General features: G+C 68.6%; 112 protein-coding genes, 1 tRNA gene and 3 pseudogenes (1 of these 116 only partly in view). 81 read left to right on the top strand and 35 right to left on the bottom strand.

All coding sequences use genetic code 11. The features are described 5' to 3' along the window. On the bottom strand, positions 1-1244 hold the 5' portion of the coding sequence (locus ABS361_04635) for a DegQ family serine endoprotease (GenBank protein XBY45573.1). Its footprint begins 160 nt before the window's first position; only the first 1244 of its 1404 coding nucleotides appear in the window; it begins with the start codon at positions 1242-1244; the stop codon falls past the left edge of the window. 118 nt (positions 1245-1362) lie between these two features. Here ABS361_04635 and ABS361_04640 point away from each other — a divergent pair, with 118 nt between their 5' ends. The 21 genes and pseudogenes from ABS361_04640 (at position 1363) to ABS361_04740 (ending at position 19419) form a co-directional block, all read left to right on the top strand. Continuing rightward, complete coding sequence (locus tag ABS361_04640) at positions 1363-1644, top strand: type II toxin-antitoxin system RelE/ParE family toxin (protein ID XBY45574.1); 282 nt, start codon at positions 1363-1365, stop codon at positions 1642-1644. An 8-nt stretch (positions 1645-1652) separates the two neighbouring features. After that, complete coding sequence (locus ABS361_04645) at positions 1653-1949, top strand: HigA family addiction module antitoxin (GenBank protein XBY45575.1); 297 nt, start codon at positions 1653-1655, stop codon at positions 1947-1949. 142 nt (positions 1950-2091) lie between these two features. Next, positions 2092-3105 (top strand): RluA family pseudouridine synthase, encoded by a 1014-nt coding sequence (locus ABS361_04650; protein ID XBY45576.1) that lies wholly within the window; start codon positions 2092-2094, stop codon positions 3103-3105. 411 nt (positions 3106-3516) lie between these two features. Continuing rightward, positions 3517-3789 (top strand): annotated as a pseudogene (locus ABS361_04655) (RNA pseudouridine synthase). A gap of 34 nt (positions 3790-3823) precedes the next feature. Then, positions 3824-4111, top strand: a complete 288-nt coding sequence (locus tag ABS361_04660) for a hypothetical protein (protein ID XBY47006.1) — start codon at positions 3824-3826, stop codon at positions 4109-4111. Between the two features lie 126 nt (positions 4112-4237). Beyond that, positions 4238-4813: a DUF3833 family protein gene (locus ABS361_04665; protein XBY45577.1), complete on the top strand. Its 576-nt coding sequence runs from the start codon at positions 4238-4240 to the stop codon at positions 4811-4813. Positions 4814-5115: 302 nt separating this feature from the next. After that, positions 5116-6111 carry a phosphate ABC transporter substrate-binding protein PstS gene (gene pstS, locus ABS361_04670; GenBank protein XBY46806.1) on the top strand — a complete coding sequence of 332 codons (996 nt, stop codon included), beginning with the start codon at positions 5116-5118 and terminating at the stop codon, positions 6109-6111. Positions 6112-6220: 109 nt separating this feature from the next. Further along, positions 6221-7210 carry a phosphate ABC transporter permease subunit PstC gene (pstC, locus tag ABS361_04675; protein ID XBY45578.1) on the top strand — a complete coding sequence of 330 codons (990 nt, stop codon included), beginning with the start codon at positions 6221-6223 and terminating at the stop codon, positions 7208-7210. A gap of 50 nt (positions 7211-7260) precedes the next feature. After that, positions 7261-8061, top strand: coding sequence for a phosphate ABC transporter permease PstA (pstA, locus tag ABS361_04680; GenBank protein XBY46807.1), 801 nt, complete (start codon positions 7261-7263; stop codon positions 8059-8061). Between the two features lie 3 nt (positions 8062-8064). Next, complete coding sequence (pstB, locus tag ABS361_04685) at positions 8065-8889, top strand: phosphate ABC transporter ATP-binding protein PstB (GenBank protein XBY45579.1); 825 nt, start codon at positions 8065-8067, stop codon at positions 8887-8889. Between the two features lie 396 nt (positions 8890-9285). After that, on the top strand, positions 9286-9552 hold the full coding sequence (locus ABS361_04690; GenBank protein XBY45580.1) for a hypothetical protein: 267 nt from the start codon (positions 9286-9288) through the stop codon (positions 9550-9552). 267 nt (positions 9553-9819) lie between these two features. Then, entirely contained in the window at positions 9820-10485 is a 666-nt protein-coding gene (locus tag ABS361_04695) for an HAD-IA family hydrolase (GenBank protein XBY45581.1), read from the top strand. Between the two features lie 5 nt (positions 10486-10490). Then, positions 10491-11294 (top strand): ATP12 family protein, encoded by an 804-nt coding sequence (locus tag ABS361_04700; protein XBY45582.1) that lies wholly within the window; start codon positions 10491-10493, stop codon positions 11292-11294. Positions 11295-11424: 130 nt separating this feature from the next. Continuing rightward, the gene (locus tag ABS361_04705; GenBank protein ID XBY45583.1) at positions 11425-11898 is read left to right on the top strand and encodes a type III secretion system chaperone; all 474 of its coding nucleotides are present in this window, start codon (positions 11425-11427) and stop codon (positions 11896-11898) included. A 21-nt stretch (positions 11899-11919) separates the two neighbouring features. Beyond that, complete coding sequence (locus ABS361_04710) at positions 11920-12828, top strand: hypothetical protein (protein XBY45584.1); 909 nt, start codon at positions 11920-11922, stop codon at positions 12826-12828. 130 nt (positions 12829-12958) lie between these two features. Beyond that, entirely contained in the window at positions 12959-13768 is an 810-nt protein-coding gene (locus ABS361_04715; GenBank protein ID XBY45585.1) for a transporter substrate-binding domain-containing protein, read from the top strand. Positions 13769-14052: 284 nt separating this feature from the next. Then, entirely contained in the window at positions 14053-15585 is a 1533-nt protein-coding gene (locus ABS361_04720; protein XBY45586.1) for an acyl-CoA carboxylase subunit beta, read from the top strand. A 229-nt stretch (positions 15586-15814) separates the two neighbouring features. Further along, positions 15815-16198, top strand: coding sequence for a YARHG domain-containing protein (locus tag ABS361_04725; protein ID XBY45587.1), 384 nt, complete (start codon positions 15815-15817; stop codon positions 16196-16198). Continuing rightward, positions 16195-16521 (top strand): YARHG domain-containing protein, encoded by a 327-nt coding sequence (locus tag ABS361_04730; protein ID XBY45588.1) that lies wholly within the window; start codon positions 16195-16197, stop codon positions 16519-16521. Before ABS361_04725 ends, ABS361_04730 begins: the two co-directional genes overlap by 4 nt. Before the next feature lie 148 nt (positions 16522-16669). Continuing rightward, on the top strand, positions 16670-18685 hold the full coding sequence (locus ABS361_04735) for an acetyl/propionyl/methylcrotonyl-CoA carboxylase subunit alpha (protein XBY45589.1): 2016 nt from the start codon (positions 16670-16672) through the stop codon (positions 18683-18685). Next, complete coding sequence (locus ABS361_04740) at positions 18682-19419, top strand: HAD hydrolase-like protein (protein ID XBY45590.1); 738 nt, start codon at positions 18682-18684, stop codon at positions 19417-19419. The genes ABS361_04735 and ABS361_04740 overlap by 4 nt, the downstream gene beginning before the upstream one ends. Positions 19420-19455: 36 nt before the next feature. Here the strand turns inward: ABS361_04740 and ABS361_04745 are convergent, their stop codons facing one another. Together ABS361_04745 and ABS361_04750 are read right to left on the bottom strand one after the other, a co-directional pair. Continuing rightward, on the bottom strand, positions 19456-19845 hold the full coding sequence (locus tag ABS361_04745; GenBank protein XBY45591.1) for a response regulator: 390 nt from the start codon (positions 19843-19845) through the stop codon (positions 19456-19458). Then, entirely contained in the window at positions 19842-20273 is a 432-nt protein-coding gene (locus ABS361_04750; GenBank protein ID XBY45592.1) for a hypothetical protein, read from the bottom strand. The genes ABS361_04745 and ABS361_04750 overlap by 4 nt, the downstream gene beginning before the upstream one ends. A gap of 219 nt (positions 20274-20492) precedes the next feature. On the opposite strand from ABS361_04750, the gene ABS361_04755 reads away from it, so the two are divergent. Beyond that, entirely contained in the window at positions 20493-20783 is a 291-nt protein-coding gene (locus ABS361_04755; GenBank protein ID XBY45593.1) for an acylphosphatase, read from the top strand. 17 nt (positions 20784-20800) lie between these two features. On the opposite strand, the gene lipB is transcribed toward ABS361_04755, so the two are convergent. Continuing rightward, positions 20801-21742, bottom strand: a complete 942-nt coding sequence (gene lipB, locus ABS361_04760; GenBank protein ID XBY45594.1) for a lipoyl(octanoyl) transferase LipB — start codon at positions 21740-21742, stop codon at positions 20801-20803. Between lipB and ABS361_04765 the strand changes: the two genes are divergently transcribed. The 3 genes from ABS361_04765 to ABS361_04775 all read left to right on the top strand — a co-directional run bounded on the left by ABS361_04765 (position 21736) and on the right by ABS361_04775 (position 23601). Next, entirely contained in the window at positions 21736-22017 is a 282-nt protein-coding gene (locus tag ABS361_04765; protein XBY45595.1) for a FliM/FliN family flagellar motor switch protein, read from the top strand. The genes lipB and ABS361_04765 overlap by 7 nt on opposite strands. A gap of 128 nt (positions 22018-22145) precedes the next feature. Then, positions 22146-22230: transfer RNA gene (locus tag ABS361_04770), tRNA-Leu, on the top strand. 402 nt (positions 22231-22632) lie between these two features. Further along, on the top strand, positions 22633-23601 hold the full coding sequence (locus tag ABS361_04775) for an HD domain-containing phosphohydrolase (GenBank protein XBY45596.1): 969 nt from the start codon (positions 22633-22635) through the stop codon (positions 23599-23601). 11 nt (positions 23602-23612) lie between these two features. On the opposite strand, the gene ABS361_04780 is transcribed toward ABS361_04775, so the two are convergent. After that, positions 23613-24431: a polysaccharide deacetylase family protein gene (locus tag ABS361_04780; protein ID XBY45597.1), complete on the bottom strand. Its 819-nt coding sequence runs from the start codon at positions 24429-24431 to the stop codon at positions 23613-23615. Between the two features lie 5 nt (positions 24432-24436). Continuing rightward, entirely contained in the window at positions 24437-25621 is a 1185-nt protein-coding gene (locus ABS361_04785; protein XBY45598.1) for a polysaccharide deacetylase family protein, read from the bottom strand. 747 nt (positions 25622-26368) lie between these two features. Here ABS361_04785 and mgtE point away from each other — a divergent pair. The 3 genes from mgtE (at position 26369) to ABS361_04800 (ending at position 29360) form a co-directional block, all read left to right on the top strand. Next, positions 26369-27706 (top strand): magnesium transporter, encoded by a 1338-nt coding sequence (mgtE, locus tag ABS361_04790; protein XBY45599.1) that lies wholly within the window; start codon positions 26369-26371, stop codon positions 27704-27706. 86 nt (positions 27707-27792) lie between these two features. Further along, positions 27793-28503, top strand: coding sequence for a ribonuclease activity regulator RraA (locus ABS361_04795; GenBank protein ID XBY45600.1), 711 nt, complete (start codon positions 27793-27795; stop codon positions 28501-28503). A 236-nt stretch (positions 28504-28739) separates the two neighbouring features. Further along, on the top strand, positions 28740-29360 hold the full coding sequence (locus ABS361_04800) for an ATP-dependent Clp protease proteolytic subunit (protein ID XBY45601.1): 621 nt from the start codon (positions 28740-28742) through the stop codon (positions 29358-29360). A 131-nt stretch (positions 29361-29491) separates the two neighbouring features. Here the strand turns inward: ABS361_04800 and ABS361_04805 are convergent, their stop codons facing one another. Both ABS361_04805 and ABS361_04810 read right to left on the bottom strand, forming a co-directional pair. Beyond that, complete coding sequence (locus ABS361_04805; protein XBY45602.1) at positions 29492-30328, bottom strand: methyl-accepting chemotaxis protein; 837 nt, start codon at positions 30326-30328, stop codon at positions 29492-29494. Further along, complete coding sequence (locus ABS361_04810) at positions 30232-31473, bottom strand: HAMP domain-containing protein (protein XBY45603.1); 1242 nt, start codon at positions 31471-31473, stop codon at positions 30232-30234. The genes ABS361_04805 and ABS361_04810 overlap by 97 nt, the downstream gene beginning before the upstream one ends. Positions 31474-31901: 428 nt before the next feature. Here ABS361_04810 and ABS361_04815 point away from each other — a divergent pair, with 428 nt between their 5' ends. Next, positions 31902-32702, top strand: coding sequence for a YdcF family protein (locus ABS361_04815; protein XBY46808.1), 801 nt, complete (start codon positions 31902-31904; stop codon positions 32700-32702). Here the strand turns inward: ABS361_04815 and ABS361_04820 are convergent. From ABS361_04820 to ABS361_04830, 3 genes are all read right to left on the bottom strand, one after another. Beyond that, positions 32641-33435: a DUF599 family protein gene (locus tag ABS361_04820; GenBank protein ID XBY45604.1), complete on the bottom strand. Its 795-nt coding sequence runs from the start codon at positions 33433-33435 to the stop codon at positions 32641-32643. The two genes, ABS361_04815 and ABS361_04820, sit on opposite strands and share 62 nt — an antisense overlap. 132 nt (positions 33436-33567) lie before the next feature. Further along, positions 33568-33840, bottom strand: a complete 273-nt coding sequence (locus ABS361_04825; GenBank protein XBY45605.1) for a hypothetical protein — start codon at positions 33838-33840, stop codon at positions 33568-33570. Positions 33841-34013: 173 nt separating this feature from the next. Further along, positions 34014-34904 (bottom strand): LysR family transcriptional regulator, encoded by an 891-nt coding sequence (locus tag ABS361_04830; GenBank protein ID XBY45606.1) that lies wholly within the window; start codon positions 34902-34904, stop codon positions 34014-34016. Between the two features lie 341 nt (positions 34905-35245). Here ABS361_04830 and ABS361_04835 point away from each other — a divergent pair, with 341 nt between their 5' ends. Beyond that, positions 35246-35893, top strand: a complete 648-nt coding sequence (locus ABS361_04835) for a glutathione S-transferase family protein (protein XBY45607.1) — start codon at positions 35246-35248, stop codon at positions 35891-35893. A gap of 58 nt (positions 35894-35951) precedes the next feature. On the opposite strand, the gene ABS361_04840 is transcribed toward ABS361_04835, so the two are convergent. Together ABS361_04840 and ABS361_04845 are read right to left on the bottom strand one after the other, a co-directional pair. Next, positions 35952-36167, bottom strand: a complete 216-nt coding sequence (locus tag ABS361_04840) for a hypothetical protein (protein ID XBY45608.1) — start codon at positions 36165-36167, stop codon at positions 35952-35954. A gap of 373 nt (positions 36168-36540) precedes the next feature. Beyond that, positions 36541-38226, bottom strand: coding sequence for an MFS transporter (locus ABS361_04845; GenBank protein XBY45609.1), 1686 nt, complete (start codon positions 38224-38226; stop codon positions 36541-36543). A 717-nt stretch (positions 38227-38943) separates the two neighbouring features. Here ABS361_04845 and ABS361_04850 point away from each other — a divergent pair. Beyond that, positions 38944-39375: a DUF1489 domain-containing protein gene (locus tag ABS361_04850; protein ID XBY45610.1), complete on the top strand. Its 432-nt coding sequence runs from the start codon at positions 38944-38946 to the stop codon at positions 39373-39375. Positions 39376-39389: 14 nt separating this feature from the next. Continuing rightward, positions 39390-39743, top strand: coding sequence for a hypothetical protein (locus ABS361_04855; GenBank protein ID XBY45611.1), 354 nt, complete (start codon positions 39390-39392; stop codon positions 39741-39743). Between the two features lie 71 nt (positions 39744-39814). On the opposite strand, the gene panC is transcribed toward ABS361_04855, so the two are convergent. After that, the gene (gene panC / locus ABS361_04860; GenBank protein XBY46809.1) at positions 39815-40699 is read right to left on the bottom strand and encodes a pantoate--beta-alanine ligase; all 885 of its coding nucleotides are present in this window, start codon (positions 40697-40699) and stop codon (positions 39815-39817) included. A gap of 311 nt (positions 40700-41010) precedes the next feature. On the opposite strand from panC, the gene ABS361_04865 reads away from it, so the two are divergent. Then, on the top strand, positions 41011-41775 hold the full coding sequence (locus ABS361_04865) for a DnaJ domain-containing protein (GenBank protein ID XBY45612.1): 765 nt from the start codon (positions 41011-41013) through the stop codon (positions 41773-41775). A gap of 71 nt (positions 41776-41846) precedes the next feature. Here the strand turns inward: ABS361_04865 and ABS361_04870 are convergent, their stop codons facing one another. Further along, the gene (locus ABS361_04870; GenBank protein ID XBY45613.1) at positions 41847-42185 is read right to left on the bottom strand and encodes an SPOR domain-containing protein; all 339 of its coding nucleotides are present in this window, start codon (positions 42183-42185) and stop codon (positions 41847-41849) included. Further along, positions 42185-43585 (bottom strand): D-alanyl-D-alanine carboxypeptidase family protein, encoded by a 1401-nt coding sequence (locus ABS361_04875; GenBank protein ID XBY45614.1) that lies wholly within the window; start codon positions 43583-43585, stop codon positions 42185-42187. The genes ABS361_04870 and ABS361_04875 overlap by 1 nt, the downstream gene beginning before the upstream one ends. Positions 43586-43992: 407 nt before the next feature. On the opposite strand from ABS361_04875, the gene ABS361_04880 reads away from it, so the two are divergent. The 7 genes from ABS361_04880 to ABS361_04910 all read left to right on the top strand — a co-directional run bounded on the left by ABS361_04880 (position 43993) and on the right by ABS361_04910 (position 51571). Then, positions 43993-44325, top strand: a complete 333-nt coding sequence (locus ABS361_04880; GenBank protein ID XBY45615.1) for a phasin family protein — start codon at positions 43993-43995, stop codon at positions 44323-44325. A 645-nt stretch (positions 44326-44970) separates the two neighbouring features. After that, entirely contained in the window at positions 44971-45300 is a 330-nt protein-coding gene (clpS, locus tag ABS361_04885; GenBank protein ID XBY46810.1) for an ATP-dependent Clp protease adapter ClpS, read from the top strand. Positions 45301-45306: 6 nt separating this feature from the next. After that, positions 45307-47733 (top strand): ATP-dependent Clp protease ATP-binding subunit ClpA, encoded by a 2427-nt coding sequence (clpA, locus tag ABS361_04890; protein ID XBY45616.1) that lies wholly within the window; start codon positions 45307-45309, stop codon positions 47731-47733. Positions 47734-47931: 198 nt separating this feature from the next. Beyond that, on the top strand, positions 47932-48672 hold the full coding sequence (locus ABS361_04895; GenBank protein ID XBY45617.1) for a metallophosphoesterase family protein: 741 nt from the start codon (positions 47932-47934) through the stop codon (positions 48670-48672). Between the two features lie 57 nt (positions 48673-48729). Further along, positions 48730-50232, top strand: coding sequence for a bifunctional serine/threonine-protein kinase/universal stress protein (locus tag ABS361_04900; GenBank protein ID XBY45618.1), 1503 nt, complete (start codon positions 48730-48732; stop codon positions 50230-50232). Between the two features lie 170 nt (positions 50233-50402). After that, positions 50403-51215 carry an AzlC family ABC transporter permease gene (locus ABS361_04905; GenBank protein XBY45619.1) on the top strand — a complete coding sequence of 271 codons (813 nt, stop codon included), beginning with the start codon at positions 50403-50405 and terminating at the stop codon, positions 51213-51215. After that, the gene (locus tag ABS361_04910; GenBank protein ID XBY45620.1) at positions 51212-51571 is read left to right on the top strand and encodes an AzlD domain-containing protein; all 360 of its coding nucleotides are present in this window, start codon (positions 51212-51214) and stop codon (positions 51569-51571) included. The genes ABS361_04905 and ABS361_04910 overlap by 4 nt, the downstream gene beginning before the upstream one ends. Before the next feature lie 51 nt (positions 51572-51622). Here ABS361_04910 and ABS361_04915 read toward each other — a convergent pair whose 3' ends face one another. The 5 genes from ABS361_04915 to ABS361_04935 all read right to left on the bottom strand — a co-directional run bounded on the left by ABS361_04915 (position 51623) and on the right by ABS361_04935 (position 55277). After that, complete coding sequence (locus ABS361_04915) at positions 51623-52045, bottom strand: HIT family protein (GenBank protein XBY45621.1); 423 nt, start codon at positions 52043-52045, stop codon at positions 51623-51625. A 113-nt stretch (positions 52046-52158) separates the two neighbouring features. Continuing rightward, positions 52159-53367: a GNAT family N-acetyltransferase gene (locus ABS361_04920; GenBank protein ID XBY45622.1), complete on the bottom strand. Its 1209-nt coding sequence runs from the start codon at positions 53365-53367 to the stop codon at positions 52159-52161. A gap of 190 nt (positions 53368-53557) precedes the next feature. Continuing rightward, positions 53558-53863: a hypothetical protein gene (locus tag ABS361_04925; GenBank protein ID XBY45623.1), complete on the bottom strand. Its 306-nt coding sequence runs from the start codon at positions 53861-53863 to the stop codon at positions 53558-53560. A gap of 178 nt (positions 53864-54041) precedes the next feature. Then, positions 54042-54806: a glycerophosphodiester phosphodiesterase family protein gene (locus ABS361_04930; protein ID XBY45624.1), complete on the bottom strand. Its 765-nt coding sequence runs from the start codon at positions 54804-54806 to the stop codon at positions 54042-54044. Positions 54807-54809: 3 nt separating this feature from the next. After that, complete coding sequence (locus ABS361_04935; GenBank protein ID XBY45625.1) at positions 54810-55277, bottom strand: RidA family protein; 468 nt, start codon at positions 55275-55277, stop codon at positions 54810-54812. Between the two features lie 265 nt (positions 55278-55542). Between ABS361_04935 and ABS361_04940 the strand changes: the two genes are divergently transcribed. Further along, complete coding sequence (locus ABS361_04940) at positions 55543-56406, top strand: cell envelope integrity EipB family protein (GenBank protein ID XBY45626.1); 864 nt, start codon at positions 55543-55545, stop codon at positions 56404-56406. A gap of 48 nt (positions 56407-56454) precedes the next feature. On the opposite strand, the gene ABS361_04945 is transcribed toward ABS361_04940, so the two are convergent. From ABS361_04945 to ABS361_04955, 3 genes are all read right to left on the bottom strand, one after another. Next, entirely contained in the window at positions 56455-57741 is a 1287-nt protein-coding gene (locus tag ABS361_04945) for a DNA polymerase IV (protein ID XBY45627.1), read from the bottom strand. 187 nt (positions 57742-57928) lie between these two features. Continuing rightward, positions 57929-58585, bottom strand: a complete 657-nt coding sequence (locus ABS361_04950; GenBank protein XBY45628.1) for a hypothetical protein — start codon at positions 58583-58585, stop codon at positions 57929-57931. Continuing rightward, entirely contained in the window at positions 58582-58878 is a 297-nt protein-coding gene (locus ABS361_04955; protein XBY45629.1) for a DUF3572 domain-containing protein, read from the bottom strand. Before ABS361_04955 ends, ABS361_04950 begins: the two co-directional genes overlap by 4 nt. Positions 58879-59268: 390 nt before the next feature. Here ABS361_04955 and ABS361_04960 point away from each other — a divergent pair, with 390 nt between their 5' ends. The 22 genes and pseudogenes from ABS361_04960 to ABS361_05065 all read left to right on the top strand — a co-directional run bounded on the left by ABS361_04960 (position 59269) and on the right by ABS361_05065 (position 81970). Then, positions 59269-59640, top strand: coding sequence for a response regulator (locus tag ABS361_04960; protein XBY45630.1), 372 nt, complete (start codon positions 59269-59271; stop codon positions 59638-59640). Between the two features lie 120 nt (positions 59641-59760). After that, entirely contained in the window at positions 59761-61134 is a 1374-nt protein-coding gene (locus ABS361_04965; GenBank protein ID XBY45631.1) for a PleD family two-component system response regulator, read from the top strand. Between the two features lie 441 nt (positions 61135-61575). Further along, a complete protein-coding gene (locus ABS361_04970; protein XBY45632.1) occupies positions 61576-62592 on the top strand; it encodes a HupU protein in 1017 nt (338 codons plus the stop codon). Between the two features lie 23 nt (positions 62593-62615). Then, positions 62616-64064, top strand: coding sequence for a nickel-dependent hydrogenase large subunit (locus tag ABS361_04975; protein ID XBY46811.1), 1449 nt, complete (start codon positions 62616-62618; stop codon positions 64062-64064). 256 nt (positions 64065-64320) lie between these two features. Next, positions 64321-65397: a hydrogenase small subunit gene (locus ABS361_04980; GenBank protein ID XBY45633.1), complete on the top strand. Its 1077-nt coding sequence runs from the start codon at positions 64321-64323 to the stop codon at positions 65395-65397. Between the two features lie 122 nt (positions 65398-65519). Then, on the top strand, positions 65520-67310 hold the full coding sequence (locus tag ABS361_04985; GenBank protein ID XBY45634.1) for a nickel-dependent hydrogenase large subunit: 1791 nt from the start codon (positions 65520-65522) through the stop codon (positions 67308-67310). Between the two features lie 93 nt (positions 67311-67403). Next, on the top strand, positions 67404-68081 hold the full coding sequence (gene cybH, locus ABS361_04990; protein ID XBY46812.1) for a Ni/Fe-hydrogenase, b-type cytochrome subunit: 678 nt from the start codon (positions 67404-67406) through the stop codon (positions 68079-68081). Between the two features lie 3 nt (positions 68082-68084). Continuing rightward, positions 68085-68699 carry a HyaD/HybD family hydrogenase maturation endopeptidase gene (locus ABS361_04995; protein XBY45635.1) on the top strand — a complete coding sequence of 205 codons (615 nt, stop codon included), beginning with the start codon at positions 68085-68087 and terminating at the stop codon, positions 68697-68699. Between the two features lie 62 nt (positions 68700-68761). Then, on the top strand, positions 68762-69346 hold the full coding sequence (locus ABS361_05000) for a HupE/UreJ family protein (protein XBY45636.1): 585 nt from the start codon (positions 68762-68764) through the stop codon (positions 69344-69346). A gap of 27 nt (positions 69347-69373) precedes the next feature. After that, the gene (gene hypC, locus ABS361_05005; GenBank protein XBY45637.1) at positions 69374-69667 is read left to right on the top strand and encodes a HypC/HybG/HupF family hydrogenase formation chaperone; all 294 of its coding nucleotides are present in this window, start codon (positions 69374-69376) and stop codon (positions 69665-69667) included. Positions 69668-69788: 121 nt separating this feature from the next. Continuing rightward, a complete protein-coding gene (locus tag ABS361_05010) occupies positions 69789-70232 on the top strand; it encodes a hydrogenase accessory protein (protein XBY45638.1) in 444 nt (147 codons plus the stop codon). Next, positions 70229-71098, top strand: a complete 870-nt coding sequence (locus ABS361_05015) for a hydrogenase expression/formation C-terminal domain-containing protein (GenBank protein XBY45639.1) — start codon at positions 70229-70231, stop codon at positions 71096-71098. The genes ABS361_05010 and ABS361_05015 overlap by 4 nt, the downstream gene beginning before the upstream one ends. Beyond that, complete coding sequence (locus ABS361_05020; GenBank protein ID XBY45640.1) at positions 71095-71301, top strand: rubredoxin; 207 nt, start codon at positions 71095-71097, stop codon at positions 71299-71301. Before ABS361_05015 ends, ABS361_05020 begins: the two co-directional genes overlap by 4 nt. Further along, positions 71294-71824: a [NiFe]-hydrogenase assembly chaperone HybE gene (gene hybE, locus ABS361_05025; protein XBY45641.1), complete on the top strand. Its 531-nt coding sequence runs from the start codon at positions 71294-71296 to the stop codon at positions 71822-71824. Before ABS361_05020 ends, hybE begins: the two co-directional genes overlap by 8 nt. A gap of 1079 nt (positions 71825-72903) precedes the next feature. Next, a complete protein-coding gene (hypA, locus tag ABS361_05030; GenBank protein XBY46813.1) occupies positions 72904-73245 on the top strand; it encodes a hydrogenase maturation nickel metallochaperone HypA in 342 nt (113 codons plus the stop codon). Further along, positions 73245-74195 carry a hydrogenase nickel incorporation protein HypB gene (gene hypB, locus ABS361_05035; GenBank protein XBY45642.1) on the top strand — a complete coding sequence of 317 codons (951 nt, stop codon included), beginning with the start codon at positions 73245-73247 and terminating at the stop codon, positions 74193-74195. The genes hypA and hypB overlap by 1 nt, the downstream gene beginning before the upstream one ends. A 4-nt stretch (positions 74196-74199) precedes the next feature. Further along, positions 74200-76533 carry a carbamoyltransferase HypF gene (hypF, locus tag ABS361_05040; protein XBY45643.1) on the top strand — a complete coding sequence of 778 codons (2334 nt, stop codon included), beginning with the start codon at positions 74200-74202 and terminating at the stop codon, positions 76531-76533. Positions 76534-76550: 17 nt separating this feature from the next. Continuing rightward, entirely contained in the window at positions 76551-76793 is a 243-nt protein-coding gene (locus ABS361_05045) for a HypC/HybG/HupF family hydrogenase formation chaperone (GenBank protein XBY45644.1), read from the top strand. Continuing rightward, the gene (gene hypD / locus ABS361_05050) at positions 76790-77953 is read left to right on the top strand and encodes a hydrogenase formation protein HypD (GenBank protein XBY45645.1); all 1164 of its coding nucleotides are present in this window, start codon (positions 76790-76792) and stop codon (positions 77951-77953) included. Before ABS361_05045 ends, hypD begins: the two co-directional genes overlap by 4 nt. After that, positions 77950-79010: pseudogene (hypE, locus tag ABS361_05055) on the top strand (hydrogenase expression/formation protein HypE). Before hypD ends, hypE begins: the two are co-directional and overlap by 4 nt. A 121-nt stretch (positions 79011-79131) precedes the next feature. After that, positions 79132-80586: a sigma-54 dependent transcriptional regulator gene (locus ABS361_05060; protein ID XBY45646.1), complete on the top strand. Its 1455-nt coding sequence runs from the start codon at positions 79132-79134 to the stop codon at positions 80584-80586. Next, complete coding sequence (locus ABS361_05065; GenBank protein XBY45647.1) at positions 80576-81970, top strand: ATP-binding protein; 1395 nt, start codon at positions 80576-80578, stop codon at positions 81968-81970. Before ABS361_05060 ends, ABS361_05065 begins: the two co-directional genes overlap by 11 nt. 94 nt (positions 81971-82064) lie before the next feature. Here the strand turns inward: ABS361_05065 and rpmG are convergent, their stop codons facing one another. The 6 genes and pseudogenes from rpmG to topA form a co-directional block, all read right to left on the bottom strand. After that, on the bottom strand, positions 82065-82232 hold the full coding sequence (gene rpmG, locus ABS361_05070; GenBank protein XBY45648.1) for a 50S ribosomal protein L33: 168 nt from the start codon (positions 82230-82232) through the stop codon (positions 82065-82067). A gap of 249 nt (positions 82233-82481) precedes the next feature. Then, positions 82482-83675, bottom strand: a complete 1194-nt coding sequence (locus ABS361_05075; protein ID XBY45649.1) for an MFS transporter — start codon at positions 83673-83675, stop codon at positions 82482-82484. Between the two features lie 258 nt (positions 83676-83933). Next, entirely contained in the window at positions 83934-84728 is a 795-nt protein-coding gene (locus ABS361_05080) for an NUDIX hydrolase (protein ID XBY45650.1), read from the bottom strand. A gap of 53 nt (positions 84729-84781) precedes the next feature. Continuing rightward, complete coding sequence (locus ABS361_05085; GenBank protein ID XBY45651.1) at positions 84782-85258, bottom strand: DUF983 domain-containing protein; 477 nt, start codon at positions 85256-85258, stop codon at positions 84782-84784. 160 nt (positions 85259-85418) lie between these two features. Next, positions 85419-87728: a ribonuclease R gene (rnr, locus tag ABS361_05090; protein ID XBY46814.1), complete on the bottom strand. Its 2310-nt coding sequence runs from the start codon at positions 87726-87728 to the stop codon at positions 85419-85421. A 173-nt stretch (positions 87729-87901) separates the two neighbouring features. Beyond that, a pseudogene (gene topA / locus ABS361_05095) lies at positions 87902-90594 on the bottom strand (type I DNA topoisomerase). Positions 90595-91028: 434 nt separating this feature from the next. Between topA and ABS361_05100 the strand changes: the two are divergent. Further along, positions 91029-91223 (top strand): hypothetical protein, encoded by a 195-nt coding sequence (locus tag ABS361_05100; GenBank protein ID XBY45652.1) that lies wholly within the window; start codon positions 91029-91031, stop codon positions 91221-91223. A 340-nt stretch (positions 91224-91563) separates the two neighbouring features. Beyond that, complete coding sequence (locus ABS361_05105) at positions 91564-91902, top strand: hypothetical protein (GenBank protein XBY45653.1); 339 nt, start codon at positions 91564-91566, stop codon at positions 91900-91902. Between the two features lie 57 nt (positions 91903-91959). Here ABS361_05105 and ABS361_05110 read toward each other — a convergent pair whose 3' ends face one another. Then, positions 91960-93612 carry an acyl-CoA dehydrogenase family protein gene (locus tag ABS361_05110; protein ID XBY45654.1) on the bottom strand — a complete coding sequence of 551 codons (1653 nt, stop codon included), beginning with the start codon at positions 93610-93612 and terminating at the stop codon, positions 91960-91962. 164 nt (positions 93613-93776) lie between these two features. On the opposite strand from ABS361_05110, the gene ABS361_05115 reads away from it, so the two are divergent. The 4 genes from ABS361_05115 (at position 93777) to dprA (ending at position 98415) form a co-directional block, all read left to right on the top strand. Beyond that, the gene (locus ABS361_05115) at positions 93777-94733 is read left to right on the top strand and encodes an aspartate carbamoyltransferase catalytic subunit (GenBank protein XBY45655.1); all 957 of its coding nucleotides are present in this window, start codon (positions 93777-93779) and stop codon (positions 94731-94733) included. Between the two features lie 11 nt (positions 94734-94744). Then, the gene (locus ABS361_05120) at positions 94745-96067 is read left to right on the top strand and encodes a dihydroorotase (protein ID XBY45656.1); all 1323 of its coding nucleotides are present in this window, start codon (positions 94745-94747) and stop codon (positions 96065-96067) included. A gap of 32 nt (positions 96068-96099) precedes the next feature. Then, a complete protein-coding gene (gene plsY, locus ABS361_05125) occupies positions 96100-96729 on the top strand; it encodes a glycerol-3-phosphate 1-O-acyltransferase PlsY (protein ID XBY45657.1) in 630 nt (209 codons plus the stop codon). Between the two features lie 540 nt (positions 96730-97269). Continuing rightward, a complete protein-coding gene (gene dprA / locus ABS361_05130; GenBank protein XBY45658.1) occupies positions 97270-98415 on the top strand; it encodes a DNA-processing protein DprA in 1146 nt (381 codons plus the stop codon). Positions 98416-98449: 34 nt separating this feature from the next. On the opposite strand, the gene ruvX is transcribed toward dprA, so the two are convergent. Together ruvX and ABS361_05140 are read right to left on the bottom strand one after the other, a co-directional pair. Beyond that, positions 98450-98983, bottom strand: a complete 534-nt coding sequence (gene ruvX, locus ABS361_05135) for a Holliday junction resolvase RuvX (GenBank protein ID XBY45659.1) — start codon at positions 98981-98983, stop codon at positions 98450-98452. A gap of 58 nt (positions 98984-99041) precedes the next feature. Next, positions 99042-99485 carry a hypothetical protein gene (locus ABS361_05140; GenBank protein ID XBY45660.1) on the bottom strand — a complete coding sequence of 148 codons (444 nt, stop codon included), beginning with the start codon at positions 99483-99485 and terminating at the stop codon, positions 99042-99044. 144 nt (positions 99486-99629) lie between these two features. Here ABS361_05140 and ABS361_05145 point away from each other — a divergent pair, with 144 nt between their 5' ends. From ABS361_05145 to ABS361_05180, 8 genes are all read left to right on the top strand, one after another. After that, the gene (locus ABS361_05145) at positions 99630-100352 is read left to right on the top strand and encodes a metal-dependent hydrolase (protein XBY45661.1); all 723 of its coding nucleotides are present in this window, start codon (positions 99630-99632) and stop codon (positions 100350-100352) included. A gap of 309 nt (positions 100353-100661) precedes the next feature. Next, positions 100662-100949: an Asp-tRNA(Asn)/Glu-tRNA(Gln) amidotransferase subunit GatC gene (gene gatC, locus ABS361_05150; protein XBY45662.1), complete on the top strand. Its 288-nt coding sequence runs from the start codon at positions 100662-100664 to the stop codon at positions 100947-100949. A gap of 62 nt (positions 100950-101011) precedes the next feature. After that, positions 101012-102505, top strand: a complete 1494-nt coding sequence (gatA, locus tag ABS361_05155; protein ID XBY45663.1) for an Asp-tRNA(Asn)/Glu-tRNA(Gln) amidotransferase subunit GatA — start codon at positions 101012-101014, stop codon at positions 102503-102505. Between the two features lie 228 nt (positions 102506-102733). Beyond that, positions 102734-103927, top strand: a complete 1194-nt coding sequence (locus ABS361_05160; GenBank protein XBY45664.1) for a hypothetical protein — start codon at positions 102734-102736, stop codon at positions 103925-103927. Beyond that, positions 103924-104742: a hypothetical protein gene (locus ABS361_05165; protein ID XBY45665.1), complete on the top strand. Its 819-nt coding sequence runs from the start codon at positions 103924-103926 to the stop codon at positions 104740-104742. Before ABS361_05160 ends, ABS361_05165 begins: the two co-directional genes overlap by 4 nt. Beyond that, positions 104739-104978 carry a hypothetical protein gene (locus tag ABS361_05170; protein XBY45666.1) on the top strand — a complete coding sequence of 80 codons (240 nt, stop codon included), beginning with the start codon at positions 104739-104741 and terminating at the stop codon, positions 104976-104978. Before ABS361_05165 ends, ABS361_05170 begins: the two co-directional genes overlap by 4 nt. Before the next feature lie 14 nt (positions 104979-104992). Next, positions 104993-105283, top strand: a complete 291-nt coding sequence (locus ABS361_05175) for a SelT/SelW/SelH family protein (protein ID XBY45667.1) — start codon at positions 104993-104995, stop codon at positions 105281-105283. Positions 105284-105495: 212 nt separating this feature from the next. After that, entirely contained in the window at positions 105496-106743 is a 1248-nt protein-coding gene (locus tag ABS361_05180; protein XBY45668.1) for an MFS transporter, read from the top strand. A gap of 82 nt (positions 106744-106825) precedes the next feature. On the opposite strand, the gene ABS361_05185 is transcribed toward ABS361_05180, so the two are convergent. After that, a complete protein-coding gene (locus ABS361_05185) occupies positions 106826-107713 on the bottom strand; it encodes a YbjN domain-containing protein (GenBank protein ID XBY45669.1) in 888 nt (295 codons plus the stop codon). A gap of 336 nt (positions 107714-108049) precedes the next feature. On the opposite strand from ABS361_05185, the gene ABS361_05190 reads away from it, so the two are divergent. Next, on the top strand, positions 108050-108175 hold the full coding sequence (locus ABS361_05190) for a hypothetical protein (GenBank protein XBY45670.1): 126 nt from the start codon (positions 108050-108052) through the stop codon (positions 108173-108175). A gap of 57 nt (positions 108176-108232) precedes the next feature. Here ABS361_05190 and ABS361_05195 read toward each other — a convergent pair whose 3' ends face one another. After that, positions 108233-108838, bottom strand: coding sequence for a hypothetical protein (locus tag ABS361_05195; protein XBY45671.1), 606 nt, complete (start codon positions 108836-108838; stop codon positions 108233-108235). A 440-nt stretch (positions 108839-109278) separates the two neighbouring features. Between ABS361_05195 and gatB the strand changes: the two genes are divergently transcribed. The 3 genes from gatB (at position 109279) to ABS361_05210 (ending at position 112660) form a co-directional block, all read left to right on the top strand. Continuing rightward, the gene (gatB, locus tag ABS361_05200; protein ID XBY45672.1) at positions 109279-110760 is read left to right on the top strand and encodes an Asp-tRNA(Asn)/Glu-tRNA(Gln) amidotransferase subunit GatB; all 1482 of its coding nucleotides are present in this window, start codon (positions 109279-109281) and stop codon (positions 110758-110760) included. 186 nt (positions 110761-110946) lie between these two features. Further along, on the top strand, positions 110947-111720 hold the full coding sequence (locus ABS361_05205) for a MotA/TolQ/ExbB proton channel family protein (GenBank protein ID XBY45673.1): 774 nt from the start codon (positions 110947-110949) through the stop codon (positions 111718-111720). Between the two features lie 79 nt (positions 111721-111799). Continuing rightward, complete coding sequence (locus ABS361_05210) at positions 111800-112660, top strand: flagellar motor protein MotB (GenBank protein ID XBY45674.1); 861 nt, start codon at positions 111800-111802, stop codon at positions 112658-112660. Positions 112661-112896 lie beyond the last annotated feature (236 nt).

Raw genomic sequence — 112896 nt, forward strand, 5'->3', positions numbered from 1 at the left:
GCCGGCGAGCCGGGGACGACCTCCTTCACGACGACGCCCTCGCCCGAGAGGTTGACGTGCAGTTCCTCGATCACGGCGGGCGACAGGTTCAGGACCGTGGCGCCGCCGAAGGGCGAATAGCCGTCGATCTTGCGCTCGTCGCGCGGCGTGGTCTCGGGCGCGCTCATCAGCGGCACCTCGATCGGCCGGGTTGCGCTGCCGCGCTGGACGTCGAGCCTGGTCACGCCGCCGAGCGGCTTGGTGGAGAAGCGATAGCCGAAGGCGTCGGGATCGTCGACGTCGATGCCGTCGATGGTCAGCACCAGATCGCCGACCTTGAGGCCCGCGCGAGCGGCTGGCCCGCCGGCGACCACACCGGTGACCAGCGCGCCCTGCGGGCGCTTCAGGCCGAGGCTCTCGGCGACGTCGGGCGTCACGGTCTGCAGCGTCGCGCCGAGCCAGGGCCGGCGCACGACGCCGCCGTTGCGGGCCTGCTCGACGATGAATTTCACCATCGAGACGGGGATCGCGAAGCCGATGCCGATCGACCCGCCGGAGCGCGAGTAGATCGCGGACGGCACGCCGACCAGCTTGCCGTTGATGTCGACGAGCGCGCCGCCCGAATTGCCCGGATTGATCGCGGCGTCGGTCTGGATGAAGAAGCGGAAATCGGCGACGCCGACCTGCGTGCGGGCGAGCGCGGAGACGATGCCCTGCGTCACGGTCTGGCCGACGCCGAAAGGGTTGCCGATCGCCAGCACGACATCGCCGACCTCGAGCGCATCCGAATCGCCGAGCTGGGCGAAGGGGAAGGCGCCCCGTTCCTTGATGCGGATGACCGCGAGGTCGGTCCGCTCGTCCTTCAGAACGATCTCGGCCTCGAACTCGCGCTTGTCGGCGAGCGCGACCTTCACCTCGGTCGCGTCCTTGATGACGTGATGGTTGGTGACGATCAGGCCGCTCGGATCGACGATCACGCCGGAGCCGAGCGAGGATTCGACGCGGTCGCGCGGCATGCCGAAGGGGTTGTCGCCGAAGAAGCGCTTGAACACCGGATCGTCGAACATCGGCGACATGCCCTGCGCACGCAGCGTGCGAGAGGCATAGACGTTGACGACCGCCGGTGCGGCGCGCTTCACGATCGGCGCGAAGGAGAGCTGGAGTTGCGCCTTCGACTCCGGGACAACGCGGGTCTCGGCCTGCGCAGGGGCGCCGGTCGCGGCGAGGAGGGCGATCACGGTCAGGACGCTCGAGAATCGGCGCATGCAGGGTCTCCGGAACGACTGAGCTGATTTAGGCGATCGCGCACGCGGCCGCAAAGGGGCGGGAGGCGGATCGCTTGCTTGACGTACTATGATGAGGTACGTTGATCGCGGGGGTGCGATGATCAGGTCGTTCAAGGACAAGAGGACCGCCAACCTGCACGCAGGTATAGTGCCCAAGGGCATCGACCGGACTGTGGCCGAGCGCGCGCTTCGCAAGTTGTTCCTGATCGATACCGTGACGCGGCTCACAGACCTGCGCATTCCGCCGGGCAATCGTCTGGAAGCGCTTTCTGGCGATCGGGCCGGACAACATTCGATCCGGGTCAACGAACAGTGGCGCATCTGCTTCGTCTGGCGTGAGGGTGACGCGTTCGACGTCGAATTCTGCGACTATCATTGAGGTCAGCTATGGCGCGTGACATTCCGATCCCCCACCCCGGCACCGTGTTGCGAGAGGAGTTCCTGGAGCCGATGGGGCTGTCGGTCTACGCGCTCGCGAAGGCGATCGAGGTGCCGCGCAGCCGGGTCAACGACATTTGTCGGGGACGCCAAGGCATTTCCGCCAATATCGCGCTTCGGCTGGCGCGCTTTTTCGATGTCGATCCGCAGTGGTTCATGAACATGCAGAGCCGTTACGACCTCGGCCTCGCTGCGGAGGCGCTCGCCGATAAGCTTGATCGAATTCAGCCTCGGTCGGCCGCCTGATCTTACAGGATCAGGCGCCGTCATACCCTGCCGGCTAGATTTTCGCGGGCCTGCGGCGAGGCGATGCTTCGTCCATGAGGTGCCGCCCCTTGCAAGCGGCGGCCTGATCGGCGACACGGGAACGATCGCAACAGGAACGATCATGGCCACCGTTCAGACCATCGCCGTCACCGAGGACGAGACCGGGCTCCGGCTCGATCGCTGGTTCAAGGCGCATTTTCCCGGGCTCGGTTTCGGCGCGCTGCAGAAGCTCGTGCGCACGGGCCAGGTGCGCGTCGACGGCAAGCGCGCGGAGACTTCGACGCGGCTGCTGCCGGGCCAGATGGTGCGCGTGCCGCCGCTGCCGACCGACGGCAAGGACGCCGGCGCGGAGGCCGAGGAGATCGCGAAAAAGCGGCCGCTGAAGCCGTCGGACGGCGATGCGGCGTTCCTGAAGTCGATCGTGCTCTACGAGGACGACGACGTCATGGTGCTGAACAAGCCGGCCGGCCTGTCGGTGCAGGGCGGCTCGGGCATCACGCGCCACGTCGACAAGATGCTCGAGGCGCTGGCCGACAAGCAGGGTCAGGTGCCGCGGCTCGTGCACCGGCTCGACAAGGATACCGCCGGCTGTCTGGTCATCGCCAAGCGCCGGGCGATCGCGGCCGAGCTCGCCGCGACCTTCCGGTCGCGCAATGCCCGCAAGATCTATTGGGCGCTGGTCGCCGGCGTGCCGAAGCCGCGGCAGGGCAAGATCTCCACCTGGCTCGCCCGCGAGGAAGAGGCCGAGCGGATGAAGATCGCCCGCCACGGCGACGAGGGCGCGGTCCATGCCATGACGCATTACAGCGTCGTCGATCAGGCGGGGCAGGGGCTCTCCTGGCTGTCCTTGAAGCCGGTCACCGGCCGGACCCATCAGCTGCGCGCCCATACCGCCCATATCGGCCATCCGATCGTCGGCGATCCGAAATATTTCGACAAGCGCGACTGGGAGCTGCCCGGCGGCATCCAGAACAAGCTACATCTGCTCGCCCGGCGGATCGTGCTGCCGCATCCGCGCGGGCGGGGGACGATCGACGTCACCGCGCCGCTGCCGCCGCACATGCTGCAATCCTGGAACCTGCTCGGCCTCGACGCCTCGGCCTACGATCCGGCCGCGGACAGCGACGAGGATTGAGACACGGGCGCCGGCCTGGGCGCCGGCGCCTCGGGTATCAGGAGACGAGCCGATGGCCGAGCGTCGCGTCCACATCTCTGAAAAAGGCATGCGGCTCGACCGGTTCGTGCGCATCCATTTTCCCGACGTGCCGTTCGGCTCGCTGTCGAGCCTCCTCAAGCGGGGCCGTCTGACGGTCGACGGCAAGCGCGCCAAGGCGACCGACCGGCTCGCGGCGGAGGCGATCGTCGCGATCGCCGATCCGGGGGCGCGGCCGGACGAAACACGACGTCTCCCCGAGCCGGGGACGAAGCGACGCGAGCGGCGCGGTTGCCGCGGGAGGCAGCCGCGGCCGCTCCGGTCGAGCCGCTCGGGCCCGAGGATCTCGCCTTCCTGCGCGGGCTCGTCCTCCATGAGGACGACGACATCCTCGTGCTCGACAAGCCCTCGGGCCTCGCGGTCCATGCCGGCACGCGCACCGACCGCGATCTCGACCATCTGCTCGCCCGCCTCGTCGATGAGCGCGGCGAGCGGCCTGTGCTGGTGCACCGGCTCGACAAGGACACGTCCGGGCTGCTGGTCGCGGCGAAGTCGCGGGCGATCGCGGCCGTGCTCGGCAAGGCCTTCGCGACGCGCGCGGTCGAGAAGGAGTATCGCGCCCGGGTCTCCGGCCGGCCGGAGCCGGCGAAGGGGCGGATCGAGATCCCGCTCGTCAAGGTCGAGACGCCGCGCGGCCCGCATGGTCGCGGCCGAGCCGGGGGCGCCGGGTGCGCTCGCGGCCGCGACCCGCTACGAGGTGGTCGGCACGGCCGACGACGTCTCGGATCTGGCGCTGTTCCCGGAGACCGGCCGCCAGCACCAGCTCCGCGTCCACACGCGTCTGATCGGTCATCCGATCCTCGGCGACCGGCTCTACGACGGTTGGCCGGCGCCGCGGCTCATGCTGCATGCATACCGGATCGCGTTCCGGCATCCGCGTCGCGGTGCGGTCACCTTCGAGGCGCCGCTGCCGGCCGATTTTCGCTGACGGCCTTCTCGCACCGGCGAAGAAGGACGCGCTCGAGCGGCGACGTGATCCCCTCGGCGCGCGCTTGCGTAAGACGGACATCGAAACCGTGACGCGCCGGATGCGGATCCGGCCGGGAGGACCGTCTTGCGCAAGATCCTGATCGCTCTCGCCACGCTCGCCGTCACCGGTGTCGCCGGGACGGTCTCGACGACCACGCCGGCCGCGGCCGCGCAGCATCATCGTCCGGCGCCGATGACGAAGGAACGCCAGGACAAGCCGTTCTCGCTGGAGAGCTTCTTCGTCGGCCGGCTGGTCGCGCAGGGCTCGTTCGTCAGCCGCATCGATGGCAACCGCCGCGATCTCGTCGCCAAGATGCGTGGCTCCTGGGACGGCAAGACGCTGACGCTGGTCGAGGACTTCGTCTATGCCGACGGCGAGCGGGACCGGAAGACCTGGCGCTTCACCAAGGTTGGGCCTGGCCGCTACGTCGGCACGCGCGAGGACGTCATCGGCGAGGCGACGGTGCGCGACCTCGGCGGTCGCATCACGCTCGACTACACCGCGACGGTCAGGAAGAAGGACGGCGGCGCCTACGACCTGCGCTTTGCCGACGAGATCGTGCCGGCGGGGCCGGGCCGGGCGCTCAACACCGCGACCGTGTCGCTGTTGTTCTTCCCCGTCGGCGACGTGCGCCTGGACATCCGGCGCATCGGTCGCTGACGATCGCTAATCCGAGTGAAATCGTCGGTCTTGCGGCCGGAACGGCGTCGTTCCGGCCGTTTTTCCGTGTCGGATGCCGTGTCATAGTCAAAATGACGGTTTCTCGTCACGTTTGTCATCGAAGTTTCACAGACCGTGAGGAAAGTCGCCGCGCAAATCGATGGGTGGGCCACGGGGCCTCTCATCGGGTTCCGAACGGGTACGCGCCCCCGCGCAGTGCCGGTCAAAACGGAGACTTTCCCATGTTCACCGCGTTCGCGGCTTCGGTCCGTCGCTTCGCCCTCCCGCTCGTGGCCGTCGGCATGGCCGCCGGCACCGCCCATGCCGCCGACTTCACCGGCGCGGGCGCGACCTTCCCGGCCCCGGTCTACACCGCCTGGGCGGCGGAGTATAAGGCCAAGTCCGGCAACGGCCTGAACTATCAGGCGATCGGTTCGGGCGGCGGCCAGACCCAGATCCTGAACCGCACCGTCGACTTCGGCGCCTCGGACGCGCCGGTCGCCGACGACAAGCTCGCCTCGGGCAAGCTGCTGCAGTTCCCGACCGTCATCGGCTCGGTGGTCGCGATCGTGAACCTCGACGGCATCAAGCCGAACGAGCTGAAGCTCTCGGGCCCGGTGCTCGCCGACATGTACCTCGGCAAGATCACCAAGTGGAACGACCCGGCGATCGCCAAGCTCAACGAAGGCGTGAAGCTGCCGGACCTCGCCGTTCTGCCGGTCTACCGTTCGGACGGCTCTGGCACGACCTACGTCTACACCACCTACCTCTCGGACGTTTCGGCCGATTGGAAGGGCAAGGTCGGCGCCGCCACGTCGGTGCAGTGGCCGGCCGGTAACGGCGCCAAGGGCAACGACGGCGTCGCCGGCGCGGTCAAGAACGCCAAGGGCGCGGTCGGCTACGTCGAGTACGTCTACGCCGCCGCCAACGCGCTCACCACCACCCAGCTGCAGAACAAGGCCGGCAAGTTCGTGTCGCCGACCGTCGAAGGCTTCCAGGCTGCCGCCTCGAACGCCGACTGGGCCGGCGCCAAGAACTTCGCCGCCAGCATGATCAACACCGGCGGTGACAACACCTGGCCGATCGTGTCGGCCACCTTCATCCTGCTCCCGAAGGACCCGAAGGACGCCGCGGCTTCGGCCGAGGTCATGAAGTTCTTCGACTGGGCCTACGCCTCGGGCGGCGAGGTTGCCACCAAGCTGCACTACATCCCGCTGCCGAAGTCGGTGCAGGACGCCGTCCGCGCCGCGTGGAAGGCCGAGATCAAGGACGCCTCGGGCGCCGCGATCTTCAAGTGATCTGACATTCGGGGCCGGTGCGCGGGTGACCGCGCACCGGTTTCGGCTCGTCAAGCGGGAACCGGCCGGAGCGTTCGGCCATTCGCAGAGCTCAATTTCGGGGGACGTCGTGACAGACCAGACCGCAGCCTTGCCCACACCGTCCGCGACACACGACGGCGACAAACCGTCGATCTTCCATGGTGGCGGGCTCTGGCGCGACACGCTGTTCCGCGCTGTCCTGATCGCCTCGGGTGCCGTCGTGCTCGTCACGCTCGGCGCCATTCTCGTGCTCCTGTTCCAGGGCGGCTTTCCGGTCCTGCAGGCGTTCGGGCTCGAATTCTTCACCTCGCCCGACTGGAACCCGGTGACCGAGCGCTACGGCGCGCTCGTCATGCTCTACGGCACGCTGATCACCTCGATCATCGCCGTGATCGTCGGCGTCCCGGTCTCCTTCGGCATCGCCTTCTTCCTCACCGAAGTGGCGCCGCAGCGGATCCGCCGGCCGGTCGGCATGGCGATCCAGCTTCTGGCGGCCGTCCCGTCGATCATCTTCGGCATGTGGGGCTTCTTCGTCGTGGCGCCGATCATGGCCTCGACGATCCAGCCGGCGCTGATCGCCGCGCTCGGGCCGATCCCGTTCATCGGCATGCTGTTCCAGGGCGCCCCGATGGGCACCGGCATCCTGACCGCCGGCCTGATCCTGGCGCTGATGATCGTGCCGTTCATGAGCGCGATGTTCGTCGAGATCATCGAATCGGTGCCGCCGGTGCTCAAGGAAGCCGCCTACGGCATCGGCTCGACGACCTGGGAGGTCTACCGCAACATCTCGCTGCCCTACGGCCGGTCGGCCCTGGTCGGCGCCGGCATGCTCGGCCTCGGCCGCGCGCTCGGCGAGACGATGGCCGTCACCTTCGTGATCGGCAACGCCAACCGGCTGTCGACGTCGCTCCTGGCGCCGGGCTCCTCGATCGCCTCGACCATCGCCAACGAGTTCCCCGAGGCGGGTCCGGGCAGCCTCAAGCTGCACGCGCTGCTCGAGCTCGGTTTCGCCCTGTTCGTGATCTCGTTCATCGTGCTGGCGCTCGCGCGCTGGCTGGTGAAGAGCCGGCTCAAGTGAGGGGATAGGCCATGAACCTTCTGCAACGCCGTACCCTCCACGACACGATCATGAAGTCCGTCGCCTCGACGCTGGCGGTCTTCGTCCTCGTGCTGCTCGCCTGGATCCTGTGGACGCTGTTCATCCGCGGCTTCTCGGCGCTGTCCCTGTCGGTCTTCACGATGCCGACCCTGCCGCCGGGCAAGGGCGGTGGCCTCGCCAACGCGATCGTCGGCACGCTCGTGCAGGTCGGCATCGCGGTCGTGATCGCCGCGCCGCTCGGCGTGCTCGCCGGTACCTATCTCGCCGAGATGGGCGAGAAGAGCCGGGTCGCGGGCGCTGTGCGCTTCGTCAATGACGTGCTCCTGTCGGCACCGTCGATCCTGATCGGCCTGTTCGTCTACCAGCTCGTCGTCAAACCGTTCGGTGGATTCTCGGCGGCGGCCGGCTCGATCGCGCTCGCGGTCGTCATCCTGCCGGTGGTCGTTCGCGCCACCGAGGACATGATGCGCCTGGTGCCCTCGGCGCTGCGCGAGGCGGCCTTCGCGCTCGGCGCCTCGCACTGGATGGTGGTGAGCTCGGTGCTGTGGCGCGCGGCCCGCGCCGGCATCGTCACCGGCGTGCTGCTGGCGATCGCCCGCGCCGCCGGCGAGACGGCGCCGCTGCTGTTCACCTCGCTCGGCAACCTGTCCTGGTCGTTCGACATGACGAAGCCCATGGCCAGTCTGCCGGTGGCGATCTATCAATACGCCGGTAGCCCGTTCGACGAATGGGTCGCGCTCGCCTGGGCCGGCGCCCTCATCATCACTGTCGGCGTTCTCGCGCTGAACATCGTCTCTCGTCTCGTCCTGTCGGGTGGAAAGAAGGTCTGAGCCATGAACATCAACAGCGCCGAGATCGGTAAGCTCGCAGCCGCCACGGGACGCGCCGGGCTCGACCCCAATGCCGCGCCGAAGATCAAGATCGAGGATCTCGACTTCTACTACGGCGAGAACCACGCCCTGCATAAGATCAACATGGACGTGCCGGATCGGCGCGTGACCGCGATGATCGGCCCGTCGGGCTGCGGCAAGTCCACGCTGCTGCGCGTTCTGAACCGCATGTACGACCTCTACCCGGGCCAGCGCGCCGTGGGTAAGGTCCTGCTCGACGGCGAGAACCTGGTCGACGCCAAGGCCAAGCCGACCGTGGTGCGCACCCGTGTCGGCATGGTGTTCCAGAAGCCGACGCCGTTCCCGATGTCGATCTACGACAACATCGCCTATGGCATTCGCCTGCACGAGCGTCTGTCGAAGGCCGACATGGAAGCGCGCATCGAGTGGTGCCTGACCAAGGCCGCGCTATGGAACGAGGTCAAGGACCGGCTGCACGCCTCGGCGCTCGGCCTGTCCGGCGGCCAGCAGCAGCGCCTCTGCATCGCCCGCACGATCGCGGTGAAGCCGGAAGTGATCCTGCTCGACGAGCCGACCTCGGCGCTCGACCCGATCTCGACCGCGCGCATCGAGGAGCTCGTCGACGAGCTCAAGAGCGAGTTCACGATCGTGATCGTGACCCACAACATGCAGCAGGCGGCGCGCTGTTCCGACCAGACCGCCTTCTTCCTGCTCGGCAAGCTGATCGAATACGGGCCGACCAACGACATCTTCGTTTCGCCCAAGAATCAGAAGACACAGGACTACGTGACCGGCCGCTTCGGCTGATCGGCTCGCGGGACGCATCCTCCGACAATGGGACCGCCCCGGCTCGGCCGTGGGCGGTCTTCGTTTGTCAATCGCCGTTTCGTCAACTTTTCGGGAGCGGCATGTGAAGTCGCTGTTGCAGCGGCGCCTGCGCTCAGGCACTGTCGAGCTGACGACACTGTCAGCCAACCGCCGAAAGAGCGGGGCGCCGGGAGAGAGAGATCAGGCCATGAACAAGGCCAACTTCGTCTATGCGGCGATCATCGGCGCGCTGTTCGCGCTCGAGGTCGCCTATGTCGCCCAGCAGTGGGCGCCGCGATCCCCTGAAGCCGCCGTCGCGGGCACGCCCGCGACCGAGCCGCCGCCCGTCGCCGATGCGGCCGCCCCGCTGGCGCCGCGGCTCAGGCGGCCGCCGACGTGCAGCCGCCCGCGGCCGAGCCGCAGGCTCCGGCACCGGTGGTCGCGCTGTCGCCGAGCTCGGCGCCGTCCGGCCCGCAGGGGCGGGACGTCGACTCCAAGCTGGTCGATGCCCTGATCTCGCGCTACCAGGAGACGGTGTCGCTGGCCGAGATCGTCAAGCTCAAGGGATCGAATCCCGAGCTGCGGCGCCTCGCGGACGGTGTCATCGAATCGCGCAAGCGCGATCTCGCCTCGCTGCAGAAGTTCCGCGCCGTCGGCAACTGATCGCCGCACCGATCCGTCCGATTGCCGACCGAGCCTCCGTGGCGCATTGCGGCCGGCGGCGGTATGCGATTTCGTGCGCTATCGGCCGCGGCGTGAGGCACGGGCCGTCGGGGCGTCGCCCGCCTTGACGGTCGCAAGCCGTCCTTCGGCATGATAGGAACGCCGGGTCTCGACCGGAGACCTCGCGGCAAGCGCGTCGGGCGGCCATCCGATGGCGGGCCCGGCGTCGGGATGCCGACGCCCCAACCTGTCAGTCCGGAACGCCGCGTGGATCCTCATCTCGTCCTGTTCGATGTCGACGGCACGCTGGTCGACAGCCAGCACATGATCGTCACCGCCATGACGCGCGCCTTCGCCGCGCACGGGCTCGCGGCGCCCGGCCGCGATGCGGTGCTCGGGATCGTCGGCCTGTCGATCGCCGAGGCGATCCGGGCGCTCGCGCCGGCCGAGGCGCCGCATGCGGGCCTCGCCGACGCCTACAAGAACGCCTTCCATGCACTGCGGATGGCTCCCGACCACCACGAGCCGCTGTTTCCGGGCGCCGCCGCCTGCCTCGATGCGCTCTCGGCGCGGCCGGACGTGCTGCTCGGCGTGGCCACGGGCAAGTCGAAGCGCGGGGTCGCCGCGATCGTGGATCTGCACGGGCTGCATGGGCGTTTCGTGACCGTGCAGACCGCCGACGACCACCCGTCGAAGCCGCATCCCTCGATGGTGATGCGCGCGCTGGCCGAGACCGGTGTCCCGGCGACGCGGACCGTCATCGTGGGGGACTCCAGCTACGACATGCTGATGGCGCGCGCGGCCGGCATCCTGGCGATCGGGGTCGGCTGGGGCTATCAGGATCCGGCGGCGCTCCGCAACGCCGGCGCGCATGCGGTGGTCGAGACCTATGAGGAGGTCGCGCCGACGATCGCGCGGCTGTTCGGTTGGTGAGAGACATGTCCGATCCGAGAGATTTCTTCTCCCTCGACGTGGGCGACGGGCCCGAGGGGGGCGAGGCCGACCCGATCCGGCGGGCGAAGAACCTGGCCAAGCGCGATCTGCCGAAGCGCTTCTACAAGGACGTTGCGGTCGAGACGGTCGATGGTGGTTTCCGCGTGACGCTCGACGGCCGGGCGATGAAGACACCGGCGAAACGGCCGCTCGTCGTGCCGACCGCGGCGCTCGCGGACGTCATCGCGGCCGAGTGGCGCGGGCAGGGGAGCGAGATCGATCCGGGCACCATGCCGGTGACGCGTCTCGCCAACTCGGTGGTCGACGGCGTCGTCGACCGGATGGTCGAGGTCGCGGAGGACGCCGCGAAATATGCCGGCACGGACCTGATCTGCTACCGCGCCGAGCAGCCCGAGCGGCTGGTCGAACGGCAGACGGCGCTGTGGGATCCGATCCTCGACTGGGCCGAGGAGGCGCTCGGCGCGCGCTTCCTGGTCGCCGACGGCGTCATCCATGTGGCGCAGGATGCCGAGGCGTTGATGGCGGTGCGCAAGGCCTTCGGCGCCTACGGGCCCTGGGCGCTGGCGGGCCTGCACACGGTCACGACACTGACCGGCTCGGCGCTGGTCGCGCTGGCGCTGGCGCGCGGCCGGCTCGATGCCGATGCGGCCTGGGAGGCCGCCCACGTCGACGAGCACTGGAGCTTCGAAGTCTGGGGTCGCGACGCGGAGGCCGAGGCGCGGCTGGCACATCGCCGGACGGAGTTCGACGCGGCGGTCTCCTTCCTGGCGGTCGATCGGCGCGTCTGATCGCGACCGCACAAAATTCCCCGAATCGAAAGCCCTGTTGCCAACGGCACACGCAGCCTACCGCAGGTGCGTCATTTTCGCCCCGACTGGCCGAGGTCGCCGGGGTCCGGCCGAGGCGTTGGGGTGAGGTATGGCGGTTTCGACGGAGGAGCGTGCGCAGATCGACCGGTTGATCGATGACTATGGTCGTTACGCCGGCCTGCCGGGCCTCGCCTTCGAGGACGGGTTGTTCGCGCTGAGCTTCGACGACGTCGAGATCACGGTCTCGCTCGAAGAGGGCGGGACCAAGCTGATCCTGCGCTCGCCCCTCGACATGACCGGCATCCGCACCGATGCGCGCTTCGTCGCGGCGGTGCTGATGGCGAACGTCGCCTCGATGCTGCATGGCAGCGGCGTGATGGGCATCGACGAGGACGTCGGCGCCTGGGTCTGGATCGACCACGCCGATCCGCGCGGCCTCACGGCCGAGACACTGCACAGCCGCCTGCTCGAGGCGGTCAAGGCGATCCGGTTCTGGCGCGGCAGGCTGCCGACCCTGATCGCACCGGAGGCCGCAAAGGCCGAGCCGGCCGACGATTTCAATTTCACGATTATCCGCGGCTGAGGCCAACAACGGGGGGGCGCCATGTCTGCATCGTCGATCTCGAATTCGAGTATTGCCCGGATCTTCGATCAGAACACCATTTCGGGACTGGTCGGCCTCAGCAAGAGCGAAGACGGCGGCCTGATCGCCAAGAGCGACAGCCACGTCGGGTTGGCGCGGGTCAAGAGCTTCTTCTCGTCGTCGGTTCGCGATGAGAACAAGCAGATCAAGAGCGACTTCCTCAACGCCCCCGGCAAGGAGTTCGGTCTCAACGGCTTCGACATGATCGCGCTCAAGAGCGAGATCAAGGCCGACAAGGGTACGCCGCTGACCATGGAGACCGCCAAGCTGGCGATCGCCCATGCCATGAAGATGCAGGAGAATGCCGAGAACCTGGCGCTGAGCCTCGATGACTCGAAATTCGATTCCACGCAGGTTCTCGGCGACGACGTGACCGCCTATGTCCCCGAATACAAGGGCGGCGGGCTGCATCTGACCGAATCCGAGCAGCGGAAGGTCGACCAAATCGTCAACGAGGCGATCTTGTCAGTCGAAACCGATCACGACTTTTCGCAGACCGGCGGCGTCCAGAGCCGCGAGTCCGAGGACATCTTCTCCGTGATCAGCCGTGACATCGAGGAGCAGGAGAAGCCCTCGCTCGAAACCATGTCGAAGGAGAACGCGTCGATCGACGACATCCAGACGATGTGGCACGAGCATGGATCGATCTCGTCGACCATGTCGGACATCCTGAACAAGCTCGACTCGGAAAATGGCAAGCACGACCTGTCGTCGCGCGTCGGGCAGTACGGGGACGAGGATCTGCACAAGACCGCGGTCGCGCGCGAAAAGGTCGTGAAGAACGAGACCAAGCCGACAGAAACCGACAACGGCATGTCGATCCTGCAGGAACTCGGCTGGGACAAGATCGCGCGCGGCGACAAGAACTGAGCGTCGGCGGTGTGGATGGCGCTCGGAATTTTCCGTCGCCGGCGCGGGCGCCCGTCGACAGCGCCCACGGCTCGGCTAGGCTGAGGCGGCGGCCCGGAAGAGGCCGTCTGTCCGAGAGGAGCCCGACCGCATGTTCGCGTCCATCCCCCGCCGTGTCCGCACCCTCGCCCTTGCCGCCGGCCTCGCGGTCGCGGTGTCCGCGCCGCTGGCCGCTCCCACCGTCGCCGCCGAAGCCTCGCGGCTCGACGAGATCGTCTCGCGCGGCGTGCTGCGCGTCGGCACGACCGGCGACTACCGGCCCTTCACCTATCTGAACAAGGAGACCGGCCAGTACGAGGGCTATGACATCGACATGGCCAATGCGCTGGCGACCGCGCTCGGCGTCAAGCTCGAGCTGGTCGGCACCTCCTGGCCGACGCTCGCCAAGGACTTCGAGGCCGACAAGTTCGACGTTGCCATGGGCGGCGTCTCGATCACGCTCGACCGGCAGAAGAAGGGCCTGTTCACGATCCCGATCATGCGGGAAGGCAAGACGCCGATCGTGCGTTGCGGCGATGTCGCGAAGTTCCAGACCGTCGCCGACATCGACAAGCCAGGCGTGCGCGTGATCGTCAATCCGGGCGGCACCAACGAGCGCTTCGACCGGGCGAACTTCAAGACGGCCGAGATCAAGGTGCATCCGAACAACGTCGAGGTGTTCGACGAGGTCGCCAAGGGCAACGCCGACGTCATGATCACCGACGCGTCCGAGACGCTGTTCCAGCAGAAGCTGCATCCCGGCGTGCTCTGCGCGGTGCATCCCGACAAGCCGTTCGACTTCGCCGAGAAGGGCTACTGGCTGCAGCGCGACGGCGCGTTGAAGGCTTTCGTCGACCAGTGGCTGCACATCTCGGGCGAGACCGGCGCGACCGCAAAGGTCTACGCCAAGTGGTTCAACTGAGCGGCAAGACGGTCTGATGACACGAGCCGCGCCGCTCGGCGGGCGCGGCTCCCCCACCGCTCGTGCGGCGCGAGGGCGGGGCGGGCGGCGTTGCCGTGTGCGGCGGCGGGGCGAGGGCGATCCGGCTGCCGATCAGCCCCGCCATCGGCCGAGGGCCGCCCCCGCGACCGAAAGCCTCCGCCCTTCGCCCTTCGGCTCACTTTGCCGGCATTCCGGTGCGTGGTAATTGCTGCGCCACTTGGTGCAGCTGGTTGCACGATCTGACGGATACGAACGGGCCTTCCATGAAAGAGATCCTCGCGGAACTGAAGCGTCGGCGCGAGCAGGCGCGCGACGGCGGCGGCAAGAAGCGCATCGAGGCCCAGCACGCCCGCGGCAAGCTCACGGCGCGTGAGCGCATCGAGTGCCTGCTCGACGACCGGTCGTTCGAGGAGATCGACATCTATGTCGAGCACCGCTGCAACGACTTCGGCATGGGCGAGACCAAGATCCCCGGCGACGGCGTGGTGATCGGCTCCGGCACCATCAACGGCCGCATCGTCTATGTCTTCGCCAAGGATTTCACCGTGTTCGGCGGCTCGCTCTCCGAGACCCACGCGGCGAAGATGGTCAAGCTGCAGGACATGGCGCTGAAGAACCGCGCGCCGATCATCGGCCTGTTCGATGCCGGCGGCGCGCGCATCCAGGAGGGCGTGGCGGCGCTCGGCGGCTATGGCGAGGTGTTCCAGAGGAACGTGCTCGCCTCCGGCGTGATCCCGCAGATCTCGGTGATCATGGGTCCCTGCGCGGGCGGCGACGTCTATTCGCCGGCGATGACCGACTTCATCTTCATGGTCCGCGACACGTCCTACATGTTCGTGACCGGCCCGGACGTCGTGAAGACCGTGACGAACGAGATCGTCACCTCGGAGGAGCTCGGCGGCGCTTCGGTGCATACGACCAAGTCCTCGGTGGCCGACGGCGCGTTCGAGAACGACGTCGAGGCGCTCTTGCAGATGCGCCGGCTGATCGACTTCCTGCCGTCGAACAACAAGGCGGCGCTCCCCGAGATCCCGAGCCACGACGATCCGGACCGGGTCGACGCCTCGCTCGACAGTCTGGTGCCGGACAATCCGAACAAGCCCTACGACATGAAGGAGCTGATCCTGAAGGTCGTCGACGAGGGCGACTTCTTCGAGGTCCAGGGCAATCACGCCAAGAACATCCTCGTCGGCTTCGCCCGTATGGAGGGCCGCACGGTCGGCATCGTCGCCAATCAGCCGATGGTGCTCGCCGGCGTGCTCGACATCGACGCCTCGAAGAAGGCGGCGCGGTTCGTGCGCTTCTGCGACTGTTTCAACATCCCGGTCGTGACCTTCGTCGATGTGCCGGGCTTCCTGCCGGGCACGGCGCAGGAATACGGCGGCCTGATCAAGCACGGCGCCAAGCTCCTGTTCGCCTATGCCGAGGCGACGGTGCCGAAGATCACGGTGATCACGCGCAAGGCCTATGGCGGCGCCTATGACGTGATGAGCTCCAAGCACCTGCGCGGCGACTTCAACTACGCCTGGCCGACCGCCGAAATCGCGGTGATGGGCGCCAAGGGCGCGGTCGAGATCCTGTACCGCTCCGAGCTCGGCGATCCGGAGAAGATCGCGGCGCGCACCAAGGAGTACCAGGACCGCTTCGCCAACCCGTTCGTGGCGGCGGAGCGCGGCTATATCGACGACGTGATCATGCCGCACTCGACCCGCTCGCGCATCAATCGCGCGCTGCGGCTCCTGCGCGACAAGCAGCTCGAGAACCCCTGGAAGAAGCACGACAACATCCCGCTCTGAGCGGGGCGCGTCGCCTCACGACAACCGATCCGAACGCCGGGCCTCGTGCCCGGCGTTTTGCGTTTCCGCCTCGGCGATCGGCGGCCGCACGCCGGACGCGTGGGCACGGCGCCTTCACGCCGCTCCGGCGTTGGTCTAAAACGTCCGGACCGGCGCGGGGCGGCCTATCGGTCACCGTGATCCTCGTCCCGTCTGTTTTTGCTGCCGGATTTCGACAGGAGATATGACGATGGTTGCGAGAACTGGCGTTTCGAGAATCGGGGCTGCGAGAGCCGACATTTCGCGGGCGGGTCTGTTCGCGGCGTCGCTCGCCGCGGCGCTGCTGATCCCGGCGGTGGCCGAGGCTGCCTGCTACGAGGACATCGGCTGCACCGATCAGGACGTGTTTCCAGAGGGCTTCCTGATGCGGCGGGCCCAGTGCGACATCCTCTGGGAGATGCGCAATTCGATCTACAAGGAGCGCGGCTACTGCTTCAAGACGCCGCGCGCGATCCGGCATTTCGGCAATGCCGGCTGCCAGTATGATTCCGAGAACGCCGTGCCGCTGAGCCGCATCGAGCGCACCAACGCCGCGACGATCAAGCGCGTCGAACAGATGAAGGGCTGCCTGTGACCGGGGCGTCGGATCGGATCGTCTCCGTCCGGCGCGCGCGCGCGATCGCCGCGCGCGCCGTCCTGCTGGGTCTGGTCACTGTTGCCACGGTCGCGCCGGCCATGGCGCAGAACTATCAGGCCATGTCCTGCACCGAGCTCTGGCGGCAGCGCGCCTCGATCATGAAGCGGCTCGGCTTCTGCTTCACCGACGCGCGCGGCATCGCGGCCTTCGGCAACGACGGCTGCAAGGTGCAGGATCCGAACACGCTCGCCTACACGCCGCAGGACCGCGACCGCATCGCGCAGATCACGCTCAACGAACGCATGAAGCTCTGCCGCTGAAGGGCGGCCCGTCCGTGCTGCCCTGAGCCCCCGAAAAGGGGGCGGGGGAGCGACGAATTGCGGCTTATGGCCAAGTTGCGGTCGTCTCGGCGAGCGCCTAAGACAACAGCCCACGACAACCCAAAAAGAACGGGGCCGGGTCCCTTCCATGTTCAAGAAGATCCTGATCGCCAACCGCGGCGAGATCGCCTGCCGCGTCATCAAGACCGCGCGCAAGATGGGCATCCAGACCGTGGCGGTCTATTCGGATGCGGATCGGGACGCGGTGCACGTCGAGATGGCCGACGAGGCCGTGCATCTCGGGCCCCCGCCGGCGGCGCAGTCCTATCTCTTGCAGGACAAGATCATCGAGGCGTGCCTGAAGACCGGCGCCGAGGCGGTGCATCCGGGCTACGGCTTCCTGTCCGAGCGCGCGGCCTTCCCGGCGGCGCTGAAGGAGAAGGGCATCGTCTTCATCGGCCCGAACCCGCGCGCCATCGAGGCGATGGGCGACAAGATCGAATCGAAGAAGTTCGCCAACGCCGCCAAGGTCTCGACCGTGCCGGGCTTCCTCGGCGTGATCGAGAGCGCCGACCATGCGGTCGAGATCTCGCGCGAGATCGGCTATCCGGTCATGATCAAGGCTTCGGCCGGCGGCGGCGGCAAGGGCATGCGCATCGCCTGGAACGACGCCGAGTGCCGCGAGGGCTACACGCTGTCGAAGAACGAGGCGGCGGCGTCGTTCGGCGACGACCGCGTGTTCGTCGAGAAGTTCATCGTCGACCCGCGCCACATCGAAATCCAGGTGCTCGGCGACAAGCACGGCAACGTCGTCTACCTCGGCGAGCGCGAGTGCTCGATCCAGCGCCGCAATCAGAAGGTCATCGAGGAGGCGCCGTCGCCGCTGCTCGACGAGGCGACCCGCCGCGCCATGGGCGAGCAGGCGGTGGCGCTCGCCAAGGCCGTCGACTACGATTCGGCCGGCACGGTCGAGTTCGTCGCCGACCAGAACCGGAACTTCTACTTCCTCGAGATGAACACCCGTCTGCAGGTCGAGCATCCGGTGACCGAGCTGATCACCGGCATCGATCTGGTCGAGCAGATGATCCGCGTCGCCGCCGGCGAGCCGCTCGAGATCAGGCAGACCGACGTCAAGCTGTCGGGCTGGGCGGTCGAGAGCCGCATCTATGCCGAGGATCCGTTCCGCAACTTCCTGCCGTCGATCGGCCGCCTCGTGCGCTATCGGCCGCCGGAGGAGGGCTCCGACGGCGCGATCACGGTCCGCAACGACACGGGCGTCGTCGAGGGCTCCGAGATCTCGATGTTCTACGATCCGATGATCGCCAAGCTCGTCACCCATGGGCCGAGCCGCATCGAGGCGATCGAGGCGCAGGCCGATGCGCTCGACGCCTTCGTGATCGACGGCATCCAGCACAACATCCCGTTCCTGACCTCGCTGATGCAGCACGAGCGCTGGCGCGAGGGCCGGCTGTCGACCGGCTTCATCCGCGAGGAGTATCCGGACGGCTTCGCGGTCACGCAGGCCGACGCCGCGGCCAAGCGCATCCTCGCGGCCGCTTCAGTCGCCATGGAGGTGATCCGCCGCGACCGGCTCGAGGCGCTGCCGAACCGGCTCCGGCCGTCGGCGGGCGCGCTGCGCAGCGACTGGGTCGTGAAGATCGACAAGGACTATGTCCCGGTTTCGATCGAAGAGGGTTTTGCCTCTGTGCCGATCGAGCTCGATCTCACGATCGGCGATGCGTCCGAGCCGGTGACGGTGGTCTCGCGCTGGGTGCCGGGCGATCTGATCTGGGAGGGCGAGATCGGCGGCGAGGCCGTGGCGATCCAGGTCCGCCCGGTGGCCAATGGCGCGATCCTCGGCTATCGGGGCGTCTCGGCGGTCGTGAAGACGCTGACGCCGAAGGTGGCCGAGCTCGACAAGCTCATGCCCGAGAAGGCGCCGCCGGATACCTCGCGCTTCCTGCTCTGCCCGATGCCGGGCCTCGTCGTCACCATCGAGGTGGTCGAGGGCCAGGAGGTCAAGGCCGGCGAGACGCTCGCGGTGGTCGAGGCCATGAAGATGCAGAACGTGCTGCGCGCCGAGCGCGATCTCACGGTCAAGGCGGTCAAGGCCAAGCCGGGCGACAGCCTGGCGGTCGACGCCGTGATCATGGAATTCGCGTGAGCGCCGCTTCCGACCGGGACGGAAACGGGCCCGATGACGAGGGGCGCCGGCCGCAGGCGGTGGCGCTGTTCGATCTCGACGGCACGCTGACCGATCCCTATCCGGGCATCACGCGCTCGGTCCGCCACGCGATGGAGAAGCTCGGCCGGCCGCTGCCGGCCGATGCGGATCTTTCCTGGGTGATCGGCCCGCCGCTCACCCACGCCTTCCGCAAGCTGCTCGACACGACCGACGAGAGCCTCGTCGCGGCGGCTGTCGCCGCCTATCGCGAGCGCTACGGCACGGTCGGGCTCTACGAGAACGCCGTCTATCCGGGCATCGAGGCGGCGCTCGACCGGCTGGCCGAAGCGGGCGTCGAGCTGGTGCTCGCCACGTCCAAGGTGCGGGTCTATGCCGAGCGCATCCTGGCGCATTTCGGCCTCGCGCGCCGGTTCCGCGCCATCCACGGCTCGGAACTCGACGGCACGCGGGCCGAGAAGCCGGCGCTGATCCGCTACATCGTCGAGACCGAGCGGCTCGCCGCGGTGTCGAAGGTGATGATCGGCGACCGCCATCACGACGTCGACGGCGCGGCCGCCAACGGCATCGGCACGATCGGCGTCGGTTGGGGCTATGGCGGCGTCGAGGAACTGACGCGGGCCGGGGCGCGCATGGTGCTCGAGCGCGTCGACCAGCTGCCGGGCGCGATCATCACGACGCTCGCCGGCGAGCCGGCGCCGCAGGCCGCGACCTAGATCGGCATCGGATTGCCCACCGGCTGCGCCCGAGCGTCAGCGCGCCGCCGCGGGCCGCTGAGCCGCGTCCAGGCTGGCGGCGATCGGTTCGGGCAGGCCGTGGAAGCGGCGCAGGCTGCGATCGACGTCGACCGGGAAGAACGGCTTGTGCAGGAAGGGTTCGCACAGCGTGGCCGGCACGCGCCGGCGCACCACCGGCTCCGGTTCGTCCGACATGGCGATCACATGCGGGGGGCGGGGCAGATCGCGGGCGCGCCGGATCAGCTCGACGGCGTCGTAGCTGTCGGCCGTGACATCGATGACGAGCAGGTCGTAGCCGCGTTCCGTCGGGCTTGAGGCGCCGAGCCGCGCCAGTGCGTCGGCGCCGTCGCCGGTCTCCTCGACGGCGATCGCGAAGGCGCTCATGCCGACGACCCGCGCGATCACGCGCCGGACCGTCTCCGACTCGTCGACCACCAGCGCGCGGACCGGCGCGGAGACCTTGTCATAGGCGCGAAAAGGGCGCCGAGCGCGTCCCGTCGATAGGGCTTCAGCAGCAGGTCGTAAGGCCGCAGCGTTTTGAACTGCGACAGCGGCCGCAGCGGCTGGGCCGAAGTCGCGGCGACGAAGATGCGGCCATGGCGGCGCAGCGCCTCGCCGAGATCGTCGGAGGCCGCGCGCGGGGTGTCGATGTCGATCAGCGCGATGTCGAAGCGGTGGGTTCCGAGGCGCCGGCGGCAGTCATCGACCGTCGCCGTCTCGACCAGATCGATCGGCGTCGTCCAGCCGCGCGCGAACTCGCGCACCGCCGCGACCCCATCCTCGGTCGCGTCCAGCACGAGCATGCTCACCGTATTGAAATCGAACAGGTCCATGGACGCCTGAGGGGGCTTTCCGAGGGGCGCCGAAGCTTAGCGGAAACCTGTCGTCCGTCCAGATCAAACCACGTTGCGGCTGCCTCGGCGCCCGATCTATTCTGTCGCAGACAGCGCCGGAATCCGGGGTTTTGCCGCATCTCCTTAGGTCACTTCATGGACCATGCATAGGGCGCGGCGGCGGACGGGCCTGCGCGCCCCGACGGGAGACATCCAAGCATGCCATCCGGACTGACGGTCGCGCGGATCGGGATCGAGGGCAGGGTGCAGGGCGTCGGCTACCGCGAATGGACGCGGCGCCACGCGACCGAGCTCGGGCTTGTCGGCTGGGTGCGCAATCGCCGCGACGGCTCGGTCGAGGCGCTGTTCTGCGGCGAGGCGGCGGCGGTCGAGACCATGATCGCGCGCTGCGGCACGGGGCCGCGCGCCGCGGCGGTCACGCGCGTGACGCGGCTGCCCTGGGACGGACCGCGGCCGAACGGCGGCTTCGACGTGATCGCGACGATCTGAACGCACGCGACCCGCGCTCAGGCGCGGACCGTCGGGCCGAACAGCGCCTCGAAGGTCTCGCGCAGCACCATGTCGACTTCCGGCATGGTCACCGGCAGGCCGAGGTCGACCAGGCTGGTCACGCCATAGCCCGCAATGCCGCACGGCACGATGCCGCTGAAGTGCTCGAGGTTCGGTTCCACGTTGAGCGCGATGCCGTGGAACGTGACCCATTTGCGGATCCGGATGCCGATCGCGGCGATCTTGTCCTCGGCCGGGACGCCGGGCGCGATGTCGGGCTTGTCCGGGCGGCGGACCCAGACCCCGACGCGGTCGTCGCGCCGTTCGCCGCGCAGGTGATAGGCCCAGAGCGTCGCAATCAGCCATTCCTCCAGCGTGGCGACATAACGCCGGACGTCGGGGCGGCGGCGCTTCAGATCGAGCATCACATAAGCCACGCGCTGGCCGGGGCCGTGGTACGTGAACTCGCCGCCGCGGCCGGTCTCGTGGACCGGGAAGCGGTCGGGCGCGAGCAGGTCGGTCGCGATCGCGCTGGTGCCGGCCGTGTAGAGCGGCGGATGCTCGACCAGCCAAACCCGTTCGGCGGCGCGGCCCTCGGCGATGGCGGCGACGCGCGCCTCCATCTCGGCGACGGCGTCCGGATAGTCCACGAGACCGTCGGCGATCACCCATTCGACCGGCGGTGCGTCGGGCGCGGCCCGAAGGCCGGCGCCCGCGCCGAGATCGTCGCGCCGGCGCGCGGCGGGGGCATCGCTGGCGGCCACGGCCACGGCAGGACCCTCGGCCGGCGCGGCCGTTCCATCGGGCGTCTTAACGATCCGGTAACCATCGGCAGGCAAGGTTTCGTTAACTCCTTCAGGCGGGAATCGTCGGGCGGAGCGAGCGTCGGTCGCGGTTGGTCCCGGCTGGTCGGTCTTCAGGTAATCACTCCGCGCGGCGGCGGGAACAGTCAATGACACCGTTCGACAATATCGTCGTCGATATCTCGGTCCAGCTCGGCAACACGCTGGTGCCGATCCACCAGCTCTTGCGCATGGGCCGCGGCGCCGTGATCGAGCTCGACGCGCGCGAGAGCGACGACGTCTCGATCCTCGCCAACAACATTCCGGTGGCGCGTGGGCAGGTGATCCTGCGCGGCGACCACATCGGCGTGACCATCACCGAAGTGCTGTTCCGCCCGCCGACCAGCCGGCCGCGGGAGACCGTGAAGCGGGTCAAGTCGGGCGGTGCGTGACAGCCCGATGCGGGTCGGGGAACTTTTCCTCTCTTATCCACAAGGGGAGGCTTGCCCCGCCGAATCCGATTTGTTAGAGAGGCGCCACTTCGGAACCGGCGTCGGGTTCGGCGGCGGAAACGAAGTTTGCGGTCGTGGCGGAATTGGTAGACGCGCTAGCTTGAGGTGCTAGTCCGTAACAGGGTGGAGGTTCGAGTCCTCTCGACCGCACCATCCGATCCCACAAGAGATCGGATGCGCAAACGAAAACCGGCTCCGTGATCATTCGATCCGGGGCCGGTTTTCGTTTGTCGGCACCGCAGGGCCGGCACCGGCCTGCTCTCGCCGCGCCCGGAATGCCAGGCGTCCGATCCGAACGTGCGATTCGCGCTCGGGGTTCGCGTTCTGCATTTTCGGAATGGGGGCGCTGCGCTTCGGCCCTCAGTAGAACTGACGATCAATCCTCATACTAAAGCGCGACGCGAGGGCATGCGTTGTAATTTTGGATAGATCTTGGCGGCATAATAGCCCGGCTGGAAATCGCTGGGACATCTCATGGCCGTCACGCCTTTGATCTGCCAAGCACCTGATGAGGTGATCGACCTGTCCGCCCAATTGAAGCGGTCGGGACTGGACGTGCGTGTCGTTCCGCTCGACGAGCCGGAACTGCCCGAGAGTTCGCATTATATCGTGTGGGACTGCCGCACGGCCGAGACGGCGCGGCGCTGGAGCCGGCAGGGCGGGGCGACCCGACTGAACCGCACCATCGCGTGCGGACGGCTGCTGAACGGCCGCGACATCCTGCGGCTCGACGACCTCGGCATCCGCTACGCCTGCAACACCCATCCCAACATCGACGGGTTGCTGCGGCTGGTCGGCTATATCGACGCCGAGACGATCTCGACGCGCAAGGAACGCATCGCCGAGGCGCACGATGTCGCGAACACCGTGTTCAACGCCACGACGGCGGCGTTCGGCATGTTCGCCTCCGTGACGCACTATGACGCGACCTTTTACGAGAACCTGAGCAGCGAGTTCGACAAGCGGCTCAAGGTGGCGCCGCTGATGCTGCTCGTCGACGCGATCTCCGCCAACCAGGAGACGACGATCCAGCATTGTTCGCTGGTGACGACGATCGCGGTCGCCTTCGGCGGCGTGCTCGGGCTGGGCGCTGCCGACATGGAACGGCTGTTTCTGTCTGCGTTCTTCCATGACATCGGCAAGTCGGTCGTGCCGAAGCACGTCATCGACAAGCCGGGCAAGCTGACGCCGGACGAGATCCGTCTGGTGCGCAGCCACGTGACCGTCGGCTACGAGATGTTGCGCCGGTTCCCGGAGACGGCCGGCGAGATCGCCGACGTCGCGCTCTACCACCACGAGATGCTCGACGGCTCGGGCTATCCGAACGGCCTGAAGGGCGGCGAGATCTCGGATCTGATCCGGCTGGTCACGATCTGCGACGTGTTCGCGGCGCTGATCGAACGGCGCAGCTACAAGCCGCCGATGCCGGCCCGTGAGGCCTACGGCATCCTGCAGGCGATGGGGCCGAAGCTCGATCAGGCGCTGGTGGCGGTGTTCGGCGAGGTGGTCGAGTCGCTCGCCTGACGGCGCGAGCCTCAGGCGCCGCCCTTCGGCACAATGTGGACGACCTTCCAGCCGCGACGGTGCAGCTCGCGCAGCAGCTCGGGGACCATCGCGGCCGTATGGGCGTGGATATCATGCAGCAGCAGGATGCCGCTGCGCCGCGTCTCGATCCGGAGCAGCACCTGATCCAGGAGCTGCTGCGCGGTCATCGGCATCCAGTCCGAGCCCCAGAAGTCGGCCCCGAACACGCCGACGTCGAGATCCGACAGCCAGGCCGCGGTCTCCTTCGTCGGCGCGAAGCCGGGGAAGCGGAAGAACGGCGTTCGCGGCCGGTCGTGCGCCTCGCCATAGAGGATGCGGTCGACGGTATGCCAGCCGCCGGCGATGTCGTCCTTCGCGCGGGCGAAGGGGACCGTGGTCATGATCACATGGGTCATCGAATGATGCCCGATCGTGTGGCCCTCGGCGGCGATGCGCTTCAGCTGCTCGGGATGCGCCTTGGCCATGTCGCCGACGATGAAGAACGTCGCCTTCACGCATTCCTTGCGCAGGGCCTCGAGCACGGCATCGGTGGTCTTGCCGGCCGGACCGTCGTCGAAGGTGAGCACGATCTCATGATCGCCGAGCGGCAGGGTCTCGGGATAGCTCTTGGTGCCGAAGAAGCGGCCATGACGCGTGTCGATCTCGATCACGCGGCTGGTGCCGAGCGCATTCGGATTCGGGCAATCGGCCGCGTGGCCGCGCGATGGGGCGACCGTCGCGAGCGCCAGGGCCAGCAGCAGCGCGCGCATGAAGAAGCCGCCGGGAGCGGTGGCTCGCCGGCGGCTCGTCTTGATATCGGGGCGGCGCACGACGCTCACCACAGGCCGATCGCGTTGCCCATGCCTCGGAACGCCGAGGCGGTCGAGGCGAACCAGCCGTCGTCGGCCGGCTGGGGCGGCAGGGCCGCGGCCTGGGTGGTCGGCACGGACTGCGTGGTCAGCGGTTCGACGGCGGCAGCGGCGCTGGGCAGTGGCCGGGCGTTCACGGCCGGCGCCGCGGGCACGGCGAGCGCCGTCTGCGGCTGATAGGTCGGCAGCGGCTGCGCGGAGTTCTTGCCCGAGCGGCCCGCCTGTTCCTGCGCGAGCTGCTGGGCCGTGCCGTAGGTGCCGACGCGGCGTTCCTGGACCGGCAGAGTGGTCTCGGCGATGGTCGGGAACGACGCCTGCACCGGCCCGGCGACCAGCGCCGGGGGCGGGTTCTTCGGCATGATGTGGACGATCTTGAAGCCGCGCTTCTTCAGCTCGACGAGCAGCGGCGCGACGATCGAGGAACTCGAATCCTTGATGTCGTGCAGGAGCAGGATGCCACCGTTGCGCGCTTCCAGTTCCTTCAGCGCCTCGTTCAGCACGTTCGGGCCGTCGGCCAGCGTCAGATGGTTCTTCAGCCAGTCGTTGCCGGCGGCGTCGATGGCGAAGACGCCGACGCCCATCTGGTTGAACCACTCGTTGACCGGCCGCGAATTGAACAGGCCCGGATAGCGGAAGAACGGCGTCGCCGGCTTGTCGCCCGCCGTGCCGTAGAGGATGTGGTCGACCGTCTGCCAGCCGTCGCGGATGTTGCCCGACGCCTTCTCGAACGGCCACTTCCGGAGCTCGAGCGGGTGCGTCATCGTGTGATAGCCGATGGTGTGGCCCGCGGCGGCGGTCTTGCGCAGCGTCTCCGGATAGGCCTTGGCCATCTGGCCGACGATGAAGAAGGTCGCCTTGGTGCACTCGTGGTCGAGCGCGGCGAGCACGCGGTCGGTGCGGCCGGCCATCGGGCCGTCGTCGAAGGTCAGGATGACCTCCTTCGGCTCGAGCGTCGGCATGCGGGTCAGGTAGGTCTGGCCGACGTAGAAGCCGCCGGTGGTGTCGACCTTGATCACGCGGCTGACGCCGATCGCGTCCGGGTTGCCCGGGCATTGCGTCTTGACCGGGATCGAGACGTGATTGTGCACCGGCGGGGTCGCCTGCGCGGTCAGGTTGGCGATCTGGATCGCGCGGCGCGCCTCGGCCGGCACCTTGGCGGCCGGGTTCGCCGGCTTGGCAGCCTTGGCGGTCTTTGGCTTCGGCGCCGCGCCGGGGCGGCAGCCGCGCCGGGGGCGACGGGCTTGGCGGCACCGGCGGCGGCCGGCTTCGGCTTCTGCTGCACCTTCTTCAGGGCGGGATCGGCGGGCGTGGCCGTGCCGGTCGTGATCGGATCGGCGGTCGCCAGACGCGGCGCGGGAGACGACGGACCCAGCATCAACGGCGCCTGTTGCGCGAAGGCCGCGCCGGCCCCGATCGCCACTCCACCCATCAGGGCGGCCAACTGTCCGATCCGCTTCAAAGACATCGTGCACTCCGATCACAAGGGCCGGCGCTCGCCGCAATCCGAGGCGGTCGCCCGTCCGGGGCGCCGCGGCGCCCGACCCTGGTCGCGGGGCTCGTCGTCCCGCGTTCCGCTCAAATTCTACCGCATGGCACCGGCGGATGGACCCATCCACTTGCGCCTGCAAGACGCTGTTAACCACGTTAGTCGGTTTATTCTGACCAGCGGGTTAACGCGTCGTCGGGTTTCGGCGCCACAGCAAAATTCGTCCCGTGCGGTCGATCTCGGCCGGTGTGACGTTTTTGCGTGGCATCCGGTCCGCGAGAGGGCTAGATCTCCCGGCGGACCGGCTCCCGGGGAGGGTGGAGGAGGGATCTTGAGCCTCGACGAGACTGAAAAACCGTCGCCCACCATCGCGCGGGAAGCGTCGCCTGAACCGCGCGACGCGGATGGGACCATGCGGTCCGAATACGTCGAAGCCGTGGCCGATGCCGTCGATGCCGCGGATTCGGCGCGTCTGAAGCAGCTGACCGAGGATGTCTACGGCGCCGATCTCGCCGATCTGATCGGCGCGCTGACCCCGGCGCGGCGCACCGACTTCGTGCGTCTGCTCGGACCGGACTTCGACTTCGGCGTGCTGATCGAGCTCGACGACTCGGTGCGTCTGGCCCTGATCGAGGAATTGCCGCCGGCGACCGTCGCCGAGGGCATCTCCGAGCTCGATTCCGACGACGCGGTCTATCTGATCGAGGATCTCGACGCGGCCGATCAGGGCGCGATCCTCGATCGCATGCCCTCGGCCGAGCGCCTGTCGATCGAGCGCAGCCTCGATTATCCGGAGGAATCGGCCGGCCGTCTGATGCAGACGGACTTCATCGCCGTGCCGCCGTTCTGGACCGTCGGCCAGACGATCGACTATTGCCGCGAAACCGCGGACCTGCCGGACGACTTCTACGAGATCCATGTCGTCGACCCGACCTACCGGCTCGTCGGCGTCGTGCCGCTCGACCGGCTGCTCCGGTCGAAGCGGCCGGTCGGCATCTCGGATCTGGTCGAGGAGGAGGGCTTCGTCGTCCGCGCCGACCAGGACCGCGAGGAGGTCGCGCGCCTGTTCGAACGCCACAATCTGATCTCGCTGCCGGTGGTCGACGACGGGCGCCGGCTGGTCGGTGTGGTCACGGCCGACGACGTGGTCGACGTCGTCAAGGAGGAGGCCGAAGAGGACTTCCGCGCCATGCACGGCGTCGGCGACGAGGAACTGTCGTCGTCGGTCATGTACACGACGCGCAACCGCTTCCTGTGGCTCTTCGTCAACCTGCTGACCGCGTTCCTGGCCGCGTCCGTGATCGGCGCCTTCGAGGACACGATCGCCAAGATCGTCGCGCTCGCCGCGCTCGCCCCGATCGTCGCGGGGCAGGGCGGCAATGCCGCCACCCAGACCATGACCGTCGCCGTGCGCGCGCTCGGCACGCGCGAGCTCGGTCGGCTCAATCTCAAGCGCTTCGTCACCCGCGAGATCATGGTCTCGCTGATCAACGGCCTCGCCTTCGCGGTCATCGTCGGCCTGATCGTCTGGGCCTGGTATCAGGACCCGCGGCTCGGCTTCGTGATCGGCGGCGCCATGGTCGGCAATCTGGTCGCCGGCGGCCTCGCGGGCGTCGCGATCCCGCTCGCGGTCGAGAAGGTCGGCGGCGATCCGGCCGTGATCTCGGGCGTGTTCGTCACCACCGTCACCGACTGCGTCGGCTTCTTCGCCGTGCTCGGTCTGGCGACCTGGTGGTTCGGGCTTATGTAACGCCGCATTCGATCTCGTCCGGGGCGGCCTTGCGCCCGCAGGACCGCCTGCTCACCGTTTTGCTGTTTCGCCAACCGGAGTTCTCCATGTCGCTCACGCCCGAACTGAAGTCCGCGCTCGAGAAGGTCACGACCGCGACCCTGACCACGGTGCTGCTCAAGAAGGGCGTGCGCCGCTCCTATCTCAGCGGGCCGATGCCCTACACCTCCGGCGGGTTCGAGCGCATCGTCGGCGAGGCGTTCACACTGCGCTTCGTGCCGGCGCGCGAGGATCTCGCGACGCCCGAGAGCTGGGCCTCGCCGATCTCGACGCGCGCCGCGATCGAGGCGATGCCCGAGGGCGTCATCTGCGTCGCCGACGCCATGGGCGTGGCCGATGCCGGCATCTTCGGCGACATCCTCGTGCAGCGCATGAAGGTGCGCGGCGTCGCCGGGCTCGTCACCGACGGCGTCATGCGCGACGGCGCGGGCGTGCGCTCGGTCGACCTGCCGATCTGGTGCGCGGGCGTCGCGGCGCCGGCCTCGGTCGCGGGGCTCACCTTCGTCGGCTGGAACGAGCCGATCGGCTGCGGCGGCGCGGCGGTGTTTCCGGGCGACGTGATCGTCGCCGACGGCGACGGCGCGGTGGTGATCCCGCAGGCCATGGTCGCCGCGGTCGCGGAAGCCGCGCTCGAGCAGGAACTGTTCGAGGGCTGGGTCCATGGCGAGGTCATCGGCGGCGCGGCGCTGCCGGGGCTCTATCCGCCCAACGAGGAGACCAAGGCGCGCTATCAGGCGTGGCGGGCGTCGCGGGGCTGAGGCTCCCTCCGCAGGCTCCCACCGCCGGGCTCCCTCGTCGGGGATGTCGGAGATCCGACAGGAACGCTTCCTGCATGAGGGCGCGAGGGTGGGGAATCCCCGGTTTGCCCCGGCGGATTCCTTCCCTTAAGACTATTGGGAGAGGCGGGGTCGACTCGGGCGCGGGGCGCCCTTACATGTGAGATCCCGCCAGATGATTTTCGCGGCCGTCCGGCCGCCCACGCTCGGATACATCCATGATCCTCAGCCCGAAGACCTATTGGACCACCCGCCTCGACGACGAGGAAGAGGAGGAGAAGACCAAGACCCCGCAGTCGGTGCCGGTCGACAAGCACCTGTTCGACGCGCGTACGGTCCTGATCACGGGCACCATCACCCAGGAGCTCGCCCGCGACGTGACCGCGCGGCTCCTGGCGCTGAGCCACGTCAGCCAGGATCCGATCAACGTCATCGTCTGCTCGCCCGGCGGCCACGTCGAATCCGGCGACATGATCCACGACATGATCCGCTTCGTGTCGGCGCCGGTGCGCATGATCGGTGTGGGCTGGGTCGCCTCGGCCGGCGCGCTGATCTACGTCTCGGTGCCGAAGGAGCGCCGGTTCTGCCTGCCGAACACGCGCTTCCTGCTGCATCAACCGTCCGGCGGCGCCGGTGGCCCGGCCACCGATATCGAGATCCAGGCGCGCGAGATCCTCAAGATGCGCGACCGCCTGAACCACATCTTCGCCGCCGCGACCGGCCAGCCGTTCGAGCGGATCGAGAAGGATACCGATCGCGACTTCTGGATGGGTCCGGAAGAGGCGATCGCCTACGGTCTCGTCGGCAAGGTCGTCGCTTCGACCGCCGATCTCGCCTGATCCTGCCCCGCGCCGCAGGCGGACGCGACCAAGAACAAAACCCCGCCCGGCAGGCGCCGCGGCGGGGTTTCTTGTTTCAGGCTCCGACAGGGCAGCGCGCGGCTTCGGAAGGGCGGAGCCGCGTGCCTCGATCAGGCGGCTCGGACGGCGCCGATGAAGCGTTCGATCTCGTGCGACAGGCTTTCGGCCTCGCCAGCGAGCGTCTCGGCGAGGGAGGCGACCTCGCCGGTCGTGCCGACCGCGCTCGCGGCGGCACTCTCGGCGCCTACGATGGCGTTCGCGCCCTCGCGCGCGACGCCGGTCGCCTGTGCCATATGCGCGGAGATCGTCGCGATCGCGGCATTCTGCTCCTCGACGGCGGCGGCGACGGCGGTCGCGATCGCCGACATCTCGCCGATCGTGTCGTCGACCGAGCGGATCGCCTCGACCACATCGCCGGAGCTGGTGCGGATCGCCTCGACCTGCTCGGCGATCTCGGTCGTCGCCTGCTGGGTCTGCCCGGCGAGCGCCTTCACCTCGCTCGCGACGATGGCGAAGCCGCGGCCGGCCTCACCGGCGCGGGCGGCCTCGATCGTGGCATTGAGGGCGAGCAGGTTGGTCTGTTCGGCGATCGAGCGGATCAGCACCACCACCTCGCCGATGCGCGCCGCGCTGGCGGCGAAGGCGCTCATGCTCTCCGCGGTCCTGCGCGAGCGCTCGACGGCGGTCTGCGCCACGCCCGTCGACTGCTGGGCACGCGAGGCGACCTCGGCGATCGAGTGGGCGATCTCCTGCGTCGAGCCGGTGGCATCGCCGAGCCGGCCCGCGGCCTCGTCGACGGCGCGACCGGCGTCACGGGCGTGGCCGGCGGCCGAACCGACGGTGCGGTCCATCACCTCGGCGGCGCCGGCGAGACGGGCGGCGGTCTGGCGGACCGTGGTGATCGCGGCCTCGGCACGGGCGTTGAAGCCGCGCACGAGCGCTTCCATCGCTTCGGCGCGCTCGGCCTGGATGTCGGCGGCGCGCGTGCGCTCGGCCGTGAGCCGGCGGCGTTCGGCGGCGGCGTCGCGGAAGACGAGCAGGGCCGGGCCATATCGCCGATCTCGTCGCGCCGGTCGGTGCCGTCGATCGCGCAGTCGAGATCGCCGGTGGCGAGCTGGTCCATCGCGCCGCGCAGGCCGCCGAGCGGCCTGGAGATCGAGCGCCCGGTCAGGAGGCTCAGCACCACCGTGCCGATGAGCACGAAGCCGGCGGCGAACAGCAGGAGCCGCGCGTTGGCGGCGCGCGCCTCGGCGAGTGCGTCGTGGCTCGCCGCCTGGCCGTCGAGGGCGATCTTGCCGATCTCCTCCAACACCGGCGCGATCAGGTCGAAGGCGCCGATCAGTTTCTCGTAGGTCGTGAAGGCGGCGCGATCCTCCTCGACCCAGGCCGCCAGCGCGCCGCGATAGGTCGCCAGCGCCTTGGTCATGGTCGCCTTCTCGGCGTCGTCGAGCTCGACGCGGCCGATCGCGCGTTCGAGTCGGCCGGCGGCGGTCTCCATCTCGCCGAGCAGCTCCTGGTCGTGGTCGGCCATGTAGCGGCGTTCGGCGAGGCGGGCGGCGGCGAGCGCGTAGGCGAGCCGGAACTCGGCCTCGCCACCGCCGCCGAGCACCTTGGCGCGGGAGATCGCCTCCATCTCGCCCGCGGCACTGCGCACCGCATCGTTGAGGCCGTCGTTCTGGCTGGTGCCGAGCGTGCGGTAGGACTTGGCCAGCGGATCGAACAGGCCCTTCACCTCGGCGAGGCGCTGCTCGAGGGCGCGGATCTGCGTGGTCACCGCCGCGGCGCCGCCGAGCTGGCCGAGGTCGCGGACCGAAGTCGCGGTCTCGTCGAAACGCTTCTGGAACAGGTCGATCAGCGGGCCGCTGCGCGCGCCGGCGAGTTCGGTCGCCGCGCCACGCAGGCCGAAGATGTCGGCCTTGAGGTCGCGCGCGCGGGTGGCGAGCGTCGCATAGGTGTCGGCCTCCGCCTCGACACGGCCGAGCGCCGCCTCGCCCCACAAGGCGATACCGCCGACGGAGGCGACGCCGAGACCGGAAAGGACCGCCAACAGGAGAACACGCTTACGGATCGAAAGATTGATCTTGGTCGACATCCGGCTCCCTCGGGGTCCTGCCTGATCATGCTGGTCATCGGAGCTGGACGATACGGGAAATGTCTTGACCAATGGTTGCGCTGCAACCTGTATCAGGTCGCGGTAACTTCGCGCCTCACGTGTCGCTGTCATTCATGTTCGCGAGAATTGCCAGTCGACGTCTTTATTCATGTCTATTTTGAGTATTTATCTTTGAACTTTGTTTGATGCGTGGTCTTGCTGCGGTGCATCGATCGTTTTGGTGGCGGGGAACATCGTTTCCATATTGCGATACTTAGATATGTCATCGCGGATCGCCTGCGGCGAGCTATGTCTCTATCATGCGACGCCAAGCGCTCGCCCTTCCTCCGCTGCGGGAGCGAGAGGGCCTTCGGCGGCCGCCCGTCAATGGCGCCGCTTGTCCGTTTGCAAGACCAAGGCTCGTGCCGATGTTCGCCCTGCTCACCAAGATCGCCTATCTGTTCCTGAAGCCCAGCAATCTTCTCGTTGCGCTCGCGGCGCTCGGCTTCCTGGCCTCGCTGATCTCGCGCCGCATCGTCGTGCGTCTGTTGGCCGGTCTGGCGATTGCTGGCCTCGTTGTCATCGGGTTCCCGCCGACGACCGGATGGGTGGCCGAGATCCTCGAGGACCGGTTTCCGATCCCGGCGCAGCTCGACCCGCCGCCGGCCGGCATCATCGTTCTCGGCGGGGCGCAGGAGACCCATCTGACGGCGCTGCGCGGGGCGCCGCAGGTCAATGCCAGTGCCGAGCGGACGCTGGTGGTCCCCGACCTCGCCCGGCTCTATCCGCAGGCGCGGATCGTGCTCACCGGCGGCAATGCCGGGGAGGCGCACGGCGTGTCGCTGTCGGAGGCGGAGATCATGCGCCAGCTGATCGTCTCGGCCGGCGTCGCGCCGGAGCGGATCACGACCGAGGGACGGTCCTGGACCACCTGGGAGAACGCGACCTTCACCAAGGCGCTGGTCAATCCGGAGCCCGGCAGCCGCTGGCTGCTGGTGACTTCCGGCTGGCACATGCCGCGCGCCATGGGCGCGTTTCGCGCGGCCGGATGGGACGGGGTCGTCGCCTATCCGGTCGACTTCGTGACCGGTGGGCCGGAGGCGCTCAATGCCGGATACGCGGGCGCCGGTCAGTCGCTCGCGCTGTTCGACATCCTGGCCAAGGAGATCATAGGGCTTGCCGTCTATCGGATGGCGGGGCGGTCCGACGCCTGGTTCCCGGCGCCGTGATCCCGGTTTCCGGGTTTTGCCCCCGAGGCGGCGGCATCAACGGATCCGGGCCGTCCTCGAGCGAATGCAGGGCGTGACTCAGGTATTGACGGCGCAGCAGCACGAGCAGGATGACGGTCGTCGTCGCCATGAAGATCCAGGCGTTGACGAGCCAGCCCATGAAGCCGAGCGAGAAGAACAGCGCGCGCAGGCCCCAATGGAAATGGTGGCCGGCGTCGATCTGCATTTCGGAAAAGCGCCGGGCGGCGACGACGCCCTGCGCCGGATCGTGGTCGTCGGAGGCGTTCGGAACGGCGCCGATCAGGATCGCGGCGTAGTTGAACAGCCGGTACGACCAGCCGAACTTGAAGAAGGCGTAGCCGTAGATCACAACCAGGCCCAGCGCCTTGGTCTGCAGCGCCATGCGGCTGGTGGCGACATGCAGCGGGATCTCGGACAGGATCTCGAGCAGCCGGTCGGCCTGATTGAGCAGACCGAAAGCGGCGCCGACGGCGATCAGCGAGGTCGAGGCGAAGAAGGCGGTGCCGTTCTGAAGGCTCGACATGATCGCCGTGTCGACGATGCGCACGTCGCGCTCCAGCATGCGGGCGGCCCAGACGCGACGATGCATGTCCATGCGCCGCGACAGGCTGCGGTCGCCCAGGCTGGTCTTGTCGACCAAATAGCCGACGCCGAACCAGGCGAAGATGAACCAGGCGAGGGCGAAGGCGTCGGGAAAGATCGGGATCGGCATGGCGGCACCATGCCCCATTCGAGGCCGGATTCGCCAGTCCCGGCGCATCGGCTCATTGCCGGGAAACGAGCCTCATCCGGACCCGGCGGTGCGCCGGGGCCGGACGACGGGGCCGAGGGCAGGGCAGGCCGATCAGTGGCGCAGGCTCTGCCAGTAGAGCTGCTGCTGGATGCGATAGGCCGCCGCGGCGTTGCGCTCGGCCCATGCGGGTCCGTTGCCGCGCACATAGTCCGAGCCGGCGGTGGCCGGATTGTCGGCATAGGCGCCCGAGGCGCGGTCGTTGTAGGTCCGGACGTGGTGCTGGCGCACGTGGTGGTGCTTCTTCTTGGTGGTGTGCGCGAAGGCCGCTGCCGGCGCGAGGCCGACGAAGCAGGCGGCGAGGGCGATCGACACGAGTTTGCGCATGGCGTGCATCTCCGGTTTGCGATCCCGCGCGGAGGCGGTTGTCAGCAAAACCCACGGCGCGGCCGTAAGTTCGCCGCCGCACACCCGGCACGGCCGCTTTTTCGTCGCCTCGCGCAAGGTTGAAGCGGGGTGTGCCCCGCGTGAGCCACGGCCCGCGCCCGGCGCCGCTCCTCTCAGAGCAGGGGCGTCAGGCGCTCGGTCAGGAAGTCCATGAACAGGCGGATCTTGAGATCGAGCGTCGCGCGCTTCGGGTAGAGCAGGGAGAGGTCGTAGAGCGCCTTGAGCCGCCAGTCGGGCAGCACGGGAACGAGCGCGCCGCGCTCGACGTCGGCACGCGCGACCAGCGTGTTGACGCGGGCGATGCCGAAGCCGGCGACCGCCGCGCGCAGGCCGAGCAAGGGATCGTTGGCGCAGATGCGCGGGGCGATACGGACATCGACGGTCCGGGGGCCGTCGAAGGACCAGATCTCCGGTCCCGGGCGCAGCGATGCGGCGAGCAGCCGGTGGTCGAGCAGCGCCTCCGGCTCCTGTGGCGCGCCGTGGCGCGCGATGTAGTCCGGCGAGGCGACCAGCATCATGCCGACCGTGCCGAGCCGGCGCAGCAACAGCGCGGAGTCGGGTACGGCGCCGATATGCAGCGTCATATCGGCGCCGAACTCGACCGGATCGTGCCGCGCGTTGTCGAACAGGACGGCGAAGTCGACCGAGGGATGGATCGCCGCGAATTCGGCCAGCCAGGGCTGCACGACGGTGATGCCGAGCGCGTAGGGCAGCACCAGCCGGACGGTGCCCGCGGGCGCGCGCGTCAGGCCGCGGATCTCGGACTCGGCGTCGCGGATGACGTCCACCGCCTGCGAGACCTTCTCGTAAAACGCCGTTCCGGCCTCGGTCGGCGACACGTTGCGGGTGGTGCGGTTGATCAGCACGGTGCCGAGACGCTTTTCGAGCTCGAGCAGCTTTCGGCTGATGGTCGCCACCGGCAGGCCGGTCTTGCGCGCCGCCTGCGTGAGGCTGCGCTGCTCGTAGACGCCAATGAAGACTTCGATATCGTCGATGCGCGGCATGAACATGGGTCCGGGACGCGCGCGGGCCGCCGGCCGGCGCGTCGTCGCTTTGTCGTCAGGTGGGGAGTTTCGTCGGCTTCGATGCCGGACGGGCCGCGCGCCCCGTCGCTGCGAGGACGCTCTTGATCGCTCTATTACTGTAAGATCTGACAATAAGCGATGGGGCGATAGAGCTTTTCTGGCGGATTTCGGGCTTTTTTGGATGACGCTGCGTCGTCTTCCCCTGCGCGATCGGAGCCTATTTCAACGCGGCTGATGACCTCCGTCAGCAAAAGGCGTTGGACGTGCCCGCCGCGCGGGGCTTCTCTCTGCGCGGGTCCAAAGCACGGGAGGCCGTCGACGTGAGACTGGTGATCGGCAACAAGAACTATTCGTCGTGGTCGCTCCGGCCGTGGCTGGTGGCACGCCATTTCGGCATCGCGTTCGACGAGACGATGATCTTGCTGGACATGCCGGACACGCGCGAGCAGATCCTGCGCTATTCGCCGTCCGGTCGGGTGCCGTGCCTCGTCGATGGCGAGATCGCGATCTGGGAAACGCTGGCGATCATCGAATACTTGGCCGAGCGCTTCCCCGAACACGCGATCTGGCCGCGCGATCCGGTGGCCCGGGCGCTCGCGCGGTCGATCGCCAACGAGATGCACGCGGGCTTCGGCGCGTTGCGGTCGGCGTGTCCGATGAACCTGCGCAAGACCTTCCCCTGGCAGGACTGGGGCGGTCCGGCGGCCGCCGCCGACGTCGCGCGGATCGTGGCGCTGTGGCGCGACGCGCGGGCTCGATTCGGGCAGGGCGGGCCGTTCCTGTTTGGCGCCTTCTCGGCCGCCGACGCCATGTATGCACCGGTGGTCACGCGGCTGAAGACCTATTCCTGGCCGGTCGAGCCGGACATCCGTGCCTATATCGACGCTGTGTTCGACCTGCCGGCCATGCGCGCCTGGTGCGACGCGGCGGCGACCGAGACCTGGATCGTGCCGTCCGACGAGGTCTGACGGCGGCGCAGCGCGGGGCGGCGAAGCAGGCCCGTCGATGAGGGGCCCGCGCGCCGGTTCAATGCAGCGTGCCGGACAGGTTTTCGAACCAGGCGAGGCTCGGCGCCGGCACGGCTTCGCTCCGCGCGGCGGCGTTGCCGCGCGATCCGGCAGTCCGGCCTTCGAACCGGCTCCGGAAGGCGTCGGCGATCCGGCGGTCGCGGCGCATGCGCATATCGCAACGGGCGATCCGGACGAGCAGCGCACGCGGGCGGTCGGCGGTGTCGGTCGTCATCGGCGGTCTCCCTCACTGACCTTCCGGCCCGGCCGGATGGTCCCGGACGAGCGGATGGTTCGTTTCGATCGCACCATCGAGGAGAGGCCCTGAATGCGGCGCCAAGGCGTCGTTCATCGGTCGTTAACGTGATTTCGTGCGTGGGCACCGCGACGCCGCGACGCCGCGACGCCGCGACGCCGCGACGCCGCGACGCCGGCCGGCCCCACGGTAGGGAGCCGCGCGCCCGTTCAGGTGTGTCCGGACCGGAGTGGAACTCCGCCCACGAAAAAGGCCCCCGTCGCCGGGGGCCTTGGAAGGCGGGGTGCCCGAGTGCACCCGTCGGGATCCCGGGGCGGGCAAGCCGTGCCCCGGGATCGCTCGTCCGCGATGATCAGCGGTTTTCGAAGGTGAAGATGTCGCGATCCTTGGTTTCCGGAATGAACAGGAAACCGATCACGAAGGTCATCGCCGCGATGACGATCGGGTACCACAGGCCGTAGAAGATATCGCCGGTCTGGGCCACCATGGCGAAGGCCGTCGCCGGCAGCAGGCCGCCGAACCAGCCGTTGCCGATGTGGTAGGGCAGCGACATCGAGGTGTAGCGGATGCGGGTCGGGAACAGTTCGACCAGCGCCGCGGCGATCGGGCCGTAGACCATCGTCACGAAGATGACGAGCACGAACAGGATGCCGATGATGGTCGCGACCTGCGGCCGGAAGATATCGAACGGGTTCGACATCTTGACGATGCTCGGGTCGCCGGCCTTCGGGTAGCCGGCGGCCTGGGCCGCGGCGAGCGTGGCCTTCTGGCTGTCGGCGAGCTTGGTGGTGTCGAACGCGACATCGGTGCCGCCGAGCGTGATCTTGGCCGGCACGGTGCCCGGGGTCAGCGTCGTCGTATACTTGATCGACGACTTCGACAGGTAGTCGCGGGCGAGGTCGCACGACGAGGTGAACTTGCGGGTGCCGACCGGGTTGAACAGGTCGCCGCAGTCCTTGGGGTCGGCGGTCACGGTCACCTGGACGGTCTCGACCGCCTTGGCGAGCACCGGGTTGGCGGTCTCGGCGAGCTTGGTGAACAGCGGGAAGTAGGTCAGCGCCGCGATCAGGCAGCCGGCCAGGATGATCGGCTTGCGGCCGATGCGGTCGCTGAGCGCGCCGAACACGACGAAGAAGATCGTGCCGATCAGGAGCGACCAGGCGATCAGCAGGTTGGCGGTGTAGCCGTCGACCTTCAGGATCGATTGCAGGAAGAACAGCGCGTAGAACTGGCCCGTGTACCAGACCACGCCCTGGCCGGCGACGAGGCCGAGGAGGGCGAGCAGCGCGATCTTGGCGTTCTTCCACTGGCCGAAGGCTTCCGTGAGCGGCGCCTTCGAATGCGTGCCCTCGGCCTTCATGCGCTGGAACGCCGGGCTCTCGTTGAGCTGCATGCGGATCCAGACCGACACGCCGAGCAGCAGGATCGAGACCCAGAACGGAACGCGCCAGTAGAAGTCGGCGAAGTCCTTCTCACCGACGATCGAGCGCACGGCGAGGATGACCAGCAGCGACAGGAACAGGCCGAGCGTCGCGGTGGTCTGGATCCACGAGGTGTAGAAGCCGCGGCGGCCCATGGGGGCGTGTTCGGCGACGTAGGTCGCGGCACCGCCGTATTCGCCGCCGAGCGCGAGGCCCTGCAGCAGGCGCAGCGAAATCAGGATGACCGGGGCGGCAAATCCGATCTGGGCCGAGCCGGGCAGGATACCGACGATGAAGGTCGACAGACCCATGATCAGGATCGTGACCAGGAAGGTATACTTGCGGCCGACGAGATCGCCGATGCGGCCGAACACCAGAGCGCCGAACGGACGAACCAGGAAGCCGGCGGCGAAGGCGAGCAGCGCGAAGATGTTGCGGGTCGACTCGTCATACTGCGAGAAGAACTGCGCGCCGATGATCGCGGCGAGCGAGCCGTACAGATAGAAGTCGTACCACTCGAAGACGGTGCCGAGCGAGGAGGCGAAAATCACCTTTCGCTCTTCTGCCGTCATGGGGCGCGCTGCGGCGCCTTTGGCGGGCATGCTGGTTACGGACATTGGGGTTTCCTCTGTTGCTTTTCGAAGTGCTCCCGGCCATCGCCTGCGCAGCCGTCGCCACGTCTTCAGGGATGACGAGGCGGCGACCTGCCGGATGGTTCGGGAGTGGCTCCCTTGGTTCGACGTCCTGGATTTCGACTTCCTGGAATTCCCGTCGCGGTGCTCTGCTCCGTAGACCGAGGCACCAGCGAACCGATTTAGTGCCCGGCCAAACTTCGCATTGCCGCGCACTTCCGCGCCCCGGCATGACCGGAGGCGCTTCGGACCGGTCGAGAACGGTGGAACGTCAGGGCGCCGCCGTCTCGTGGTCCGGATCTGATCGAAACTCCTCCCTCGTCGCTCGCCAATCGCCGCAACCCTCGGTTACGTTATCCTTCGGGAAGTCCTCCCGGCGATCGATGCGGCTCGGTCTGGTCTCATTCCGCCATTTCGATGTGTACCACCTGTCCGGGAACCCGGATCGGCGCCGATCAGCGAAAAACGGCGGAACTTCGACGCTGGACGATACCGTCAGGGTTCCGACATCGCCATACCGGACAGGGTTGACACTTCGTTTATATGTGAAAACACGTATACCGCTCCGGTGGTGCGGTGCAACATCAGTCAGGCCCGGCGGGGCGCGTCCCGCGGTCCCGAAAGGGCGCTCGTGACCGACAGTGTGGAGGAGCGCGCCGGGTCGGATTGACCCGGCAGCGCCTCCCGGAGCATGGTCGCGGCATGACTCTCCACTTGATCAAACTCTGCGTCGGCTGCGACAGCGTGGCGGATCTCGCCGGCTGGATCGACGAGCGGCTGGCCGAGCGGCGACGTCGCGGCGAGCGGCCGGTCCACATCCATCGCACCCGCCAGAGCCCGAAGAAGCGCGACGAGATCCTCGATGGCGGATCGCTCTACTGGGTGATCAAGGGCCAGGTGATGGTGCGCGAGACGATCGTCGATCTGGTGCAGGTCGAGGACGCCGCGGGCGTGCCGCATTGCGATATCATGCTCTCGGGCGACCTGGTGCAGGTCGAGCCGCGGCCGTGCCGGCCGTTCCAGGGCTGGCGCTATCTCGCCGACCACGAGCGGCCGCGCGACATACCCGGCGCCCGCAGCCACGATCTGTCGCCCGAGCTCTGGCGCGAACTCGCCACGCTCGGCCTGCTCTGACCCGGAGGTATGCGATGGCGCGACGTCCTTTTTCGATCGTGTCGCCAAGGGCCGTGCTCGTCGCCGTCGGCGCCGCGCTGGCGCTTCTGCTCGCCGGCCAGCCGGAGGCATCGGCCGGAACCAGGCCGTGCCGGACCGGCGCGGACGGCCGGCCCGTGCCGCTCGGCTGCAAGCCAGCCGCGACGCAGGCGCCGGTCCGGCCGGAGGAGGGCGGACCGGTCTCGGCGCTGACCTTCAAGGACCGGCAGCCGGCGCGGCCGAAGCCGGAGACCGATGCGGACGGCAGAAGCGTTTATCGGTTCCAGGACGGCACGACCGTGACGATCGGCGGTTCGGTGCAGGTCGAGGTGCTCGGCCGCATCCGCTGAGGGAGACACAGGCGCGCAGGGCTTCGGCGGCCGAGCAGTTCGCACGGCCGGCGCGAGATACGGCTCGGGACTCAGACCGCGATGTTGTCGATCAGCCGGGTCCGGCCGATCCAGGCGGCGACCAACAGGCGCAGCGGCTCGCGCGAGACATGCTCGACGGCCGCGAGGCTCGCGGCGTCGCGGAGCGTCAGGTAGTCGACCTTGTCGAAGCCGGCGTCGAGGATCGCCGCGCTGCCCTCGACGAGCACGGTAGCGGCCGGTTCGCCGGCGCGGATGCGGCGCGCGGCGTCGGTCATGGTGGCGTAGAGGATCGGCGCGGCGGCGCGTTCCCCGGCCGTGAGGTAGGCGTTGCGCGACGACAGCGCGAGGCCGTCCGCCTCGCGCATGGTCGGGGCGCCGACGATCTCGGTCGGGATGTTGAGATCGCGCACCATCTGGCGCACCACGGCGAGCTGCTGGAAGTCCTTCTCGCCGAAGATCGCGATATCCGGCAGACCGGCGAGCAGCAGCTTGGCGACGACGGTGGCGACGCCGCCGAAGAAATGCGGGCGGAACTCGGTCTCGAGCCCGAGGGCGGCGCCCTGCGGCTCGATCCGGGTCGCGAAGCCGAGAGGGTACATCTCGGCCGCATTGGGCGCGAAGACCAGATCGGCCGAAAGACCGGTCAGGAGTTCGAGGTCGTGCGCCTCGGTGCGGGGGTAGCTCTGGAAATCCTCGTGGGGCGCGAACTGGGTCGGGTTGACGAAGATCGTGACCACGACATGGTCGGCGCGGCGGAAGCCCTCGCGCACCAGCGACAGATGACCTTCGTGCAGCGCGCCCATGGTCGGCACCATGGCCGTGGTCTCGCCGCGGCGGCGCCAGTCGAGGACGCGCGCGCGCAGATCGGCGATGGTGCGCACGACCTCGGGCCGCCGGCCGCCGGCCGGAGCGATCCGGGGCGTCTCGCCGCGCATACCCGCCTTCGAAGCGTCGATCATCGTGCCTTCCTCCACAATCAAGTCGCCGGCCGTCGGTGCCGACCGTCCGGCGCGGCGGCGCGGACACTGTCAGATCGTCGGCGCAAATGCCAGCCGCGCGAAAGTCGCGGTTTTCGGATGCCGGAATTCAGACGCCCGAGAATCAGATGGTCGGTCCCCGCCGGCGCGTCAATGGCGCCCGCGCGGCGCGCGGGCCTGCATTTCCGGCCGGGGCAAGGGATGCTATTGCCGGGGCGCCCGGGCGGCTCGCGCCCGGGGCTTTCGTCGCCCGATCGGATCGCCCTGTCATGAACCTGCCTGTCGTCGCGCTCCTCGTTCTCGTCGCGCTCCTGGTCGTTGCGGGCAAGCTCGGCCTGATCGACCTCAGGACCGCGGGCCGGAAGGCGCGCCGCTGGATCGGCACCGGCGCGGTGGCGGCGGGCGCCTTCTGCGCGGCGACCGGGCGGATCGCGCTCGGGGCGGCGCTGGTGATCGGCGGTCTCGCGCTGCTCGGCTCGGAGCCGGGCGCGCTCGGACCGGTCTGGAAGGCGGTGCGGCTGAGCCCGCTCGGTGCGCTCGCCGGCTTGTTCGGGGCGCGGCCGCGCGGCCGGCGCTCGACCATGCGTTCGGCCGCGCTGGAGGTCGAGGTCGACCACGACAGCGGCGTGATCAGCGGGCGGGTTCTGGTCGGGCGGTTCGAGGGCAGGGACCTGGCGCGGCTCTCGGTCGCCGATCTGCTGGCGCTCAGGCGCGAGATCGCCAACGACGCGGAGAGCCGGGCGCTCCTAGAGGCTTATCTGGATCGCCGGAGCCCCGCCTGGCGTGAAGACCTGCAGGACGACCCGGCAGCGCGGTCGCGCGGCCCGGCGCGCGCGGGCGCCATGACCGAGGAGGAAGCCTACCAGATTCTGGGGCTTCAGCCGGGAGCCGGTGATGCGGAAGTCAGGGACGCGCATCGCCGCCTGATGAAGGCGGTCCATCCCGACATGGGAGGATCGACCTTCCTTGCCGCCAAGATCAACGAAGCCAAGGACCGATTGGTCGGCAGACATGGGACGCGCTCCAAAAACTGATACGCAGAGCGGGGTACGGTTCACTCACGGCTATTCCAGATCGTCCCCTGTGACGGGGGCGATCGCATCGCTCACTGACGCAAGGCGATGCACTCGAAGTCCTTGCGCTTCAGCGAGCTGCAAGCGGCATTGGCGGCATTCTGGTCGGCGAAACCGGCAAACCGGGCGCGCACGATCTTGGTGCCGCCCTTGGCGGCGGTCTCGGTGAAGCCCTCGGCGCGGGCGAGCTCGCGCACGCCGGCGGACTTCGCCTTGTCGATCCTGGCCTCGGCGGCGCCCTTAGAATCGAAGGCGCCGATCTGGATCATCCAGCCGGTGCGGCCAGAGGCGATCGGCGCGACGGTGTCGCGGTCCTTGCGGACCACGTCGTCGGCTTTCGACGGCGCGCGGGTGGTGTTCGTGTATTCCATCACTTCGCGATGGCTGATCGTGGCATCGGCGAGCGAGGCGACCTTGGCTTCGCCGGCGCGGCCGCGCGGCGGCTCGGCGCGGGCGGGGCCGATCGAGGCCGGCGGGATCGGGCCGGAGACCTGCTTGGTCTCGTAGAGCAGGATCGCCTTGGCCATCGCGACCGCGGCGCCGTGTTCACCGACGCGCGGCGCGGCGATGCCGGCCGGCGGAACGGGGCCGAAGCCTCGCTGCTGACGATGCGCGGCGCGTTCGGGTTGAACGGGCGGGCGGCGGTCGGAGCCGGCGCGAGCGGCATCGGCGCGGAGACGGGCGTCAGCACCAGGGGCGCGGACGGGGCGGGGGTGGGGGCCGGAACCGGGGTCGGCGCGGGTGCCGGGACGGTCGCGATCATCGCGGCGGCGACGGCGCGCTTCGGCTGGATCTCCTGCGGCTCGGCGTCGTTGGCGGTGTCGGTCGAGACCTTGGCGAGGCGGCCCTCGGCGAAGACCGAGGCGACCTTCGGGCCGCTGCTGGCGGCCGGCAGCGACTGCGTGAGCAGCTTGATCATGTGATCGTCGCGGGAGCGGCCGCTCGAGCCGCCGAGCACGGCGGCGACGAGGTGGCGGCCGTCGCGCCTCAGCGACGAGACGAGGTTGAAGCCCGAGGCGCCGGTGTAGCCGGTCTTGATGCCGTCGACGCCCTCGAGGCGGGTCATGACGCGGTTGTGGCCGGTGACGGTCTCGCCGCGATAGACGAACGAGCGGACGCCGAAGAACGTGTAATAGCGCGGGAAACGCTCCTGCAACGCGCGGCCGAGCGTCACCATGTCGTGGGCGGTGGTGATCTGGCGCGAATCCGGCAGGCCGGAGGCATTGTAGAAGGTGGTCGAGTTCATGCCGATCCGCCGGGCGGTCTCGGTCATGCGGCGGGCGAACGCCTCCTCGGAGCCTGCGATGTTCTCGGCGATGACCACGGCGGCGTCGTTGGCCGAGCGGGTGACGGCGCCCTTGATCGCGTCCTCGACGTCGATGGTCGAGCCGGGGCGCAGGCCGAGCTTGGTCGGCGCCTGATTGGCGGCGTGGCGGGAGACCTCGAGTTCGCTGTCGAGCTTCAGGCGGCCCTTTTCGAGTTCCTCGAACAGGACATAGAGCGTCATCATCTTGGTCAGCGACGCGGGATGGCGCGGGCTGTCGGCATTCTTGGAATAGAGGACGCGGCCGGTCTTGTCGTCGACCACGTAGGCGGCGTAGCGCGCGGAACCCGAGATATCGCCGTCGTCGCTCGCGGCGGCGCGCGTCACCACACGGTGATGGCGCCGGCGCGCGGCCTCCGCGTCGGATGTCGCCACCATGGTGAGGGCGAGACCGACGAGAACCGCCTTGGCCAGGCGGACGCTTCCCAGAAAACGCTGATACTGCACGTCAACATCCCCGACGCCGCCGTTCCTGTCCTGGAACGTGTCGATGTCCCCGTGGCGAACACGACCGATCCGGACGGACCGATCTCGCCCATTCCTTGTTCTCTCGTCCGCCCGCGAGCCCTTCTTCTGGCTCGGACGGACGATTGCCGGGTCGGGTCACGATGGGTCGGCTGGACCGCTCGCCGGCATAAGGGAGGAAGCTTCGCCTTCGCGTTGCATCCGTCCCACACAGGTCAGGATGCAGTCGACGAGGTTGAGGAAGGGTAAATTCTAATGGTTGCGCTCGCATCCATTTTGCGGTGCGGGAACGATCTTGACGTGCACAAGCATTAGGCGCTATGTTGCAGCGCAATATGAAGCGCCGGAGCGGACGGCCCGGGAAACGTCAGTCGCAAGGAGAAACGACCATGATCAACGCCGAAGAGTTCCAGAAAGCCGCCAAGGAAAGCGTCGACAACTCGGTCAAGTCCTTCGGCACCCTGACCAAGGGCGTCCAGGCGATCGCGGTTGAAGTCGCGGACTATTCGAAGAAGTCGTTCGAGCAGAGCACCGCCACGATCGAGAAGCTGTTCGGCGCGAAGACCCTCGACAAGGCCATCGAGATCCAGTCGGATTTCGTGAAGACCTCGTACGAAGGCGCTGTTGCCGAGTTCACCAAGGTCGGCGAGCTCTACACGGACCTCGCGAAGGAGCTCTACAAGCCCTTCGAAGGCGCGTTCGGCAAGTTTGCCGCGAAGTGATTTTTGTGCAGCGCCGTAAGCAGCTTGCCTGATAAGGCGCCGCGACGGCCGGCACCAAGGAACGATTTGAAGGGCCCGGACATTCTCCGGGCCCTTTTGCTTTTGATTAACCTTGCAGGGGAACGCGGCCCCCGAAAATGACACGCGGCCCGTCGGCGCGACGGCCGGACGCATCGCCCTTCGCGGTATACGGGGGCCTCGTCGCGCGTCGTTTCGCCGGCGCCTCGCCCTTTCAAGAGCGCAGCCCGGCAGGGCACCCATGCGCGCCGACGGCCGGCCCGCGACCGGCGCGCCCCTTTTCCGTCTCCTGGCTCTGTCCCATATGCACGAAAGCGGGCCGCAGGGCCGGCGATCGACCATCTGCCATTCGGACGCGCCCCAAGGGGTTCAACTGTCGTTGCGGGCGCGGCACAAAGCCGTACAATACCGAGACGAAGCAGCCCGAAACCGCCGGTTTTCCGGCATTCGCGCCGCCTCGACCGCGCCGGCATCGTCCTTGCAGCCGTTCGTTCGGAGGTCTTGGCCGGTTGGTGGTTCTGTCGGAAACGGGCGGTTCGGCCGTTGGTTTCCGGCCAAGTGAAAACGAGTGTGTCGGCCGACGTGGCCGGCCAGTTCCCTAAAGAAGCGATGCGCGTCGAACCGACCATGAGCAAGGAAACGCGACGCCCGGGCGAGAACGACCCGGGCTCGATCGTCGTCACCAAGACGCGGGCGAAAACCAAGCGCCCGAACCTCTATCGCGTGCTCCTGATCAACGACGACTACACGCCGATGGAATTCGTGGTGCACGTGCTGGAACGGTTCTTCAACAAGGGTCGCGAGGAAGCGACCAGGATCATGCTGCACGTTCATCATCATGGGGTGGGGGAGTGCGGGGTCTATACCTATGAAGTCGCCGAAACCAAGGTGACCCAGGTCATGGACTTCGCGCGCAAGCATCAGCATCCGCTGCAATGCGTCATGGAAAAGAAGTGAGGTCCGATGCCGTCCTTCTCCCGCAGCCTTGAAAAGGCTCTTCACCAGGCGCTCCACTTCGCCAACGAGCGCCGGCAGGAATATGCGACGCTGGAGCACCTTCTCCTGGCGCTGCTCGACGACGGCGACGCCACCGCGGTCATGCGCGCCTGCAACGTCGACATCGACGTGCTGCGCCGTAACCTCGTCGAGTACATCGACACCGAGCTCGAGAACCTCGTCACCGATGGCGAGGACGACTCCAAGCCGACCGCCGGTTTCCAGCGCGTGATCCAGCGCGCGGTCATCCATGTGCAGTCCTCGGGGCGCGAGGAGGTCACCGGCGCCAACGTGCTGGTGGCGATCTTCGCCGAGCGCGAGAGCCATGCGGCCTATTTCCTGCAAGAGCAGGACATGACCCGCTACGACGCGGTCAACTACATCAGCCACGGCATCGCCAAGCGGGTCGGCATGTCGGAGAACCGGGCTCCACGCGGCGCCGAGGAGGAGACCACGTCGACCGAGAGCGGCGAGCAGCCGAAGAAGAAGACCGACGCCCTCGAGGCCTATTGCGTCAACCTCAACGACAAGGCCAAGAAGGGCAAGATCGACCCACTGATCGGCCGCGACAGCGAGATCGCGCGCACGATCCAGGTCCTGTGCCGGCGCTCGAAGAACAATCCGCTGTTCGTCGGCGATCCCGGCGTCGGCAAGACCGCGATCGCCGAGGGCCTCGCGCGCCGCATCGTCAACAACGAGGTGCCCGAGGTGCTGCGCGGCGCGACCGTGTTCGCGCTCGACATGGGCGCGCTGCTCGCCGGCACGCGCTACCGCGGCGACTTCGAGGAGCGGCTGAAGCAGGTCGTCAAGGAGATCGAGGATTATCCGAAGGCGATCATGTTCATCGACGAGATCCACACCGTGATCGGTGCGGGTGCCACGTCGGGCGGGGCCATGGACGCCTCGAACCTCCTGAAGCCGGCCCTTGCCAACGGCTCGCTGCGTTGCATCGGCTCGACCACCTACAAGGAATATCGGCAGTTCTTCGAGAAGGACCGCGCGCTGGTGCGCCGGTTCCAGAAGATCGATGTCAACGAGCCGACGATTCCGGACGCGATCGAGATCCTCAAGGGGCTCAAGCCCTATTTCGAGGAGCACCATCGCGTGCGCTACACCAACGACGCCATCAAGACGGCGGTCGAGCTGTCGGCGCGCTACATCAACGACCGCAAGCTGCCGGACAAGGCGATCGACGTGATCGACGAGTCCGGGGCGGCGCAGATGCTGCTGCCGGAGAGCCGGCGCAAGAAGGTGATCGGCGTCAAGGAGGTCGAGGAGACCATCGCGACGATCGCGCGCATCCCGCCGAAGTCGGTCTCCAAGGACGACGCCGAGCTGCTCTTGCATCTCGAGGCCAATCTGAAGCGCGTCGTCTACGGTCAGGACAAGGCGATCGAGGCGCTGGCCGCCGCGATCAAGCTCGCCCGTGCCGGCCTGCGCGAACCGGAGAAGCCGATCGGCTCCTATCTGTTCGCGGGCCCGACCGGCGTCGGCAAGACCGAGGTCGCGCGTCAGCTCGCCAAGCTGATGGGCGTCGAGCTGCTGCGCTTCGACATGTCGGAGTACATGGAGCGGCACACGGTCAGCCGGCTGATCGGCGCGCCTCCGGGCTATGTCGGCTTCGACCAGGGCGGTCTCCTGACCGACGGCATCGACCAGCATCCGCACTGCGTGCTGCTGCTCGACGAGATCGAGAAGGCGCATCCGGACCTGTTCAACATCCTGTTGCAGGTCATGGACCACGGCAAGCTGACCGACCATAACGGCAAGCAGGTCGATTTCCGCAACGTCGTCATCATCATGACCACGAATGCGGGCGCGGCCGACCTCGCCAAGGCGCCGGTCGGCTTCAACCGGGTCAAGCGCGAGGGCGACGATCAGGAGGCGATCAACCGGCTGTTCACGCCGGAGTTCCGCAACCGGCTCGACGCGACGATCTCGTTCCAGCAGCTGCCGATGGAGGTCATCCATCAGGTTGTGTCGAAGTTCGTCATGCAGCTCGAGGCGCAGCTCGCCGACCGCGGCGTGACCTTCGAACTCGACGACAGCGCCGTGAAGTGGCTGGCCGAGAACGGCTACGATGCCCAGATGGGCGCGCGTCCGCTCGGCCGCGTGATCCAGGAGCACATCAAGAAGCCGATCGCGGACGAGGTCCTGTTCGGCAAGCTCCGCAAGGGCGGCGTGGTCAAGGTCACGACCGAGATCAAGGAGAACGGCAAGCCCGGGCTGAAGCTCGAGTCGATCGCCGACGTCGGGCCGACCGCCGAGCCGAAGCCGGAGCCCGAGGTCAAGGCCAAGAAGCCGCGCGCGGCTTCGAAGGCGAAGCCGAAGAAGACCGGTGTCCCCGGTCCGGCGCTGCCGAAGAGCCTGGTGCCGAAGGTGCCGCTCGGGTGATTGCGTCGGTCGCCTGCGGGCGATCGGACCAAAAGATCGAAAGCCGCCCACGCGCCGCGCGTCGGGCGGCTTTTCTTTGCGGATTTCGTGCCCGCATGCCGGATTCGCGCTGCGTGAGTGAGACTCATGGCGTGGTTGCGCTCCAACCCGTCGCGGGTGCAGGGTCGGTCCCCGTTCCCGTCGCCGAGGCTTCCGTTCATGCGTATCGCGCTCATGACCGACATTCACGCCAATGCCGAGGCGTTTGAAGCCTGTCTCGCGCAGGCGCGCGCGGTCGGCTTCGATCGGCTGGCGCTGCTCGGCGACTTCGTCGGCTATGGGCCGGATCCGGCGCGGGTGGTCGACCGGGTCGTGGAGCTGGTCGGCGAGGGGGCGATCGCGATCAAGGGCAATCACGACGAGGCGGCGGTCCGGATGATGGCCGGCATGTCTGAGAATGCCGCCCGCGCCATCGAATGGACGCGCGGAGCGCTCGACACGGCGCAGAAGGCGTTTCTCGACCGGCTGCCGCTGACCGCGACCGAGGGCGAGATCCTGTTCGTCCATGCGAGCGCCAAGGAGCCCGGGCGCTGGATCTATATCCTCGAGCGGGAGAGCGCCGCCGACTGTCTGGCCGCGACCAAGGCGCGGCTCGTCTTTTGCGGCCACACCCATGTGCCGGCGATCTACCACACCGCCGGCAAGGCGCCGCCCGAGCACTTCCGGCCGAAGCCGCGCGTGGCCGTGCCGTTCTCGAAGGTCTGCCGCTATGTGTCGGTGATCGGCTCGGTCGGCCAGCCGCGCGACCACAACCCGGCCGCCTGCTGGGGCCTCTACGACACCGCGCAATCGAGCCTGACCTTGCATCGCGCCGTCTACGACGTCGAGGTCACCATGCGGAAGATCAAGGACGCCGGGCTGCCGGAGTGGCTGGGTAGACGCTTGGTGGAAGGCGTCTGACGCCTGATCGCGGGAGGCGGTCTTGCGGGCGGGCCGGTGGGAGAAGGGGCAGGGGCGATGCTGAGGCCGAGCGAACTCGAACCCGGCCAGCGGATCGACGGCTACGTGCTCGGCGAGCGGCTCGCCAATGGCGGCATGGGCTCGATCTGGCGCGCGACGCGGGCGGATCTGAAGATGCCGCTCGTCCTGAAGATCCCGTTCTTCATGCCGGGCGACGACGTCTCCAACATCATAGGCTACGAGGTCGAGGAGATGGTGATGCGGCGGCTCGAGGGGCCGCATGTGCCGCGCTTCGTCGGCGCCGGCGATCTCGCGGCGCTGCCATATCTCGCCATGGAATATGTCGCCGGCACGCCGCTCGACAACTGGGTGCGGCAGGCGCCGGTGGCGCCGGTCGAGGTGGCGCGGATCGGCGCGATGATCGCGGAGGCGCTCGACGACGTCCATCACCAGAAGGTCGTCCATCACGACCTGAAGCCCGGCAACATCATCCTCGCCGAACGCGGCGCGGTGCTGCTCGATTTCGGCCTCGCCCGCCACGAGGATCTGCCGGACCTGCTCGGCGAGGAGAGCGCGCTGCCGATGGGCTCCGCGCCCTACATGGCGCCGGAGCAGGTGCTCGGCCATCGCGGCGACCCGGCGAGCGACATTTTCGCGCTCGGTGCCATTCTCTACGAACTCGCGACCAAGGAACTGCCCTTCGGCGATCCGCAATCGACCTCGGGGATGAAGCGGCGGCTCTACAAGGCGCCGAAGCCGCCGCGCTCGATCGTGCGATCGATCCCGCGCTGGCTGCAGGAGATCGTGCTCAAGTGCCTGGAGGTCGACCCGCGCCGGCGCTACGCCAGTGCCGGGCAGTTGCTGTTCGACCTCAATCACGGCGAACAGGTCACCCTCACCGAACGCGGCAGCCGCGACGAGCCGGAGGGGCTCATGGCCCGGCTCGTCGGCTGGTTCGCGGCCAAGCGCAAGACCGTCGACGTCGCCGGGCTCATGCCGCAGCGCATCGAGGTGTCGGCGGCCAGCCGCGCGCCGATCGTGCTCGCGGCGGTCGATCTCGGGCCGGGGCAGGCCGCGCTCGCGGAGGACGTCCGCGTGCATGTCCGCCGCGTGCTCGACAGCGCGCCGGAGGCGCGGCTCGCCTGCCTGACCGTGCTGCGCACCAAGCTCGCGGGCGATGACGACACGGTCGACGAAGCCGGGCGCACCGCCTATGTCGGCCGGCTGCTCGCGCTAAAGGACTGGGCGCAGCCGCTCGGCGTGCCTGAGGAGGCGGTCAGCTATCACGTGGTCGAGGCGATCGATCCCGGTGGGGCGATCCTCGATTATGCGGAGCACAATCGCGTCGATCACATCGTGCTCGGCGCCCGCGGCTCCTCGGCGCTCCGGCGCCATCTCGGCAGCGTCTCTGCCGCGGTGGTCGCGCGGGCGCATTGCACGGTCACGGTCGTGCGGCTCAAGGCGCGCGCGGTCGAGGGCGAGGCGGCCGATGCGACGGCCGGGGACGGCGCCGCGGCGGATATGGCAGCTGCCGGCGGGGGCGGCGACAGGGACTTCTGATCCGGCGCGACGGTGCCATGCACGGCACGGATTGCAGCGGCGGGCAAATTCGCCTTTGATCCGGCGGTCCGGAGTCGTTCCGGCGCGCGCCCGACCCGTGTCGGGCGGCGCGCGCATCCGGCCCCTCCACCGCGAGCCGCCGTGTTTCGTGAAAGGTCCGACCCGCCAGCATGCCCGCCGACGCGCCGAACCCGCACGCCGATACCGCGAGAGATCCGGCGGTTCTCGATCCCGCTTCCGAGGAGCGGGTCGATCGCCTGCTGTGGTTCGGCCGCGGCATGGCACAGATCGTCTCGGTGCCGGCGCTGGTGCTGATGGCGGCCTTCGTCGGATTCGCGGGGCTCGCGCGCGAGAGCGGCGTGCCGGTGCAATATGCGGCGATGCTGACCGCGTTGGTCTGGGCGCTGCCCTCGACGGTCATCATGGTCGCGGCGATCAAGTCGAACGCAACCCTGTTCGCCGCGATGCTGGCCGTCTCGCTGTCGGCGGTCCGGCTGATGCCGATGACCATGGCGCTGGTGCCGATCCTGCGCGGGCCGCGCACCCGCACGATCACGTTGCTGGCGCTCTCGCATTTCGTCGCCGTGACCTCCTGGGTCTTCGGCATGACGCAGTTGCCGGCCCTGCCGCGCGATGCGCGCGTGCCTTATTACGCCGGCTTCGCGATCACGCTGACCACGGTCAATATCGGGGTCACGGTGGTCGCCTATATCGCGGCCGGCGCGCTGCCGCCGGCGCTCGCCGCCGCGCTCAGCCTGCTGACGCCGCTCTATTTCATCCTTTCGCTGTGGGGCGCCTCGCGCCTGCCGTCCGACCGGCTGGCGCTGGTGTTCGGCATGGTGCTCGCGCCGGTCATGAACAAGGTCAGCCCGGATTACGAACTGCTGCTGGTCGGCCTGATCGGCGGCTCGGCCGCCTATGGCATCGGGCGCTGGACCAGGCGGCGCGGCGGGGCCGAAGACGGGGGAGGCGAGGCGGCATGAACCCGACCTTCACCTCGATCGACGCGCCGTGGTGGCCGGCGGTCTATATCCTGATCGCCGGCTTCGTCGCCAACGACATCTGGCGCATCCTCGGCGTGGTGTTCTCCGGCCGGATGCGCGAGGACAGCGAGATCTTCGGCTTCGTCAAAGCGGTGGCGACGGCGCTGGTCGCCGGCGTCATTGCGGAGCTGATCCTGTTTCCCGGCGGCTCGCTCGCCCGCGCGCCGCTCTGGCTGCGCGTCGGCGCGGCCGTGATCGGCTTCGCGGCTTACCGGCTCGGCAGCAACCGCATCCTCGTCGGCGTGGTCGCCGGCGAGGTCGTCTTTGTGATCGGCTGGTGGCTTGTCGTCGGCTGAGCCGCAGGGCGTTCTGGACGCCCGGCCGAGCCTGATCGCCTGCGCGCCGCCTCAGAGCGCGGCGCGGATCTTCTCGGCGTGGGCGGCGAGGATGCCGTGGTCGGCGAAGGGGCGGGGCAGGGGCTTCACATGCTCGCCCATCTGGCGCGGCAGCACGTGAAAGTGCAGGTGGAACACCTCCTGACCGCCGGCGGCCTCGGAGAACTGCTGGACGGTCACGCCGTCGGCGAGGAAGGCCTGCTTGGCGGCGATGGCGATCTTCTGCGTGGTCGCGATCACGGCCTTCAGCGCCTCGGGCGGGCAGTCGAGAATGTTGCGCGCCTTCACCTTCGGAATGATCAGCGTATGGCCGTCGACCGCGGGCATGATGTCCATGAAGGCGAGCGTGTGGTCGTCCTCGTAGACCTTGTGACAGGGGATCTCCCCGCGCAGGATCTTCGCGAAGACGTTGGTATCGTCGTAGCCCGTCGTCATGGTCGCCCTCGGCAGGTTGATGGACGCCGGCAATCTAGCCCGCGCCCCCGCCCGGTCAAGGCGGGGGAACGCGGGCCTGCAAGGCCGGCGCCGGCGGCACTCCAGCGACGGCGTCAGAAATCCTCGAGGTCGCGGCGATAGGGGGAGGCTTCGGCGAGCGCCTCGCCGACCCTCGCGACCTCGCGGCGCTCCTCGGTCAGATAGCGCTCGATCGCGGCGCGGAAGCCCGGATCGGTGACGAAATGCGCCGAATGCGTCGTCTCGGGCAGATAGCCGCGGGCGAGCTTGTGTTCGCCCTGGGCGCCGGCCTCGACGCGGGCGAGGCCGCGCTCGATGGCGAACTCGATCGCCTGATAGTAGCAGGCCTCGAAATGCAGGAACGGCCGATCCTCGATCGCGCCCCAGTTGCGGCCGTAGAGCGCATCCGAGCCGATGAAGTTGAGCGCCCCGGCGATGAAGCGCCCCTCGCGGGCCACCATCACGAGCAGGATGTCGTCGGCCATGCGCTCGCCGACGAGCGAGAAGAACCGCCGGTTCAGGTAGGGCCGGCCCCATTTGCGGCCGCCGGTGTCCATGTAGAAGGCGTAGAACGCATCCCAATGCGCTTCGGTGATCGCCTTGCCGGTCAGGCGCAGGATCTCGACGCCTTCGGCCGCCTCGCGCCGCTCGCGCTTGACCTGCTTGCGCTTGCGGCTGGCGAAGCTGCCGAGAAAGTCGTCGAAGTCGCGGTAGCCGCGGTTGTGCCAATGGAATTGCTTGTCGGTGCGCGGCAGCCAGTCGGCGGCCTCGAAGGCCTCGACGTCCGGCGACTCCAGGAAGGTCGCGTGCACGGTCGAGATTCGGTTCTGGCGCGCCAGCGTCGATAGCCCGGCGACCAGCACCCGGCGCAGCGTCGCGCGCTCGGCCTCGGTGCCGGCGCGGACCAGGAGGCGCGGGCCGGTCGCGGGCGTGAACGGCACGGAGACCTGGAGTTTCGGGTAATAGCGGCCGCCCACGCGCTCGTAGGCATGGGCCCAGCCGTGGTCGAAGACGTATTCGCCCTGGCTGTGGGTCTTCAGATAGACCGGCGCGATCGCCTGCGGCCGGCCGTCGGCGCCGTCGACGACGAGATGCAGACCGCGCCAGCCGGTCGCCTCGGTCGCGCAGCCCGACTGCTCGAGCGACCAGAGGAAATCATGCGAGACGAAGGGATTGTAGCCGGGCGTGCCGTCGGCGCCGGGCGGCGCAGCGGCACGCGCGCAGGCGTCCCAGTCGGCTCGAGCGATGTCGCCGAGGCTCTCGACCACGCGCAGCGTGACCTCGTCGCCGGTGTGTTTCGGCATGGGGGACCCGGTTGGGGAAAGTGTCAGTGCCGAGAACAAGATAGGTCGGCGCGCGCCGCTTGCCCAGTCACATGCGCGGGGGCACGGATGCGGGTGGACGGCCGCTGCCGCTCGCTCGCGGGATGGCCGCAAAAGCGAAACGGCCGGGCACAGGGCCCGGCCGTTCGAAAATCGTGTGGAGCGATCCCGCTCAGCGGCAGACGCGGCGGATGTGCTCGTCGCCGTAGCGATCGTACCAGGTCTCGCGCCAGCAGCGCGGACGACGGACGATGACTTCCTCGTCGACATAGGCCGGCGGCTGCGAATAGTAGCGGCGCGGCGGCGGCGGATCGTTCGCCATGGCGCTGCCGACGACACCGCCGACGATCAGGCCACCGACGATGCCGGCAGCGATATCGCCGCCGCGGTCGGCGCGGGCCGGGGTGCTGGCACCGATCATGCCGGTGCCGATCGTGATGGCCGCCGCAGCGGCGATGACGAACTTCTTGGCCAACATCGAAAGTCCCTCTCTTCCCTGGGGCGCGGTCCGCCGGTGCGCAGCGCCCCGTCCGTCCCTGTTGGCATTGGTTATAGCCGACCGGACATCGACGCGGCATGAGCGCGCCATTCATCGGCCGTTCATGTCCCTCGGGCCGAGAAGATCGCATATTTCGGGCCGAAATACGACCCCGAGGTCAGGTTCGGTCGGGGTCGAAGCCCTCGAACACGATCTGATCGGCCCATTTCAGCGCATGCGCCCGCTGTTCGGGCGTTCGCACGGTCCAGCTCATCACCGGCAGGCCGAGGAGACGTCGCGCGACCCATGGGCCGGGCGCGGGCAGGTCGCCGACGCAGTAGGAGACGAAGTTCGGCCGGCTGCGGAAGCCGTGCAGCAGGTGGCGCAGGGCGAATCGCTCGATCGGACCGAACAGGCGGCGCCAGTCGGGATCGTCGGTGCGGTCGGCGACGATGCCGGCCGGGATATCCGGCATGAATCGGTGGCAGGCGATCACCACCTCCGGATCGAACGACTTCAGCACGACCGGGCCGGCGTAGCCGGCCAGCACCTCGGCGACGCGGGCGGCGAGGCGATCGTCGGCCTGGCGCGGGAACTCGCTCTTCAGTTCGAGCACCAGCCCGACCCGGCCGGCGACCGCATCGAGCAGGTCGGCGAGGGTCGGGATGCGGTCGGTGGTGCCGCGGAACGGAATTTCCTTCAGCTCCGCGGCTGTGAACCGGTCGACCCGGCCGGTCTCGAAGGTCAGCCGGTCGAGCGTGTCGTCGTGGAAGACGACCGGGACCTCGTCCTTGGCGTTGAGCAGATCGACTTCGATCGCGAAGCCGCGCTCGACCGCCGCGCGGACGGCCGAGAGCGTGTTCTCGATGCGGCCGGCGGCCGCGTCGTGATAGCCGCGATGCGCGATCGGCCGGCTGCCGATCCAGGCGAGGTCCCGCTTCATGGCTCAGGCGACTTCGAAGATGCCTTCGACCTCGACGGCCACGCCGAACGGCAGGCCGGCGACGCCCATGGCCGAACGCGAATGGCGGCCCTTGTCGCCGAACACCTCGACGAAGAAATCCGACGCGCCGTTGACGACCTTCGGATGGTCGGTGAAATCGCCGGTCGAGTTGACGAAGCCGGTCAGCTTGACCACGCGGACGACCTTCTCGAGATCGCCGACCGCGCCCTTGAGCTGGGCGATCAGGTTGATGGCGCAGAGCCTCGCGGCGGCGCGGCCGGTCTCGATGTCGCAATCGGCGCCGAGCTTGCCGATGAACTCCGGACCGTTCGGGCCGGCCGGGATCTGGCCGGAGATGAACACGAGGTTGCCGGTCTGGACGGTCGGCACATAGTTGGCCACCGGCTTGACCGGGGTCGGCAGGGTGACGCCGAGTTCCTGCAGGCGCGCTTCGATGCTCACGAGGTTCATCTCCTCTCGATTGCGGGATCGCGACCGGATGATCGCGACAAATGGGAGGACACCGTCATGGCCGATCGCGCGGGGAAGAGCAATCGCCGCCGCGCGCCGGGCCGGCTTGCGGCGGCGGGCGGGCCGGTGGGCAAGGCCCGGCGCGAGGCGCCCGGTCGAGGTCGAGCTGGTGCGCGCGGTTGAATTTCCTCGCAAAGCCGCTCAGATATGACGGGGGTGTTCGACGCATGGTCGGCGCCCGCGGCGGCGAGAGGACGACAGAGCGATGAAACTTCGTACCCGGATGACCGCCGCCTTGGGCCGGATCTCGTTCGCCGCCGCGGCTGGCGTTGGACTGGTTCTTCCGGCCGCGGCCGCGCCCGCCGATCTCGGTTCGGCGCTCGCCTCGCATCAGGCCGTCTACGAGCTGAAGCTGATCAAGGCATCCGAACGCTCGGGGCTGACCGGCGTCGACGGCCGGCTCGTCTATGAGTTCACCGGCTCGGTCTGCGAAGGGTTCACCAGCCAGTTCCGCTTCGTGACCCGCTTCGTCAACAACGAGGGCAAGACGCGCATCACCGACCTGCGCACATCGACCTTCGAGGACGGCGAGGGCAAGAGCTTCAACTTCCTGAACCAGAACTATGTCGACCAGCGGCTGGTCGAGGAGAGCAAGGGCGTCGCCAAGCTGACCGGGACCGGCGCGACGGCCGAGGTCTCCAAGCCGCAGAAGCACACGGTCGACTTCGCGGCGGATGCGCTGTTCCCGACCCGGCACATGGCGACGCTGATCGCGGCCGCGAAGTCCGGCCAGAGCTTCGCCGACATCAAGCTCTACGACGGCTCGGAGAACGGCGATCGCGTCTACCAGACCGCGATCGTGATCGGCAAGGAACAGACCGGGCCGGACGAGTTCGGCGACGAAGCGGGCAAGGACTCGGTCGTGTTCGCCGGCAAGCGCCATTGGCCGGTGACGATCTCCTATTACGATGTGCGCAAGAAGTCCGACGACGGCCTGCCCGAGTACCAGCTGTCGTTCCTGCTCTACGAGAACGGCGTGACCCGCAAGCTGAAGCTCGACTACGGCGACTTCGTCCTGTCGGGCACGCTGTCGGAGCTGAAGCCGCTCGAGGCGAAGAGCTGCCCCTGAGCCTTGCCGTCGGATCGTCTGCCGCGGCTGCCGTGCAGGGGAGGCGGTTCACTCCTCCTCGACCGGCTCGCGGATGCGCTTCGTGCCGAACACCAGACCCTTTTCGACCGCGGCGCCGCCGAACTTCGCGCGGATCGCGTCGATCGCGGCTTCGGCCTTGGCGCGTTTCGCGGCGTCGGCATCGACGAGGTCGGGCGGGTCGCAGCGGTCGGCCGCGACCAGATCCGCGATGCCGATGCCGATCAGGCGGAATTTTCGTCCGTCCAGTTCGCGGCCGAGCAGGTCGAGGCCGGTGCGGTAGATCCGGTCGGCGAGCCGGGTCGGGTCGCCGAGCCGGCGGTTGCGGGTCGAGAGCTTGAAGTCGTGGGTCTTCAGTTTCAGCACCACGGTGTGGCCGCCGAGATCGGCCTTCTTGGCGCGGGCGGAGACCTTTTCGGCGAGGCGGAACAGCGTCTGTTCTAGCCGGCGCCGGTCGGCGACGTCGGTGTCGAAGGTGGTCTCGGCCGAGATGCTCTTCGCCTCGCGGTCCGGGGTGACGACACGGTTGTCGTCGCCGCGCGACAGGCGGGCGAGACGCTGGCCCATGACGCCGTAGCGGCGCATCAGGTCGGTCTCGTCCATGGTCTGGAGCTGGCCGATCAGGCGGATGCCGTCGCGCTCGAGCTGGGCGGCGAGCGCCTTGCCGACACCCCAGATCATGGTCACCGGCTTGTCGGCCAGGAAGGTCAGCGTCTCGGCGCGACCGATCACCGAGAAGCCGCGCGGCTTCTCGAAATCCGAGGCGACTTTGGCCAGGTACTTGTTGTGGCTGAGGCCGACGGAAATCGTGATGCCGATCTCGGTTTCGACCTTGCGGGCGAAGCGGGCGAGCATGACGGCCGGCGCGGCCTTGTGCAGGCGCTCGGTGCCGGTCAGATCGAGGAAAGCCTCGTCGATCGACACCGGCTCGACCATCGGCGTCAGCTCGCCCATGAGCTGGCGCACCTCGCGGCCGACGCGGGCGTATTTCTCCATGTTCGGTTTGACCACGACCGCCTCGGGGCAGGCCTCCAGCGCCTTGAACATCGGCATGGCCGAGCGGACGCCGCGGATGCGGGCGAGGTAGCAGGCTGTCGACACCACGCCGCGTTTGCCGCCGCCGACGATCACCGGCACGTCGCGCAAGGCGGGATCGTCGCGCTTCTCGATCGTGGCATAGAAGGCGTCGCAATCGACATGCGCGATCGACAGCGCATCGAGCTCCGGGTGATCGACCACACGCGGGCTGCCGCAGCGCGCACAGCGGAACGCGCCGGGTTTCGTTGGCGAGAAGCAGTCCCTGCACAGCGCGGGCATTGTTCGAGCCCACCCGGATCGTCCGCCGCGCCCTCCCGCCGCCCACCGGCCGGGACGTGCGAAGCGAACAGAACGGGATCATAGCGTCGATCGGGGCGAGCGCACAGGGCGCAGTCCCTGCTCGGACGGCTTTTCCCGAGATTTCGTGGCGGGCGAGACGGTGGATCGGGATGGGCAGGGAGAGTGTTCAGTCTGCCACCAACGCCGCCACATAGGTCTCCACCTCGGGCCAGCGGTTGGTCTTCAGCCTGGCCCCCGGCACGTCGGGCGCCAGCGCCAGGAAGCGCTCGTCGGCGACGAACTGGATCGCGTGCACCTCCGGGACGGCGGCGAGCACGGATTTCAGGTTGGTCGGGCTGTCGTCGATGAAGACGATCGGCCCGGTCGCGCGGGCCGCGAGGCGGGCGAGGGCCGGGCCCTTGGGACCATCGTTGGTGACGACCGGAAAGCCGAGGCCGTGGGCGGCGAGGTTTTCCATCCGGCGATCGCGGTGGTGGTGCGGCACGTTGGTCAGCAGCACGACGTCGGCGCGCCCGGCGAGGTTCGCGAGCGCCGCGCCGGCGCCCTCGACGGCGTCCTGGCGGCCGACCTCGTCGTCGAAGAAGTCGATCAGCAGCTGCGCGACGTCGTCCTTGGGGATCGCGTCGGCGCTGCCCTTGCGCTTGATGTTGCCGGTCAGCCCGTAGGAGACCGCGTGCAGCCAGAGGCTGCGGCGGTCGAGCCAGGCCTCGAGGGGCTTCAGGAAATGCAGCACCACTTCGTCGACGTCGCAGACGACGAGCGGGCGGTCGCCGAGGCTGAGCGCATCGAGGCCGGCGACGGTCGCGCTGTGGAGAGCGGTCATTCTTCGCCCGATGACTTCGACAGGATGTTGCGGGCGACCGCAATCAGGGTAGGACGGATGCGGACGCGCTCGGAGAACACGAGCAGGAGGCTTTCGTCGCCCATGACATATTCGAGCACGCCGGTCAGGAAACCCGGTTCGCGGGCGGCCAGCCGGAGGTTCTCCGGGCCGAGGCCGGTCTCGGCCAGGAAACGGCCGATCACTTCCGGGTCCTCGGCGAGAAAGGCCAGCGCCTGGATCGCCAGCGCCTCGGCATGCTCGACGGGCATCTGGCCGGAGCGGTCGCGAATCATGGGGTTTGCCTTTCTCTAAGGAATCGCGGCTAGCTTCCGAACGGCGCGAAGGCTACCAAAACCGAGCGTTTTCGCGGTAGCTCGGCCGGAGCCGGAACTGCCGCCCGCGCCGTTGACCGTGGTTGCGAACGGGCAACCATCGGGCGGACATCATACTGCGGGCAATCGGTTCCGACGAGACGGTGCCGATGCCCGGCTGCCACCGATCCGCGCGACCTCTGCGTTTGCGACCGGATCCGGACCGGTGTGTCCGGGCCGGCCGGAGCGCTCCAGCTACGGGCCGGGGTTTTCGGGGAATTTGAACAAGGGGATGCGCGGATCGGTCTGCGGCCCCATATAACAGGCGCTTCGGACCGGTCTCCGGTCGCCGCAGCCTTGAAGGAGACGCGGATGGCGAAGACGGTGCTGATCGTGGAGGACAACGAGCTCAACATGAAGCTCTTCCACGACCTCCTCGAGGCGCATGGCTACGGTACGCTCCAGACCCGCAACGGCATGGAGGCGATGGATATCGCCCGCGCGCATCGGCCCGACCTGATCCTCATGGACATCCAGCTGCCCGAGGTCTCGGGGCTCGAAGTCACCAAGTGGCTGAAGGAGGACGACGATCTCAGGTCGATCCCGGTGATCGCGGTCACCGCCTTCGCCATGAAGGGCGACGAGGAGCGCATCCGGCAGGGCGGCTGCGAGGCCTACATCTCCAAGCCGATCTCGGTCGCCAAGTTTTTGGAAACCGTTCGCTCGTATCTTGGGGATGCCTGAGCGGTATTCCGGCTGATCGACGGGAACGATCCGACGCTCCGGTCAAGACGAGCCCGGGCGGCGGTTGGCGCCGGCCGATCCGCGACGTGCGGACGCCATCCCTTTTTCAGGAGTGCTTCGATGACCGCCCGCGTGCTCGTGGTCGACGATATCCCGGCCAACGTGAAGCTGCTCGAATCGCGGCTCACCGCCGAGTATTTCGAGGTCCTGACCGCGACCTCCGGGCCGGAGGCGCTGGCGATTTGCGAGCGCGACCTGCCGGACATCGTGCTGCTCGACGTCATGATGCCGGGCATGGACGGTTTCGAAGTCGCGCGCCGGATGAAGTCCAATCCGCGGCTGACCCATATTCCGATCATCATGGTCACGGCGCTCGACCAGATCGCCGACCGTGTGAAAGGGCTCGAGGCCGGCGCCGACGACTTCCTGACCAAGCCGGTCTCGGACGTCGCGCTGGTGGCGCGCGTGCGCAGTCTCGTGCGGCTCAAGATGCTGACCGACGAACTGCGTCTGAGATCGCAGACCGGCCGCGAGATCGGCATAGACGAGCCGTTCGACCTCGGCGCGCTCGAAGGCACCCAGAAGGGCAAGCTCCTGCTCGTCGACGACCGGCGGTCGTCGGCGGAGCGGATGAAGAGCGTGCTCGGCGTCGTCCACGATGTCTCGATCGAGCCGGACGCCCAGCAGGCGCTGTTCCTGGCGGCCGAGAAGGACTGGGATCTGATCGTGGTCAGCCTCGGTCTCGCCGACTACGACGGCCTGCGGCTGGTGGCGCAGCTGCGCTCGCTCGAACGCACGCGCGCGCTGCCGATCCTGCTGCTCGCCGAGGCCGAGGACACCGCGCGGCTCATGCGCGGTCTCGACATGGGCGCGAACGACTATCTGGTTCGTCCGGTCGACCGGCAGGAGATGCTGGCGCGGGTCAAGACCCAGATCCGGCGCAAGCGCTACACCGATCACTTACGCGACAACGTCCAGCAGTCGATCGAAATGGCCGTCACCGACCCGCTGACCGGCCTCAACAATCGTCGCTACATGGGCATTCACCTGCATGCGCTGGTCGACCAGGCGCACCAGCGATCGAAGCCGCTGTCGGCGCTGATCGTCGATATCGATTTCTTCAAGTCGATCAACGACACCTGGGGCCACGACGCCGGCGACGAGGTGCTGCGCGAGTTCTCCGAGCGGCTGCGCGCCAGCGTGCGCGGCATCGATCTCGTCTGCCGCTACGGCGGCGAGGAATTCGTCGTGGTGATGCCCGACACCGACATGGCGCTCGCCTACATGGTCGCCGAGCGGCTGCGCAAGGGCGTGGCCGACAAGCCCTTCACCATCGCGCGCGGCACCAACGAGATCGAAGTCACGATCTCGGTCGGGCTCGGCACGCTGGAGGCGGCGACCGACACCGGCGACGACATCCTGAAGCGCGCCGATCTGGCGCTCTATCGGGCCAAGCGCTCGGGCCGCAACCGGGTCGTGTCCGAAGCCGCCTGAGGGCAGAACGCGCGGCTCGACCGTCGGGAGATGCGCGGGCAGGGGGGGCGGCCCGCGACAGCGGCGCCGCGCCGTTAGGCTTAACGATTTACGAACAATCGGCTTTCCCGTGCAGCGCATGCGGGTTCCGATTGCATTCGGCCGGTCGTTCCGTAGGGTTTGCTCGAAGGCCGGGCGCGGGGGTTCCCGATCCGGCTCAAGGCAAACTCGTCCCGGATCCGCCGCAACTGTCCGGGTCGAGTGGTGCCGGCCGGGAGGGGGTCTGAGTGGCCTCCTCGTTGCGACCCTCTCCCGGCCGGTCCCGTGCTCGCGCCATACCGACGTCGGTCGCGGCGAGTGGCGGATGATGCGGCGGCGAAAAATTTCCACTTCCCCACAGACGATGCCCGGCTAATCTCGCGGTGGCCGCCGGTCGATCCGGCCGGCCGCGCGGAGATCGTCATGTCATCGACCGGTTCCACCCGACCTGCCACCATGCTCTGGCTGCAAGCCGGCGGCTGCGGCGGCTGCACCATGGCGGTGCTGGAGCAGGGCGCGCACGGCTGGTTCGAGGATCTGGCCGAGAGCGGCATCGAACTCCTCTGGCATCCTTCGCTGAGCCTCGACACCGGTGCGCCGGTGCGCGAGCTCTTGACCGCAATCGAAGCCGGCGAGCGGCCGCTCGACATTCTGGTGCTCGAAGGCGCGATCCTGCGCGGGCCGAACGGCACCGGCCGGTTCAATCGCCTGTCCGGCACCGATCGCAGCATGCTCGACTGGATCAAGGGGCTCGCGCCGCAGGCCGGGGTGGTCGTGGCGGTCGGCAGCTGCGCGGCCTATGGCGGTGTATCGGCCGGTTTGCCCGATCCGACAGATGCTTGCGGGCTGCAGTTCAAGCAGGCGGAAGCCGGCGGCGTGCTCGGCGCGGGCTTCCGGTCGCGCGCGGGGCTGCCGGTGATCAATGTGGCGGGCTGCGCACCGCATCCGGGCTGGATCGCCGAGACGCTGGCGGCGGTCGCGGGCCAGATGATCAGCGCCGATGATCTCGACGGCTTCGGCCGGCCGCGCTTCTACGCCGACCATCTCGCCCATCACGGCTGCAGCCGCAACGAGTTCTACGAGTTCAAGGCGAGCGCCGAGAGCCCGGCCGATCGCGGCTGCCTGATGGAACATCTCGGCTGCAAGGCGACCCAGGCGGTCGGCGACTGCAATCAGCGGGTCTGGAACGGTGCCGGATCCTGCACGCACGCGGGCTATGCCTGCGTCGCCTGCACGGCGCCGGGCTTCGAGAACGCGCGCGACTATCTGGTCACGCCGAAGCTCGCCGGCATCCCGGTCGGCCTGCCGCTCGACATGCCGAAAGCGTGGTTCGTCGCGCTCGCGGCCTTGTCGAAGTCCGCGACGCCGAAGCGGGTTGCGGTCAATGCCCGCAGCGACCGGGTGGTCGTTCCGCCGCGCCGGACCGCGGGGCCGAAATGAGCATGGCGGAGACGGGTCAGGGCATTCGGCGCCTCGTGGTCGGGCCGTTCAACCGGGTCGAGGGCGATCTGGAAGTGACGCTCGACGTTGCCGACGGGGTTGTGCGGTCGGCGCGGGTGACGACGCCGCTCTATCGCGGCTTCGAGGAGATGCTGGTCGGCCGGCCGGCCATGGACGCGCTGGTGATCGCGCCGCGCATCTGCGGCATCTGCTCGGTGTCGCAGTCGATGGCGGCAATGACGGCGCTCCGGGCGCTGTCGGGCGTGCTGCCGGCGCCGAATGGCGTGATCGCGGCGAACATCGCGCATGCGGCGGAGAACATCGCCGATCATCTCATCCATTTCGCCGTGTTCTTCATGCCGGATTTCACGCGCCCGTCCTATGCCGGCCGGCCGTGGTACGGCGCGGCGGTCGAGCGCTTCGCCGCCGTGAAGGGTTCGATCGCCGGGGACGTGCTCCCGGCGCGGGCGCGGCTCCTGACCATCCTCGGCGAGGTTGCCGGCAAGTGGCCGCACAGCCTCGCCTTCCAGCCGGGCGGCACGACGCGTGCGCTCGATCTCGGGGCGCGGACCCGGCTGCTCGGCGTCGTGCGCGAATTCCGCAGCTTCTTCGAACGCGTCGTGCTCGGCATCGGCGTCGAGGACTTTCTCGCGATCGAGACCGCGGATGCGCTCGCCGCCTACGCCGAGGAGCGGAGCGCCGATCTGCCGGCGTTCCTGCGCATCGCGGCCGATCTCGGGCTCGACCGGCTCGGGCCCGGGCCGGGGCCGCTGATGAGCTTCGGCGCCTATCACGGCATCGACGGCACGCTGTTCCAGCCCGGCGTCTACAGCGCCGCGGAGGGCGCCCGGCCGCTCGATCCGGACGCGATCGCCGAGGACGTCTCGCACAGTTTCATGCGCGCCAATCCGTCCCTGCATCCGGCGGCGGGTGAGACCGTGCCGGATGTCGACCGGCCGGAGAGCTACACTTTCGCCAAGGCGCCGCGGCTCGGCGGGCGGCCGGTCGAGGTCGGCGCGCTGGCGCGGCAGGCGGTCGACGGCCAGCCGCTCGTGCGGGCCCTGATCGCGCGCGACGGCGCTTCGGGCGTGACCGCGCGCATCGTCGCGCGCATGGTCGAGACGGCGCGGCTCGTGCTGGCGCTGGAGACCTGGGTGCGTGCGCTCGACCCGAAAGGCCCCTATGCGGCGCCGGACACGCCGCGCTTCACCGAGGGCCGCGCGGAGGGCCTGGTCGAGGCGGCGCGCGGCGCGCTCGGGCACTGGATCGCGGTGCGCGGCGGCCGGATCAGCCACTATCAGATCGTCGCGCCGACGACCTGGAACTTCTCTCCGCGCGATGCGGACGGTGTTCCGGGGCCGCTCGAAACCGCGCTTGCCGGCACCGAGGTCGGCGCGCTCGGGGCCGAGGCGCCGGCGGTCCAGCATGTCGTGCGCTCGTTCGATCCCTGCATGGTCTGCACCGCCCATTGAGCGGGGGGCTCGGATCGGTCCCGTCCGACACCGGGTGGTCGGCTACTTTACAATGATTGGAAAGAAAGCTTCCGCACCGTGTCGGATCTTCGATCGGGGCGCGTGTGAGCATCCAATTTTAAGTGCATGTTAAATCGCGGTTTATGCGTTCCTCCCCGTGCCAGCGCCCACGCTGGCATGCTCCTTGCGGACAGGGTGGCAATCAGAACGCGGGCGAAACGCCCGTCGTCTCAGCCACGCCGGGGAGGAGGACCAGATGGGCCTGGGCACCGAGACTTTCTATGACGTCATCCGTCGTCAGGGCATCACGCGCCGCAGCTTCGTGAAATTCTGCAACCTGACCGCCGCGAGCCTCGGGCTCGGCCCGATCGCCGCGACCGAGATGGCGCACGCGCTGGAGACCAAGCCGCGCACGCCGGTCATCTGGATGCACGGCCTCGAGTGCACCTGCTGCTCGGAGAGCTTCATCCGCTCCGCGCATCCGCTCGTGAAGGACGTCGTCCTGTCGATGATTTCGCTCGACTACGACGACACGATCATGGCCGCCGCCGGTCATCAGGCCGAGGCGATCCTCGAAGAGACGCGCAAGAAGTACAAGGGCCAGTACATCCTGGCCGTCGAGGGTAATCCGCCGCTCAACGAGGACGGCATGTTCTGCATCGACGGCGGCCGTCCGTTCGTCGAGAAGCTCAAGGAGATGGCCGAGGACTCCATGGCGGTGATCGCCTGGGGTGCCTGCGCCTCCTGGGGCTGCGTGCAGGCGGCCAAGCCGAACCCGACGCAGGCCACCCCGATCGACAAGGTCATCAAGAACAAGCCGATCATCAAGGTACCGGGCTGCCCGCCGATCGCCGAGGTGATGACCGGCGTCGTGACCTACATCACCACCTTCGGCCGTCTGCCGGAGCTCGACCGGCAGGGCCGGCCGAAGATGTTCTATTCGCAGCGCATCCACGACAAGTGCTACCGCCGGCCGCATTTCGATGCCGGCCAGTTCGTCGAGAGCTGGGACGACGAGGGCGCGCGCAAGGGCTACTGCCTCTACAAGATGGGCTGCAAGGGTCCGACGACCTACAACGCCTGTTCGACCACGCGCTGGAACGACGGCGTGTCGTTCCCGATCCAGTCGGGCCACGGCTGCATCGGCTGCTCGGAAGAGGGCTTCTGGGACAAGGGCTCGTTCTACGACCGCCTGACCACGATCAACCAGTTCGGCGTCGAGGCGAACGCCGACAAGATCGGCGGCACGGTCGCCGGCGTGGTCGGCGCGGCAGTGGTCGCCCATGCGGCGGTGACCGCCGTCAAGCGCGTCACGACCAAGCGCGACGGCTGATCCGTCACTGCACTTTCCGCGAGCCGGCTTCGAACCCGCGCCGCCGCTGAGCCTTCGCTCGGCCGGCGGGCGCGGGGGAGCCGGGCTTCCGTCACCGACTTTCAGGGACAGGGAACAGCGCCATGGGCATTCAGACCCCCAACGGCTTCAATCTCGACAATTCGGGCAAGCGTGTCGTCGTCGATCCGGTCACCCGCATCGAAGGCCACATGCGCGTCGAGGTGAACGTCGACAGCAACAATGTCATCCGCAACGCGGTCTCGACCGGCACCATGTGGCGCGGCATCGAGGTGATCCTGCGCGGCCGCGATCCGCGCGACGCCTGGGCCTTCACCGAGCGCATCTGCGGCGTCTGCACCGGCACCCACGCGCTGACCTCGGTTCGCGCGGTCGAGAACGCGCTGTCGATCAAGATCCCCGAGAACGCCAACTCGATCCGCAACATCATGCAGCTCGTGCTGCAGGTGCATGACCACGTCGTGCACTTCTATCACCTGCATGCGCTCGACTGGGTCGACGTGGTCTCGGCGCTCTCCGCCGATCCGAAGGCGACCAGCCAGCTGGCGCAGTCGGTCTCCGACTGGCCGCTGTCGTCGCCGGGCTACTTCAAGGACCTGCAGACCCGGCTGAAGAAATTCGTCGAGTCCGGCCAGCTCGGGCCGTTCAAGAACGGCTACTGGGGCCATGCCGCCTACAAGCTGCCGCCGGAAGCGAACCTGATGGCGGTCGCGCACTATCTGGAAGCGCTCGACTTCCAGAAGGACATGGTCAAGATCCACACGATCTACGGCGGCAAGAACCCGCATCCGAACTGGCTGGTCGGCGGCGTGCCCTGCGCGATCAACATCGACGGCACGGGCGCGGTCGGCGCGATCAACATGGAGCGGCTGAACCTCGTCTCCGAGATCATCGATCGCATGGTGACGTTCTGCGAGCAGGTCTACCTGCCGGACGTCGCGGCGATCGGCTCGTTCTACAAGGACTGGCTCTATGGCGGCGGCCTGTCGGGCAAGTCGGTGATGGCCTATGGCGACATCCCCGAACACGCCAACGACTATTCGCCGGCCTCGCTCAAGCTGCCGCACGGCGTGATCCTGAACGGGAACCTCAAGGAGATCTATCCCGTCGATCACACCGACCCGAACCAGATCCAGGAGTTCGTCACCCACTCCTGGTACAAGTATCCGGACGAGACCAAGGGCCTGCATCCGTGGGACGGCGTCACCGAGCCGCACTACGCGCTCGGCCCGAAGACCAAGGGCACCCGGACCAACATCGAGGCGCTCGACGAGGAGGCGAAGTACTCCTGGATCAAGTCGCCGCGCTGGAAGGGCAACGCCGTCGAGGTCGGGCCGCTCGCCCGCTACATCGTCGGCTATGCCCAGGGCAAGGCCGAGTTCAAGGATCCGACCGACAAGTTCCTCAAGGATCTCGGCCTGCCGGTCACGGCGCTGTTCTCGACGCTCGGCCGCACCGCGGCGCGTGCGCTCGAGGCGGTGTGGGCGGCGCAGCAGCTGCGCTACTTCCAGGACAAGCTGCTCGCCAACATCAAGGCCGGCGATCTCAACACGGCCAACACCGAGAAGTGGAAGCCGGAGAGCTGGCCGAAGGAGGTCAAGGGCGTCGGCTTCACCGAGGCGCCGCGCGGCGCGCTCGCGCACTGGATCAAGATCAAGGACGGCAAGATCGACAACTACCAGTGCGTCGTGCCGACGACCTGGAACGGCAGCCCGCGTGATCCGAAGGGCAACATCGGCGCCTTCGAGGCTTCGCTGATGGATACGCCGATGGCCGATCCGACGCAGCCGCTCGAGATCCTGCGCACCCTCCATTCCTTCGATCCGTGCCTGGCCTGCTCGACCCACGTCATGTCGCCCGACGGGCAGGACATGGCGACCGTCACCGTGCGCTGAGGGGAGGGTGCCATGACGGACACCGCCCACTCCAACAGCGGTCGCGAGCCGCACAATCACTTCCCCGGCGTGGTCGACCTCGCCGGGGGGCACATGGTCGGCCGGCCGACGATCTACGTCTACGAGGCGCCGGTGCGTCTCTGGCACTGGGTCAACGCCGCCGCGATCGTCGTGTTGGCTATCACCGGCTACTTCATCGGATCGCCGCCGCCCGCGGTCGGCGGCGAGGCCTATGACACCTTCATCTTCGGCTACATCCGCTTCACGCATTTCGCCGCCGGCTACGTGCTCGCGGTCGGCTTCCTGATGCGGATCTACTGGGGCTTCGTCGGCAACAGCCACGCGCGGCAGATCTTCTACGTGCCGTTCTGGAGCCGGACCTGGGCCAAGGGCGTGCTGCAGGAACTGCGCTGGTACATGTTCCTGGAGAAGGAGCCGAAGAAGTACGTCGGCCACAATCCGCTGGCGCAGATCGCGATGTTCGTCATGTTCACGCTGTTCACCGTGTTCATGATCATCTCGGGCTTCGCGCTCTACTCCGAAGGCACCGGCCGCGACAGCTGGCAGGGCAAGCTGTTCGGCTGGGTGTTCTCGATCTTCCCGAACAGCCAGGACGTCCACACGCTGCATCATCTCGGCATGTGGGTGATCGTGACCTTCGTGATCGTGCACGTCTACGCCGCGATCCGCGAGGACATCATGAGCCGCCAGACCATGATCTCGACCATGATCTCCGGCGAGCGGCAGTTCCGCGACGAGCGGGAGGACTGACCCATGTCCAGCGCCGTCTCGAATGCTGCCGCGACCGCCGAGCCCCTGCCGCGCATCCTCGTGCTCGGCATCGGCAACATCCTGTGGGCGGACGAGGGCTTCGGGGTCCGGGCGGTGGAGGCGTTCCACCGCCAGTTCGAGCTGCCGGAGGCCGTGACGCTGCTCGATGGCGGCACGCAGGGGCTCTACCTGGTCAATTTCGTGCAGGAAGCCGATCGGCTGATCGTGTTCGACGCGATCGACTACGGGCTCGAACCCGGTACGCTCAAGGTCGTGGAAGACGACGAGGTGCCGAAGTTCACCGGCGCCAAGAAGATGAGCCTGCACCAGACCGGCTTCCAGGAAGTGCTGTCGGCGGCGGATCTGCTCGGCGGCTACCCGGAAAAGCTGGTGCTGATCGGCTGCCAGCCGGTCGATCTCGAGGACTGGGGCGGTCCGCTGACCGAGCCGGTCCGCGCCGCGATCGAGCCGGCGCTGGCGGAGGCCATCGCCGTGCTGGAGCGCTGGGGTGTGGCGGTCGAGCCGCGCGCCGCGCCGCTCGAACCGGAACAGGAATTGCTTATCAACGACATCGGCCACGCCGCCTATGAGCGTCGCGCGGCCGTTGCTACCGTCTAGCCGGGGAGGCCGCCGCGAGAGTCGCGCGGCCACCGAACCGCCACTCACGAGGGGATGGAATCATGCGTTCGATCGTTCGTCTCACCGCTCTCGCCGCCGGCGTTCTCGCCGCCACCGGCGCCCAGGCCCATGTCGGCGTCGAGCCGCATATCCATGGCGACCTCATCGCCGGCGCGCTGCATCCGCTGACCGGCCCCGACCATATCGCCGCCATGGTGGCGGTCGGCCTGTGGGCGGCGGCGCTCGGCGGCCGGGCCATATGGGCCGTGCCGGCGGCCTTCGTCAGCGTGCTGGCGTTCGGTGCCGTGCTCGGCGTCATGGGCGTCGCGCTGCCGGCGGTCGAGCCGATGATCGCGGTCTCGGTGATCGCGCTCGGCCTGCTCACCGCTTTCGCGGTGCGCGTGCCGATGCCGGCCGCCGCCGCGCTGGTCGGCTTCTTCGCGCTGTTCCATGGCCATGCCCACGGCGCGGAAATGCCGTCGATGGCGAACCCGATGCTCTACGGCCTCGGCTTCGTGGTCGCGACCGCGCTGCTGCACGGCGCCGGTCTCGGTCTCGGCCTCGTCGCCGGCCGCACCACGGGCGTGCTCGCGCGCGTTGCCGGTGCCGCGGTCGCCGTGTTCGGCGTCGTGCTCGCCGCCGGCTGAGCCTCTGGCGAGGGAAGGAGCATCCCCATGTGCCTCGGCGTGCCGATGACGGTTCTCGACGACGGTGCCTTCACCGCGCTCTGCGGGCGCGGCGAGGAGGTGCGCCGGGTCTCGATGCTGCTCGTCGGCGCGCAGGCCGTGGGCACCAAGGTGCTCGTTCATATCGACAGCGCCGTCCGCGTCCTCGACGCGGACGAGGCAGAAGCGATCGATCGGGCGCTCGAAGGCCTCGCCGCCGCGATGGACGGCCGGGCCTTCGACCACCTGTTCGCCGATCTGATCGATCGCGAGCCGGAACTGCCCGAGCATCTCAGATCGTGAGGCCGGACGCCTGATCGAGGGGACCCGGGCGCAGGACGGCGCCGACCGGGCTCCGGCGATACGGGCAAGCGCGATACCCGAAGCGCGATACCCAAGAATGTGACGTTCGAGGAGGAAGCCCATGCATCCGCTCATCGCGGCGCTTTCGAGCCGCCACGGCCTGCCGACCGTTGATGCGGCGACCGTCGACACCTTCCTGGCGCCCGCCGCCGGCGAGGCCGAGCACACGATCCTGTTCTTCACCGGCGATCCCGAGACGCGGTCCGACACGACCGACGTCGCGGTGGTGCTGCCGGAGCTGCTCGCGGCCTTCGCCGGCCGGTTCCGGGCCGCGGTGGTCGATCGCGAGGCGGAAGAGGCGCTGAAGGCGCGCTTCGGCGTGCAGGTGTTCCCGAGCCTCGCGGTGACGCGCGGCCAGGCGGCGCTCGGCGTCATGCCGCGCATCCGCGACTGGTCCGACTACACCGACACGCTCGCCGGCTACCTCAAGGTCGATGCCGAGCCGCCGAAGCCGGCGCGGCCGAAGATCGAGATCACCTACAACGGGCGGAGGACCGACGCATGAAGGCCGGATTCTGGGTGGCGCCCGACGGCGCCGACGATGCCATCGCCATGCTGCCGATCGGCGGCGAAGCGGCCGAGATCCGCAAGTCCGGCACCACCGGCACCGGCGCCTTGTCGTTCCTGGCGACGACCGGCGCGGAGGAGATGATCGCGCGCTGTCCCGGCGTTGCGGCCCTGCTGCCGAAGCTCGCCGACGCGCTCGACACGCAGAAGGCCAACGAGGTCGGCCGGATCTTCGATCTCGAACATCTCGGCCGCGAGGAACGCGCGCTGATCGGCGAAGTGCTCGGCGAGGGCGAGGTCGCCGCGACCGTCGCGCTGCCGGACGGCGTCGTCGCGCAGGTGCAGGAGAGCATCTTCCCCGGCCTCTGGCGCGTGCGTTTCACCGATGCGAGCAACCGGCTGGTCGCCGACTATGCCGAGGTCGCCTCGATCCCGGTCGCGGTGCGCCGCGCTGCCGGCATGACACTCGCCGACATCGAGATCGGCACGCCGCCCGAGGGCGCGATGAACGTGATGCCGGTGCTCGCCGAGATCCGCGATCGCATGGCGAGCTACCGGCCCGGCGAGGCGAACCACACGATCGCCTTCTCGCTGTTCCCGATGACGCCGGACGACATCGAGTTCCTGCAGGCGACGCTCGGCGCCGGCCCGGTCCGCATCGTGTCGCGCGGCTACGGCACCTGCCGCATCCAGGCGACCGCGGTCCACAACGTCTGGGGCGTGCAGTTCTTCAACTCGATGGACACGATCCTGCTCGACACGCTCGAGATCGGCGACGTGCCCGTGGTCGCTTGCGCCGCGGAAGAAGACTTCCGCGATTCCGCCGAGCGGCTGCGCGAGATCGAGGAGGCCTACTTCAAATGAGCGCGGTCGCGGCGGACAAGCACGGCCAAGAGGGGGCCACCAGGTTCGAATGCGGCGTGTGCTGGCACGTCTACGATCCGGCCGAGGGCGATCCGGTCTGGCAGGTGCCGGCCGGGACTGCCTTCGAGGATCTGCCGGAGGCGTGGTGCTGCCCGAACTGCGACGGGCCGAGAACGAAGTTCCTGAGGCTCGACGATGATTGACGCGCAAGCCGACGGCGGCTCGGACATCGGCCCAGCGCCCGGCCCGACGGCCGCCGGCGACGCCGATCCGGGCGCCCGGCTGGTGGCGTTGTGGCGAGGTGTGGCGGCACGGATGGCGGATCTGCCGATCTACAATCCGCGCCTCGATGTGCACACGACCGCGTTTCGCCGGCATGGCGCCTGGCGGATCGGCGTGGTGACGACGCCGTGGTTCATGAATGTCGTGGCTGTGCCGGACGCGGTCGAGGCGCTGCCGCCGGCGGGGCACGAGGTCGCGATCGAGTTGCCGGACGGCGTGCTCGATGCGATCGCGGCCGATCTCGACGGGTTCGGGCGCCTCGCCATGGCCTCGCTGTTCTCGCCGATGGACGACTTCGCGGATGCCGAGGCGACCATGGCGGTCGGCGAAGCGGCGCTCGAGGAACTGCTGGCGCCGCCGCCTCCGCCGCCGAAGCCGGCCATGGCGGTCGCGGTCGATCGCCGGGCGCTGCTGTTTGGCCGTCGTCCGGAGGCGAGGCCATGACGCTCGATACGTCGTCGGCAGCGTCGGGCTTGGGCGCGGGCGGGGCAGTCGGGACGGCGGGCTCGGTTCTGCCCGATCCAGGGCGGATCCGCATCACGGTTTCGGTCGCCGACGGGGCGATCGCGCGCGTCGACATCGCCTCGACGCGGCTGATGGCGGCGGCGGCGATGTTCGCGGGCCGCGAACTCGCGGTGGTCGAGGCCGCGGTGGTGGCGCTTCATGGCCTCTGCGGCCGATCGCATGGCGCTGCCATGCGCTTCGGCGCGGCGGCAGCGCTCGGCGAGCCGATCGATGCGGACGAGACCGCGCTCTGGGTTGGCCGGCTCGCCGGCGAACGGCTCGCCGAGCATCTGCGCGTGATGTTCGCCGATCGACGCGACGATACGGGACTTGCCGCGTTGCGCGAGGCCGTCGCCCTCGGCCGCAAGGCGGCGCGCGACGGGCGGATCGAGGCGGAGGACGGCGACCGTCTGCACAAGGCCTGCGATCGGCTCATCGGAGCCTCGGAGGCGGGGGGCGACAGCGCGGAGGCGGGTGCGCCGGTCGATCGGCTGACGGCGACCGACGATGCCGCGGTGATCGCGGCGCTCGGCACCGATCTCGCCTTCGCGGCCCGGCCGCATCTCGGCGGGCGGGCGCCGGAGACCGGGCCGGCGGCGCGGGCCGGGGTCTCGGCCGCGGACCGGGACGCGGCGCGCGCCGCGCGGGTGGCCGAGGTCCGGGAGGCGATCGACATCCTCGCCGGCGGTGCGTCGGACCTCGCGGCGGCGACGGTACAGGACTGGATCCGGGCCGAGCGCCTCGGTGACGCTACGGGTTTCGCCGCAGTGGAAACGCCCCGGGGCCGATTGCACTATCGGCTGGCCGTCGGGGAGGGCGGCGGCTCGGCGAGGCGCGCGTGCTGGCGCCGACCGAATGGAATTTCGCGGCCGGCGGGCCGCTGGTCCGCAGCCTGGTCGGCCGGCGGACCGATGCGATCGCCGCCGAGGCTGCCGGCGATCTCGCCGCGGCGATCGAGGCGCGCATCGCCGCCTTCGACCCTTGCGTCGCCTTCGCGCTCACGATCCGGGACGGTCGCCATGCATGAGATGTCGCTCTGCGAGAGCGTGGTCGGGCTCGTTGAGGAGGAGGCGCGCAAGGGCGGCTTCTCGAAGGTCCGCACCGTCGTGCTCGAACTCGGCGCGCTCGGCCATGTCGAGCCGGAGGCGATGCTGTTCTGCTTCGAGGCGGTCGGGCGCGGCACGATTGTCGAGGGCGCGCGGCTCGACATCGTGCGCGTGCCCGGCGCGGGCTGGTGTCTCGACTGCGGCAAGACGGTGCCGCTCACCGAACGCTTCGGCGCCTGCCCGGACTGCGGCCGGCACCGGGTGCAGATGACGGCGGGCGACGAATTGAGGCTCAAGGAACTGGAGGTGGAGTGATGTGTACGGTTTGCGGCTGCGGCACCGAGACGATCGAAGGCCGGGCGCTCGGCGAGGGGCGGGGCCACCACCATCACCACGGTCACGATCATCATCATGACCATGGGCATGACCATGCTCACGATCACGATCATGGGCACGACCACGCGCACGACCACGATCATGGTCACGACGACGACGGTCTCGTCGTCCGTCCCGGCCATGTCGACGGCGGTGCCGGCATCGCGGGCGTGCACGTGCCGGGCATGGGTCAGGAACGGATCGTCCGCATCGAGCGCGACATCCTGTCGAAGAACAACGGCTATGCGCGCGAAAATCGCGCGCTTTTCGCCGCCACCGGCACCTTCGCGCTCAACTTCGTGTCCAGCCCCGGCTCGGGCAAGACCACGCTGCTCTGCCGCACGATCGAGGATCTGAAGGCGACGTTCCCGATCGCGGTGGTCGAGGGCGACCAGCAGACCTCCAACGACGCCGAGCGCATCCGCAAGACCGGCGTGCCGGCCGTGCAGGTCAACACCGGCAAGGGCTGCCATCTCGATGCGCATATGGTCGGCCACGCGCTCGACGATCTGCCGATCGACGGCGGCGGGCTCTTGTTCATCGAGAACGTCGGCAATCTGGTCTGCCCGGCCGCCTTCGATCTCGGCGAGGCGCACAAGGTGGTCGTGCTGTCGGTGACCGAGGGCGAGGACAAGCCGGCCAAGTATCCGGACATGTTTGCGGCTGCCGACCTCATGCTCATCAACAAGGCCGATCTGTTGCCGCATCTCGACTTCGACCTCGGCGCCTGCATGGCGGCGGCGCTCAAGGTCAACCCGCGCATCCAGATCCTGACCGTGTCGGCCAAGACCGGCGAGGGCCTGCCGGCCTTCTATGCCTGGATCGAGGCCCGTGCGGCCGCGGCCGCCTCGGCGGCGGCTGCGGCGCGCGGCCGGTCGAAGAGCGCGTGACCCGATGACCGCGCCGGCGCCCTTCGCGATCGGCCCCGATACCCGGCGCGTGCGCGTCCGGGTCAGCGGTGCCGTGCAGGGCGTCGGCATGCGGCCGTTCGTGCACCGGTTGGCGACCGACTGCGGCCTCGCCGGCTTCGTGCGCAACGGCGCCGACGGCGTCACGATCGAGGTCGAAGGCGCGCGCGTCGCGGCGTTTCTGGCGCGGCTCGGCGCCGAGGCGCCGCCGCTCGCGCGCATCGACCGGCTCGCGGTGGAGGCGATCGACGAGGTCGCGGGCGAGGGCGAGGCGGCCGGTTTCGCGATCCTGGAAAGCCTCGACGGTCCGGTCGCGACACGGATTCCGGCCGATGCGGCGACCTGCGCGGCTTGTCTCGACGAATTGTTCGATCCGGCGAGCCGGTTCTTCGGCTATCCCTTCGTCAATTGCACCCATTGCGGCCCGCGCTACACGATCACGCGGCGGTTGCCTTACGACCGGCCGCAGACGTCGATGGTCGGGTTTCCGATGTGCCCGGCTTGTGCGCGCGACTACGCCGATCCGGCGAACCGGCGGTTCCACGCCGAGCCGATCGCCTGTCCCGCCTGCGGGCCGCGGCTGACGCACGATGTCGCGACGATCGCGGCGGCCGTGCGGGCCGGCCGCATCGTCGCGCTGAAGGGCATCGGCGGCTTTCATCTCGTCTGCGACGCCACCAACGAGGCGACCGTCGCCGAGCTTCGTCGCCGCAAGGCGCGCGACGCGAAACCCTTCGCGGTGATGGTCGCCAATGCGGCCTCGGTGCCCTTCGTCGCGCAGGCGACCGCGGCCGAGATCATGCTTGCGACGGACCATGCGCGGCCGATCGTGGTGATGGCGAAAAACCGAGAGGAAGCCGATCCGCTCGCCGCCTCGGTCGCGCCGCGGCTGACGCGGATCGGCGTCATGCTCGCCTATGCGCCGGTCCATCATCTCCTGTTCGCCGCGCTCGCCGACGGGCCGCTCGCCGGCCACGATGCTCAGGCCCCGAATCCGATCGCGCTGGTCGCGACCTCGGCTAACCCCGGCGGCGAGCCGCTGGTGGTCGACGACGCGGACGCGGCGCGCCGGCTCGGCGGCATCGCGGACCTGATCGTCGGCCATGACCGGCCGATCGCGATCCGCGCCGACGACAGCGTCGTGCAGGTGATCGCCGGCGCGCCGGCCTTCCTGCGCCGGGCGCGCGGCTATGTCCCCGAGCCGATCGAACTCGCCGAGGACGGGCCGTCGGTGCTGGCGCTCGGCGCGCATCTGAAGGCGACCGTCACGGTGACGCGCGGCCGCGAGGCCTTCGTCTCGCAGCATGTCGGCGATCTCGACACGGCCGAGACGGTGCGGTTCTGGCGCGAGACCATCGCGCACCTGACGGCGATCGTCGGCGTGACGCCCGAGCGCGTGATCTGCGATCTGCACCCGGACTATCGCTCGTCGCAACTGGCCGAGGCCTTCGGCGCGCCGACCTTGCGCGTGCAACACCACGCGGCGCATGTCGCGGCGATCGCGGCCGAGCACGGTCTCTCCGGCCCGCAGATCGGCCTCGCGCTCGACGGCCATGGGCTCGGCGCCGACGGCGGCGCCTGGGGCGGCGAGATGCTGTTGGTCGATGGTGCGGATTTCCGCCGGCTCGGCCATCTGGAACCCTTGGCGCTGCCGGGCGGCGATCGTGCGGCGCGCGAGCCCTGGCGCATGGGCGTCGCGGCCCTGCACGCGCTCGGGCGCGGCGCGGAGGCGGGCCGCTTCTTCGCCGGCCGGCCGCTCGCCGGTCCCTTGGCCTCGCGGCTCGCGGCCGGCGCCGAGACGATCACGACGACCTCGCTCGGTCGCCTGTTCGATGCGGCCGCGGCGCTCATCGGCGTCGCCGATGCGCAGGCCTATGAGGGACAGGCCGCGATGGAACTGGAAGCGCTGGTCGAGCGGCCGGTCGCGCTCGACGGCGGCTTTGCGATCGATGCCGGCGTGCTGTCGTTCCGGCCGCTGCTCGGTCGCCTCGTCGCGGAGCGGCCGGATGTGCGCGCTGGCGCGGCGCTGTTCCATGGCACGCTGATCGAGGGCTTGGCCGATTGGGCGGCGGCAGGCGCGGCTGCGGCCGGGCTCGATCGAGTGCTCCTCGGCGGCGGCTGCCTGATGAACCGCGTGCTCGCGGAAGGTCTCGTCGAGGCGCTGGGCCGGCGCGGATTGATTCCCGTGCTCGCCCGGCGCCTGCCGCCGAACGACGGCGGACTGTCGCTCGGACAGGCCGCTATCGGCATGACCATGACGCGCAGGACGATGCAGGAGCGGGCCGGGGTGTCGGACACGGCCGACCGGCTGGACGGATAACAAGAGGGGGAAATGCCATGTGTCTCGCCATTCCGGCGCTGGTGACGGCGGTCTTGCCGGACGCCCAGGCCAAGATCAGCCTCGACGGGGTCGTCAAGACGATCTCGGTCGCGCTGGTCGCGGACGTCGTCCCCGGCGACTACGTGATCGTCCATGTCGGCCATGCGCTGTCGAAGATCGATCCGGAGGAGGCCGAGCGCACGCTCGCGCTGATCGCCGAGATCGGCACGGGTCACTCGAACGCGGAGGTCGCGGCATGAAATACGTCGACGAATATCGCGACGGCGCGCGTGCCGCCGAGATCGCCGAGGCGATCGCCCGCGAGGTCCGGCCGGACCGGTCCTATGCCTTCATGGAGTTCTGCGGCGGCCACACGCATGCGATCTCGCGCTATGGCATCGAGGATCTGCTGCCGGCGAACGTGCGCATGATCCACGGTCCCGGTTGCCCGGTCTGCGTGCTGCCGGTCGGCCGGATCGACGACGCGATCCGGCTCGCCCGCCGTCCGGAGGTCACGCTCGTGACCTACGGCGACCTGATGCGCGTGCCGAGCTCGAAGGGCGGGAGCCTGCTCAAGGCCAAGGCGGCCGGCGCGGACATCCGCATGGTCTATTCGTCGCTCGACGCGGTGAAGATCGCCGAGAAGGAGCCGGACCGCGAGGTGGTGTTCTTCGCGATCGGCTTCGAGACCACGACGCCGCCGACGGCGGTGGCGCTGAAGATCGCGATGGAGAAGGGGCTCGAGAACTTCTCGATCTTCTGCAACCACGTGCTGACGCCGGTCGCGATGCGCACGATCCTCGACACGCCGGCCGCGCCGGGCGAGCCGCCGATCGCCATCGAAGGCTTCGTCGGGCCGGCGCATGTCTCGACCATCATCGGCATGGAGCCCTATCGGGAGTTCGCCGAACAGTATCGCAAGCCCGTGGTCATCGCCGGTTTCGAGCCGCTCGACGTGATGCAGGCGATCCTGATGCTGATCCGGCAGGTCAACGAGCAGCGCGCCGAGGTCGAGAACCAGTATATCCGCGCCGTCACCCGCGCCGGCAATGTCACGGCGCAGACGCTGTGTGAAGACGTCTTCGAGCTGCGGGACGAATTCGAGTGGCGCGGCCTCGGCGTTGTGCCGAAAAGCGCGCTCAAACTGCGCGATGCCTTCGCCTTCTATGATGCCGAGAAGCGCTTCGCGGTCGAGACCGTCGCGGCCGCCGACAATCCGGCCTGCGAATGCGGGCCGATTCTGCGCGGCCAAAAGAAGCCGGCCGACTGCCGGCTGTTCGGCACCGCCTGCACGCCGGAGACGCCGATGGGCGCCTGCATGGTCTCGTCGGAGGGCGCCTGCGCGGCGCACTGGACCTACGGCCGGTTCCGCGAGCACCAGAAAGGCGCCGAGAAGGCGCCGCTCCGGAGGGCGTCATGAACGCGCGGGCGCCGATCAAGGCGCATCGCCGCAAGCTCGATCTCAAGAACGGCCGCGTCGACCTCAGCCACGGTTCGGGCGGCCGGGCCATGGCCGATCTGATCGCGGGCATCTTCCGCGACGCCTTCGCGAGCGACCTGCTCGAACAGGGCAACGACCAGGCGGTGTTCCCGACGCCGAAGGGTGGCCGCATGGCGATGACCACCGACGGCTATGTCGTGTCGCCGCTGTTCTTTCCCGGCGGCGACATCGGCTCGCTCGCGGTCCATGGCACGGTCAACGACCTCGCCATGGCCGGCGCGGTGCCGCTCCATCTCTCGGCGAGCTTCATCATCGAGGAGGGCTTTCCCTTCGCCGATCTGAAGCGCATCGCCGACTCGATGGGGGCGGCGGCGCGCGCGGCCGGGGTCGCGATCGTGACCGGCGACACCAAGGTGGTCGAGCGCGGCAAGGCCGATGGCGTGTTCATCTCGACCGCCGGCATCGGCGTGGTGCCGGACGGGCTCGATCTCTCGGGCGACCGCGCGCGGCCGGGCGACGTCGTGCTGGTCTCCGGCTCGATGGGCGATCATGGCGTCGCGATCATGTCGAGCCGGGAAAATCTCGAGTTCGAGACTGCGATCCTGTCCGACAGCGCGGCGCTGAACGGCCTCGTCGCGGCGATGGTCGCGGCCGCCGGGCCGCATCTCAGGCTGATGCGCGATCCGACCCGCGGCGGGCTGGCCGCGACGCTCAACGAACTGGCGCACCAGTCGGGCGTCGGGTTCCGGATCGAGGAGGCGGCGATCCCGGTCAAGCCGGAGGTCGCGGCGGCCTGCGAACTGCTCGGGCTCGATCCGCTGTTCGTCGCCAACGAGGGCAAGCTCGTCGCCGTGGTGGCGCCGGAGGGGCGGAGGCCCTGCTCGCGGCGATGCGCGCGCATCCGCTCGGGGCCGAGGCCGCGATCGTCGGCACGGCGGTCGAGGACGACCAGCGCTTCGTCCAGATGACCACCGGCTTCGGCGGCGGGCGCATCGTCGACTGGCTGTCGGGCGAACAGTTGCCGCGGATCTGCTAAAGCTTCGGCAGGAACGGACCATCGCGTCCGTTTCGCCGATCGGAATGACCCACTCTTCGGCTTCCGCGCGCGATGTTCCTCCGGGATCGCGCGCGCTCCGGGGAGAGCGGCGGGAGGCAGCGTGACCGAACATCCGACCGTCCTCGTCGTCGACGACGAGGTGCGCTCGCTCGAAACGCTCCGGCGCGTGCTCGGCGACGAGTTCGCGGTCATCGGCGCGCGCTCGGCGAGCGAAGCGGAGACCGTGCTCGCGGGCGAGATGGTGCAGGTGATCCTGTGCGATCACCGCATGCCGGGCGAGACCGGCGTCTCGTTCCTACGCCGGGTGCGCGACACCTGGCCGGATCCGGTGCGGATGATCATCTCGGGCTATACCGAGAGCGAGGACATCATCACCGCGGTCAACGAGGCCGGGATCTACCAGTACATCACCAAGCCGTGGGATCCGGACGGGCTGATCGAGCGCGTGCGCGAGGCCGCGCAGCTGTTCCGGCTCCAGCGCGAGGCGGGGGGCGCCGCGGCCGACACCAAGCCGACGCCGGCCAATCTGCACAGCCGGGTGGTCGAGAAGCGGCGCATCGAGCGCGGCCGCTACGAGTTCGAGCGCATCGTGCATGCGCCGTCGAGCCCGGTTGCCGATGTCATCTCGCTCGCCCGGCGAGCGACCGACTACGACATCTCGGTGCTGATCACCGGCGGCTCGGGCACCGGCAAGGAACTGCTCGCGCGCGCGATCCATTACGGCTCGCATCGCGCCGACAAGCCGTTCGTGGTCGAGAACTGCGGCGCGCTGCCGGACGAACTGCTCGAGAGCGAGCTGTTCGGCTGCAAGAAGGGCGCCTTCACCGGCGCCTATCAGGACCGGATCGGCCTGTTCGAACTGGCCGACGGCGGCACGATCTTCCTCGACGAGATCGGCGAGACATCGCCGTCGTTCCAGGTCAAGCTGTTGCGCGTTTTGCAGGAGGGCGAGATCCGGCCGCTCGGGGCGCAGCGGCCGCGGCGGGTCGACGTGCGCGTCATCTCGGCGACCAACCGCGACCTGCTCGGCGAGGTCGCGGCCGGCCGGTTCCGGCGCGACCTCTATTACCGGCTCGCGGCGTTCCCCGTGCATCTGCCGGATCTCAAGGATCGGCCGATCGACCTGCCGCTGATCGCCGAGCGGCTGCTCGGCGAGGTCAATCGCGCCTTCGATCGCCGCGTTGCGGGCTTTCGGGCCGAAACGCTGGCGGCCATGGCGGCCTATCCATGGCCGGGCAACGTGCGCGAACTCGCCAACGAGATCCAGCGCATGGTGGCGCTCTCCGACGACGACGGGCTGCTCGGGCTCGAGCTCTTGTCGCCGCTCGTGCGCGGCCTGTCGCCGGTGGCAGGGGCGCCGCCCTCGGCCGCGCCGGCCGGCGGCACGCTGAAGGACCGCGTCGAGGCTCTCGAACGGGCCGCGATCGACGAGACGCTGCGCCGGACCAGTGGCAACATCTCGCGGGCGGCGGAGGAGCTGGGGCTGTCGCGGGTCGGCTTGCGGGCCAAGATGGAGCGCTACGAGCTGCGCCGGGATTGGGTGGATGACGACTGACCGAAGCGATCGCCGCACCGCTGCCGCGCCGGATCCGTCGGACGGACCCGCGCGTGGCGATGCGCGTTTCGCCGATCCGTTGCGGCTGGCGCTGCCGGTCGACCGGCTCGCCGAACTCGACGGCGAGCGCGAGGCGATGTGGATCGACGTCATCGGCCGCATGGAGGAGGTCTATTCCGATCTCCTGCGCTACGAGACCGATCTCGAAGCCAAGAACGCCGAGCTCGAAGAGGCGCAGGCGTTCATTTCCGGCGTGATCGCCTCGATCTCGGACATTCTGATCGTCGTCGATGGGGACGGCCGCATCCTGCAGGTCAATCCGGCATTCGAACGGCTGGTCGGCGCGACCGAGCCGGCGCTGGTCGGTACCTCGCTCGCCGAGCGGCTGGCCGGGGCGGATCGGCCGAGCGGCGCGGCACTGGCCGCCGGTCGATCGGGCGATTTCGAGCTGAGCTTCGTCGCGGCGGACGGGACGTCCACGGACCTGTTCGCGGTCGCTGCATCGCCGCGGCTCGACCATGCCGGCCGGCGCGCCGGCGCCGTGGTGACGGGACGCCCGGTCGGCGAGCTCCGGCGCGCCTACGAGGCCCTGCACCGGGCGCACACCGACCTGCAACGGGCGCAGCGCAAGCTGGTCGAGCAGGAGAAGATGGCGAGCCTCGGCCGCCTGGTCGCCGGCGTGGCGCACGAGCTCAACAACCCGATCAGCTTCGTCTGCGGCAACATCCATGCGCTCGACCGCTATCGGCAGCGGCTGACGCGCTTTCTCGACGATCTGGCACGCGGTGGCGATCCGGCCGAACTGCGCCGACAGCACCGGATCGACGCCATGGTCGAGGATCTGCCGTCGCTGATCGACGGTACGCTCGAAGGCGCCGGCCGCGTCTCGGAGATCGTCCGCAACCTGCGCCGGCTGTCGTTCAGCCGGCCGGGCGAACATGCGGCGGTCGATATCGCGCGGGTGGTGCGCAACGCCGCGCATTGGGCCGCCAAGGCGCGCGGCGGCGCGGCGCGCGTCACGGTCGAGGCGCCGGAGGAGGCGATCGTCGAGGGCCAGGAAGGCGAGCTGCACCAGGTGCTGGTCAATCTGGTCGAGAACGCGCTCGACGCGGTCAAGGGCGTCGCCGAGCCGGCGGTCGACGTGCGCGTGGCCCTGCTGGACGACACGGTCGAGATCGCGATCGTCGACAACGGGCCGGGTATCGATCCGCGCCATGCCGACAAGATCTTCGAGCCGTTCTTCACCACTAAGACGGTGGGCGAGGGGACCGGGCTCGGCCTCTGGATCTCCTACCTGATCGTCCGCCAGCACGGCGGCGAGCTCGTCTGCGAGCCGACCGCGCACGGGGCGCGATTCTCGTTCCGGCTTGCGCGCTCGGCCTGAACGGCGTCGCGGATCGGGCTGGAGGCCAATAAAAAAGCCCCGGAGGACCGGGGCTTTTGCGTTCCGAGGTCGGCCGTGACCGGCCGGGCCAAAATCACTTGATCTTGGCTTCCTTGAACTCGACGTGCTTGCGCGCGACGGGATCGTACTTCTTGACCGAGAGCTTCTCGGTCATGGTGCGCGAGTTCTTCTTGGTCACGTAGAAGTAACCGGTGTCGGCGGTCGACACGAGCTTGATCTTGATGGTGGTCGCCTTGGCCATCGTCTTCGTTCCTCAAATGCGCCCGAAGGGTCGAGCCTCGCGGCGGCCTCCGGTGTCCGTCGGCGTCGCTGCGCCTCGGGATGGGTCTGGTGATTCTGGCGCCCGCCATCAACAGAACGACCCGCGGTGTGCCGCGGGCCGGATGAGCGTGCGTTCGTCGGCGATCTTCTCGCGGATCGCGGCGCGAAAGTCAAGGTCGACGACGCGCTCGACCGGGCGGTCGGCGCGCCGGCGGCCCGGCATTTTCGCTCAGCGGCGCCGGCGGACGAGATCGCCCGCCACGACCGCGAGATAGAGGCCGAACAGCGCCGCCATGACCACCGCCGCGCCGTGCGGGCGCCAGAGGTCGAGGCCGGCGCCGATCGAGGGCGGGCCGATCAGGATGCCGACCGCGTACATCATGACGAAGGCGGCGTTGGCCGAGGCCAGATCGGCGCCGGAATAGCGCGCGCCGAGGTGGATCAGGCCGACGGTGTAGAGCCCGGCCGTGACGCCGCCCCAGACGAACAGCACCGCGATCAGCAGCCACGGCGATCCGGCGACGGTCGGGATCGCGGCCGCGCCGAGCACGCCGACGGCGGCGCAGGCGGCGAGGATCTTGCGCCGGTCGATCCGGTCGGACAGGAGGCCGATCGGGATCTGGAACAGCACGTTGCCGAAGGCGACCGCGGTCACCAGGAGTGCTGCGGTGGTCTCGTCAAAGCCGAGCCGCAGACCATAGACCGGCAGGATGGTCATGCCACCCGATTCGACCGCGCCGAACGAGAAGGCGGCCAGCGTCGCGACCGGCGCACCGACCACGAAGCCGATCACCGAGCGCTGCGGCGCTTCCTCCAGCACGGGGATGGCGTTCAGCACCACCAGCGCCGGCAGGATACCGAGCGCGAGCACGAGGGTGCCGACCGCGAAGGGCGCGAAGCCGTGTGCGCCGACCGAGGCCAGGATGATAGGACCGACGCCGAGGCCGATCGAAAGCACGGTCGCGTAGATGCCCATGATCGCGCCGCGCCGATGCGCCGGCGACAGCGAGTTGAGGCCGAATTCGGACAGGACGAAGCTCGCGGTCAGCCCGAAGCCGAGCAGGATGCGCAGCGGGAACCAGAGCCAGAACGCCTCGGCGAAATAGAAGGCGAGGAAGGTCGCCGGCGTCAGCGCCAGCGAGGCGATGAGCAGCCGGCCGGTGCCGATCCGGCGCGCGAGCGGGGCGACGAGCGGCGTCACCACGATCGAGGCGAGGCCGCCGAAGGCGGTGTTGATGCCGATCCAGGTCGCGTCGATGCCGCGGGCTTCCAGCACGAGCGCGAGCAGCGGCATGCCCAGGCTGACGCCGGTGCCGACGGTGGCGACGGTCGCGATCATCGCGCCGAGGATCACGGCCTGGGCGCGGTCGAGCCTGCCGTCGGCAGTCGAGCCTGCCGTCTTGGTTGCCGAAACGCCGGTCATGATCATCTCCATCACCCCCTGCCGCTGCGATCCTCCGCCGCGATCGCCCGGCGGATCTGCACCGGTCGAGGTCACGTCGAGTGCCGCCGGGCCGCCCGGTGGGGCGCGGCGAGGGGAGGCATGATCTAGGCCGGTGACAGGCAAATGTCACCGGCAGCCGGGTGCGAATGGTGCATTTCGGCCATGCGGAGGGTATCAGACGCGACTTTTCGGGCGATCAACACCCCGAAAGTCATGTCGAAGCCCGATTTCCGCCGCTCAGACCTCGGCGCGGCGAAAGCCGTTGCCGACCCACTGATAGAACGGGACCGGCGTCTGGGGCGCGAGCTTCGGGTCGCGGGCGAGGCGGGCGACCAATTCGTCCATGATCGTATGCGTGATCGGCGGCAGTTGCGACTTGGCCTTGGCCTCGTCGAAGGTCACCCAGGCGACGTCTTCGAGCTCGCCCGACGGGCCGGTGCCCTCGGGCAGCGTCTCGGCGATCGCGTCGGCGAAGACGGCGAAGAAGCGGGTGTCGAAGCGGCGCGGCCGCTTCGGCGGGGTGATGGCGCGCGCGACCAGTCGGAACGGCGCCAGGCTCGGCGCGACGCCGCGCTCGACGAAGGCGGCGAACTCGCCACCGAGCCGCGGATCGGCGGCGGCGCCCTTGGTGCCGACGAAGACGCCGGCTTCCTCATAAGTCTCGCGGATCGCCGCGACCGCGAAGGCGCGGGCGCGCGAGGTCGTCTTCGGCCCCTTCATCGCGTGCGAGACCTTGGCCAGCACGTCCGGATGATAGTCCTCGGCCACGGGTACAAAACTGTCGCCGCGGTCTACGCGGCCGCCGGGGAACACATAGGCGCCGGGGAAGAACTTGTGGCGCATGTGCCGGCGGCCCATCAGCACGCGCAGCTCGCCGCCGGCGACGCGATCGAGGATCAGCAGCGTCGCGGCGTCCTTGGGACGCAGATTGACCGCCACCTTGTCGCGCTCGACCGCATTGAGGCGCTTCAGACGCTCGTCGAGCGCCTGAGCATTGGATCCGGAAGCGGGCGCGTCGGTGGTATCGGTCATCGGCGTTTCCTTCGTCTTCTCTTATTGTTGTGGGTGTTTCTTGATATCCCGAATCAGCCGACCGTGCGCACGGCCGCCGCCGGCTTCGGCTCGGGCTCGGGCGCGGCCTCGCCGGCGTTCGGGTCGAAGCCGTGCATGTAGAGCGCCCATTGCAGCGCCACGACCGCGCCCTTGATCGGCCGGAGCAGAACCAGCGTCAGGGCGAGGGTCAGCGGCAGCCAGAGGATCCAGTGGATCCACATCTCCGGGTGCCAGGCCTGTTCGACCAGCAGCATCGCCGGCACGATGATGTGGCCGACGACCATGATGGTCAGGTAGGGCGGGAAATCGTCGGCGCGGTGGTGGTAGAGCGGCTCGTGACAGGCGTCGCAATAGGGCTTCACGGTCGTGTAGCCGTCGAACAGCGCGCCTTCGCCGCACTTGGGGCAGCGGCAGCGGAAGCCGTGCTTCAGCGCCGTCCAGACGTCGCGCTTGGGCAGCGGGATGTCGCCGCCGCCCGCCGTGCCGCCTTCACCGTAGATCACGTCCATGCGTCCCTCCTCGGGGATGAAAGCGGCGGATGGCACACCGCGCGCCCGACCCGGCTGGATCGGCGCGGCCGCCTTGCGCACGCTTAGGATTTGGCCGGAATGCACCCTGGTTCCGTCCGGGTGTCGTCCTGCCTCAAAGATGGCGGTTCGGCGCGCACGATCAACCTCTACCGCGTTTTGCGCCCGATCCGGCACGCGACGGGGTGCCGCGCTTGCCGGCCGAGCCGCCGCCGCCCTTGGGCCGGGTCGGTCCGCGGCCGCGACCGCCGCCGCGACCGGTCGCGCCGCCGCGGCCGAAGCCGAGGTCGCGGCGCTGGTTGGCCGGCTTCTCGAAGGCGCCCTCCGACAGCATCTCGAAGCGCAAAGCCCCGGCGAAGGGTTGTGCCTCGACGAGCCGCACTTCAACGGCATCGCCGAGCCGGTAGGTCTCGCCGGTGCGGCTGCCGACCAGCGCATGGGAGACCTCGTCGAAGACATAGTAGTCGTCGCCGATGGTCGAGGCCGGAATAAAACCGTCGGCGCCGGTTTCGTTCAGGCGCACGAACAGGCCCGACTTGGTGACGCCGGCGATGCGGCCGCGGAACTCCGCGCCGATCCGGTCCATCAGCCAGCGGGCGATCAGCCGGTCGATCGTCTCGCGCTCGGCCGCCATGGCGCGGCGCTCGGCGGCGGAGATCTCCGCGCCGATGCCTTCCAGCTTCTCGTCGAGCGCTTCCGGCAGGCCGTCGTTGCCGAGCCGCAGCGCCCGGATCAGCGCACGATGCACGATCAGGTCGGCATAGCGGCGGATCGGCGAGGTGAAATGGGCGTAGCGCTTCAGGTGCAGGCCGAAATGGCCGATGTTGACCGGGTTGTACTCGGCCTGCGCCTGCGAGCGCAGCACCACCTCGTTGACGAGGCCCGCGCGCGGGGTCTCGGCGACCCGGGCGAGGATGGCGTTGAAGTTCGCCGGCTTGATGCCGCCCTTGGCGCCGATCTTCATGTCGATCGTGGCGAGGAAGTCCTTCAGCGCCTCGAGCTTCTCCGGGCTCGGCGCATCATGGATGCGATAGAGCAGCGGCGTGCGGAACTTCTCCAGCGTTTCGGCGGCGGCGACGTTGGCCTGGATCATGAATTCCTCGATCAGCTTGTGAGCATCGAGGCGTTCTGGGACGATCACGCGGTCGACCGTGCCATCGGATTTCAGCAGGATCTTGCGCTCGGGCAGGTCGAGGTCCAGCGGCTCGCGGGCGTCGCGGCCGCGCTTCAGCGCGGCGTAGGCGGCCCAGAGCGGCCTCAGCACGCCCTTCAGCAGCGTCTCGGTCTTGTCGTCGGTGCGGCCGTCGATGGCGGCCTGGGCCTGCTGGTAGGAGAGCTTGGCGGCCGAGCGCATCATGATGCGGTGGAACGTGTGGTCCTTCTTGCGGCCGTCGGCCGCGAAGATCATGCGTACGGCCATGGCCGGGCGATCGACCTTTTCCTTCAGCGAGCAGAGATTGTTGGAGATCCGCTCGGGCAGCATCGGCACGACGCGATCGGGGAAATAGACCGAGTTGCCGCGATGCAGCGCCTCGCGGTCGAGCGCGGAACCGGGGCGCACGTAAGCCGCGACGTCGGCGATCGCGACCGTCACGATGAAGCCGCCGGGATTGTCCGGGCTCGTGTCGGGCTCGGCGTGGACGGCGTCGTCGTGGTCCTTGGCGTCCGGCGGATCGATCGTGACAAGGGCGAGGTCGCGCCAGTCCTCGCGGTTCTTCATCGTCGCGGCCTCGGCCGCCTCCGCCTCGGCCATGACCGAGACGGGGAAGACGTGCGGGATGTTGTGGGTGTGCAGCGCGATCTCGCTGACGGCCTTCTCCGAGGCCATCGGGCCGATCACCTCGCGCACCCGGGCGCGCGGCAGGCCGAGGCGGCTCGACGAGACGACGTCGAGCGCGACCAGGTCGCCCTCGCGAGCGTCCTTCAGGTCCGCCTCGCCGACGACCAGTTCCTTCGATTTCTTGTCGACCGGCACGATGCGGGCGCCGCCGGGCGCCAGACGCACGATGCCGAGGGCGGCGGCCGGCTTCTTGTCGAGCACGCGGATGATGCGCACCGCGTAGCCGACGCCCTCGGGCAGATCGGCGCCGCGTTCGGTGCGGCGGACCAGCAAGCGGTCGCCGACGCCGGCGGTCGGCGTGCCGTGGCGGCGACGCTCGCGATCGTCGACGATCAGCACGGTCGGGGCGGGGCCGTGCTCCTCCTCGTCCCATTCATCGGGGGTCGCCAGCAGATCGCCGTCGGCGTCGCGGCCGGTGACGTCGCAGACGAAGACTTCCGGCAGTTCGCCGGCCCGGATCAGCCGCTTGCGGCGTGTCTCGAGGATGCCTTCGCCCTGGAGCTCCTTCAGCAGCCGCTTCAACGCGACCTTGGCCGCGCCCTTGATGCCGAAGGCGCGCGCCAGTTCGCGCTTGCCCGCCTCGCCGGGGTGCTCGGCAATGAAGGCGAGCACCTGTTCCTTGGTCGGCAACTGGCCGGGAACGCGCGGGGTGGCGGAAGGCGGAGACTTCGGGCTGCGTGGCAAGATCGGGCGTCCTGTTTTTCGTCAAGCCCGACCATAACGCCAGACGGGTCCGCTGTCGCGTGTCCCCGGGGTGGAGCAGCCGCGCGGGGGCGCGGCTGCGCTCATTCCTTGGCCGCCTTGGCCTTCGGTGCCGCCTTTGCCTTCGGAGCAGCCTTCTTGGCAGCCGTCGCCTTGGTCGCGGTCTTTTTCGCCGGAGCCTTGGTTTCGCCGTCGTCGGCCTCGGTCGCCTTGGCGGTCTTCGGCTTGGCGGCCGCGCGGGCGCCGCCGCGCTTGGCGGAGGCGGGGGCCTTTCGGCGCGCTCGGCCAGGAGCTTGACGGCCAGATCCATGGTCACCGACTGCGGGTCGGTGCCCTTCGGCAGGGTTGCGTTGATCTTGCCGTGGTTGACGTAAGGGCCGTAGCGGCCGTCGCGGACCGTGACCGCGCCGCCGCCGTTCGGATGGGCGCCGAGATCCTTCAGCGCGGCCGGCGCGCCGCGACCACGGCCGCCGGCCTGCTTCTCGGCGATCAGGCTGACCGCGCGATTGAGCCCGACCTCGAACACCTCTTCGATGCCGGCCAGATTGGCGTAGGTGCCGTCATGGGCGACGAAGGGTCCGTAGCGGCCTATGCCGGCGGTGATCGGCTTGCCGCTCTCGGGGTGCACACCCACTTCGCGCGGCAGATTGAGCAGTTTCAGCGCCTTCTCGAGATCGATCGAGGCCGGCTCCCAGCCTTTCGGCAGGCTGGAGCGCTTCGGCTTGTCGCCTTCGCCGAGCTGGACGTAAGGCCCGAACCGGCCGGCGCGCAGCGTCACCTGCAGGCCGGAGGCCGGGTCGACGCCGAGCACCTTGGTGCCGTCGCCGCCGGTGCCGTCGGCGTTCTCGTCGTCGCCGGAGGCCTGCAGCTGGCGGGTGTAGCGGCACTCGGGATAGTTCGAGCAGCCGATGAACGAGCCGAACTTGCCGAGCTTCAGCGACAGGCGGCCGGTGCCGCAAGTCGGGCAGACGCGCGGATCGCCGCCGTCGGCACGCGCCGGGAAGATGTGCGGACCGAGCAGCTCGTTGATCGCCTCGAGCACGTCGGAGACGCGCAGCTCCTTGATCTCCTCGACCGAGGCCGAGAAGTTCTGCCAGAAGGCGCGCAGCACCTCCTTCCAGGACAGTTCGGCGTTGGAGATCTTGTCGAGGCTCTCTTCCAGATCGGCCGTGAAGTCGTATTCGACGTAGCGGCGGAAGAAGCTCTCCAGGAAGGCGATGACCAGGCGGCCCTTGTCCTGCGGCAGCAGGCGGCGCTTGTCGAGCACGACGTATTCGCGATCGCGCAGCACCTGCAGCGTCGCGGCATAGGTCGACGGCCGGCCGATGCCGAGCTCTTCCATCTTCTTGACCAGCGTCGCCTCGGTGTAGCGCGGCGGCGGCTCGGTGAAGTGCTGGTCGGCGGTGATGCGGCGGCGGGCGAGGGCCTCTTCGGCCGTCATGGCGGGCAGACGGCGGTTCTCCTCGTCCTCCTCGTCGTCGCGGCCTTCGGAATAGAGCGCGAGGAAGCCGTCGAAGCGCACGACCGAGCCGGTGGCGCGCAGGTCGCAGCGCTCGGCGCCGCTGGTGGCGACGATCTCGGCGGTGGTGCGCTCGAGCACGGCCGCCTCCATCTGGCTCGCCACCGTGCGCTTCCAGATCAGCTCGTAGAGCCTGGCCTGATCGGGCTCGAGGAAGCGGGCGACGTCCTTCGGCCGGCGGGTCAGGTCGGTCGGGCGGATCGCCTCGTGGGCCTCCTGCGCGTTCTTGGCCTTGGTTTCGTAGTGGCGCGGCTTCTCCGGCACGTAGCGGTCGCCGAAGTCCTGGCCGATCACCTGGCGGATCTGCGGGACCGCCTCGGGCGCGATCTGCACGCCGTCGGTACGCATGTAGGTGATCAGGCCGACGGTCTCGCCGCCGAGCTCGACGCCCTCGTAGAGGCGCTGGGCGAGCTGCATGGTCCGGCTCGCCGAGAAGCCGAGCGCGTAGCTCGCCGCCTGCTGCAGCGTCGAGGTCGTGAACGGCGGCCACGGATTGCGGCGTACCGGCTTCGACTCGATCGAGGCGACCTTGAAGCTGGCGCGCTCCAGCATCTCCTTGATGCGGGTCGCCTCGCCGCCGTTGTTCAGGTCGAGACGGCCGAGCTTGCGGCCCTCGAAGCCGACGACGCGGGCGTCGAACTCGTCCTGCTTGGCCGTGGCCAGACGCGCGATGATCGACCAGTATTCCTGACTGACGAAGGTCTCGATCTCGTGCTCGCGGTCGCAGATCAGGCGCAGCGCGACCGACTGGACACGGCCGGCCGAACGGGCGCCCGGCAGCTTGCGCCAGAGCACCGGCGACAGCGTGAAGCCGACGAGATAGTCGAGTGCGCGGCGGGCGAGATAGGCGTCGACGAGGCTCTCGTCGATCGCCCGCGGGTTCTTCATCGCCTCGAGCACGGACTGCTTGGTGATCGCGTTGAACACGACGCGCTCGACCGGCTGGCCCTTCAGCGCCTTCTTCTCGCGCAGCACCTGCAGCACGTGCCAGGAGATCGCCTCGCCCTCGCGATCCGGGTCGGTCGCCAGGATCAGTTTGGAGGCGCCCTTCATGGCGCTGGCGATCTCGGCGAGGCGCTTGCCGCCGCGGCCGTCGACCTCCCAGTCCATGGCGAAGTCTTCGTCCGGGCGGACCGAACCGTCCTTGGCGGGCAAATCGCGGACGTGGCCGTAGGAGGCGAGGACTTCGAAATCCTTGCCGAGGTATTTGTTGATGGTCTTGGCCTTGGCGGGAGACTCGACGATCACGAGGTTCATGCGGGTGCCGCTTCTTTCGTCTCTCGCCTCCGGAATGCGGGGGGGGGGCCGCATTCCCGAAGCCGCCGCTCGGCGCGGCGCGGGCCGCCGGTCGGAAGGGCCGGGGCGCGTTGGAAATTCAATGCCTGCATGCAATACTCCGGTTGTCAGGATACCGGTTCTTGCAATCAATGCCTGTGCGAACGCCGCCGGGCGGCGGTTCGCAGCCTCTTGAATTGGACGGACGAAGTTCCGCGGTCAAGTCTCACGGTGGTGCCGCAGGCATACGGACCAACCCGGAACCTGAAAATACAACCTGTGATAAATGGACGTGGTTCCGTCGACTGCTAGTATGCATCCTAGGGTGTGTGGTCCCTGGGCAAGTATCGGCAGTCCCTCGCGATTCGACAACTGCTGCGTGGCTCAGGGTTTGGGATCGAACCGTCGAGGCTTGGATGTCCGTGGCTCCTGTCAAACAGCCGATGAAGGCCGCCGACGCCGCGATGTATATCGAGCAGGCCACGGCGGAGTTGCGCGACATGGCGCATCGCACCGGGCTGCCGTTCATCGCCTATCTGCTCGACATGGCGCGGCAGGAGGCCGCGGCCGAGACCGGCACCTATCGTCGCGAGCCGGGCGGTCGCGCCTGAGGGACGGGCCCGGTCGTCGAGTGGTGATTGAGCCGCCCGAGCGTGGCCCGCGAGCGCAGTCTCCAACGCCATTTCGAGCCGTCCTGCTCGTCGCATCGCCCGGCGCGGTTCGCGCATCGCCCGGCGCGGTTCGCGCATCGCCCGGCGCCGTTCGCGCGTCGCCTGTCCGCGGGCTATCGGCGCCGCTCCCGCTCGCAACGCACCCGGTCCTCATCGAAATGTGATGTTGCACGCTCCGCGAGTCCGGTCTCGGCCATGTTGCTGTCGTGTTGCGGCCGTCGTCTGCCGTGACCGCGACAGATTGTCGGTCGATCATGGGACGGAATCGAGGAGCCGTTCCATGTTCGAACGAACCGACCGCCGTCGAGCGGGGGCCTATGCCGTCGCCGGCGCGACGGCACTCCTGACCATCGTTCTGGAAGTCAGCGGCGCCGAGGCGCAACCGGTCGCGATCCCGCTGTTCTTCGGCTTGGCGCTCGCCGCCGCCATCGATCCGGATCGCTGGGTTGCCCATGTCCTTGTCGTCGTCGCCATGCTGGTGGCGGCGGAACTGGCGATGGTGATCGTCAACGGCCACGCCGCTACCGGCGGCCTCGGCCGCCGCGCACTGGTGCCTGGCCTGCTGGTCGGCGTCGCCGGTGCGGCGGTGGTCCGGCTCGCCTGCCGGTCGGCGACATGACCGGCCGGTGCGGGTGCTAGAGCAGGTTGCGCCGGAGGCTCTCGAGCCGGCGCGGGGTCAGCTCGCCGGGAAGGCGTAGTCGACGATGCCGCGTGCGTCGAAGCGGGCATCCAGCATGCCGTAGCTCGCTCGCCACGGGCCGGACAGGCGCGTGTCGACGAAGGCGTCGGTGATCGGGCGCGGCGCGAAGCGGTGCAGTGCCGCAGCGGCGGCCGTCAGCGCGATCTGTTCGACCAGGATACGCGCCGAGCCCTGATCGGCGATGCAGGCCTGGGCCGCCTCGCGGATCAGGTCGGCGGAGGTGCTCGCTTGCCGGTCGAGATCGACGGCGATCTCGCCGACCGCGGCGTCGAACGCCTCCGCGCCATCCTCGACCGTCTTCAGCACGTCGAGCGCCAGCACATTGCCGGGGCCGCCCCAGAGCGCCCAGCCGGGGGCGTCGCGATAGGGGCGGGCGAGATCGTGATCCTCGACGTAGCCGTTGCCGCCGACCGCCTCCAGCGCTTCGGCCGAGACCGCAATGGCGGTCTTGGTGATCCAGTATTTCGCCGCCGGAATCACGAGCCGCGCATAAGCGGCCTCGCCGTCGTCCTCGGCGGCCTTGTCCATGGCATGGGCGATGCGGATGGTCAGTGCGGTCGCGGCGGCGACGTCGAGCGTCATGTCGGCGAGCACGCGCGCCATCAGCGGCTGGTCGAGCAGGTGCTCGCCGGCGATGGCGCGGTGGCGGGCGTGATGGACGGCCTGAGCCAGCGCACCGCGCATGACGCCGACCGCCATGGCGGCGGCGTCGAAGCGCACGTGCTGGAGAATGGTCGCCAGGCCCTCGTTGCCGGTGCCGAGCGTGCCGACCACGATGGCCTCGGCGTCGGCGAACTCGGCCTCGACGGTCGCGCTCGAGCGGTTGCCGAGCTTGTCCTTCAGGCGGACGAAACGGATCGCGTTGACGCTGCCGTCGGCGCGGAGCCGCGGCACCAGGAACAGCGAGGCGCCCTCCGGCGCATGGGCGGTGACCAGGAACGCGTCGGACTGCGGCGCCGACAGGAACCACTTGTGGCCGGTCAGCGTCCAGCCGGCCGTCTCCTCGTCACGGGTCGCGCGCGTGCTCGGCTCGATGAAGGGCAGCGTGCCCTGTTTCTCGGTGATGCCGAGGCCGATGGTGATGCCGGCCTTGTCGGCGGCGGGGGCGAAGCGGTGGTCGTAGCGGCGCGGCAGGGCCCGGGCGAGCCATTCCGTGCCGATGTCGCCGGCCGCGGTCAGCACCGACAGCGCGGCCGAGGTTGACGACAGTTGGAACAGGTGACCGCATTCCGACTGCGCCGCCATCATCAGCCGCGCGGCGCGCAAGGCGTGGCGCCGCTTCTTCTCGGTCTCGTCCTCCTCGTCCCACAGCGAGACGGCGAGGCCGGCGGTCGCGCCGCGACGGACCAGCGCATGATAGGCGGGATGAAACTCGACCTGATCGACGCGGTGGCCGAACGGGTCGGTCGGCTTCAGCGCCGGGCCGTGCAGGTTGGCCATGCGGCCGAGTTCGCGCGCCTCGGCCGAGCCCCAGAACTTGCCGTAATCGCCGAGCGCGACCTCGACGGTCGAGTCGAGCACGCCTTCGAGCGCGCCGATCAGGATCGGGTCGGATTCATAGAGATTGACGGAGGGCTGCGGCGGTGGCTGGTTCACGACCTCGTGGGTCTCGAACGTCGTCGCCGTCATTTCCGCCTCCCGATTCGCCTCGCGACGCAATATAACACGCCCGTCACAGCTCCGGCCGCGCTCGGGGGAGCGGCATTTTCAGTCGCGGTGTCGAAGAGAAGCGGTCGCTCGTCGCGAGCAACTTCTTGCCCCGGCCCCCGACTCCACCTATTGGATCGGCCTCGATGACCAGCGATCGACACGCGGCCGTGCCGGCCTTCCGCCATAAGCACCTCCTCGGGATCGAGGGCCTTGCGCCCTCGGACATCCTCGACCTGCTCGACAAGGCCGAGGAAGAGGTGCTCGTTTCCCGGCAGGTCGAGAAAAAGAAGAACGTTCTGCGTGGTCGCACGCAGATCAACCTGTTCTTCGAGGCGTCCACCCGGACGCAATCCTCCTTCGAGATCGCCGGCAAGCGGCTCGGTGCCGACGTCATGAACATGTCGGTCGCCTCGTCCTCGGTGAAGAAGGGCGAGACGCTGATCGACACGGCGCAGACGCTGAACGCCATGCGCCCGGACATTCTGGTCGTGCGTCACCACGCCGCCGGCGCGGTGCATCTCCTGGCGCGGAAAGTGTCCTGCTCGGTGATCAACGCCGGCGACGGCGCGCACGAGCATCCGACCCAGGCGCTGCTCGACGCGCTGACCATCCGCCGTCACAAGGGCGACATCCGCGGTCTCGTGGTCGCGATCTGCGGCGACGTGCTGCATTCGCGCGTCGCCCGCTCGAACATCCTGCTGCTCAACGCGCTCGGCGCCGAGGTGCGCGTGGTCGGGCCCTCAACGCTGATGCCGAAGGGCATCGACCGGCTCGGCGTCACCGTGCACAAGACCATGCGCGAGGGCCTGCGCGACGCGGACATCGTCATGATGCTGCGGCTGCAGCGCGAGCGCATGAACGGCTCGTTCGTACCGTCGGTGCGCGAGTATTTCCGCTATTGGGGCCTCGACCAGGAGAAGCTCGGCTATGCCAAGCCGGATGCGCTCGTCATGCATCCGGGGCCGATGAACCGCGGCGTCGAGATCGACCCCGAGGTCGCCGACGGCCCGCAGAGCCTGATCGCCGAACAGGTCGAAATGGGCGTCGCCGTGCGCATGGCGGTGCTCGAGGCGCTCGCCGAACATCTGCCCAACGCGTGACGGGAACGCCGATGACCGCTCCGACGACCCTCGACCCACGCGGCGCCGCGGCGCGGCCGATCCTGTTTTCCGGCGCGCGGATCATCGATCCGGCGCGCGGGCTCGATGCGACCGGCGCTGTGCTGGTCTCGGACGGGCGCATCCTCGCCGCCGGACCGGAGGCGCTGAACCAGGGCGCCCCGGACGGCGCCGAGATCGTCGATGCGCGCGGCAAGGTGGTCATTCCCGGCCTCGTCGACATGCGCGTCTTCGTCGGCGAGCCGGGCCACGAGCATCGCGAGACCTTCGCCTCCGCGAGCCGCGCGGCGGCGGCGGGCGGCGTCACCACCATCATCACCATGCCGGACACGGATCCGGTGATCGACGATCCGGCGCTGGTCGATTTCGTGCTGCGCCGGGCGCGCGAAGAGGCGGCGGTCCGCGTCCATCCGATGGCGGCGCTGACCAAGGGGCTCGCCGGCGAGGAGACGGTCGAGATCGGCCTGCTCGCCGAGGCGGGCGCGGTCGCCTTCACCGACGGGCGGAAGTCGGTCGCCTCGAGCCTCGTGATGCGCCGGGCGCTCGCCTATGGCCGCGACTTCGAGGCGCTGATCGTCCAGCATGTGGAGGATCCCTCGCTCGCGGGTGCGGGCGTCGCGACCGAAGGCGAATTTGCGACGCGGCTCGGCTTGCCGGGCATCCCGCGCGAGGCCGAGACGATCATGCTCGAGCGCGACATGCGTCTCGTGGCGCTCGCCAAGGGGCGCTATCACGCCGCGCAGATCTCGACATCGGACTCGGTCGAGATCATCCGCGCCGCCAAGGCGAGCGGGCTCGACGTTACGGCCGGCATCTCGATCGCGCATCTGTCGCTGAACGAGCTCGATATCGGCACCTACCGGTCGTTCCTGAAGTTCTCGCCGCCGCTGCGCGCCGAGGACGACCGCCAGGCCGTGATCGAGGGGCTCGCCGACGGCACGATCGACATCGTCGTGTCGAGCCACGATCCGCAGGACGTCGAGACCAAGCGGCATCCGTTCGCGGAAGCCGCCGACGGGGCGGTCGGCCTGGAGACCCTGCTGCCGGCGGCGCTGCGGCTCGTCCACGACGGCCGGGTGTCGTGGCTGCGCATGATCGATGCGCTGTCGACCCGTCCGGCCCGCCGCCTCGGCCTCGAGGCGGGCACGCTGGCTGCCGGCGCGCCGGCCGATCTCGTGCTGATCGACCCGGACGAGGCTTGGATTCTCGATCGCCATGCGCTGAAGTCGCGGTCCAAGAACACGCCGTTCGAGGACGGCCGCTTCTCCGGTCGCGTGCTGCACACGCTGGTCGGCGGCCGGACCGTGTTCGGCTGAACCCCTTGTCGGGGGCAGAACGGGGAGGGGACATGCCGGAGACGCTGACGGGCTTTTTCGCGACCACGCCGGGCATCGCCGTGCTGGCGGCTGTCGGCTACCTGCTCGGCTCGATCCCATTCGGCCTGCTGATCACACGGCTCGCCGGCCTCGGCGACATCCGCGCAATCGGCTCGGGCAATATCGGCGCGACCAATGTGCTGCGCACCGGCCGCAAGAGCCTCGCGGTCGCGACGCTCGTCGCCGACGCGCTGAAGGGCACGGCAGCGGTGCTGATCGCGCGATGGCTCGGCGGCGAGACGGCGGCGCTGGTCGCAGCGGTCGGCGCCTTCCTCGGCCACACCTTCCCGGTCTGGCTCGGCTTCAAGGGCGGCAAAGGCGTCGCGACCTACATCGGCGTGCTGCTCGGGCTCTGGTGGCCGTTTGCCGTCGCCTTCTGCCTCGTCTGGTTGGCGATGGCCTTCCTGTTCCGGATCTCGTCGTTGTCGGCGCTGACCGCGAGCGTGGTCGTGCCCGCCGGCGCGTTCCTGTCCGGCTATGCCAACGGTCCGACCGCCATCGTCCTGGCGCTGCTCGCGGCGCTTGTGTTCATCCGCCATAGGCCGAATATCGAGCGGCTGCTCGCCGGCACAGAACCGAAGATCGGCGGCGCCAAGGGCTGAGCGGACTGGAAACCGTCGGTTGCCGTGCTATATTCCGGAGTGAGAGGCGAGCTCGCGCCCGCCTCTCGTTTGTTGCTAGATGATCTGGATCCGGACGGTTACTTGCCAGGACGTCCGGGTCCTTTTCACTTCAAACGTGATTGCGAACGGTCTCAGCCGCATCGCCTTCACCTCCGGTTTGCAGGCGAGGCCGTCGCCTCGGTTCGGGCGGCCCATCCCCCGAATGCGCTCCCCTGGCGGACCGCGGCTGCTTTCGCCTGCAACCTGATCACCCTGCATTCAATCCGAGGATGTGCAATCGCACGCGGTGTTGGTTCGCCGCGCCACTGCAGTGAGCATGCGCGCGTGGTCGATCGGAGTCAGGCCAGGAATGTCAGTCTTTCGCGCATGTCTGGCCGAATGCCTTCGCTGCCGCGGCCGGGCCGGTCGGAACTGACGCGGAGAAAAGATTTGCAATCTTTCGGCGAGCGTGATCCCATTCGGTTGTAATTCTGCTGCCCGGTCGATCGGGCGAGGCCGCCGAACCAGGACCAGATCCGCATGGAGATCCGCTTTGCCGACGTCGAGCCCGGGGGTGTCGCGCTCTCCGAGGGACAACGGCGGGCGTGGCTGAAGCTGATCCGCTCCGAGAACGTCGGGCCTGTCACATTCCGCCAGCTGATCAACCACTTCGGCGCTGCCAGTGCGGCGCTCGACGCCTTGCCGGATCTCGCCCGGCGGGGCGGGGCGCAGCGGCGGGTGCGGATCGCGACCGATGCCGAGATCGATCGCGAACTCGCCGCCGCCGAGGCTGCGGGCGCGCGGTTCGTGGCGCTCGGCGAGCCGACGTTTCCGCCGCTCCTGCGCCGGATCGAGGGACCGCCGCCGATCATCGCGGTGGCGGGCGGCGAGGGCGTGCTGGTCCGGCCGGGCATCGGCATCGTCGGGGCACGCAACGCCTCGATCTCCGGGCGCAAGATCGCCGGGCAGTTCGCGCGCGGGCTCGGGTCGGCCGGCTTCGTTGTCGTGTCGGGGCTCGCGCGCGGGATCGATGCGGCCGCGCATGAAGGTTCGATCGATACGGGCACGATCGCCGTGCTCGCCGGCGGGCTCGACCGGCTCTATCCGCCGGAGAACATCGATCTCGCCCGCCGGATCCGCGAGGCACACGGGGCGCTCGTCTCCGAAATGCCGTTCGGCTGGGAGCCGCGCGCCCGCGACTTTCCGCGCCGCAATCGGCTGATCTCCGGGCTGTCGCTCGGCGTCGTGGTGGTCGAGGCCGCCGCGCGCTCGGGCTCGCTGCACACGGCGCGCTTCGCCGCCGAGCAGGGCCGCGAAGTGTTCGCGGTGCCGGGGTCGCCGCTCGATCCGCGTGCGGAAGGTGCCAACGACCTGATCCGCGAAGGCGCGACCCTGGTGACCAAGCCCGATCACGTGGTCGAGGCACTGGCGCCCTTGATCGGCGAGCGCTTCGCGCTGCCGGAGGCGGAGGAGCCGGCGCGCGACGATCTGGATTTTTCCGGCGAGCCGACCGATGCGGCGCGGCGCCTGGTGATCGAGGCGCTCGGGCCGACCCCGACGGCGGTCGACGAGATCATCCGCGCGACCGGGCTGTCGCCCGGCGCGGTGCAATATGTGCTGCTCGAACTCGACCTCGCCGGCCGGCTCGAGCGGCAGGGCCAAGGGCGGGTCAGCCTGCTGATGTGAAACTAAGCCTCTTCAATCGACTGCGAGGCTTTGTTCAGTCGCGCGTGCCGGCCGTGTCCGCCGAGCCGAGCACGCCTTCGGCCGCGGCGGCCCGCGCCATGCCCTGCATGCGGTCGAGCACGCCTTGCAGGATGTAGGCGGCGGCCATCTTGTCGACGACCTCGGCGCGGCGGGCGCGGCTCGCATCGGCATCGAGCAGCGTGCGGGTCACCGCGGCGGTCGACAGGCGCTCGTCCCAGTAGACGATCGGCAGGTTCGACAGGGGCTCCAGATTGCGCACGAAGGCGCGCGTCGCCTGGACGCGCGGGCCTTCGGAGCCGTCCATGTTGAGCGGCAGGCCGATGACCAGCGCCGCGATCTCGTGTTTGGCGCAGATCTTCAAGAGCGCTTCGGCATCGGCCTTGAACTTCACGCGCCGGATCGTCTCCAAAGGCGTCGCGATGCGCCGACCGAGGTCGGAGAGGGCGAGGCCGATGGTCTTGGTGCCGAGGTCGAGGCCGATCAGGCGCGCGGCGGGCGGCAGCCGTTCGGCGAGTTCGGCGAGGGTGATCGCGGTGTCTTTGGCCATGGCCGTCCTTACACCGGGGACGCGCGGCCGGGAAGGCGCGTCGCGGCGGCGTGTGCGGTCACGGCTTCACCGCGACGCGCTTCTTCTTGCGGCGGACCTCGTTGATCACCTTGGCGAGGCGGCTGACCAGCATCTCGGCCTCGCCCTCGTCCAGCTCGGCGACGAAGCTCATCTCCTCGAGCATGCGCGCTTCGACCTCCTGGCGGCTCTCGGCCTTAACCTTGTCGACCTGACGGGCGAGTTCGATCAGGCGCTGGATCTCCGGCTCGTGCTCGACGCCGTCGAGCCGGCGCGCGATGGTCAGCACCGCTTCCGAGATGATGCCGAGTTGCTTGCCGAAGCTCGCGACCTGCTCGGTCACGCGCTTCTCGATCGCCGGATTGCCCTGGTAGCTGACCTGCGTGATCTGGCCCCAGTTCGTCATGGGCGCGATGCTCTGGACGTTGTCCGGCAGATTGAGCGTCCACCATGACCAGGGATACGGCAGGGCCGATTGCGACATCGAAAAACCTCGTCGAACAATATTGCCGGCTGAGCATATCACATGTCGCCGACACGCCCAGCCGACCGAACGACCCTCTTTTCAACGGGCCGAATCTCGGGACTATTGTCGGCTACTAGGCCCGTGGACGAGGAAGCGCCCGAGATGAAGATCACCTGGTATGGCCATTCGACCTTCCGCATCGAGATCCCGGCCGAGAACGACAAGGGCAAGGTCGAGATCCTGCTCGACCCGTTCCTGAACGGCAATCCGAAGGCGCCGGTCACGATCGAGGAGGCGGCCGCCGGGCTCGACCACATCATCGTCAGCCATGGCCACGACGATCATATCGGCGATCTCCTGCCGCTTGCGCGCGCCTCGGGCGCGACGGTGACGGCGAACTGGGAGATCGCGATGTTCGCCAATTCCAATGGCATCGAGGCGATCAATCCGATGAACTCGGGCGGCACGGTCGATCTCGGCGCCTTCAAGGTGTCGCTGACGACCGCGCATCATTCCTCGGCCAAGTCGAACGGCGACGGCACCTTCGCTTATCTCGGCAATCCGCACGGCATCGTCATCGCCGCGCCGGGCCAGCCGACGCTCTATTACGCCGGCGACACCGACATCTTCGGCGACATGGCGCTGATCGCCGAGCTCTACCAGCCGACAATCGGCATCCTGCCGATCGGCGACCGGTTCACCATGGGCGCGAAGTCGGCCGCGCTCGCCGCGCGACGGTTCTTCAAGTTCACCGACGTCGTCCCGTGTCACTACATGACCTTCGGCCTGCTCGACCAGACGCCCGACGCCTTCGTCGCGGCGATGGAAGGCTCGGGCGTCGCGGTTCACGCACCGGCGCCGGGCGGGACGGTCGAGATCGGCTGAACGCCGGCGCCGCGAAGCGCCGGTTCGTTGCCTCGGGGCCAAACGCCGTTCCTTGCGCCCGCGCGAAGCCCGTTCCTTGCGCCCGCGCGAAGCCCCGTTCCTTGCGCCCGCGCGAAGCCCCGTTCCTTGCGCCCGCGCGAAGCCCCGTTCCTTGCGCCCGCGCGAAGCCCCGTTCCTTGCGCCCGCGCGAAGCCCCGTTCCTTGCGCCCGCGCGAAGCGCGGTGCTAGAAGGCGGACCGAACGGGTTGCGGTCGTTCGCGCCCGCTCACCCGCGCTTTCCGCCTTCTCATCGAACGGGATCAGCCCTCCATGTCCGTCGATCGCTCGACCGTCGTCCGCGTCGCCCATCTCGCCCGTATCAAGGTCACGGAGGAGGAGGCGGCGAAGCTCGAAGGCGAGCTCAATTCGATCCTCGGCTTCGTCGAGCAACTGGGCGAGATCGACGTCTCCGGCGTCGAACCGATGACCTCGGTCGTGCCGATCGCGATGAAGAAGCGCGACGACGTCGTCAACGACGGTTTCATCGCCGACAAGGTTGTCGCCAATGCGCCGATGACCGAGGACCATTTCTTCGTCGTGCCGAAGGTCGTCGAGTGAGGCGCATCCACGCCGCCGCTCCGTTTCGCACGCCAACGCTCTCCTGATCCGGGATTTCCGCCGTGACCGATCTCACGAAGCTCTCCATCGCCGAGGCCCGCGACGGCCTCAAGGCCAAGACCTTCAAGGCCGCCGAACTGACCGAGGCCTATCTCGGCGCCATGGAGAAGGCGCGTTCGCTGAACGCCTATGTGCTGGAGACGCCCGAGAAGGCGCGCGCCATGGCGGCGGCCTCCGACGATCGCCTCGCCAAGGGCGAGGCACGGCCGCTCGAGGGCATCCCGCTCGGCGTCAAGGACCTGTTCGCGACCGAGGGCGTGCGCACGACCGCCTGTTCGAAGATCCTCGGCAACTTCGTGCCGCCCTATGAGTCGACCGTCACGTCGAACCTCTGGAACGACGGCGCCGTCATGCTCGGCAAGCTCAACAATGACGAGTTCGCCATGGGCTCGTCGAACGAGACCAGCGCCTTCGGTCCGGTGACCAACCCCTGGCGCCGCAAGGGCGACGATGGATCGATCGATCCGACCCCGCTCGTGCCGGGCGGCTCGTCGGGCGGTTCGTCGGCCGCGGTCGCGGCGCGGCTCTGCGCGGGCGCGACCGGCACCGACACAGGCGGCTCGATCCGCCAGCCGGCGGCTTTCACCGGCACCGTGGGCATCAAGCCGACCTATGGCCGCTGCTCGCGCTGGGGCATCGTCGCCTTCGCCTCGTCGCTCGACCAGGCCGGCCCGTTCGCGCGCACCGTCCGCGATGCGGCGATCCTCTTGAAGTCGTTCGCCTCGGTCGATCCGAAGGACACGACCTCGGTCGACCTGCCGGTGCCGGACTACGAGGCCGCGGTCGGCAAGTCGATCAAGGGCAAGGTGATCGGCATTCCGAAGGAATACCGCGTCGATGGCATGCCGGCCGAGATCGAGAAGCTCTGGGCCGATGGCATCGCGTGGCTGAAGGCGGCCGGCGCCGAGATCCGCGAGATCTCGCTGCCGCACACCAAATACGCCCTGCCGGCCTACTACATCGTCGCACCGGCCGAGGCGTCGTCGAACCTCGCGCGCTACGACGGTATCCGGTACGGCCTGCGCGTGCCGGGCGACGACATCGTCGACACCTATGAGCGCACGCGCGCCGCAGGCTTCGGCGACGAGGTGCGCCGGCGCATCATGATCGGCACCTACGTCCTGTCGGCCGGCTACTATGACGCTTATTACGTCCGCGCCCAGAAGGTGCGCACGCTGATCAAGCGCGACTTCGATCTGGCCTTCCACGCCGGCGTCGATGCGATCCTGACGCCGGCTACTCCGTCGGCGGCCTTCGGCATCGGCGAGAAGTCGGGCGGCGATCCGGTCGAAATGTACCTGCTCGACATCTTCACCGTGACCGTGAACATGGCCGGCCTGCCGGGCATCGCGGTGCCGGGCGGGCTCGACCCGAAAGGGCTGCCGCTCGGCCTGCAGCTGATCGGCCGGCCGTTCGAGGAGGAGACGCTGTTCCAGGTCGCGCAGGTGATCGAGGACGCCGCCGGAACCTTCGCGCCGGAAGCCTGGTGGGGCTGAAGGCGCGCGGAGCGGGGGGGGGCGGGGTAAAGCCGACGAGGCCGCCAGCCTGAGCTTGGCGACGGAAAATGCTGCCGAGCTCGCGCTGGACGCGCTCCTAGGCGTGTTTCCGCTGCAACGGAAGCCGGCAAACCCGGCAAATGGGATGATTACGGGCTAGTGCCGGGCCGGCTCCCGGTATCAAATGCGAACCGGTCGCACGACAACGCGGGCGATCGGGAAAAGCCCATGATCGCCAAGCACTCCGCTCGATTCCTCGCCGCCCGACTCGCGTTCGGCCTACGTCCGGATCGTTCCCGGATCGTCGGCGCCTTCGTGATCGCCACGGTGCTGCTCGGGGCCTCTACCGTCGTGACCGACCAAGGTGCGCGGGCGGAGCAGTCTCAGGTGTTCTCCTCGGAGGATCTGATCCACGGCAAGACCGCGACGCAAGCACAGTGCGCGAGCGGCCCGCTCGGCGTATGGGTCAGCGTCGGCGGTCGCGGCGAGTGCATCCGCTACTACCTTTCCAACGCGGGCGGGCCGTCGAAGGTTCCGGTCGTCTACATGCGCGGCGACATTCTGCCGTCGCCGCAGGCGGGGCGCGATCCGGCGGTGCCGCAATACTATATCGACGAGACCTACGAGACGCTGCAGCGCAACGTCGACAGCTGGTCGCGCGTCTATCAGGGCACGTACATCCTGCTGGCCCGGCCGGGCACCTACGGGTCGTCGGGCCGCGAACTCGACCGGCGCTCGAACCGGGAGGCGCAGCTGGTCGACGCCGCGCTCGATGCGATCAAGGCCCGCCACGGCTACCGCGCGTTCAATCTGGTCGGCCAGTCCGGCGGCGGCCATCTGGTCGCGGCGATGGTCGCGCGCCGGCACGATGTCGGCTGCGCGGTGATGGCGTCGGCGGTGCTCGCGGTCGCCAAGCGCGCCGAGGAGGCGGGGCGGCCGATCGCGCAGAAGTACCGCGCGACGCTCTACGACCCGATCGACCATGTCGCCGAGATCCGGGCGCGGCCCGGTCTGCGCATGATCGTCGTCTCCAATCCGGACGACCGCACCGTGCCGATCGATACCCAGCTCGCCTATGTCGAGGCGCTGCGCAAGCGCGCGATCCCGGTCGCGACGATCGAGGCGCGCTCGTTCGACGACGCCGGTCACGATCTCGCCCGCCACGGCATCCGCGCGGCCATCGCCTGCGCCAAGGGCACGCCGTTCGAAGGCATCAAGCAGGTGGTCATGGCGACGCAGCCGCCGGTCGAGCCGGCAAAGCCGGCCGCTACACCGACGCTGGTCGCGAGCCCGGAAGTGCCGGCGGCCGAGGTGCCTGCCGCGGTCGTCGGCGCGTCCAGCCTTGCGACCGCCGGCACGCCGCCGGTGCAGCCGCCGGCCGGCGCGGCGAGCCAGGCGCAGGGGGCGGTGGAGGTCCGGTGACAGTATCGAGTGATCTTTCTCGTGGCCGCGACGGCCGGCCGTCGCGTGCGCGGCCGTTCGGGGCGTGCCTGCGTCGCCTCGGTGCGGCCATGGCGCTCGCCATCGTGGCCGCAGCCGGCTCGGCCGCACCGGCCGGCGCCGTGCAGACCTTCTCGGGCGAGGCGCTGATGAACGGCGTCAAGATCGGCCATGACGCCTGTCTCAAGATCGAGCGGACCGTCTGGGTCGAGGCCTTCGGCGAGGGCTTCTGCGTCCGCTATTATGTCGGCGGCAATCCGCGTGGCCGGTCGGCGGCGGTGTTCTTTCCCGGCGACGCCTTCGGTTTCGACGAACGCGGCAAGATCGCGCCGGATCCGGGCTACCTGACGCAGGCGCCGGAATTCGTCGATGCGGCCGTGCGGGTGTGGTCGCAGCGGCTCAATGTGCCAGTGATCTTCTTCGGCCGGCTCGGCATGCACGGCTCGTCCGGCTGGCACGGCGACCGGCGCACCGCGCTCGAGGTCGCCGTCACGCGGGCTGCACTCGATGCGATCAAGGCGCGCGAGGGCGTCACGGGCTATCACCTCGTCGGCCAGTCCGGCGGCGGCATCCTGGTCGCGGCGGCGCTGGCGGCGCGATCGGATGTCGGCTGCGCGATGATCGGCTCGGCGCCCTTGTCGTTCCCGGTCTTTGCCAAGACCTACGGCATCACCATCCGCAAGGACGGCCGCCGCGCGCATTACGACGCCGTGCCGGATGCGGCCGCGATCGCGGCGCGGACGAAGGGGATGCCGCCGGAAGCACCGGGCAGGGCGGTGGGACGCGGCTGTTCGTGATCACCGATCCGAAGGACACTGCCGTGCCGCCGGCCTCGCAATCGGCCTTCACCAAGGCGGTCGAGGCCGCGGGCGGGCGCGTCACCACCATGTTCACCGGCGGGCGCGGCGCGCAGCATCATGCGGTGACCGAGAAGGCGATGTTCTCGGCTGCCATGTGCATCGCCGGGGCGCCGGACGCCGCGATCCTCAAGCGCTACGGCGGCACCGGTCCGGACGACCTGCCGCCGCCGTGAGCGAGGACGCGACCATGTCGAAGCCGCGGATCACCATCACCTACTGCCGCCAGTGCAACTGGCTGCTGCGCTCCGCCTGGATGATGCAGGAGCTGCTCTCGACCTTTTCCGAAGAGCTCGGCGCGGTGACGCTGGTGCCCGGCACCGGCGGCGTGTTCACGATCGAACTCGACGGCGACCTGATCTGGGACCGCGTCCGCGACGGCGGCTTCCCCGAGATCAAGGTGTTGCGGGCCAAGGTGCGCGATATCGTCCAGCCGGACAGGAACCTCGGCCACACCGACCGCGCGCTCGGGCGCGAGTGAGGGGCGCGAATGACGGCCGCGAGCGCGGGCGTCGCCGCATGGCCTCCATGCCGCGCGCGCCCTTGCCGTCGCGGCTGCGCACCGGTCATGTCGGCGCCGGACGATCGCGCGGGGCAGCGCCGATCCCTTGCGGCACCTGACATGAGCGGCAGGCCAATGAGCAGCAGGCTATGAGCAGCAGCCGATGAGCAGCAGCCGATGAGCAGCAGGCCATGAGCAGCATCTGGGCGGAGCGCGAGTTCCGGTTCTATCTCGCCGCCGCGACCGTCCAGCGCTTCGCGGCCGCGGGTCTCGTCGTGCTGCTCGGCTATCAGGTCTATGCGCTGCGCAAGGAGCCGCTCGACCTTGCTACGCTCGGCCTGTTCGAGGCGGTGCCGGGCATCACGCTGGTGCTCTATGGCGGCCATCTCGCCGATGTCCTGAACCGGCGCCTGATCGTGATCGGCTGCGGGGCCGCGCTGGCGGCGATCGCGGCGGGGCTCGCGATCGCCTCGGAATTCGGCCTGACGCTCGTCTTCCTGCTCGGCGCGGCGCTGGTCGCCGCCTCGGCTAAGGCGTTCCTGTCGCCGGCCATGCAGGGGCTGGAGGCGCAGGTGCTGCCGGCTGATCAGGTGTTCGCCGGAATTCCGATCGTCGCGGTCGCCGGCCGCATCGGCGACATCGCCGGGCCGGTGTTCGTCGGCTTCGCCTATGCGGCGGCCGGGCCGTCGGCGACCTATGGCGTGCTCGCCGTGCTGTTCGCGGTCGTGTTCGCGACCATCCTCATCGGCATCGCGGCGAAACCGACGCCGGCGAAGCCGGAGCAGAAGATCTCGGCCGCGCGCGCGATCCGCGAGGGCATCGTCTTCGTGTTCCGCGAGAAGGTGCTGGTCGGCTCGATGGCGCTTGATCTCTTCGCGGTCTTCTTCGGCGGCGCGACGGCGCTGCTGCCGGTGTTCGCGACCGACATCCTGCATGTCGGCCCAGTCGGCTTCGGCCTTTTGCGCGCCGCGGCCGCCGCCGGATCGCTGGTCGCCGCCGTGCTCGCCTGGCGCGTGCTGCCGCGCGAGCGGGCGGGGCTCGCGCTGCATGTCATCATCGCCGGCTTCGGCGTCGCGATGATCGTGTTCGGCCTGTCGACCGACATCGTGATCTCGCTCGTCGCGCTGTTCGTCTCCGGCGTCTGCGACGGCTTCAGCGTGGTGATCCGGCAGTCGATCGTGCGCCTCGCGACCCCCGACCACCTGCGCGGCCGGGTCGCGGCGGTGCGCATGGTGTTCATCGGCTCGTCGAACGAACTGGGCGCGGTAGAGAGCGGCCTCGCGGCCGCGTGGCTCGGCCCGGCACGCGCGGTCTGGATGGGCGGCGTCGTGACGCTGATGGTCGTCGCGGGCGTGTCGCGGCTGGCGCCAGAGCTGATGGGGCTGGATATCGAGGAATTGGGGCGGCGGCAGGCGGCGGGGCAGGGCGCCCATGTGTGACCGAGCGAGCGCGTGAGTGAGCCGGGGGTCTTTCGAGCGACGCCCCGCCGTGATGCCGGCGGGGCGCACGCGTTTGCGGGCCTTACTTCTTGGCGAGGAACGCCTTGAAGTCGACGATCGTGTCGGTCCAGCGTGCGATGCTGGCATCGAGATTGGCGCGGGCGACGCCGGCGCTCAGGTTGACGTCCTGCACGATGTTCGGATCGCCGTCCTTGTCGATATAGGCGCGCGCCCAGCGCTTGGTCTGATTCCACTCGTTGATCTGCGCCGGCGTCGGCTTCGTCGTGGTCGAGAGCCCGTAGTAGAACTGGATCGAGCTGCAGGAGGCGCCCTTGTCGCAGCCGTAGAAGTAGATCGCCCAGCCGTTCCCCTTCGACTTCAGCTTCAGGGTCGGATCGCCGTGACTGTCCTTGCTGGCGGTCGCCTCGCCGTAATTCTTGGCGACGGCCAGGATCGCGTCGACATCGGTGCCGTCGATCAACGCTCCGGCGCCGCCCTTCGCCGGCGCGGCGGCGGCGGTCGCCGGGGCGCCATCGGGCGGGAACGACGACAGCGGGCGCTTGGAGGGCGGGATCGGCGCCTGGGCGATGCCGGCCGCGGTCGCGGCGGTAATCGGCTCCTTGGCCATCTCGGCGATCATGGCGTTGAACTTGTCCGTGCCCCAGACGCAGGTCTCGGCGTCGTGGCCGCTCAACTGGGTGATACTGTTCTTGACCATCATCTCGAAGGTGCCATCGGGTACCTTCAGCGTGGTGATGATGGCGCCGATGTTCTTATCGAGTACGGCGCCGATCGGCTTCTCGACATCGAATTTGCAGACGGCGCCGAACGCCAGGATCGTCGCGTAACCGCTCAGCGCGCCGGCGCCGAGTTCGGTCTTGGTCTGAGCCTGCGCTGGACCGGAGAGGGGGCCGAACATCACGAGCAGCGACGTCAGTGCCGCGGCGCGAACGGAATTGCGAACAGTCATAAAGGAACCCCGAAAATATTGTGATGGATAGAACGCGATGACGTCTCGTCATCTCTTCGCAAAATGCATTGTCGCTCTAGCGGCGGCAAGGCCTGTTTTTCTTTTCTATTATGACTGTTTTGTCAGGAAATCATGAGTTGTATCGCGATTGGGCGGGTTTTGCGTTTCGTGCCACGGGCGGGTCGTCGATCGAACCGAGGACGAAGCGTGGCGACGGCCGCGTCGCCTTTGTCATTGCCGCGCGCGACGCGGCAATCCAGGGCGAGGGACGCGCGTCCCCTCGCGCATTACCGGCCGAAGCGCCCGCCGTTCTGGACGCCCGGGTCGAGCCCGGGCGTGACAAACGGGATGGGCGGCGTCGTGACGCTGATGGTGGTCGCGGGTGTGTCGCGGACCGCGCCGGAGCTTATGGAACTCGGTATGGAGGAACTGGGGACAACTGCGCGGACGCCGGACGCGTGATTGCCGTCAGCCCAAGAGCGCACAGTTCTGTATTTGGGATGTTAAGTAAGAATCTTACTATTCAATTTCTTCGATAGAGTGGACATTAAGTACGCGATAGGCATGCGGGGTGCCGTTGATGTATTCTACGTTTACGTCTATCAGAAATGCTTTTTTCAACGGATTTGTAGTTCCTCTGAGTTCTGATTTTATCAGCTGACCTGCAAGATCAGATGCGTAAACAAGGCGTAGAGGGCGGTCTGAAATCGTCGCAATTATGCCCTTTTCTCCTGCCGATTTTCCCGCCCGCGCTTCGTCGAGGCTCGCTTGGTGAAGCGTCATGAATACCTGCTTATGAATCTCCTGATCGGAAATTCGCCGTTCGATTTTTTCCTTTGTGATATTTACGTCGATTATTCTTGCTTGGTCTGACGTAACAGAGAACTCACTGCGAATCTCTTCCTTGCCCGTCTTGTGAATGAGTCGTGCTTTTAAATCTAAATTGCCTCCGCTTGTGTCTTTTACTATTGCCTTCAATGCGTCGTGAAATGAGTTTATGTCTTTGTTGCTGAGTTCCGGGTTTCGTCCCCCTGGTGTTAGCCACGGTTCGATCCTTGATTTAAAAAATTCTACATATTCTACAATTTGTTTTACTTGTTGAATATCTGATGCGAGAAGTCCCATATAAGGCGCTAGGTCGAATATTACAGATCCGCTTCTAACGTCTTTGACTATCAGGGCGTTGTCAATATCGACCGCGGGCTCGCTGATTTGGTTTAACTGCCTGTATTGAGAATCGATTGCCCGTAGAGATGTCGTAAGTTCGAGTAGGCTTAACGGTCGTGCATGAATTCGTACTGTTAAGAGTGCGCCAGACTCGGGATTCATTTCTGATTGCCCTCGATTTTGGCGCGAGCTTAACAATAACTACGGAACCGTGTCTAGCTGGTTGCAAAAGGATTGGGTTGCTCGCGTCGGGGTTCGCTAAAGAATGGTCGCATTGCGAACCGGCGGTCATGCCGTCCGATTTTCGGGCGCTCCAAAATCGGCGAATCCCTTGATCCCGCCCCCAACTCCCGCTACCCCTCGACCTCCAGCTTCCGTACGCAACAGGCCTGCCGTCCATGAACGCTCCCGTCCGTTCCGCCAAACCCTCGCAGCTTCTCAAGGGCGCCACCGGCGATTGGGAAATCGTCATCGGCCTCGAGGTCCATGCGCAGGTCAATTCGAACGCAAAGCTGTTTTCGGGGTCGTCGACCGAGTTCGGCGGCGAGCCGAACAGCCATGTGAGCCTCGTCGATGCGGCGATGCCGGGCATGCTGCCGGTCATCAACAAGGAGTGCGTGGCGCAGGCCGTGCGCACCGGGCTCGGGCTGAAGGCGCACATCAATCTGCGCAGCGTGTTCGACCGGAAGAACTATTTTTATCCGGACCTGCCGCAGGGCTATCAGATCTCGCAGTACAAGAGCCCGATCGTCGGCGAGGGTGAGATCGTGCTCGACATGCCCGAGGGCGAGACCGTCGTCGTCGGCGTCGAGCGGCTGCATCTGGAACAGGATGCGGGCAAGTCGATCCACGACCAGTCGCCGACCTTCTCCTACGTCGACCTCAACCGTTCGGGCGTCGCGCTGATGGAGATCGTGTCGAAGCCGGACATGCGCTCGGCCGAGGAGGCCAAGGCCTATGTCTCCAAGCTCCGGACGATCCTGCGCTATCTCGGCACCTGCGACGGCGACATGGAGAAGGGCAACCTGCGCGCCGACGTGAACGTCTCGGTCCGCAAGCCGGGCCAGCCGTTCGGCACGCGCTGCGAGATCAAGAACGTCAACTCGATCCGCTTCATCGGCCAGGCGATCGAATACGAGGCGCGCCGGCAGATCGGCATCCTCGAGGACGGCGGCACGATCGTGCAGGAGACGCGGCTGTTCGATCCGGGCAAGGGCGAGACGCGCTCGATGCGCTCGAAGGAAGAGGCGCACGACTACCGCTACTTCCCCGATCCGGACCTCCTGCCGCTCGAGTTCGAGCAGGCCTACGTCGACGCGCTCGCCGCCGAGCTGCCCGAACTGCCGGACGAGAAGAAGGCCCGTTTCGTGAGGGATTACGGCGTCACGCCCTATGACGCGATGGTCTTGACGCTGGAGCGCGCCTCGGCCGACTTCTTCGAACAGGTCGCCAAGGGCCGCGACGCCAAGATCGCGGCGAACTGGGTCATCAACGAGCTGTTCGGTCGCCTGAACAAGGACGGCAAGGGCATCGAGGATAGCCCGGTCTCGGCCGACCAGCTCGGCGCGATCATCGACCTGATCGGCGACGGCACCATCTCGGGCAAGATCGCCAAGGATCTGTTCGAGATCGTGTTCACCGAGGGCGGCGATCCGCGCGCGATCGTCGAGACGCGCGGCCTGAAGCAGGTGACCGACACGGGCGCGATCGAGGCCGCGATCGATGCGGTGATCGCGGCGAACCCCGACAAGGTCGAGCAGGCCAAGGCCAAGCCGACGCTCGCCGGCTGGTTCGTCGGCCAGGTGATGAAGTCGACCGGCGGCAAGGCCAACCCGCAGGCGGTCAACGACATCCTGAAGAAGAAGCTCGGCATCGAGTGAAGACGGCGTGCGCCGCGGGCGTGTTTCGCCGCCCGCGTCGCTGCACCGAGGTTCCGCAAGGGCGAGCGCCGGCGAAAGCCGGCGTTTTGTTGTGACCGCCCGCGGCGTCAGCGGTAACGCTTCCTTTCCGTCTCCCATGCAATCGTCCGGACCAGACCTCGACTTGTGCTGCGTTCGGGTGGACCGATGGATTTCGCGACGTTCCTGGGAATTGGCGGCGGCTTCGGCGTGCTGGTTCTCGCGGTCATGATGGAAGGCTCCAAGCTGAGCCAATTCATGGACCTGCTCGCCACCAACGTCGTCATCGGCGGCGCGCTGACCACGACGCTGGCGCGTTTCACGCTCGGCGGCTTCCTGTCGGCCTTCGGCACCGGCCTCAAGTCCGTGACCTTCAATCACCATGTCTCGGCGCGGGAGATGATCGAGAAGATCTCCGAGCTCGCCGACGTGGTGCGCAAGCAGGGACCGCTCGGCCTCGAGCAGGTCCAGATCGAGGACGAATTCCTCAACAAGGGCATGCGCATGATCGCCGACGGCTTCGACCTCGGCGTCATCCGCGAGACGCTCGAGCGCGAGCGCGACCTGCACATCGAGCGGCTCGAGGACGCGCACAAGCTGTTCAAGTTCATGGGCGACGCGGCGCCGGGCATGGGCATGGTCGGCACCATCATCGGTCTCGTGTCGATGTTCTCCCACATGGACGACCCGAAGAAGATCGGTCCGGGCATGGCCGTGGCACTGCTGACGACGCTCTACGGCGCCGTCATCGCCAACGTCGTCGCGCTGCCGATCGCCGACAAGCTGTCGATCAAGGCGGCCGAGGAATCGATCAACCAGACGCTGGTGATCGACGGCGTGCTGCTGATCCGCGAGGGCAAGAGCCCGGGCGTCATTCGCGACATGCTGCTCGCCTATCTGCCGCACAAGAGCCGCGCGGCGCTGATGGAAGAGGCCGCCTGAGCGGCCTCGACGGAGCCTGCGCTGGCGGGCGTGACGGCGGGCAGGGATCCCGCGCTCAATCAGGCGGAACGGACAGACCATGGCGAAGAAGAAGGGAGGACACGGCGGCGGCGGCCACGGCGGCGCGTGGGTCATCACCTTCGCCGACCTCATGGCGCTGCTCATGGCCTTCTTCGTCATGCTGGTGGCGACCGCCAACCAGGACCAGCAGAAGCTCGCCGATGCCGCGGGCTCGCTGAAGACCGCGTTCGGCGTCCAGCCCGAGCCGCGCCGCGCCGGCATGATCGAGCGCGACGGCCTGCCGGTCCGAAAGTTCCTGCGCGACACGTCGGTGGTCGAGAAGAAGGCGGATTCCGACTTCTCGCAGGAGCGCAACGAGAAGCACGCCAAGCAGGGCCCGGAAAAGAACACCCACGATTTCGAGCGGGCGGAAGAGGAAAAGCCCAAGCAGTTCCTGACCGCCGCCGCCTCGCTGAGGCAGGCGCTCTCCGACATGCCCGAGATCACCGAGCTTTCCAAGCACATCATCATGGAAGAGACCGACGACGGGCTGAACATCCGCATCGTCGATCAGGACGGCCGGTCGATGTTCCCGGAAGGCTCCAAGCTCCCTTACGAATATACCCGGCAGGTGCTCGCCAAGATCGCACCCGTGCTCGCGAAGATGCCGCATCGCATTCGCATCACCGGCCATACCTCGGGCGGCCGGCGCTGGACGGGGAAGGGCGCCTCGCCCTGGGATCTGTCGTCGGGCCGTGCGGTCGTCGTGCAGGACATTCTCGCCGGTTACGGCGTGCCGATCGACCGGTTCGAATCGGTGGTCGGCAAGGCGGATACCGATCCGCTGTTCCCCAACGAGCCGAACATGGCGGCCAACCGGCGCATCGACATCCTGCTCGTCGCCGAGGCCCCGCCGATGCCGCCGACCGGGCTGCACTGAGCCGCGCTGCGCGGCGGATCCGGTCATTCCCGTTCCCCGGTCCCGCGATCTGGTCGTCCGGTGCCGCGCCGTTCCGGCGCGCGTCGGCTTTGCACGATTCTGCGGTCCGCCGCGCACGCGCGGCGCGAGAATGGGAACGGGGTGGTCGGGTCCTGGCCAAGCCTATGGTGCCCGTGAATGTGGTTTTATTCTATTCTCATGAAAATCGAGGCAAAGACGTCGATTCAGCCCAATCT

It is taken from the genome of Ancalomicrobiaceae bacterium S20 (genome assembly GCA_040269895.1).
Classification (GTDB): domain Bacteria; phylum Pseudomonadota; class Alphaproteobacteria; order Rhizobiales; family Ancalomicrobiaceae; genus Methyloraptor; species Methyloraptor flagellatus.

Bases quoted from the DNA above. Each gene is read 5' to 3' on its own strand.
- ABS361_05175 (XBY45667.1), top strand. From the start codon at position 104,993: ATGTCGAAGCCGCGGATCACCATCACCTACTGCCGCCAGTGCAACTGG.
- ABS361_05210 (XBY45674.1), top strand. From the start codon at position 111,800: ATGGCGAAGAAGAAGGGAGGACACGGCGGCGGCGGCCACGGCGGCGCG.
- ABS361_04750 (XBY45592.1), bottom strand. From the start codon at position 20,273: ATGGACCTGTTCGATTTCAATACGGTGAGCATGCTCGTGCTGGACGCG.
- panC (XBY46809.1), bottom strand. From the start codon at position 40,699: ATGCGCGGCGAGACGCCCCGGATCGCTCCGGCCGGCGGCCGGCGGCCC.
- ABS361_05105 (XBY45653.1), top strand. From the start codon at position 91,564: ATGTTCGAACGAACCGACCGCCGTCGAGCGGGGGCCTATGCCGTCGCC.
- ABS361_04830 (XBY45606.1), bottom strand. From the start codon at position 34,904: ATGCCGCGCATCGACGATATCGAAGTCTTCATTGGCGTCTACGAGCAG.
- ABS361_04735 (XBY45589.1), top strand. From the start codon at position 16,670: ATGTTCAAGAAGATCCTGATCGCCAACCGCGGCGAGATCGCCTGCCGC.
- ABS361_04710 (XBY45584.1), top strand. From the start codon at position 11,920: ATGTCTGCATCGTCGATCTCGAATTCGAGTATTGCCCGGATCTTCGAT.
- ABS361_04945 (XBY45627.1), bottom strand. From the start codon at position 57,741: ATGCCCGCGCTGTGCAGGGACTGCTTCTCGCCAACGAAACCCGGCGCG.
- hypD (XBY45645.1), top strand. From the start codon at position 76,790: ATGAAATACGTCGACGAATATCGCGACGGCGCGCGTGCCGCCGAGATC.
- ABS361_04925 (XBY45623.1), bottom strand. From the start codon at position 53,863: ATGTTGGCCAAGAAGTTCGTCATCGCCGCTGCGGCGGCCATCACGATC.
- pstA (XBY46807.1), top strand. From the start codon at position 7,261: ATGAAGTCCGTCGCCTCGACGCTGGCGGTCTTCGTCCTCGTGCTGCTC.
- ABS361_05075 (XBY45649.1), bottom strand. From the start codon at position 83,675: ATGACCGGCGTTTCGGCAACCAAGACGGCAGGCTCGACTGCCGACGGC.
- ABS361_05085 (XBY45651.1), bottom strand. From the start codon at position 85,258: ATGGACGTGATCTACGGTGAAGGCGGCACGGCGGGCGGCGGCGACATC.
- ABS361_05000 (XBY45636.1), top strand. From the start codon at position 68,762: ATGCGTTCGATCGTTCGTCTCACCGCTCTCGCCGCCGGCGTTCTCGCC.
- gatC (XBY45662.1), top strand. From the start codon at position 100,662: ATGTCCGTCGATCGCTCGACCGTCGTCCGCGTCGCCCATCTCGCCCGT.
- ABS361_04845 (XBY45609.1), bottom strand. From the start codon at position 38,226: ATGTCCGTAACCAGCATGCCCGCCAAAGGCGCCGCAGCGCGCCCCATG.
- ABS361_04935 (XBY45625.1), bottom strand. From the start codon at position 55,277: ATGAACCTCGTGAGCATCGAAGCGCGCCTGCAGGAACTCGGCGTCACC.
- plsY (XBY45657.1), top strand. From the start codon at position 96,100: ATGCCGGAGACGCTGACGGGCTTTTTCGCGACCACGCCGGGCATCGCC.
- ABS361_04640 (XBY45574.1), top strand. From the start codon at position 1,363: ATGATCAGGTCGTTCAAGGACAAGAGGACCGCCAACCTGCACGCAGGT.
- ABS361_04910 (XBY45620.1), top strand. From the start codon at position 51,212: ATGAACCCGACCTTCACCTCGATCGACGCGCCGTGGTGGCCGGCGGTC.
- ABS361_04865 (XBY45612.1), top strand. From the start codon at position 41,011: ATGAACCTGCCTGTCGTCGCGCTCCTCGTTCTCGTCGCGCTCCTGGTC.
- ABS361_04795 (XBY45600.1), top strand. From the start codon at position 27,793: ATGTCGCTCACGCCCGAACTGAAGTCCGCGCTCGAGAAGGTCACGACC.
- ABS361_05195 (XBY45671.1), bottom strand. From the start codon at position 108,838: ATGGGACTTCTCGCATCAGATATTCAACAAGTAAAACAAATTGTAGAA.
- ABS361_04815 (XBY46808.1), top strand. From the start codon at position 31,902: ATGTTCGCCCTGCTCACCAAGATCGCCTATCTGTTCCTGAAGCCCAGC.
- ABS361_04995 (XBY45635.1), top strand. From the start codon at position 68,085: ATGTCCAGCGCCGTCTCGAATGCTGCCGCGACCGCCGAGCCCCTGCCG.
- ABS361_04980 (XBY45633.1), top strand. From the start codon at position 64,321: ATGGGCCTGGGCACCGAGACTTTCTATGACGTCATCCGTCGTCAGGGC.
- hypC (XBY45637.1), top strand. From the start codon at position 69,374: ATGTGCCTCGGCGTGCCGATGACGGTTCTCGACGACGGTGCCTTCACC.
- ABS361_05110 (XBY45654.1), bottom strand. From the start codon at position 93,612: ATGACGGCGACGACGTTCGAGACCCACGAGGTCGTGAACCAGCCACCG.
- ABS361_05145 (XBY45661.1), top strand. From the start codon at position 99,630: ATGAAGATCACCTGGTATGGCCATTCGACCTTCCGCATCGAGATCCCG.
- ABS361_05015 (XBY45639.1), top strand. From the start codon at position 70,229: ATGAAGGCCGGATTCTGGGTGGCGCCCGACGGCGCCGACGATGCCATC.
- hypB (XBY45642.1), top strand. From the start codon at position 73,245: ATGTGTACGGTTTGCGGCTGCGGCACCGAGACGATCGAAGGCCGGGCG.
- ABS361_04970 (XBY45632.1), top strand. From the start codon at position 61,576: ATGTCATCGACCGGTTCCACCCGACCTGCCACCATGCTCTGGCTGCAA.
- ABS361_05080 (XBY45650.1), bottom strand. From the start codon at position 84,728: ATGACCGATACCACCGACGCGCCCGCTTCCGGATCCAATGCTCAGGCG.
- ABS361_04700 (XBY45582.1), top strand. From the start codon at position 10,491: ATGTCCGATCCGAGAGATTTCTTCTCCCTCGACGTGGGCGACGGGCCC.
- ABS361_04965 (XBY45631.1), top strand. From the start codon at position 59,761: ATGACCGCCCGCGTGCTCGTGGTCGACGATATCCCGGCCAACGTGAAG.
- ABS361_04895 (XBY45617.1), top strand. From the start codon at position 47,932: ATGCGTATCGCGCTCATGACCGACATTCACGCCAATGCCGAGGCGTTT.
- ABS361_04955 (XBY45629.1), bottom strand. From the start codon at position 58,878: ATGATTCGCGACCGCTCCGGCCAGATGCCCGTCGAGCATGCCGAGGCG.
- ruvX (XBY45659.1), bottom strand. From the start codon at position 98,983: ATGGCCAAAGACACCGCGATCACCCTCGCCGAACTCGCCGAACGGCTG.
- ABS361_04900 (XBY45618.1), top strand. From the start codon at position 48,730: ATGCTGAGGCCGAGCGAACTCGAACCCGGCCAGCGGATCGACGGCTAC.
- ABS361_05205 (XBY45673.1), top strand. From the start codon at position 110,947: ATGGATTTCGCGACGTTCCTGGGAATTGGCGGCGGCTTCGGCGTGCTG.
- pstS (XBY46806.1), top strand. From the start codon at position 5,116: ATGGCCGCCGGCACCGCCCATGCCGCCGACTTCACCGGCGCGGGCGCG.
- ABS361_05140 (XBY45660.1), bottom strand. From the start codon at position 99,485: ATGTCGCAATCGGCCCTGCCGTATCCCTGGTCATGGTGGACGCTCAAT.
- ABS361_04725 (XBY45587.1), top strand. From the start codon at position 15,815: ATGGTTGCGAGAACTGGCGTTTCGAGAATCGGGGCTGCGAGAGCCGAC.
- ABS361_04715 (XBY45585.1), top strand. From the start codon at position 12,959: ATGTTCGCGTCCATCCCCCGCCGTGTCCGCACCCTCGCCCTTGCCGCC.
- ABS361_04905 (XBY45619.1), top strand. From the start codon at position 50,403: ATGCCCGCCGACGCGCCGAACCCGCACGCCGATACCGCGAGAGATCCG.
- ABS361_04660 (XBY47006.1), top strand. From the start codon at position 3,824: ATGGTCGCGGCCGAGCCGGGGGCGCCGGGTGCGCTCGCGGCCGCGACC.
- ABS361_04755 (XBY45593.1), top strand. From the start codon at position 20,493: ATGCCATCCGGACTGACGGTCGCGCGGATCGGGATCGAGGGCAGGGTG.
- hybE (XBY45641.1), top strand. From the start codon at position 71,294: ATGATTGACGCGCAAGCCGACGGCGGCTCGGACATCGGCCCAGCGCCC.
- ABS361_04800 (XBY45601.1), top strand. From the start codon at position 28,740: ATGATCCTCAGCCCGAAGACCTATTGGACCACCCGCCTCGACGACGAG.
- pstB (XBY45579.1), top strand. From the start codon at position 8,065: ATGAACATCAACAGCGCCGAGATCGGTAAGCTCGCAGCCGCCACGGGA.
- cybH (XBY46812.1), top strand. From the start codon at position 67,404: ATGGTCGGCCGGCCGACGATCTACGTCTACGAGGCGCCGGTGCGTCTC.
- ABS361_04920 (XBY45622.1), bottom strand. From the start codon at position 53,367: ATGCCGAAACACACCGGCGACGAGGTCACGCTGCGCGTGGTCGAGAGC.
- ABS361_04950 (XBY45628.1), bottom strand. From the start codon at position 58,585: ATGACCGCTCTCCACAGCGCGACCGTCGCCGGCCTCGATGCGCTCAGC.
- ABS361_04825 (XBY45605.1), bottom strand. From the start codon at position 33,840: ATGCGCAAACTCGTGTCGATCGCCCTCGCCGCCTGCTTCGTCGGCCTC.
- ABS361_05120 (XBY45656.1), top strand. From the start codon at position 94,745: ATGACCGCTCCGACGACCCTCGACCCACGCGGCGCCGCGGCGCGGCCG.
- ABS361_05020 (XBY45640.1), top strand. From the start codon at position 71,095: ATGAGCGCGGTCGCGGCGGACAAGCACGGCCAAGAGGGGGCCACCAGG.
- ABS361_05115 (XBY45655.1), top strand. From the start codon at position 93,777: ATGACCAGCGATCGACACGCGGCCGTGCCGGCCTTCCGCCATAAGCAC.
- ABS361_04850 (XBY45610.1), top strand. From the start codon at position 38,944: ATGACTCTCCACTTGATCAAACTCTGCGTCGGCTGCGACAGCGTGGCG.
- ABS361_04960 (XBY45630.1), top strand. From the start codon at position 59,269: ATGGCGAAGACGGTGCTGATCGTGGAGGACAACGAGCTCAACATGAAG.
- ABS361_04820 (XBY45604.1), bottom strand. From the start codon at position 33,435: ATGCCGATCCCGATCTTTCCCGACGCCTTCGCCCTCGCCTGGTTCATC.
- ABS361_04650 (XBY45576.1), top strand. From the start codon at position 2,092: ATGGCCACCGTTCAGACCATCGCCGTCACCGAGGACGAGACCGGGCTC.
- ABS361_05045 (XBY45644.1), top strand. From the start codon at position 76,551: ATGTGTCTCGCCATTCCGGCGCTGGTGACGGCGGTCTTGCCGGACGCC.
- clpA (XBY45616.1), top strand. From the start codon at position 45,307: ATGCCGTCCTTCTCCCGCAGCCTTGAAAAGGCTCTTCACCAGGCGCTC.
- ABS361_05100 (XBY45652.1), top strand. From the start codon at position 91,029: ATGTCCGTGGCTCCTGTCAAACAGCCGATGAAGGCCGCCGACGCCGCG.
- ABS361_04870 (XBY45613.1), bottom strand. From the start codon at position 42,185: ATGGAATACACGAACACCACCCGCGCGCCGTCGAAAGCCGACGACGTG.
- rpmG (XBY45648.1), bottom strand. From the start codon at position 82,232: ATGGCCAAGGCGACCACCATCAAGATCAAGCTCGTGTCGACCGCCGAC.
- ABS361_04880 (XBY45615.1), top strand. From the start codon at position 43,993: ATGATCAACGCCGAAGAGTTCCAGAAAGCCGCCAAGGAAAGCGTCGAC.
- ABS361_04985 (XBY45634.1), top strand. From the start codon at position 65,520: ATGGGCATTCAGACCCCCAACGGCTTCAATCTCGACAATTCGGGCAAG.
- ABS361_04915 (XBY45621.1), bottom strand. From the start codon at position 52,045: ATGACGACGGGCTACGACGATACCAACGTCTTCGCGAAGATCCTGCGC.
- ABS361_04720 (XBY45586.1), top strand. From the start codon at position 14,053: ATGAAAGAGATCCTCGCGGAACTGAAGCGTCGGCGCGAGCAGGCGCGC.
- ABS361_05180 (XBY45668.1), top strand. From the start codon at position 105,496: ATGAGCAGCATCTGGGCGGAGCGCGAGTTCCGGTTCTATCTCGCCGCC.
- hypA (XBY46813.1), top strand. From the start codon at position 72,904: ATGCATGAGATGTCGCTCTGCGAGAGCGTGGTCGGGCTCGTTGAGGAG.
- dprA (XBY45658.1), top strand. From the start codon at position 97,270: ATGGAGATCCGCTTTGCCGACGTCGAGCCCGGGGGTGTCGCGCTCTCC.
- gatB (XBY45672.1), top strand. From the start codon at position 109,279: ATGAACGCTCCCGTCCGTTCCGCCAAACCCTCGCAGCTTCTCAAGGGC.
- ABS361_04930 (XBY45624.1), bottom strand. From the start codon at position 54,806: ATGAAGCGGGACCTCGCCTGGATCGGCAGCCGGCCGATCGCGCATCGC.
- ABS361_05185 (XBY45669.1), bottom strand. From the start codon at position 107,713: ATGACTGTTCGCAATTCCGTTCGCGCCGCGGCACTGACGTCGCTGCTC.
- ABS361_04805 (XBY45602.1), bottom strand. From the start codon at position 30,328: ATGGAAGCGCTCGTGCGCGGCTTCAACGCCCGTGCCGAGGCCGCGATC.
- ABS361_04810 (XBY45603.1), bottom strand. From the start codon at position 31,473: ATGTCGACCAAGATCAATCTTTCGATCCGTAAGCGTGTTCTCCTGTTG.
- ABS361_04765 (XBY45595.1), top strand. From the start codon at position 21,736: ATGACACCGTTCGACAATATCGTCGTCGATATCTCGGTCCAGCTCGGC.
- ABS361_04705 (XBY45583.1), top strand. From the start codon at position 11,425: ATGGCGGTTTCGACGGAGGAGCGTGCGCAGATCGACCGGTTGATCGAT.
- ABS361_04840 (XBY45608.1), bottom strand. From the start codon at position 36,167: ATGACGACCGACACCGCCGACCGCCCGCGTGCGCTGCTCGTCCGGATC.
- ABS361_04940 (XBY45626.1), top strand. From the start codon at position 55,543: ATGAAACTTCGTACCCGGATGACCGCCGCCTTGGGCCGGATCTCGTTC.
- ABS361_05065 (XBY45647.1), top strand. From the start codon at position 80,576: ATGACGACTGACCGAAGCGATCGCCGCACCGCTGCCGCGCCGGATCCG.
- ABS361_05160 (XBY45664.1), top strand. From the start codon at position 102,734: ATGATCGCCAAGCACTCCGCTCGATTCCTCGCCGCCCGACTCGCGTTC.
- hypF (XBY45643.1), top strand. From the start codon at position 74,200: ATGACCGCGCCGGCGCCCTTCGCGATCGGCCCCGATACCCGGCGCGTG.
- ABS361_05010 (XBY45638.1), top strand. From the start codon at position 69,789: ATGCATCCGCTCATCGCGGCGCTTTCGAGCCGCCACGGCCTGCCGACC.
- clpS (XBY46810.1), top strand. From the start codon at position 44,971: ATGAGCAAGGAAACGCGACGCCCGGGCGAGAACGACCCGGGCTCGATC.
- mgtE (XBY45599.1), top strand. From the start codon at position 26,369: ATGCGGTCCGAATACGTCGAAGCCGTGGCCGATGCCGTCGATGCCGCG.
- ABS361_04645 (XBY45575.1), top strand. From the start codon at position 1,653: ATGGCGCGTGACATTCCGATCCCCCACCCCGGCACCGTGTTGCGAGAG.
- ABS361_04855 (XBY45611.1), top strand. From the start codon at position 39,390: ATGGCGCGACGTCCTTTTTCGATCGTGTCGCCAAGGGCCGTGCTCGTC.